The sequence below is a fragment of the Mycobacterium persicum genome (assembly GCF_002086915.1).
GTDB lineage: Bacteria > Actinomycetota > Actinomycetes > Mycobacteriales > Mycobacteriaceae > Mycobacterium > Mycobacterium persicum.
The window spans coordinates 731,086-817,307 of record NZ_MWQA01000001.1 but is presented as its reverse complement, the minus strand read 5'-3'; the positions used below and the strand labels follow the sequence as shown (position 1 = coordinate 817,307).

The 86,222-nt window shown below is 66.3% G+C and carries 84 protein-coding genes, 1 tRNA gene and 1 pseudogene; 43 read left to right on the top strand and 43 right to left on the bottom strand.

The genetic code is table 11. From position 1 onward, the window contains the following. Positions 1 to 915, top strand: a 915-nt coding sequence (locus tag B4U45_RS03650) for a sterol desaturase family protein (protein WP_219859320.1), incomplete at its 5' end; no start/stop codon positions are given. 56 nt (positions 916 to 971) lie between these two features. Here the strand turns inward: B4U45_RS03650 and B4U45_RS03645 are convergent. Next, positions 972 to 2,240, bottom strand: a complete 1,269-nt coding sequence (locus tag B4U45_RS03645) for a cytochrome P450 (protein WP_075548024.1) — start codon at positions 2,238 to 2,240, stop codon at positions 972 to 974. Positions 2,241 to 2,402: 162 nt separating this feature from the next. On the opposite strand from B4U45_RS03645, the gene B4U45_RS03640 reads away from it, so the two are divergent. Genes B4U45_RS03640 through B4U45_RS03630 form a run of 3 tightly spaced genes read left to right on the top strand, consistent with a single transcriptional unit; the run spans position 2,403 to position 5,160 of the window. Then, positions 2,403 to 3,551, top strand: a complete 1,149-nt coding sequence (locus tag B4U45_RS03640) for a M24 family metallopeptidase (protein WP_082275506.1) — start codon at positions 2,403 to 2,405, stop codon at positions 3,549 to 3,551. Beyond that, positions 3,548 to 4,711: a M24 family metallopeptidase gene (locus B4U45_RS03635; RefSeq protein ID WP_082275507.1), complete on the top strand. Its 1,164-nt coding sequence runs from the start codon at positions 3,548 to 3,550 to the stop codon at positions 4,709 to 4,711. Before B4U45_RS03640 ends, B4U45_RS03635 begins: the two co-directional genes overlap by 4 nt. After that, complete coding sequence (locus tag B4U45_RS03630) at positions 4,711 to 5,160, top strand: VOC family protein (RefSeq protein WP_075548026.1); 450 nt, start codon at positions 4,711 to 4,713, stop codon at positions 5,158 to 5,160. Before B4U45_RS03635 ends, B4U45_RS03630 begins: the two co-directional genes overlap by 1 nt. Before the next feature lie 59 nt (positions 5,161 to 5,219). Here the strand turns inward: B4U45_RS03630 and B4U45_RS03625 are convergent, their stop codons facing one another. Continuing rightward, positions 5,220 to 6,104 carry a haloalkane dehalogenase gene (locus tag B4U45_RS03625; protein WP_240316443.1) on the bottom strand — a complete coding sequence of 295 codons (885 nt, stop codon included), beginning with the start codon at positions 6,102 to 6,104 and terminating at the stop codon, positions 5,220 to 5,222. Between the two features lie 252 nt (positions 6,105 to 6,356). Between B4U45_RS03625 and B4U45_RS03620 the strand changes: the two genes are divergently transcribed. Then, complete coding sequence (locus B4U45_RS03620) at positions 6,357 to 6,794, top strand: YciI family protein (RefSeq protein ID WP_240316442.1); 438 nt, start codon at positions 6,357 to 6,359, stop codon at positions 6,792 to 6,794. Between the two features lie 51 nt (positions 6,795 to 6,845). Beyond that, a complete protein-coding gene (locus tag B4U45_RS03615; protein WP_075548038.1) occupies positions 6,846 to 7,982 on the top strand; it encodes a 6-phosphofructokinase in 1,137 nt (378 codons plus the stop codon). Between the two features lie 91 nt (positions 7,983 to 8,073). Here the strand turns inward: B4U45_RS03615 and ppsA are convergent, their stop codons facing one another. Both ppsA and B4U45_RS30265 read right to left on the bottom strand, forming a co-directional pair. Beyond that, positions 8,074 to 10,470: a phosphoenolpyruvate synthase gene (gene ppsA / locus B4U45_RS03610; protein ID WP_075548027.1), complete on the bottom strand. Its 2,397-nt coding sequence runs from the start codon at positions 10,468 to 10,470 to the stop codon at positions 8,074 to 8,076. Beyond that, positions 10,467 to 10,934, bottom strand: coding sequence for a beta/alpha barrel domain-containing protein (locus tag B4U45_RS30265; protein WP_075548028.1), 468 nt, complete (start codon positions 10,932 to 10,934; stop codon positions 10,467 to 10,469). The genes ppsA and B4U45_RS30265 overlap by 4 nt, the downstream gene beginning before the upstream one ends. A gap of 107 nt (positions 10,935 to 11,041) precedes the next feature. Here B4U45_RS30265 and B4U45_RS03600 point away from each other — a divergent pair, with 107 nt between their 5' ends. Then, positions 11,042 to 12,445, top strand: coding sequence for a WS/DGAT/MGAT family O-acyltransferase (locus tag B4U45_RS03600; RefSeq protein WP_075548029.1), 1,404 nt, complete (start codon positions 11,042 to 11,044; stop codon positions 12,443 to 12,445). Positions 12,446 to 12,535: 90 nt separating this feature from the next. Next, positions 12,536 to 13,024: a hypothetical protein gene (locus B4U45_RS03595; RefSeq protein ID WP_075548030.1), complete on the top strand. Its 489-nt coding sequence runs from the start codon at positions 12,536 to 12,538 to the stop codon at positions 13,022 to 13,024. Between the two features lie 693 nt (positions 13,025 to 13,717). Here B4U45_RS03595 and B4U45_RS03590 read toward each other — a convergent pair. The 10 genes from B4U45_RS03590 to B4U45_RS03545 all read right to left on the bottom strand — a co-directional run bounded on the left by B4U45_RS03590 (position 13,718) and on the right by B4U45_RS03545 (position 24,734). Then, positions 13,718 to 14,038 carry a hypothetical protein gene (locus B4U45_RS03590; protein WP_131808324.1) on the bottom strand — a complete coding sequence of 107 codons (321 nt, stop codon included), beginning with the start codon at positions 14,036 to 14,038 and terminating at the stop codon, positions 13,718 to 13,720. Between the two features lie 314 nt (positions 14,039 to 14,352). After that, on the bottom strand, positions 14,353 to 15,612 hold the full coding sequence (locus B4U45_RS03585; protein ID WP_219859319.1) for a PPE family protein: 1,260 nt from the start codon (positions 15,610 to 15,612) through the stop codon (positions 14,353 to 14,355). Further along, positions 15,609 to 15,923 (bottom strand): PE family protein, encoded by a 315-nt coding sequence (locus tag B4U45_RS03580; RefSeq protein WP_075549358.1) that lies wholly within the window; start codon positions 15,921 to 15,923, stop codon positions 15,609 to 15,611. The genes B4U45_RS03585 and B4U45_RS03580 overlap by 4 nt, the downstream gene beginning before the upstream one ends. A gap of 124 nt (positions 15,924 to 16,047) precedes the next feature. After that, entirely contained in the window at positions 16,048 to 16,338 is a 291-nt protein-coding gene (locus tag B4U45_RS03575) for a WXG100 family type VII secretion target (RefSeq protein WP_075545516.1), read from the bottom strand. Between the two features lie 37 nt (positions 16,339 to 16,375). After that, on the bottom strand, positions 16,376 to 16,669 hold the full coding sequence (gene esxG, locus B4U45_RS03570; RefSeq protein ID WP_075545517.1) for a type VII secretion system protein EsxG: 294 nt from the start codon (positions 16,667 to 16,669) through the stop codon (positions 16,376 to 16,378). A gap of 49 nt (positions 16,670 to 16,718) precedes the next feature. Beyond that, on the bottom strand, positions 16,719 to 17,960 hold the full coding sequence (locus B4U45_RS03565) for a PPE family protein (protein ID WP_083155469.1): 1,242 nt from the start codon (positions 17,958 to 17,960) through the stop codon (positions 16,719 to 16,721). Between the two features lie 62 nt (positions 17,961 to 18,022). Then, a complete protein-coding gene (locus tag B4U45_RS03560; RefSeq protein WP_219859318.1) occupies positions 18,023 to 18,271 on the bottom strand; it encodes a PE family protein in 249 nt (82 codons plus the stop codon). 292 nt (positions 18,272 to 18,563) lie between these two features. Next, complete coding sequence (locus B4U45_RS03555; RefSeq protein ID WP_423734684.1) at positions 18,564 to 20,462, bottom strand: serine/threonine-protein kinase PknD; 1,899 nt, start codon at positions 20,460 to 20,462, stop codon at positions 18,564 to 18,566. 517 nt (positions 20,463 to 20,979) lie between these two features. Then, positions 20,980 to 21,480: a hypothetical protein gene (locus B4U45_RS03550; RefSeq protein WP_240316440.1), complete on the bottom strand. Its 501-nt coding sequence runs from the start codon at positions 21,478 to 21,480 to the stop codon at positions 20,980 to 20,982. 221 nt (positions 21,481 to 21,701) lie between these two features. Continuing rightward, a complete protein-coding gene (locus B4U45_RS03545) occupies positions 21,702 to 24,734 on the bottom strand; it encodes an ATP-binding protein (RefSeq protein ID WP_082275639.1) in 3,033 nt (1,010 codons plus the stop codon). 432 nt (positions 24,735 to 25,166) lie between these two features. Here B4U45_RS03545 and B4U45_RS03540 point away from each other — a divergent pair, with 432 nt between their 5' ends. Continuing rightward, entirely contained in the window at positions 25,167 to 25,889 is a 723-nt protein-coding gene (locus B4U45_RS03540) for a haloacid dehalogenase type II (protein WP_075549346.1), read from the top strand. A gap of 243 nt (positions 25,890 to 26,132) precedes the next feature. Here the strand turns inward: B4U45_RS03540 and B4U45_RS03535 are convergent, their stop codons facing one another. Both B4U45_RS03535 and B4U45_RS03530 read right to left on the bottom strand, forming a co-directional pair. After that, a complete protein-coding gene (locus tag B4U45_RS03535; protein WP_075549347.1) occupies positions 26,133 to 26,465 on the bottom strand; it encodes a DUF202 domain-containing protein in 333 nt (110 codons plus the stop codon). Then, complete coding sequence (locus tag B4U45_RS03530) at positions 26,462 to 26,851, bottom strand: YidH family protein (protein WP_083155462.1); 390 nt, start codon at positions 26,849 to 26,851, stop codon at positions 26,462 to 26,464. The genes B4U45_RS03535 and B4U45_RS03530 overlap by 4 nt, the downstream gene beginning before the upstream one ends. 303 nt (positions 26,852 to 27,154) lie before the next feature. Between B4U45_RS03530 and B4U45_RS03525 the strand changes: the two genes are divergently transcribed. Both B4U45_RS03525 and B4U45_RS03520 read left to right on the top strand, forming a co-directional pair. Further along, entirely contained in the window at positions 27,155 to 28,582 is a 1,428-nt protein-coding gene (locus B4U45_RS03525; RefSeq protein ID WP_122526479.1) for a cytochrome P450, read from the top strand. Continuing rightward, positions 28,579 to 29,685, top strand: a complete 1,107-nt coding sequence (locus tag B4U45_RS03520) for a sulfotransferase family protein (RefSeq protein ID WP_075549349.1) — start codon at positions 28,579 to 28,581, stop codon at positions 29,683 to 29,685. The genes B4U45_RS03525 and B4U45_RS03520 overlap by 4 nt, the downstream gene beginning before the upstream one ends. A gap of 196 nt (positions 29,686 to 29,881) precedes the next feature. Here the strand turns inward: B4U45_RS03520 and B4U45_RS03515 are convergent, their stop codons facing one another. Beyond that, positions 29,882 to 31,300 (bottom strand): ABC1 kinase family protein, encoded by a 1,419-nt coding sequence (locus B4U45_RS03515; RefSeq protein ID WP_082275637.1) that lies wholly within the window; start codon positions 31,298 to 31,300, stop codon positions 29,882 to 29,884. 88 nt (positions 31,301 to 31,388) lie between these two features. On the opposite strand from B4U45_RS03515, the gene B4U45_RS03510 reads away from it, so the two are divergent. Then, entirely contained in the window at positions 31,389 to 32,177 is a 789-nt protein-coding gene (locus tag B4U45_RS03510; protein WP_075549350.1) for a DUF5995 family protein, read from the top strand. On the opposite strand, the gene B4U45_RS03505 is transcribed toward B4U45_RS03510, so the two are convergent. Continuing rightward, on the bottom strand, positions 32,171 to 32,623 hold the full coding sequence (locus tag B4U45_RS03505) for a hypothetical protein (protein ID WP_075549351.1): 453 nt from the start codon (positions 32,621 to 32,623) through the stop codon (positions 32,171 to 32,173). The genes B4U45_RS03510 and B4U45_RS03505 overlap by 7 nt on opposite strands. On the opposite strand from B4U45_RS03505, the gene B4U45_RS28870 reads away from it, so the two are divergent. Next, positions 32,548 to 32,712, top strand: a complete 165-nt coding sequence (locus tag B4U45_RS28870; RefSeq protein ID WP_241780337.1) for a hypothetical protein — start codon at positions 32,548 to 32,550, stop codon at positions 32,710 to 32,712. The two genes, B4U45_RS03505 and B4U45_RS28870, sit on opposite strands and share 76 nt — an antisense overlap. Positions 32,713 to 32,779: 67 nt before the next feature. Here the strand turns inward: B4U45_RS28870 and B4U45_RS03500 are convergent, their stop codons facing one another. Next, positions 32,780 to 33,349, bottom strand: coding sequence for an ester cyclase (locus tag B4U45_RS03500; protein ID WP_075549352.1), 570 nt, complete (start codon positions 33,347 to 33,349; stop codon positions 32,780 to 32,782). Positions 33,350 to 33,456: 107 nt separating this feature from the next. Here B4U45_RS03500 and B4U45_RS03495 point away from each other — a divergent pair, with 107 nt between their 5' ends. Beyond that, the gene (locus B4U45_RS03495) at positions 33,457 to 34,074 is read left to right on the top strand and encodes a class I SAM-dependent methyltransferase (RefSeq protein WP_082275641.1); all 618 of its coding nucleotides are present in this window, start codon (positions 33,457 to 33,459) and stop codon (positions 34,072 to 34,074) included. Here B4U45_RS03495 and B4U45_RS03490 read toward each other — a convergent pair. The 4 genes from B4U45_RS03490 to B4U45_RS03475 all read right to left on the bottom strand — a co-directional run bounded on the left by B4U45_RS03490 (position 34,043) and on the right by B4U45_RS03475 (position 38,449). After that, positions 34,043 to 35,407: a flavin monoamine oxidase family protein gene (locus B4U45_RS03490; RefSeq protein ID WP_075549354.1), complete on the bottom strand. Its 1,365-nt coding sequence runs from the start codon at positions 35,405 to 35,407 to the stop codon at positions 34,043 to 34,045. The genes B4U45_RS03495 and B4U45_RS03490 overlap by 32 nt on opposite strands. 1 nt (position 35,408) lies before the next feature. After that, positions 35,409 to 36,710: a cytochrome P450 gene (locus B4U45_RS03485; RefSeq protein WP_075549355.1), complete on the bottom strand. Its 1,302-nt coding sequence runs from the start codon at positions 36,708 to 36,710 to the stop codon at positions 35,409 to 35,411. Between the two features lie 87 nt (positions 36,711 to 36,797). Then, positions 36,798 to 37,136, bottom strand: coding sequence for an MmpS family transport accessory protein (locus tag B4U45_RS03480; RefSeq protein ID WP_240316439.1), 339 nt, complete (start codon positions 37,134 to 37,136; stop codon positions 36,798 to 36,800). A 59-nt stretch (positions 37,137 to 37,195) separates the two neighbouring features. Next, complete coding sequence (locus tag B4U45_RS03475) at positions 37,196 to 38,449, bottom strand: MFS transporter (protein WP_075549356.1); 1,254 nt, start codon at positions 38,447 to 38,449, stop codon at positions 37,196 to 37,198. 40 nt (positions 38,450 to 38,489) lie between these two features. On the opposite strand from B4U45_RS03475, the gene B4U45_RS03470 reads away from it, so the two are divergent. Together B4U45_RS03470 and B4U45_RS03465 are read left to right on the top strand one after the other, a co-directional pair. Beyond that, entirely contained in the window at positions 38,490 to 39,575 is a 1,086-nt protein-coding gene (locus B4U45_RS03470) for an NAD(P)H-dependent amine dehydrogenase family protein (protein ID WP_075549357.1), read from the top strand. A 112-nt stretch (positions 39,576 to 39,687) separates the two neighbouring features. Next, on the top strand, positions 39,688 to 41,547 hold the full coding sequence (locus B4U45_RS03465) for an Hsp70 family protein (RefSeq protein ID WP_219859316.1): 1,860 nt from the start codon (positions 39,688 to 39,690) through the stop codon (positions 41,545 to 41,547). A gap of 39 nt (positions 41,548 to 41,586) precedes the next feature. On the opposite strand, the gene B4U45_RS03460 is transcribed toward B4U45_RS03465, so the two are convergent. Both B4U45_RS03460 and B4U45_RS03455 read right to left on the bottom strand, forming a co-directional pair. Next, positions 41,587 to 41,982: a hypothetical protein gene (locus B4U45_RS03460; RefSeq protein WP_082275197.1), complete on the bottom strand. Its 396-nt coding sequence runs from the start codon at positions 41,980 to 41,982 to the stop codon at positions 41,587 to 41,589. Between the two features lie 316 nt (positions 41,983 to 42,298). After that, the gene (locus tag B4U45_RS03455) at positions 42,299 to 43,252 is read right to left on the bottom strand and encodes an SDR family oxidoreductase (RefSeq protein ID WP_075545293.1); all 954 of its coding nucleotides are present in this window, start codon (positions 43,250 to 43,252) and stop codon (positions 42,299 to 42,301) included. Positions 43,253 to 43,348: 96 nt separating this feature from the next. Here B4U45_RS03455 and lnt point away from each other — a divergent pair, with 96 nt between their 5' ends. Continuing rightward, entirely contained in the window at positions 43,349 to 44,842 is a 1,494-nt protein-coding gene (gene lnt, locus B4U45_RS03450) for an apolipoprotein N-acyltransferase (protein WP_082275200.1), read from the top strand. Beyond that, positions 44,839 to 45,552, top strand: coding sequence for an SHOCT domain-containing protein (locus tag B4U45_RS03445; RefSeq protein ID WP_075545292.1), 714 nt, complete (start codon positions 44,839 to 44,841; stop codon positions 45,550 to 45,552). Before lnt ends, B4U45_RS03445 begins: the two co-directional genes overlap by 4 nt. A 6-nt stretch (positions 45,553 to 45,558) precedes the next feature. Here B4U45_RS03445 and B4U45_RS03440 read toward each other — a convergent pair whose 3' ends face one another. Together B4U45_RS03440 and B4U45_RS03435 are read right to left on the bottom strand one after the other, a co-directional pair. After that, positions 45,559 to 46,236: an MBL fold metallo-hydrolase gene (locus B4U45_RS03440; protein WP_075545310.1), complete on the bottom strand. Its 678-nt coding sequence runs from the start codon at positions 46,234 to 46,236 to the stop codon at positions 45,559 to 45,561. Beyond that, positions 46,185 to 47,270 carry an S-(hydroxymethyl)mycothiol dehydrogenase gene (locus B4U45_RS03435; RefSeq protein ID WP_075545291.1) on the bottom strand — a complete coding sequence of 362 codons (1,086 nt, stop codon included), beginning with the start codon at positions 47,268 to 47,270 and terminating at the stop codon, positions 46,185 to 46,187. Before B4U45_RS03435 ends, B4U45_RS03440 begins: the two co-directional genes overlap by 52 nt. A gap of 38 nt (positions 47,271 to 47,308) precedes the next feature. On the opposite strand from B4U45_RS03435, the gene B4U45_RS03430 reads away from it, so the two are divergent. From B4U45_RS03430 to B4U45_RS03415, 4 genes are all read left to right on the top strand, one after another. Next, the gene (locus tag B4U45_RS03430) at positions 47,309 to 47,521 is read left to right on the top strand and encodes a hypothetical protein (RefSeq protein WP_075545290.1); all 213 of its coding nucleotides are present in this window, start codon (positions 47,309 to 47,311) and stop codon (positions 47,519 to 47,521) included. Positions 47,522 to 47,614: 93 nt separating this feature from the next. Further along, positions 47,615 to 48,721, top strand: coding sequence for a class I SAM-dependent methyltransferase (locus B4U45_RS03425; RefSeq protein WP_075545309.1), 1,107 nt, complete (start codon positions 47,615 to 47,617; stop codon positions 48,719 to 48,721). Between the two features lie 11 nt (positions 48,722 to 48,732). Continuing rightward, the gene (locus B4U45_RS03420) at positions 48,733 to 49,551 is read left to right on the top strand and encodes a serine hydrolase domain-containing protein (protein WP_075545308.1); all 819 of its coding nucleotides are present in this window, start codon (positions 48,733 to 48,735) and stop codon (positions 49,549 to 49,551) included. Between the two features lie 142 nt (positions 49,552 to 49,693). Then, complete coding sequence (locus B4U45_RS03415; protein ID WP_036412540.1) at positions 49,694 to 50,206, top strand: DUF3145 domain-containing protein; 513 nt, start codon at positions 49,694 to 49,696, stop codon at positions 50,204 to 50,206. Positions 50,207 to 50,279: 73 nt separating this feature from the next. Here the strand turns inward: B4U45_RS03415 and B4U45_RS30260 are convergent. Next, a pseudogene (locus B4U45_RS30260) lies at positions 50,280 to 50,492 on the bottom strand (cellulase family glycosylhydrolase); the annotation flags it as partial. 150 nt (positions 50,493 to 50,642) lie between these two features. On the opposite strand from B4U45_RS30260, the gene B4U45_RS29775 reads away from it, so the two are divergent. After that, complete coding sequence (locus B4U45_RS29775) at positions 50,643 to 50,774, top strand: hypothetical protein (RefSeq protein ID WP_258174299.1); 132 nt, start codon at positions 50,643 to 50,645, stop codon at positions 50,772 to 50,774. 1,152 nt (positions 50,775 to 51,926) lie between these two features. Then, the gene (locus B4U45_RS03410; RefSeq protein WP_075545289.1) at positions 51,927 to 52,271 is read left to right on the top strand and encodes a hypothetical protein; all 345 of its coding nucleotides are present in this window, start codon (positions 51,927 to 51,929) and stop codon (positions 52,269 to 52,271) included. A 262-nt stretch (positions 52,272 to 52,533) separates the two neighbouring features. Here the strand turns inward: B4U45_RS03410 and B4U45_RS03405 are convergent, their stop codons facing one another. From B4U45_RS03405 to B4U45_RS03395, 3 genes are all read right to left on the bottom strand, one after another. After that, positions 52,534 to 53,061 (bottom strand): Rv2253 family sensor-like surface protein, encoded by a 528-nt coding sequence (locus tag B4U45_RS03405; protein ID WP_075545288.1) that lies wholly within the window; start codon positions 53,059 to 53,061, stop codon positions 52,534 to 52,536. A gap of 61 nt (positions 53,062 to 53,122) precedes the next feature. Continuing rightward, a complete protein-coding gene (locus B4U45_RS03400; RefSeq protein WP_075545287.1) occupies positions 53,123 to 54,073 on the bottom strand; it encodes a diacylglycerol kinase in 951 nt (316 codons plus the stop codon). Then, the gene (locus B4U45_RS03395) at positions 54,070 to 55,650 is read right to left on the bottom strand and encodes an FAD-binding oxidoreductase (protein ID WP_082275199.1); all 1,581 of its coding nucleotides are present in this window, start codon (positions 55,648 to 55,650) and stop codon (positions 54,070 to 54,072) included. Before B4U45_RS03395 ends, B4U45_RS03400 begins: the two co-directional genes overlap by 4 nt. Positions 55,651 to 55,697: 47 nt before the next feature. On the opposite strand from B4U45_RS03395, the gene B4U45_RS03390 reads away from it, so the two are divergent. From B4U45_RS03390 to B4U45_RS03375, 4 genes are all read left to right on the top strand, one after another. Further along, complete coding sequence (locus tag B4U45_RS03390; RefSeq protein WP_075545285.1) at positions 55,698 to 56,267, top strand: TetR/AcrR family transcriptional regulator; 570 nt, start codon at positions 55,698 to 55,700, stop codon at positions 56,265 to 56,267. Beyond that, positions 56,267 to 57,814, top strand: coding sequence for a glycerol-3-phosphate dehydrogenase/oxidase (locus B4U45_RS03385; RefSeq protein ID WP_089025280.1), 1,548 nt, complete (start codon positions 56,267 to 56,269; stop codon positions 57,812 to 57,814). Before B4U45_RS03390 ends, B4U45_RS03385 begins: the two co-directional genes overlap by 1 nt. A gap of 36 nt (positions 57,815 to 57,850) precedes the next feature. Next, positions 57,851 to 58,492, top strand: a complete 642-nt coding sequence (locus tag B4U45_RS03380; RefSeq protein WP_075545283.1) for a TetR/AcrR family transcriptional regulator — start codon at positions 57,851 to 57,853, stop codon at positions 58,490 to 58,492. A 137-nt stretch (positions 58,493 to 58,629) separates the two neighbouring features. Continuing rightward, positions 58,630 to 60,210, top strand: coding sequence for an FAD-dependent monooxygenase (locus B4U45_RS03375; RefSeq protein WP_075545282.1), 1,581 nt, complete (start codon positions 58,630 to 58,632; stop codon positions 60,208 to 60,210). A 64-nt stretch (positions 60,211 to 60,274) separates the two neighbouring features. Here B4U45_RS03375 and B4U45_RS03370 read toward each other — a convergent pair whose 3' ends face one another. The 8 genes from B4U45_RS03370 to aceE form a co-directional block, all read right to left on the bottom strand. Continuing rightward, the gene (locus tag B4U45_RS03370; RefSeq protein WP_075545281.1) at positions 60,275 to 61,162 is read right to left on the bottom strand and encodes a hypothetical protein; all 888 of its coding nucleotides are present in this window, start codon (positions 61,160 to 61,162) and stop codon (positions 60,275 to 60,277) included. A 124-nt stretch (positions 61,163 to 61,286) separates the two neighbouring features. Continuing rightward, the gene (locus B4U45_RS03365) at positions 61,287 to 62,708 is read right to left on the bottom strand and encodes an acyl-CoA carboxylase subunit beta (RefSeq protein ID WP_075545280.1); all 1,422 of its coding nucleotides are present in this window, start codon (positions 62,706 to 62,708) and stop codon (positions 61,287 to 61,289) included. 36 nt (positions 62,709 to 62,744) lie between these two features. Then, positions 62,745 to 64,004, bottom strand: coding sequence for a 3-oxoacyl-ACP synthase KasB (kasB, locus tag B4U45_RS03360; RefSeq protein WP_075545279.1), 1,260 nt, complete (start codon positions 64,002 to 64,004; stop codon positions 62,745 to 62,747). A gap of 93 nt (positions 64,005 to 64,097) precedes the next feature. After that, a complete protein-coding gene (kasA, locus tag B4U45_RS03355; protein WP_075545278.1) occupies positions 64,098 to 65,348 on the bottom strand; it encodes a 3-oxoacyl-ACP synthase KasA in 1,251 nt (416 codons plus the stop codon). Continuing rightward, on the bottom strand, positions 65,345 to 65,692 hold the full coding sequence (acpM, locus tag B4U45_RS03350; protein ID WP_023365075.1) for a meromycolate extension acyl carrier protein AcpM: 348 nt from the start codon (positions 65,690 to 65,692) through the stop codon (positions 65,345 to 65,347). Before acpM ends, kasA begins: the two co-directional genes overlap by 4 nt. Positions 65,693 to 65,768: 76 nt before the next feature. Next, positions 65,769 to 66,686 carry an ACP S-malonyltransferase gene (locus B4U45_RS03345; RefSeq protein ID WP_075545277.1) on the bottom strand — a complete coding sequence of 306 codons (918 nt, stop codon included), beginning with the start codon at positions 66,684 to 66,686 and terminating at the stop codon, positions 65,769 to 65,771. A 172-nt stretch (positions 66,687 to 66,858) separates the two neighbouring features. After that, positions 66,859 to 68,190, bottom strand: a complete 1,332-nt coding sequence (locus B4U45_RS03340) for a PucR family transcriptional regulator (protein ID WP_075545276.1) — start codon at positions 68,188 to 68,190, stop codon at positions 66,859 to 66,861. A 91-nt stretch (positions 68,191 to 68,281) separates the two neighbouring features. Next, positions 68,282 to 71,074: a pyruvate dehydrogenase (acetyl-transferring), homodimeric type gene (aceE, locus tag B4U45_RS03335; RefSeq protein ID WP_075545275.1), complete on the bottom strand. Its 2,793-nt coding sequence runs from the start codon at positions 71,072 to 71,074 to the stop codon at positions 68,282 to 68,284. 198 nt (positions 71,075 to 71,272) lie between these two features. Between aceE and B4U45_RS03330 the strand changes: the two genes are divergently transcribed. From B4U45_RS03330 to B4U45_RS03315, 4 genes are all read left to right on the top strand, one after another. Then, positions 71,273 to 71,875, top strand: coding sequence for a hypothetical protein (locus B4U45_RS03330; protein WP_089025258.1), 603 nt, complete (start codon positions 71,273 to 71,275; stop codon positions 71,873 to 71,875). 81 nt (positions 71,876 to 71,956) lie between these two features. Then, a complete protein-coding gene (locus tag B4U45_RS03325; RefSeq protein WP_075545274.1) occupies positions 71,957 to 72,379 on the top strand; it encodes a DUF3052 domain-containing protein in 423 nt (140 codons plus the stop codon). Further along, entirely contained in the window at positions 72,379 to 72,849 is a 471-nt protein-coding gene (locus B4U45_RS03320) for a peroxiredoxin (protein WP_075545273.1), read from the top strand. Before B4U45_RS03325 ends, B4U45_RS03320 begins: the two co-directional genes overlap by 1 nt. A 56-nt stretch (positions 72,850 to 72,905) precedes the next feature. After that, positions 72,906 to 72,980 (top strand) — tRNA-Val (locus B4U45_RS03315). A 158-nt stretch (positions 72,981 to 73,138) separates the two neighbouring features. Here B4U45_RS03315 and B4U45_RS28865 read toward each other — a convergent pair. Then, complete coding sequence (locus B4U45_RS28865; RefSeq protein WP_075545272.1) at positions 73,139 to 73,327, bottom strand: hypothetical protein; 189 nt, start codon at positions 73,325 to 73,327, stop codon at positions 73,139 to 73,141. 99 nt (positions 73,328 to 73,426) lie between these two features. Here B4U45_RS28865 and B4U45_RS03305 point away from each other — a divergent pair, with 99 nt between their 5' ends. From B4U45_RS03305 to B4U45_RS03275, 7 genes are all read left to right on the top strand, one after another. Further along, entirely contained in the window at positions 73,427 to 75,118 is a 1,692-nt protein-coding gene (locus tag B4U45_RS03305) for an HsdM family class I SAM-dependent methyltransferase (RefSeq protein ID WP_259641784.1), read from the top strand. Then, positions 75,105 to 75,848, top strand: coding sequence for a hypothetical protein (locus B4U45_RS03300; RefSeq protein WP_198929503.1), 744 nt, complete (start codon positions 75,105 to 75,107; stop codon positions 75,846 to 75,848). Before B4U45_RS03305 ends, B4U45_RS03300 begins: the two co-directional genes overlap by 14 nt. 434 nt (positions 75,849 to 76,282) lie before the next feature. Continuing rightward, entirely contained in the window at positions 76,283 to 76,483 is a 201-nt protein-coding gene (locus tag B4U45_RS03295) for a hypothetical protein (protein ID WP_023365061.1), read from the top strand. Between the two features lie 9 nt (positions 76,484 to 76,492). Further along, positions 76,493 to 77,620 (top strand): epoxide hydrolase family protein, encoded by a 1,128-nt coding sequence (locus B4U45_RS03290; protein ID WP_075545271.1) that lies wholly within the window; start codon positions 76,493 to 76,495, stop codon positions 77,618 to 77,620. Positions 77,621 to 77,671: 51 nt separating this feature from the next. Then, on the top strand, positions 77,672 to 78,601 hold the full coding sequence (locus B4U45_RS03285; RefSeq protein WP_075545270.1) for a cation diffusion facilitator family transporter: 930 nt from the start codon (positions 77,672 to 77,674) through the stop codon (positions 78,599 to 78,601). Positions 78,602 to 78,671: 70 nt separating this feature from the next. Then, the gene (locus tag B4U45_RS03280; RefSeq protein WP_158006290.1) at positions 78,672 to 78,833 is read left to right on the top strand and encodes a hypothetical protein; all 162 of its coding nucleotides are present in this window, start codon (positions 78,672 to 78,674) and stop codon (positions 78,831 to 78,833) included. A 308-nt stretch (positions 78,834 to 79,141) separates the two neighbouring features. Continuing rightward, on the top strand, positions 79,142 to 80,083 hold the full coding sequence (locus tag B4U45_RS03275) for a cobalamin biosynthesis protein (RefSeq protein ID WP_083154191.1): 942 nt from the start codon (positions 79,142 to 79,144) through the stop codon (positions 80,081 to 80,083). On the opposite strand, the gene B4U45_RS03270 is transcribed toward B4U45_RS03275, so the two are convergent. Genes B4U45_RS03270 through B4U45_RS03260 form a run of 3 tightly spaced genes read right to left on the bottom strand, consistent with a single transcriptional unit; the run spans position 80,065 to position 82,026 of the window. Further along, positions 80,065 to 80,880 carry an SURF1 family cytochrome oxidase biogenesis protein gene (locus tag B4U45_RS03270; RefSeq protein ID WP_116671194.1) on the bottom strand — a complete coding sequence of 272 codons (816 nt, stop codon included), beginning with the start codon at positions 80,878 to 80,880 and terminating at the stop codon, positions 80,065 to 80,067. The genes B4U45_RS03275 and B4U45_RS03270 overlap by 19 nt on opposite strands. A gap of 11 nt (positions 80,881 to 80,891) precedes the next feature. Continuing rightward, on the bottom strand, positions 80,892 to 81,389 hold the full coding sequence (locus tag B4U45_RS03265; RefSeq protein ID WP_075545268.1) for a low molecular weight protein-tyrosine-phosphatase: 498 nt from the start codon (positions 81,387 to 81,389) through the stop codon (positions 80,892 to 80,894). After that, a complete protein-coding gene (locus tag B4U45_RS03260; RefSeq protein ID WP_075545303.1) occupies positions 81,382 to 82,026 on the bottom strand; it encodes an HAD hydrolase-like protein in 645 nt (214 codons plus the stop codon). Before B4U45_RS03260 ends, B4U45_RS03265 begins: the two co-directional genes overlap by 8 nt. Before the next feature lie 217 nt (positions 82,027 to 82,243). Here B4U45_RS03260 and cobC point away from each other — a divergent pair, with 217 nt between their 5' ends. From cobC to B4U45_RS03240, 4 genes are all read left to right on the top strand, one after another. Beyond that, the gene (gene cobC, locus B4U45_RS03255; RefSeq protein ID WP_083154193.1) at positions 82,244 to 83,296 is read left to right on the top strand and encodes an Rv2231c family histidinol phosphate aminotransferase CobC; all 1,053 of its coding nucleotides are present in this window, start codon (positions 82,244 to 82,246) and stop codon (positions 83,294 to 83,296) included. Further along, the gene (locus tag B4U45_RS03250; protein ID WP_075545267.1) at positions 83,293 to 84,429 is read left to right on the top strand and encodes a Nif3-like dinuclear metal center hexameric protein; all 1,137 of its coding nucleotides are present in this window, start codon (positions 83,293 to 83,295) and stop codon (positions 84,427 to 84,429) included. Before cobC ends, B4U45_RS03250 begins: the two co-directional genes overlap by 4 nt. Next, complete coding sequence (locus tag B4U45_RS03245) at positions 84,426 to 85,163, top strand: zinc ribbon domain-containing protein (protein ID WP_075545266.1); 738 nt, start codon at positions 84,426 to 84,428, stop codon at positions 85,161 to 85,163. Before B4U45_RS03250 ends, B4U45_RS03245 begins: the two co-directional genes overlap by 4 nt. Beyond that, positions 85,160 to 86,222: bifunctional RNase H/acid phosphatase (locus tag B4U45_RS03240; RefSeq protein WP_219859315.1), on the top strand; the 1,063-nt coding region annotated here is incomplete at its 3' end. The genes B4U45_RS03245 and B4U45_RS03240, both read left to right, overlap by 4 nt.

Here is an 86,222-nt window from a genome sequence, read left to right as displayed (position 1 = left end):
GTCGGGCGCCACGCCGGCGCTGCGCCGCCGCGGGTCGCCGGGACCGCGGCCCCGCAGCGAGCGTCGCACACCGGAATGGGTGGTGTCGTGCTGGCGGTGGTGACGGCGCTGGTGGTGCTGGCCGCGCTCAGTGTGCGCAGCGGCATCATTTTCGGGTTGGCGATTCTGGCGATCATCTTTATTCCGCTGGAGCGGCTGTTCGCGTTGCAACCCCGGCGAGTGTTGCGGCGCGGGTGGCGAACCGACGTGGTGCACTATCTGGTCAACGGAACCGCGCTGCGGCTTGGGTTGCTCGTCTCGGTGGTCGTAATCGGCGGATTGCTAAGGGTTTTCGTGCCCGCACCGGTGCGCGACTCGGTTTCGGCCAGTCCCGGCTGGGTGCAGGTGGTCGCGGGGTTGGCGATCGCGATGGTTGGTGGCTACGCCGGGCACCGCGCGGCCCATGAAGTGCCGCTGCTGTGGCGGTTCCACCGGGTGCATCACAGCATCCGGGAAATGGATTGGCTGGCAGCGAATCACCTTCACCCGCTTGACGAGACCTTCATCCGTTCGGTCGCGGTGCTGCCGCTGTACGCCCTGGGGTTCGGCCGGGTCAGCCTGGGCGCGTTCCTCGTCCTGATCACCATGCAGGCGGTCTTCATCCACGCCAACGTCCGGGCGAACTTCGGCCCGCTGCGGTGGGTGATCGCCACGCCCCAGTACCACCATTGGCACCACGCCCGTGAACCGCAGGCCTACAACAGCAACTATGCCGGCGAATACCCGGCGCTGGATGCGCTATTCGGGACGCTGTACCTGCCGGCCGACCGCTGGCCCGCGCAGTACGGCGTCGACGACAGCGAGCCCGAAGGCTATCTGCGTCAACTTGCCTGGCCGCTGCGCGCAGCTTGCGCGGCCGGCGCTGCCCATTCTTGACGGCACAGTCGCCAGAGATTCCCGCTTCGGCCCGACTCCCGTTGGCGGGCAGGCGATTACCACGGGCGTTGGGTGCCTAGGCCCGGTGCGGGGGTAAAGGCGACCGGCAACTTGCCCAGCCCGGTCATGCTCGGGTTTCCCAGATACTGGTGCACGCCGTCGAGGTCGACCCGGTAGTCGGGGATGCGGTCGAGGACCGCCTTGACCATCACCTCGGCCATCAGTCGTGCCAGATGAGATCCGATGCAGCGATGCGGTCCGAGCCCGAAAGCCAGGTGGCGGTTGGGAGTGCGGTCGAGGACGATCGCCTCCGGTTGGTCGAACTCGTGCTCGTCGTGGTTGGCGGCCAGCCAGCTGATGACGACGCGGTCGTTGCGGCGCAGCTGTTGGCCCCCGACGGTCACGTCGCGGGTGACAGTGCGGCTCAGTTGCTGGTTGACCGAAAAGTAGCGCAGGAATTCGTCGGTGGCGGTGCGGTAGAGCTCGGGGCGCTCGATGAGTTGTCGGCGCAGCTGTGGGTGGGTGCCCAGGTGTAGCAGGGTCAGCGCGGTCTGTGAGGTGGTGGTGTCGACGCCGCCGGCGATGAGGTTCCAGATGATATTGAGCAGCTGCTGGTCGGACAGGCGCTCGCCGTCGAATTCGAACTGGATGAGGAAGCTGGTCAGGTCGTCGTGTGGGTCGGCCCGCCGGTTGGCGGCGAACTTCAGGACGTCGTGCATCATGGCGGGCGCGGCGGCCAGGGCGTTGGCGTACGAGGGGCTGTCTTGCGGCACGGCCATCACGGAGTGGAATAGGTTGGCATACAGGTGCCAGTTGTCATACGGCAGCCCCATCAATCTCATGGTCAAGATGGCCGGTACCGGGCTGGCGTAGTCGAGTACCAGGTCCATGTGCCCGTCGGCGCTGTGCTGGTCGAGAAACCAGTGCGCCGATTTCTCCATGAACGGCCGCATCTTCTCTACGGCGCCCGGGGAGAAGAACGGCGCCAGGGCGTGGCGCAGGGCCTGGTGGTAGGGGCCGTCGACTTCGCCGATGCCCAATGCCGGGTGACCTTCGGGACGTGGCACGCCCATCTCACCTTGGTAGTCGATGCCGTCGGGTGCGTTCGGTTCGTATTTGTGGGCGAAGGTGTCGCCGTCGCGGGCGGCCTGGCTGACCGCGTCGTAGCTGGTGAGAAACCAGAAGCCGCCGTAGTTTTGGTTCCATGCCACCGGGCAGGTGCGCCGGAGTTCGGCGTTGACCGCCAATTCATTGAGGTTGAAGTCGTCGGAATGATGGTCGAAATCGACTATCGCGTCTGGGCTGACGCCTGGGCGGGTGACCATCGAAAAGCCTTTCCTGGCAAGTGCGGTGTTGCCTCGTCGGCTTATTAGGCTATCTTTGCATTATTACGCATTCGAGGATGCGGAGGTAGCGTCATCGAGGATTGGTCGGCAGCAGCCACTATCGGCGGGGCGGCGATCCCGGGCACGCCCGACCTGGCCCGGATGCGACGGCAGCGATATACGCGGTTGCAGGTCGAGCTCGCGGCCGGCGGTCTCGACGGGCTGGTGTTGCTGGGCTCCAGCTCGGTGACATATGCGACCGGTGCTGCGATGCCGGCCGTCGCCGGTGACCGGGCTGCGCTGTTCCGCGCGGTCGCTGTGGTGGTTGCCGGGGAGTCGGCGCCGCACCTGTACACCATGTTCGACGACGGCGCGCCGGCAGAGGTGCAGCTGCATGAGCCGTTGTTCCCCGATCTCGAGGACGCGATGGCAGGGGTCGCCGCGGCGCTGGGCAAGCACTTCGTCTCCGGCGCTCGGGTAGGTGTCGATCATCTGTCTCATCCGATGCTGCGTGGCCTTTCAGGCATTGATTGGGTGGATGCGGCCGCGGTCCTGGGCGCGGCCAAGCTGGTGAAAACCGTCGACGAGGTGTCGTGTATTCGCCAGGCGCAGCGGCTCAACGAGCTTGCGATGGTCGACGCGCTGCGCCTGTTGCGACCTGGTGTCCGGCAGACCGATTTGAGTGCGGTGTTTCTTCGCCGGGTGTTCGAACTTGGTGCGTCGGCGTGCGGGATCGACCCGATCTGGCAGGTGATGACCCCAAGTCGCGAGCTGGGACCATGGACGCTGCACGGTGATCTGGCCTACCCGACCGTCACGACTGACCGGTTCCTGCGCCATGGCGATGTCATCTGGGTGGACGCCGGTGTGATGTGGCAGGGGTACGCGTCCGACTACGGCCGCACTTGGATTGTGGGCGCCGGCCCGAACGCCGCGCAGCTCGGGCAGTTTCGTCGCTGGCGGGCGGTCGTCGACGCGTGTCTGGAGGTCCTTGGGCCCGGGGTGTCCGGCTTGCGCCTGGGCGAGGTTGCGATCGAGGCCAACGACGGAGTCCGGCCGTGGATCGAGCATTTCTACCTCGCGCACGGCGTGGGCACCGATAGTGCCGAAATGCCCTTGATCGGAACGGATTTCGGTGCGGCTTTTGACTCGCAGCTGGTCATGCGGCCGGGCATGGTGGTGGTGTTGGAGCCGGTGATCTGGGATGACGGTGCGGCCGGTTATCGTTCCGAAGACGTTGTGGCCGTGACCGATACCGGATGGGTCAAACTCAGCGGCTCCACCTACGACCCTTATGGATTTGCCGCATGAGCCCCGTGCCGCGGGATCGCGGGGTGCGCATCGGGATGATGAGCCTCGAGGACGACGCTCGGGTCGACTTCGGTTGGTTGCGGGCTCAGCGGCGCGAAAAAGTGTTCTCCGCCATGGAGACCCACGATCTGGACGCGCTGCTGCTTGGCGGCGCCGGCAATGTGCGCTACGTGTCGGGGGCGCGGCTGCTCGGCCGCGCCGGGGTGCTGCCGTTCGCGCCGGCCGCGGTGGTGATGCGGTCGACCGCGCGGGTGCACCTGCTGTCGACCTGGGATGAGGGGGTACCGCCGGAGATCGCGCGTCAGGATCTGTACGGGTTGAGCTGGAATCCGGCCAATCTGATGGATTCGTTGGCCTCGATTCCCGGCTTGCGCGAGTCCGCCCGGGTGGGCACCGACGGATGGACACCGATGTTCGGCGGTTTGATTTCTCGGCTCACCGGCTCGGCCGAACTGGTCGACGCCGATTCGACACTGGCGGCTGCGCGCCGGATCAAGTTGGCCGAGGAGATCACCTGTCTCGAAGTGGCGTCCGCCATTTCGGAATCGGCCTTAGGCGCCATGGAAGACGCTTTGCGACCCGGAATGACCGAGCGTGACCTGCTCGGGGTGTACTACGAACAGGTGGCGCGGTTGGGCGCGCCGACCGCGCCGTCGGAGAGTGTTTGCTTTGCAACGCCTTCGCGTGGGCCGGTACGGTTTCGGCACCTGGCGTCGGAGCGTCCCATCGGGGACGGCGAACTGGTAGTGCTGGCTCCGGGTGCGCTGTACGCGGGGTATGAGGCCGGCCTGGCGCGTACCCGAGTGGCGGGGGAGTCGGCTTCGGCAGGGTCGGCGGATCTGGCGGCGCGGTGCGCTGCCGGCATGGACGCGCTGCTGGCGGCCTGCCGAGCCGGCAACACCGGAGCGGACCTGTATCGAGCGTGGGAGGACGCCGGTAATCGGGAGTCGCCGCTGCCGTTAGCGCACGGACTCGGGCTCGGTGCCGAACCGCCGGTCATCGGTGTGGGGCGTGGCAGCGACACCGCGCTCGACGAGGGCATGGTGCTGAGCGTGCAGTCCTGGGTCGCCGAAGAAGGCGTCGGGGGTTGCCTGGAGCGGGCGACCGTCGTCATCCAGGGCGGGGGAGCATCGACACTGACTCGCTATGGAAGGTTGTAATGTCTGGCAGCCAAGCTGTTTTCAACCATGTCGGGTTGTGCGTCAGCGATCGTCGACGGTCACGCCGATTCTATGAGGGCGTGCTTGGGTTCGAGTTCTGGTGGGAACTCGATGCGCCCGACCAAGGCACCGACCGGCTGCTGCAGCTACCGAAGCCGATCGGACTGCACGCGACGTATCTGGTGCGCGACGGGTTGGTGCTGGAACTTCTCGACTATTCGGGGCGCTCGGTCCAGCCCGGAGCGCAGCGGGTCATGGACCAGGTGGGGCTTACCCATATCTCGTTTTCCGTGCCCGACCTTGCTCACGTGCTGGCCAGCGCCGAGAGCTTCGGCGGGTCGGTGGTGGACGGGACGGTGTCGGAGCAATCGGCGATGATCCGCGATCCCGACGGCCAATTGCTCGAACTGTTGTCGGATCAGTGGTTGGCGGTGCTGCCGCCTCGATAGCAGTGAAAAGGGTTGGGGCAAAGCGTGTTCCGTGGGCCGCGATGTCCCCGGTCCGCAGGTCAGCGGCGTCCGGGAAGGTCGAGGACGAAGTCGCGCAGGGCCATGCCGATGGCCTCCGGTGAATCCTCTTGGATGAAGTGCCGCCCGGCCACCTTGATTTCCCGCTGGTTACGCCAAGTACGGGCGAATTCCAGTTCGCTGCCCCCTTCCTGGAGGATGGTGCCAGGGTCCGCGACGATCAGCAATTTCGGGATGTCGCTGTGCGACAGGAAATCTGAGTACTCCAGCACCAGCTTGTGCACATCGGCCGGCTCACCCTCGATCGGGATCTCGCGACCCCACAGCAGCGTGGGAATACGGCTGTGCGGGGTGGGATAGGGCTCGCGATAGACGGCCATCTCCTCGGCGCTCAGTTGACGCAGTACACCGCCGGGCAGCACCTGCTCCACGAACGCGTTCTGCTCCAAAGCCATCTGCTCGCCCCGCTCGGAGCGTAGCGCGCGGAAGAACGGCTCGAGGTCGGTGAATCCTGCCCAGGGCCGTGGCTGGACAAGGGCCTCCATGTAGGCGATGCCGGCAATCTGTTCGGGATAACGCAGCGCCCGATAGAACCCCAGCGCCGAGCCCCAGTCGTGCACCACCAGCACCACGCGCTCGGTGACCCCGACGTTATGGAACCACGCATCGAGATAGCGGGCGTGGTCGGCGAACCGATAAGAAAAGGTTGGTGAGGTCCCGGAGTTCCCCATACCGACCAAGTCCGGCGCCAGGCATCGGCCAAGGTTGCTGACGTACGGGATGACGTTTCGCCACAAGTAGGAGGAGGTTGGGTTTCCGTGGAGGAAGACGATCGGATCGCCCTCTCCGACGTCGACGTAACTCATCGCGCTGTTGTGCACGCCGACCCGCTTCTTCGGCCCGTTGATCGGTGGCAATGGATTCACAACTGCTCCCTGACGGCGATATCCGGGTGCCGGATCGTCGGCCCACGGTTATGCCCGACCCCCGGTTCGGGCCGGCTGGACAATGGGAGGGCATGGCTGTGCACGACCAGGTTCATCGGTTGCCTCCTGTGACATCGGTTGCAGTGTAGGCGCGCGGCGCAGCTTCGGGCGGCCGATAGCGCCCCGGAAGAAGTCGGCGGTGCCGGTGTCGGCCGACCAATGTCGGCGAAGTGCCACCTCGGATGCGGCGCTGTGACGCAGAATTGCGAGGCACAGCACGCCGACAACGAGGAGTTGATCGAGGTGGACCGGATCGAAGCGCCGAAAGTCATCGAGGATTCGGGCGACCCGGTCGGGTTGAAGCTGTACGTCGTCACCTCGACGGCGTCACGCGGTGCAGATGCCGTGCAACAACACCTCCAAGATCACTTTGCCTACCTGCGTGAGTTGGAAGACCGCGGAGTGCTTTTCGCTGCGGGCCCACTATGGACCGACGACGGCGAGTACTTCGAAGGCGACGGCATGCTGATCTACCGCGCCAGCTCGGTCAGCGAGGCCCAGGCGATTGCCGACGGCGATCCGATGCACGCCAGCGGCGCACGCACCTATCGCATCAGACCGTGGTTGATCCATGACGGCAATATCGGAGTCCGCGTATTTCTTTCCCAGTCGCGCCACGAGCTGCTGTGAACCCGTTTTGAGCCTCACGCCCCAGAGGTGCTCTGGCGTAAGGTGCGCGTGGTGAGATCTTCGATAAAGCGGATTGCGCTCAGCACCGGCGGCGGTGATGCGCCCGGGCTCAATGCCGTCATCCATGCGGCCACGCTGGCCGCACGTAATCGTGACTGGGAAGTCGTCGGGGTTCGCGACGGCCTCAACGGGTTGCTGTTGCCGGACGCCTATCCCGACGGCGGGTTAATAGAACTCACCCGCGACCGGGTCCGCGGCATCATCCACCAAGGCGGCACCATCATCGGTACCACCAATCGCGGCAACCCCACCGCCTATCCGGTGCAACAGCCCGACGGCACCTGGATCGAGATGGACCGCACCGCAGAACTGTTGGGCCGCTTCGAGGAACACGGAATCGACGCACTAATCCTGGTCGGCGGCGACGGATCGATGGCGATAGGTCAGCACCTGCACAACGCCGGGCTGCGGCTGGTCGGGGTGCCCAAGACGATCGACAACGATCTGGACAAGACGACCTCGACATTCGGCTTCGACAGCGCGGTCGACTTCGCCTCGGAGTGCATCGACCGGCTGTTCACCACCGCGACATCGCACGGCCGCATCATCGTGGTGGAGGTGATGGGCCGCTATGCCGGCTGGATCGCCCTGAACGCAGGCATGGCGTCGGGAGTACACGCGATCCTCATCCCGGAAATCCCCTTCAGTCTCGACCCCGTCGCGGCGGTGATCCGGGACCGCGAACGGCACGGCGCGAAGTTCTCCATCGTCTGCGTCGCCGAGGGCGCCCGGCCGGTCGGCGGCGAGGTGTCGATCGTGGGCAAGTCGGTGGGCCAGGCGGAGCGTCTCGGCGGCATCGGCGCCAAAGTGGCCGCCGAGCTCGAACGGATGACCGGACGCGAGGCACGCACCGTGGTGCTCGGCCACTTGCTGCGAGGCGGCTCGCCGACCTCGTTCGACCGCTTGCTCGGTCTGCGCTTCGGCGCCGCGGCCGTCCGGGCTCTCGACGAGGGGCACAGCGGTGTCATGGTGGCGCTGAATCCACCGACCGTCGACTATGTGCCACTCGCCGAGGCCACCCACCGGCAAAAGACGGTCCCGCTGGACTGCGACTCGATCCTGACCGCGCGGGATATGGGGATCAACTTCGGGGATCAAATGCCCACCCATAGCGCGATCGGTGGCTGACCCGACGGCGATGTCGTCGCGGCACGCTGGTTTCTCACATCTTTCCGCGAGGATGCGGATTTCGGCGTGAGCCGCTGCGATGCAAGGGAATTCATTTCCTCGACACCACCTGTTGCTCCAGCTCGAGGATCTGCCGGGTGGTCTTGACCACCACGTCGGGGTTGAGGCTGATCGAGTCGATACCGATGCGCACCAGAAACTCGGCCATATCGGGGTAATCCGACGGCGCTTGCCCGCACAGCCCCGAGTGAATCCCGTTGCGGCGACAGCCTTCCACGGCCAGCCGGATCATCTCCTTGACACCGTCGTCGCGTTCGTCGTAGTCGAAGGCCACGATCTCGCTGTCACGGTCGACACCGAGGGTGAGCTGCGTCAAATCGTTGGAGCCGATGGAGAAACCGTCGAAGCGCTTGGCGAACTCGTCGAGCAGGATGACGTTGTTCGGGATCTCGCACATCGCATACACCTCGAGTCCGTCGCGGCCGCGCTGCAAACCGTGTTCGGCCATGGTCTGCAGCACCAGGTCGGCTTCGGCGACGCGGCGCACGAACGGCAGCATGATGACGACGTTGGTCAGGCCCATCTGCTCACGCACCCGTTGCATCGCACGGCATTCCAGTGCGAAACCCTCGGCATAGGCCGGGTGCGCGTAACGTGAGGCTCCGCGGAAGCCGAGCATCGGGTTGCTCTCGGTCGGCTCGAACCCGCTCCCGCCGATTAGGCTGGCGTATTCGTTCGTCTTGAAGTCCGACATCCGCACCACCACGGGCTTGGGCCAGAAGGCCGCCGCGATCGTGCCGATGCCCTCCGAGAGCCGCTGGACGAAGAACTCGCCCCCGTCGGCATAGCCGTAGGTGAGCCGATCGATCATCCGGCGCGCCTCCGCGTCGTCGACCTTGTCGGGATGCAGCAGGGCCAGCGGGTGCACCTTGATGTATTCGCTGACGATGAATTCCATTCGGGCCAGCCCGACACCGTCGTTGGGCAGGAACGAGGTCTTGAAAGCCAGATCGGGATTGCCCAGATTGATCATGATCTGGGTACGTGGCCTGGTGAGGTCCGCTACTTCGGTGCGGTCGACGTGGAAGCCCACCTCGCCGCGGTACACCCGCCCGGTGTCGCCTTCCACACACGACACCGTGACGACCTGGCCGTCGGGGACGCTGGTGGTGGCATCGCCCGCGCCGACCACGGCCGGGATGCCGAGTTCGCGCGCGATGATCGCCGCGTGGCAGGTGCGTCCGCCGCGGTTGGTGACGACGGCGGCGGCGGTCTTCATCACCGGTTCCCAGTCCGGCGTGGTTGTGTCGGCGACCAACACCTGGCCGGGCCGGAAGTCCGACAGCCGCCCGAGGTTGTCGATCCGTTTCGCGATGCCCGTGGCGACCTTCTCGCCGACCGAGCGGCCCTCGGTGAGGATCTCGCCTTTACCTTCCAGCACATAGGTTTCGATGGTCGTCAGGCTGCGTTGGGAGGCCGCCGTCTCGGGGCGGGCCTGCACGATGTAGAGCTTGCCGTCCAGACCGTCTTTGGCCCATTCGATATCCATCGGGCGCCGGTAATGTCCCTCGATGGTGCAGGCGTAGCCGGCCAGTTCGAGTACGTCCTCGTCGGTGATGCAGAACCGAGCACGGTCGGCCTTCGGCGCGGGGATGTTGCGGGTGGTCTGCTTCGTCCCGCCTTCAACGAAGACCATCTTCACCGCCTTGTCACCGATCAGGCGGCGCAGCACGGCGCGATGTCCGGCCAGGTAAGTCGGCTTGTGGACGTAGAACTCGTCCGGGTCGACGGCGCCCTGCACCACGTTCTCACCCAGCCCGTAGGCTCCGGTGACGAAAACGACGTCGTTGAAGCCGGATTCGGTGTCGATGGTGAACATCACCCCCGAGGAGGCGAGGTCGGAGCGCACCATCTTCATGACACCGATCGACAGCGACACCTTGAACTGGTCGAAGCCCTGGTCGATGCGATAGTGGATGGCCCGGTCGGTGAACAGGCTGGCGAAACACCGGCGGCAGGCGTCGAGCAGGCTCTCGGCGCCGGTGATGTTGAGAAAGGTTTCCTGCTGGCCGGCGAAGCTGGCCGTCGGCAGGTCCTCGGCGGTCGCCGAGCTGCGCACCGCGAGGCTCACGTCCTCGCCGTACTCGTCCTGAAGCATGCGGTAGGCGGCCACGATCTCGGCCGCCAGGTCGTCGGGAAGCCCTGCGCCGTAGACGATTTCCCGGGCACGTTTGCCTTTGCGCGCCAACGCGGTGACGTCGTCCGGGTCGAGATTGTCGAGCTCGGCGTGCAGCGCGCCCCAGGCGCCGGCGCTGTCCAGCATGTGTTTGTAGGCCTGGGCGGTGATGGCGAACCCGTGCGGGACGCGGATACCCTGCTCGGACAGCTTCTGATACATCTCGCCGAGCGACGCGTTTTTGCCGCCGACGAGCGGGACGTCCTCGATGCCGAACTCTTCGAAGAAGCGAATGTAGTTGAACTTGCTCATGATATTCCTCCGGTTGCGTGTTGGTAGGTGTCCCTGGATCCGCTGTTGCCTTTGCGCGATGCCCAGACGTAGTCCGCGCGTTCCTGGGTTTCAGAGCCCTCGATGGCGGGAGCCGCCAGCAGTCCGCGAACCCCATTGAGCACATGAAAACCGTTGCGGTTCATCCGGTTACACAATCCCAGCGGGAGCATGCCGGCGTATTCCGGACCATGGCGCAGCAGCGCCGACGCCCACTGCACCACGTCAGCCCGCCACACCTGCTGGTGACGTCCGGCGCGGGCATCGGTGAGCCTGGCCGGGATGTTGTCGCCGGCGGGGCATCCGGCATGGCACGGCGGCAGCAGGTCGACGTAGACCGGCCGACGGTCGCGGACCGGGCCGGCACATCGCGCTGCATACGGTGGGTCAGGTAGAGCCGCGGGATCGCCGCGGGGCACAAACTTATCGGCGTCACCGGACGTCATGGTGCTGACGATATGACTCGTCGTGCGACTGTGCTGCTTTCGTTTGGCCCTCAAGGTGAGGACTTCCGACTCTGATCGGAAGGCGCGCGGCGGCGGAAAGTAGCGGAATGGAGCATTTGACCGCCCTTGACGCCGCTTTTCTCGAGGTCGAAGACTCCGATCCACACGTGAGTCTGGCGATCGGCGGATTGTCGATCATCGAGGGACCGCCGCCGTCCTATGAAGAATTCGTCGCTGCCTTCACGCAGCGTGCTTCGGCGATTCCGCGTTGCCGGCAGCTGTTGCGGACACACCCGCTGGATCTGGGCCCGCCCGAATGGGTGGATGACCCACATTTCGACATCTCCCGACACCTGCACCGTCTGGCACTGCCGCACCCCGGCGGTGACGCCGAACTGTTCGAGATGGTTGCCACCGTGATGGAGCGCCGGCTTGACCGTGAGCGGCCACTCTGGGACTGCTTCATGGTCGAGGGGCTCAGCGACGACCGTTGGGCAGTGCTGACGAAGCTGCACCACTGCATCGCCGACGGAATCGCGACCGCGCAGATGTTGGCGAGGTTCAACGACGGCGGCGGCGGCGACACCTTCGCCACCGACATCCGCGCCGCCAAGGAACCCGATCGGCATGGGTTTGGCCTGCCGAAGGTCAGCCTCAACCCGTTGACCTGGGTCAGCGGCATGGTGCGGGGTGCGCTGGACGCGGCCGCAGTAGTCGAGCATGTCACGGTGGGCGCGGCCGAACTGGCGGGCAGCCTGCTCAGCCCGGCGCCGGAGTCGTCGCTGCACGGACCGGTCACGGCGATGCGGCGATACCATGCGGCCCGAGTTCGGTTGGCGGACTTGCGTGAGGTTGCCCAGGCCTTCGATGTGACGCTCAATGACGTCGCGCTGGCGGCAATCACCGCCAGCTACCGCCAGCTGTTGCTGGACCGCGGGGAACAGCCCGGCCGTGACTCGCTGCGCACGCTGGTTCCGGTGTCGGTGCGGGGGGTGAACCAGTTCAGCGTGACCGACAACAAGGTTTCGGCGATGCTACCGTTGCTGCCCGTCGATGAGGCGGACCCGGTAAAGCAGCTACAGCTGGTGCACAGTCGACTCACCCGGGCAAAAGGCAGCGGCCAACGCGAAGGAGCCAGCGCGGTTGTTTCGGCGGCCAGGAACGTTCCATTCGCTTTCTCGGCGTGGACCATTCGATTGCTCAGCCATCTGCCGCAGCGGGCGGTTGTCGGCTTGGCCACCAACGTCCCCGGTCCGCGGAGCGAGCAGAAGCTGATGGGCCGGCGGGTGCTGGAGATCCTGCCGATCCCGCCGATCGCCCTGCAGTTGCGCACCGGTGTGGCGATGGTCAGCTACGCCGACAATTTCGTCTTCGGCATTACCGCGGACTACGACACCGCGCCCGATATCGAGGCGCTGGCGGCGGGGATCGAGGACGGGGTGGCGCGGCTGCTCGCGGTGAGCCGTGCGCGCCGCGGCAGGCGCGGGCCCAAGCCGCGTGTTGCCGGGTGAGTCAGGTGGGCTGCCGGAACTCGGCGCCCGGGTTGACCCGCGAAAGCTCTCCGGTCGCGGGCCAGGAGCTTAGCCGATATAATATCTAGCATGGCTAAACAATTGCATGCGGTCGAAGGTGTCAGCGACGGCGGGCAGCGCGCGCTGACGATCATTCGCCCGCTGGTAAACCTGTTGCTGCGCACCCCTTTTGCGGGTTCGGCGGGTAAGCACTTTATGGTGTTGAGCTTCACGGGGCGTAAGACAGGTCGCGAGTATTCGATACCGATAAGTGCCCACTGGTTGGATGACGGTCTTTTCGTCCTCACCCGCATGCGATGGAAGAACAACTTCCGTAACGGTGCCACCGCCGAGATCTATTACGATGGCAAGCCGATGACCATGCATGGCGAACTCATCGAAGACCGTGCCACCGTCGCCGATCTCGTCCATCGCTGCGCCGAGTCCTATGGGGTCAGGCGCGCGCAACTGATCATCGGATTGAAGTTCCGCGACAAGCGCATACCCTCAGTCGAGGAGTTCGCCGACGCGGCCGAACGTCTGAACTGGGCCGTTGTCCGGTTTACGCCGGCCGACTAGCGGCGGGGCATCTCGTCGGTGACATTCCGGCCCCGCGGTCGCCTCGCGATTGGGGCGTCGCGCATCCCCGGTTGCCGCCGAATTGTCACCGCGACACTGTAATTACGCAGGCGACACGCCGATGGCGGTCGTCGTGGCTTCAGTCTCGACGAACGGCACCACGGTTGGTCCCAGCGACGGCTGCACATTCGCGCGATCCGAAGCTCAACTAATCGCGCTCCCACCACAAACCCACGTCGGCTCTTTGGATGTGGCACGCCGCAAGTACCTTGCCTGGCTGCGGGTTTCGTGTCTCGGGCGTCAGCGTGCCGTCGTCAGCAAGGCGCGCGGACCGGGCTGTGTGGACTGCGTTCCCGCCGATCGCTTCAGCTCCTACTGGGCGCCATCGCCGGGTGGGCGAGGTGAGTCGGGTCGTCGATCACCGCGGCGTTGGCGATGTAGCCGAAATCCATGCTGTCGTGGAGTTGCCAAGGCTCGTTGACCGGTTTCCTGGCAGCGTAATCCGACGTGCTCTTTGAAGCCGTCGAACATGGAGCCCATCGGCTTCAGTTTCGGGAGCGCTCGTTCGTCCTTGGTCTCACATCTCTGAGCCCCGGGCTTAGTCAGGCGAGACGAAAAGTCGTTGTCGACGGAGGCGAAATCGTTGCATAGCCCAGTGCTCACCGAGCACTGGGCTATGCGGATTGAGCGATTCTAACGGCCTGGCGTGGGAGAAGGTGCGGGTGAAGGCTGCGCATGGTTGGGCACACCGTGGCCGCCATTCGGAATTTCCATCACCATCGCGGGGTATTCGCGCTGATGGTGATGGGGCTCGCTGGCATGTTCGCTATAGACAGCCATCCCAAAGCCAGCGAAGAATATTCCGGCAACGACTACTAGGGTCCCGACGACAACGGTGACCCACGCCGCGGCTTTAAAAATCTTTGGGGTGTCCGATTTTTGTGGGGCCATTGTCGGCGCGGGCATTACTGTGTCAGAAGTTCCATTAACAGGAGTGTTGGATGTTTCAATCACGTGCCGATTTTAGTCGCATTAACTGAATGTGCACTACGCATTACCCGGCTGATGCCTGTGAGCCGTAGCAAGTCAATAACCTTCGGTTATGGGTTGATCGAAGGTTTCGATTAGGGCGTCAGAACTGCTTCCGGAAGATGGTTTCGACGATTATTCCCATCACTATATCGATTAATGTCGAACTGCTGCTATCGGGGCGGCTACGCAGTTCGGCCGACGCGGTCCTCGGTGAAACTGGATTTCAGCTGTTCGGGAGGCCGTTTGCGGTCAATGTTCGCAATTTTTAGATCGGCTAGGGCGAATGCCGGAGATCGTTATACCCCAACCGTCACTGCTGGTTGTGGAATCCAGGTGGCCGGCAGCATCGGCGTCTGTGCCCCGTCACCGAACTCGGCACCTCTTATGGTGGCCAACCCGCTGGCGTGCACTCCGGTCCCTTGTTCGGCAGTGCCTGCAAATCCTGGTGTTCCGGCACCTTGGTGGCTGGGCGTGACCGACACCAACTGCGACTGCGACAGCACCGGCGAGACACCTGCCACCGGTTCTACCGCAGCGATTTCGGTGGCTGCTACCGGTGTTGCCGCGGCCATCGCCGTCAATGGAGCGGACGCAGTGGCCAGTGTCGCCAACGGCGCGCCTGGGACACCGGCGATCTGGGGGACAACGCCGCCAGCCAACATCGCGGTTAGCAGCGGAGAGAAACCCAGGAGATTCCCGATCACCCACTCAAGCAGGATCTTTACCAGACCGAAGTACCCGTAGGCCAGGAAGTACGCGACCAGCAAGCAATTAATACCAAACTCGATGAACAGCGGAGCATCTTCGATTAATTGGAGCACCAGCCCAATTACGTTAAAACTCAAGACATCTAATGCCAGCCACAGCACCGCCAATCCGAGCGGAATGAGCTCTGACAGCAATGTTGGAAGTACTTCCCACAGCAGCCGGCCTACATAGTCCAGAAGCTCGCTGATTTGTTGCCATGGGAAGGGTGTGAGGGTGGTTTGGGCGGCGGTGGCGGCGATGGTGCTGCCGGGTTTGATGATGGCGGGTGCGGGGGTGGTGTGGGGGGTGGCGGCGAGTGCGGTGGTGGTGAGTGCGTGGTAGGCGCTCATGGTGGTGGCGGCTTGGATCCACATGCGCATGTAGTCGGCTTCGTTGAGCGCGATGGGGATGGTGTTGATGCCGAAGAAGTTGGTGGCCAGCAAGACCGCGTGGGTGGCGTGGTTGGCGGCTAGTTCGCCCAGGGTGGGCATTGCCGTGAGGGCGCTGAGGTAGGCGGTGGCGGTGGTCTGGTGGGTGGTGGCGGTGGCGGCGCTGTCGGCGCTGGCTTGGGTTAGCCACGCCAGATACGGTGCGTAGGCGGCTGCGCATATCTCGGCGCTTGGGCCGTGCCAGGCAACAGTTTGCATTGCGGCCAGCACGGTGGTGAGTTCTTCTGCTGCGGCGGCGTATTCGGCGCTCAGCGTTGACCATTGTGTGGCGGCTCCGATCAGCGGGGCCGGTCCGGGTCCGGCGCTAAGCAGCGCGGAGTGCACCTCTGGTGGGCAGGCCATCCAGACCGGTGCGCTCACAGTGCAGCGCCGGCTAGGCCGTAGGTCAGTGCTGCTGCGCTGTCGCCGGCGGCGTAGCTGATTCCGGCGGTGCCCAGGCCGACGCCGGAGCGGGTCAGCTCTTCGACTCCTTGGGTGGCCACGCCCACATGTTCGATGCCGCAAGCGCTTAAGCCGGCCGCGGTGCTCAACGACACCGGATCGGCCGCCGGTGCCACCACCGCCGAAATCGTCGGTGCGGCCGCGGCATGCGCGGCCGCTAGCCGAGCGCTGAGCGCTTCGACCGCGGCGGCCGCGCTTGCCATGCCTTCAGGAACCACCCACAACGTCACCGTCATAACCCCTTGCTACGAACGTCAGTATTGCCCGCTTCGTGGGGCGACAATGCACCACTGCAATATTATCATACCGCACGGTTTCTGGTGCCTCCGGCCAAGCGAAAGACAGTTTTAGGGGTTAAGCTCCCCATTTGGCGGCTTCGGCGATGTCGCGGGCGTTCATCGCCAACGTGTTGTTCTCATGGGTGGAGGCCATCGAGTGATAGGCGCGCACCAGGTCTTGCATGGCGTCATTCCACTGGGCCTGCCAACCCTGATAGGTCATTCCGGTGTCACCCTGCCACGCATTGGACAGCGCGGATTGTTCGGTGGCGATGTCGGCGCCCAGGCCCTGCAGCGTGCCCGCATATCCCGACATATCCCCGGCGTGACCCAGCATCGCCGCGTAGTTGTACATGATTTGTGACATCAAAAATTCCCTTCAAGAATTAGTAGTGGTGATCGACTCAGAATCCGGTGTAGCTCGACGCCGCAGCAGCGTCGGCAGCCACATAGGTCCCGGCAGCATCCCCGAGATTGGCCTGCGCGATATCCAGCAAGGCGTTGACCTTGCCCGCGGCCTCCACAAACCTCGCGTGCGAGGCCTGAAATGCCGCGGCGGATTCACCCTGATGAAACGCCTGCGCCGACATCGCCGACTGCTCGGCAGAACCGATCGTGTGACGCATCAGCCCGGCCTTGGCGGCAAACGCCGACTGTGACGCCACCAACTGTGGAATATGGGCATCCAACAAGCTCACAACATATCTCCTGTCTACTTGATTTTTCCGACGCTATGACCGTGACACATCACACTGCGGCCAAGAACGATTCGCTATCTACTGCCGCCCCAACCAGATCCGAGTGCCAAGTGGCCGGCAACATCGGCACCTGCGTGCCATCACCGAACTCGGCACCTCCGATGGTGGCCAACCCGCCAGCGTGCTCCACAGTCCCGTGTTGGAGCGTGCCAGCAAACCCAACGGAACCCTGATGTCCGGCTGTTACCGACACTAACTGTGCCTGTGACACTGCCCATGCGCCCGCCGCCGGCTCCACCGCGGCGACTTCGGTGGCCGCCGCCGGAGCTACCACAGCGGCCGCACTCGAAGCAACAGAAATTGGCGACGCCAATGCCGCAGCTGGCGCGGGCGCCAAAGCCGGACCAATCAAAGTCAGGTTTCCGATAATCCAGTCGATCACGATCCCGATAACATGTAGCGGAGCAAGAAAAGGTAGCAACACGGCTGAGATTCCGAACACCGGAATTATGACTAACCAGGCGATGGCTACCACAACCAGATTAAATGCAAGAGTCGCATTACCCGCCCACAATGCTATCGCGGCGGCCACAAAAAGAAGCGGCACCACCCAGACGGTGAGAAGAAGGCCCCAAAATCCGACAATATAAACGATCTCGCTCAGGACGGCTCGCGCAATAAATTCGAGGATCTCCCACAACGGGAAGGGTGTGAGGGTGGTTTGGGCGGCGGTGGCGGCGATGGTGCTGCCGGGTTTGATGATGGCGGGGGCGGGGGTGGTGTGGGGGGTGGCGGCGAGTGCGGTGGTGGTGAGTGCGTGGTAGGCGCTCATGGTGGTGGCGGCTTGGATCCACATGCGCATGTAGTCGGCTTCGTTGAGCGCGATGGGGATGGTGTTGATGCCGAAGAAGTTGGTGGCCAGCAAGACCGCGTGGGTGGCGTGGTTGGCGGCTAGTTCGCCCAGGGTGGGCATTGCCGTGAGGGCGCTGAGGTAGGCGGTGGCGGTGGTCTGGTGGGTGGTGGCGGTGGCGGCGCTGTCGGCGCTGGCTTGGGTTAGCCATGCCAGATACGGTGCGTAGGCGGCTGCGCATATCTCGGCGCTTGGGCCGTGCCAGGCAACAGTTTGCATTGCGGCCAGCACGGTGGTGAGTTCTTCTGCTGCGGCGGCGTATTCGGCGCTCAGCGTTGACCATTGTGTGGCGGCTCCGATCAGCGGGGCCGGTCCGGGTCCGGCGCTAAGCAGCGCGGAGTGCACCTCTGGTGGGCAGGCCATCCAGACCGGTGCGCTCACAGTGCAGCGCCGGCTAGGCCGTAGGTCAGTGCTGCTGCGCTGTCGCCGGCGGCGTAGCTGACTCAGGCGGTGCCCAGGCCGACGCCGGAGCGGGTCAGCTCTTCGACTCCTTGGGTGGCCACGCCCACATGTTCGATGCCGCAAGCGCTTAAGCCGGCCGCGGTGCTCAACGACACCGGATCGGCCGCCGGTGCCACCACCGCCGAAATCGTCGGTGCGGCCGCGGCATGCGCGGCCGCTAGCCGAGCGCTGAGCGCTTCGACCGCGGCGGCCGCGCTTGCCATGCCTTCAGGAACCACCCACAACGTCACCGTCATAACCCCTTTCGATGGATTTCCCGCTGCACAAACCGCCCCGGCTCGGCGTTCCGGCGTGACATACGTTCGTACTGGATGAAATACAAATGTATTGGTCCACAGTTGCATGCGTCAACCCTGCTGTCAAGCCTCCGGGTTCGGTTCGGCTTACCCGACTGCTGTGGCGTCGCTTGTACATGTCGACGAGCGTGGCACCGGCCCATCGTCATCAAACGCGGTCGCGTGGGTGTGTCGGTGCGCGCCTCAGGGCGGCTTTTGCCCAGCCGGCGCAGTCGCGCGGCCCTGCCTACTTCTGCCGAAGCGCCACAATCTGGTCATTGCGACCGCCTACGTAGACGGTGCCCATGTTGTCGACCGCCAAACCCCAGGGATTGTCCAGGCCGGTGAAGTGCAGCTCGACTTGCGTCGACGAGCCCGGCGGGAGTTTGAGTATCCGGCCATTGCCCTTGTTGGTGACATAGACCGCGCCCTCGCTATCCACGGTAACGCCGCCGGGTTGCTTGAGACCGGTAAAGGGCAGCGTGACTTGGGTTTTCGCGCCGGCCGGCAACGCCAGAACCCGGTTGTTGCCGCCGTCGGCCACGATCACCGTTCCGTTGCTGTCCACGACCAAACCGGTCGGATCGCTAAGGCCGGTGAAGGGTAGTTCGAACTGTGTGTTCGAACCGGCGTAAAGTCCGACCACTCGATTCTTCGCCGTATCGGTGACGTAGACGGTGCGGCTGCTGTCCACCGACAACCCGGTCGGATTGCTCAAGTCGGTAAACGGCAGGGTCACTTGCGTTTTCGAGCCGGCAGGAAGCACCACAACCCGCCTGTTACCGGCATCGTTGACATACACTGTGCCGCTGTTGTCCGCTGTCACACCGGTCGGATAGCTAAGACCGTCGAAAGGCAATACGACCGGCGTGGTCGAGCCCGCGAACAACGCCAGTATCCGATTGTGCAGCGTGTCACCGACATAGACCGTGCCCCCGCTGTCGACCGACAGACCCTGCGGGTCTCGAAGGCCGGTGAAAGGCAGCACCACTTGATGAAACTCGGTGCGTTCTGGACCCAGAGTGCTAACTGTGACCATGGCCGCAACAGTTACAGCCACGGTGAGCAGGGCAGCGGCCATGATAACGACCGCCATGCGGCGCCACCAGGGCCGCGACGGCCGTGTCATCGTGGCCGGCGGCGCGGCCGCGGCGGGTTCTTGCGCAGGGACTGAGAGCGCCTCTGCCAGTCGTCGCGGCATTGTCGGGGGGGCCGGGACATGTTGCGGTGGCGACCGTGGCGCGATCTGCGGTTGACCGCGAGCGTCCGGGTGGGCGGGTGCAGCGACGGGGTAGGGGATGGGCGGCGGTGGCCGAACGGAGGGCTGCGGCGCAGGCGTGGTCAGGGCATCGTGGGCGGCTCGCGCCAATTCGACTGCGGTCTGGTAGCGGTCGCGGGGATCCTTGGCCATCCCTTTGGCGATGACCATGTCCAACTTCACCGGCAGCCCGGGAATGATGCTCGACGGCCGTGGCGGGGGCGTCTCGAGGTGGCTGGTGATCTGTTGCTCCAGGCTGTCACCGGGGAAGGGATGCTGCGCGGTCAAGCACTCGTAGAGCACACAGGTCAACGAGTAGATATCCGAGCGGGCGTCGACCCGTCCCATGCTGAGCCGTTCCGGGGCCATGTAATGGCAGGTGCCGATCACATCGCCGACGGTTGTCAAGCCCAGTTCGCCCGCCGCGCGCGCGATTCCGAAATCGATCAGATAGGCGAAGTCGTCGGCGTCGAGCAAAATGTTTGACGGCGTGACGTCGCGGTGCAACAGCCCATCCCGGTGCGCGGCGTGCAGCGCCTTGGCAACCTGCTCGATGATGCGCACCGCCCGCATCGGCGGCAGCGGCCCGCGGCTGAGCACCGACTGTAGGTCGCGGCCCTCGATCAACCGCATGTCCACGAACAGCCGCCCGTTGATCTCCCCGTAGGTGTGGATCGGGATGAGATGTGGGTTGCTCAATCGTGCGGCGGCATGAGCTTCGCGACGGACCCGCTGCTGGAACACTTCGTCGTCGGAAATCTCGGCAGGCAGGATCTTGCCCGCGACGCCCCGGTCGGTGACGGTGTCATAGGCCCGCCACACCTCGCCCATGCCGCCGCGGCCCAATAACTCGATCAGCCGGTATCTCCCGAACGAAGTTCCCTCCAACGAGCCCTCCCAGCAACCGCCAGCAACTGGCCAGACCATACGCGGCAGCGGCAATAGTTGTAGGCATTTCGAGGCGCCACGGCGCTCCCGATCCGCCGTCGCGTTGTGGACCAGCCACTACGAAACTACCGGTCCGCTACGGCTGGGGGCCGTTGCGTCTGGCTGCTGACCTGAGGCTGGCACCGCCTGATGGCCGCAAGGTCTGTAGTAGTGAGGAGGAGCGGATGTTTGCATAGGACGGCGTCATCGACGTGCTGCTGGCTAAGAATGGACCACTCGAACAACTCACGAAGCCGCTGAAATCCTGAGTCGGCTGGCCGTCAGGGCGCTGTTCATCCGAACGGGGTGAGAGACCACCGTCGCCGAGCCACCGCAGTGGCGCGGTAGGAGCTGGGAGACAGCCTGATCCGAGTCGACGTCGGTGAGGATGGGAAGCCCCGACAACGCCGGGATGGCCTGGTACGGCCAGAGGGGTCGGGTTCGGCGAGCGACCGGTTGGTGTCACCGGTTCGGGAGGTCACAGTGAAAGTCTGCGGCGTCGCCGCGACGAGGTCGCAGGGGCATAGCTGGGCTTTCTCCGAGAGCGCCAGAGTGCGATATGCAGGGTGCACGTCACGAGGACGGTAGTGGTCACGGCTTCGGCAATCAGCGCGCCGGGGTTCAAGAATTGCCGGTCAGGTATCCCGGACGCTCCCAGCTCGTGCTTTATCCCGCCCACTAGGAGTGCCGGAAACACCAAGACCGAGACTACGGTGGCGAACGCCACGATCGCGCATCCGCACGCGACGACCGGCAACCAGCGCGCTCGCGTCGCAGCGACCAACGCGCCGGCGGCCGCGATCGAAGCTATCAACACGATCCATCCCGGCCAACTGTTGACCATGCCACTAAGCAAAGCGCCATAGTGCTCGCGGTATTCGCCGACGTATTTGCCGAGACCATTCCACCGCATGGGGACTCCCAAACGTGTGACGTCGACCCAGGGCAGCAGTGTCAACACCGCGGACGCGGTGGCCACGAGAATGCCTACCGCTACAACTACCTTATTTCGCAACACATTTCCTCTCAATCGCACGTGTGGATTCCAATACCGGTGCCAGTGCACTACCGTGAGTAGCCGGGCGCATCGAACCCCTGACGCTCTTACCGCTCTAAACCGAAGTGCGGGCGAAAGCGAGCCCGCCCGCCGCGCCTTGCACCGCGACGCCCGCTGACAGCCGCTCGCGCACCCGGCCAAGCTCAACCGCGTTGCGCATACCCGATCGCCTCCTCGGTGGACAGTCGAGCACCCTCCGCCCAGAATGCATCGAAATCGCTCTGTCCCAACGCCTCTCGGACAGCGGCGACGGCAGCGTCATACCCGGCTTGATACATCGGGAAGCGGGGGTGCCCCATGCGTCGCCGGATCGCCTCCGCCGCACCCAGCAGACGCGCCGCGTACCCATGGTTGTCGTCGTTGACAGCAAGGCGGGCAAGGCATTCCAGCGTGTCGTCCACTCGCAGGTATCCCTGGGTGCGGGCGGCGACGGTCAGGGCATCGTGGGCGTCGCGTGCGGCCAGCTCCGGCTCGTCCTGTGCCATCGCGATAAACGCCCGCGCCAGCAGCGCCATCATGCGATACCAACCGGGCACCACCGCGAGCATCTCGTCGGCGAAACACCGAGCAGCGCTCGGGTCGCCGCACGCTAACCAGGCCTCCGGCAACGGGGCGACGCTCCTGGTGAACACCTCGCGGAGCGGATTGGTCTGCTGCAGGGCCGTCTCGGCTGCCTTGCGGGCCGCCACGGCGTCGCCGCGCGCCAGGGCGGCATTGGCGAACACCGAGTACACCGCGTCGGCGAAGTAACCGCCCATCGTGTTTGCCGCCTGCATCGCGGACTGCGCTGCCGCGTGTGCAGCGTCAGCCTGACCGTGGAATCCGAGCACCTCGCTGAGGCTCACGTAACTGAAGACCGCCATCGTGAGATCGCCGACCGCCTCGGCCTCCTCGGTCACCGAACGAGCTACCTTGGCCGCGTAGTCGAGGTTCCCTTGAATCATCAACGCGGTGCTCAGCCACGCCCGGCAGTTCCGCGAGAAGAACCGGTCGCCCAGCGCGTCGGCGAGCTCACGTCCCTGTTCGGCGGCCGCGATCGCCGGGACAGGTTCGCCGCGCATGACCGCCGCGGTCGCCTGGTAGCTGAAGATTTGGCACAGGCTTCGCCGATCACCGATCGCGCGGACCAGTTCGACGGCCTCGTTGAAGTAGGGCTGGGACAGCCCGGGGTCGTAGAGGGCAAGCATTCCGCAGGCGATCAGGGCGCGGGCGATTAGTGCGGGGTCGCCGAGGTCGCGCGCCACAGCCAGTGCCTCCTGCGCTCGTCCCAGCTCCGCCGGTATGCCGACCCAGCTGGCGAGGATGCAGTACTGCGCCACCGCTCCCGCCCACACCGCCGGTGCTATTGCCGAGTGGTCCTCGTCGGCCAAAATGGCCGATAGCCCGGCCAGCGCTTCCTGGACGCGTCCGCCCCGTAACCACAAGGGCCGCAACGACAAAATGAGTTGCAGGGCGGTATCGAAGTCGCCGCCTTCCCGGCTCCGGGTGAATGCCGCTCGCAGATTGTCGATTTCGGTTTGCGCCCAATGCAGCAGCCGCTCGTCGGCCCAGTGGCCCTGCGCCTCCAATTCGGTGGTCATACCCGTGTAGTAGTCGCGATGCCGGGTGCGCACCTCGTCGGTCTCGCCGGACTCGTCGAGCTTTTCCAACGCGTATTGGCGCACGGTTTCCAGTAACCGGTATCGCATCCCGTCACCGGTGTCGTCGGCGACCACCAGGGACTTGTCGACCAACAGGCCCAGTTGGTCAAGAAGTTGGTAGCTTTCGACCGCATTGGCGGCGCCGACGGCTTGGGCGGCGTCGAGATCAAATCCACCGGCGAACACCGCGAGCCTGCGGAACAGCACCCGCTCGGGTTCGGTCAACAGCGCATGCGACCAATCCACCGAGGCCCGCAGCGTCTGCTGGCGGCGCACCGCGGTGCGCGCACCCCCGGTGAGCAACCGGAACCGGTCATGCAGGCCGTCGACGATCTGCTGCAACGACAGCGCCCGAATACGCGCCGCCGCAAGCTCGATCGCCAGCGGCATGCCGTCCAAGCGCCGGCAGATTTCTTCAACCAGCGCGAGATTGTCGTCGTCGACACCGAACTCGGGGCGGGCGTGGCGGGCGCGGTCGGTGAACAACTCGACCGCCTCGCCGGTCACGGACAGCGACGGCACCCGCCAACTCAGTTCGCCGGGCACCCCCAGCGGCTCACGGCTGGTGGCCAGGATCGTCAACCGTGGGCACGCCGCCAGCAGCGCGACCACCATGGTCCCGCACGCGTCGAGCAGATGTTCGCAATTGTCAAGCAGCAGCAGGGCTTTGCGCTCGCCGAGGAATCGGACCAGCAAGTCCATGGTGGAGCGGCCCGGTTGATCGGGCAGACCCAACGTGCGTGCGACGGTCACCGGTGCGACCTCAGGGTTGTTGATCGGAGCCAAGTCGACGTACCACAGCCCTTCGGGGAACCCGTTAGCGAGTTGGGAACCGACCTGTACCGCAAGGCGGGTCTTGCCGGCACCCCCGGCCCCGGTCAACGTCACCAGCCGCTCGCCGGTCAACAACCGGCGCAACTCCGCCATTTCGGCCTGGCGCCCGACGAAAGTCGTCAACTGAGCCGGAAGATTATGTGACGCACCCACATTGCGGACGCGAAGCGGCGGGAAGTCGTTGCGTAAGTCGGGATGGCACAGCTGGACGACGCGTTCCGGGCGTGGCAGATCCCGCAATGGGTGGTTACCCAGATCAGCCAGCCACACCCCGTCGGGGAGATGGTCGACCACCAGCGGCTCAGTCGCCCCGGACAGCACGGTTTGGCCACCATGCGCCAGATCGCGCAGCCGCGCGGTGCGGTTGATCGTCGGTCCGACGTAGTTGGCCTCGTCGCGCAACTGAATCTCGCCGGTGTGGATCCCGATGCGCAGTCTTATCGGGGCCAGCGGCGCTCGCTGCAACTCCAACGCGCAGGCCACCGCGTCGCTGGCGCGGGCGAAGGCGGCCACAAAGCTGTCACCCTCGCCCTGTTCCTGCGGGCGTACCCCGTCGTGAGCGGCGATGGCCTCGTCGACGGTGCGGTTGAGCTGGGCCAGCGCGGCGGTCATCGTCTCGGGCTGGGTTTCCCACAGCCGCGTCGAGCCCTCGACATCAGCCAGCAGCAGCGTCACCGTTCCGGTCGGCAGCAACTTGCTCACGCCCATTCATCCCAGGTCAGCGGTGTATCTCCGCGTGTTGGCCCATGGTATCCAGCATCGAGGCCCGCGGTCGTGCGATACCGGCCGAATCGTACGGCCGGACCGACGAGTGGCGCCCGAAGATGGTGTTCGCGGGTTGGTGCGGCCCGCAGCGGTTGGTCTCCACACCGGATTCGATCACCGCTCGTTGTCGACGGGGTGTGTCGCCCGATTCGCAGCCGCACCGTTGCGTTACAGAATGCAAAGATATTTCCTAACGGAGATTGAAAGTCGGATTTCCGGCTCGAGCGGACGCCCGAACGGCCCCGGCTAATGCCGCCATTCTCGCCACGGTCAGCGCAAATGCCGCGCCTTAGCATAGTTTTCAAACGTCAGGTCACCGACGTCGGGCCTGCGGAAATTATTTTCGGCACGCCGCACCACCGTTTGCGGATGAGGCTGCATGATGAACCCATGGTGAAAGCGATACTTTTCGACGTGCAGGGTACGGCGACGGATTTCCATTCGACCGTCTGTGACGAGGCGCAGCGGATTAGCGCCGGCCGACACCCGGGTGTGGATTGGCCAGCGGTGGTCACGCGCTGGCGGGCCGGCTACTTCACCACGTTGAAAGCCGCACCGAGCGAGCATGGCAAGTGGATCTCGGTGTACTCGGTGTATCGGCGCTCACTCGACACGGTGCTCGACGAATCCGGAATCACCGATTTCTCCGCCGCCGAGCGTGACGAACTCACCCTGGCCTGGCAACGCCTGAGGCCGTGGCCGGACACGGTGGCCGGACTGACCCGGCTGAAAAAGGACTACACGCTCGCCACCCTGTCGAACGCCGACGTCAGTGCGGTGATCAACATTTCCAAACGGGCGGGTTTGCCGTGGGATGCGATCTTCGCCGCGGAGATGGTGGGGGCATTCAAACCAGATCCGGCCGTCTACCATATGGCCGCGACCTACCTGGGACTCGAACCAGCCGAGATCATGATGGTGGCAAGCCACAAGTACGACATCCGTGCCGCGGCCGAACTCGGATTCCGCACCGCTTTTGTCGCCCGCCCGCTGGAATTCGGTCCCGGCGGTGACGCCGATGTGGCTTACGAAGACGAGTTCGACATCAACGCCGCCGATTTCCTCGACCTTGCCGATCAACTCGGCTGCTAACTGTCCGTTCATCGAAAGAAATACCACGGCAATGGAATTCGGCAGACAGTTGCCGCATTGACGGCGCGCTACCTTATAGCGAGCGGAAGTTTCGACCGATACCCACTCGGAGGCCCAGCCGTAATGACCGAGCCGTCGAAAGAAGAGCCGATTCGGAGAATCGGGCCGCTACGGCCGCGCAGATCGAGGAGCTTCGCACCGAGATCCGGATATTGAGCGAACAATGGCGCCGCGATCAAGCCGCTACAGCAGTTGGGCAGCCGCGGTCACGACCATGAGCACCAGCACCGCCGTACCGACGATGTAGACCTGGCGGCGGGCAGTGATTCGGGTCTGCCTCGGGCGGCTCAGCGTTCGCTGCCGCTGCCAGGCGATCGCGTAGCCGCACGAGGCCGCCAGGGCGGCCAGCGCGGCCGGGATCAACCCCGCCGCTCCGTGGTGGCCGCGCAGATTCTTGAGCGTCAGCAACACCCCGTTGACCAGCAATGCGAACGACGTCCGGGTCCAGGCCAGCGTTGTCCGTTCCGCCTGCAGCCCGCGATCCGATGTCCCGCTCGGCGTTGCCGGTCGGCTCAACCCCGGACCGCCTTGACGATCACCAAACCGAGCGCGACGATCCCGACCAGGGCCAGACCCACGGCAAGGTATGCGGGCGTGGGGTGACGGGGCAACGGCAGGCCACGGCGCATGGCTCGGTCGGCCTGCTGCCAGCGCAGCAGGCCCATCCCGCTGGTGAGGATTGCCAGCGCCGCGAGCGCCACACCCAGCACCCGGCGGGCGCCGGGGATCGCCAGCTCCGGGACGAGTTGCACCAGTGCGACCGCGGCGGCGAGCAGTCCCAGGGCGGTGCGCTGCCAAGCCAGGAACGTCCGCTCGTTGGCCAGGGTGAACCGGTAGTCGGGCTCGGTCTCGGCTGGGCAGTCAGCGCCCTGCGTGCCAGCGGGCGTGTGGTGATCGGCCACGGGGCAACTCCCAGAGAAAGTCGGGGGACAGGCGCTCGACGTCGACCGAGTGTAGCCAGGGCCCGTGCCGTGGCGCGGTGAAATGCTCTGCTGAGAAACGACTCCGATCCGGGGTCGCCCGGTCCGGTCGCCGTGGCGTCCGCGCCGAAATGTCGTCGGCTCGCATTTAGTCGGCCTAAGCACCTGACCAGCGGTTTCGGCTTCGTATCGGTTTGCCGAACTGGCCACCCAGCGCCCGGCCCGCCGCTACTCTGTCAATGTTCTGGAGCTGCTTGGGCCTGTGTAGGCCGGTATCGGAGGGTCATGACCAGTTCCGAGGTGGCGGTGCCGCGCGGTGGATGCCCGATGGCGCGTGGCTTACCCGGGCGCGGGCCGACCACGTACGGCTCGACTCGGACTTCGTCCGGTTGGTTTGATCTCGAGGGGAACGCGCTGTGGCGCGACGCGCGGGTGGTCGGGACCTATGGCCCGGAGGTCGCGATGCGCCTCGCGCTCCGGGCCGCCGGCAAGGTCCGGTCGCGGCTGGACGGCAAACGTTCCCAAAAGCAGGTGCAGCTCACCGATTTCGATCCGTTCGATCCGGTGACAGCCGCAGACCCCTACCCGCATTACCGGGAGCTGCTGGCGGGCGAGCGGGTCCAGTACAACCCCAAACGCGACGTCTACATCGTGAGTCGATACGCCGACGTCCGCGAAGCCGCGCGCAACCACCACGCGTTGTCCAGCGCCGGCGGAGTCACCTTTTCCCGCTTGTGCTTGCCCTTCCTTCCGACCTCTGACCCGCCGACACACACCCGGTTGCGCAAGCAGCTGGCGCCGAGTATGGCGCGCGGGGCGGTGGAGTCATGGCGTCCGATGGTCGATCGACTGGCCCACGAGTTGGTCGTCGAACTACTGACCCGGACGCCCGCGGACGTCGTCGCCACCGTGGCCGCACCGCTGCCGATGCGCACCATCACCACCGTTCTGGGCGTGCCGGAACCCGACGAGACCATGTTCTGCCGGTTGTCCAACCAGGCGGCTCGGATCACCGACGTCACCCTGTCGGCTTCCGGACTGGTTTCGCTTGCGCAGGGCTTCAACGGTTTTCGGCGATTGCGGGCGCTCTTCACGCAGCGGCGCGCCAATGGGCTCCTGGGCGCGCACACCGTCTTCGGCAGACTCGCCGCGCATGCCGAGCACGGTCGCCTCAGCGATGACGAACTCTTCTTTTTCGCGGTGTTGTTGCTGGTTGCCGGCTATGAGAGCACCGCGCATATGATCAGCACGTTGTTTCTCACGCTGGCCGAGTTTCCCGATCAGCTCAGGCTCCTGGCGCGCCGACCCAATCTGATTCCCTCGGCGATCGAAGAGCAACTTCGCTTCGTGTCTCCGATCCAGAACATCTGCCGCACCACGCGAGTCGACTATCAGGTCGGCGGGGCGATCATCCCGGCGGGCTCGCTGGTGCTGCTGGCGTGGGGCGCTGCGAATCGCGACCCGCGCCAGTACGACGATCCGGACGTCTTTCGTGCCGACCGCAACCCGACCGGTCATCTTGCGTTCGGCTCCGGCATCCACCTGTGTCCCGGGACCCAGCTGGCGCGGATGGAGGGCCACGCCGTGCTACGCGAGATCGTCACCAACATCGACCGGATCGACGTGGTCGACGCCCCGGTATGGACGACGAGCGCCAACCTTCGCGGCCCGACCCTGCTCCGGGTTGCCGTGACACCCCGCGCATCTCGATGAAGACGCCCCGCTCATGGTGGCATGAGTGGGCAGCGCCGCTGTGGATCGGCTGCAATTTGTCCGCCTGGACGCGCCTGCTGATCCAGAACCGCTTCGCGGTGCACTGGAGCCGCTGGCACTTCGCGGTGCTCTACACGTTTCTCAGCGTGGTGAATTCTGTTCTGGGACTTTGCCAGCAGGCCGTGTTCGGCAGGCGCGTGGCCGAAACGGTGATCGCCGATCCACCGGTGTTCATCGTCGGGCACTGGCGCACCGGCACCACGTTGCTGCACGAACTGCTGGTCCTCGACGATCACCACACCGCGCCTACCGGCTACGAATGCCTTGCGCCGCAACATTTCCTGCTGACCGAGTGGTTCGCGCGCTGGGCGGGCTTCCTGGTGCCCAAGCATCGGCCCATGGACAACATGGAGTTGAGCCTGCAGCACCCCCAGGAAGACGAATTCATCTGGTGCGTGCAGGGACTGCCGTCGCCGTACCTGGCCATTGCCTTCCCCAACCGGCCGCTGGCACACGAGCGGTATCTGGACTTGGAGCAATTGACGCCACGAGAACTGGAAGCGTGGAAGCGAACCCTGTTCCGGTTCGTCCAGCAGCTGTACTTCCGCCGTCGCAAGACGGTGATCCTGAAAAACCCCATCCACAGTTTTCGGATCAAGGTGCTGCTGGACATTTTTCCGCAAGCGAAGTTCATCCACATCGTCCGAGACCCGTATGTCGTCTACCCGTCGACCATTCACCTTCACAAAGCGTTCACCCGGATACACGCCCTGCAGCGACCGACGTTCGCGGGGCTGGACGACAAGGTCGTGTCCACCTACGTCGACCTGTACCGGAAGCTGGAGGAAGGACGCAAGCGTGTTGACCCGTCGCGCTTTTACGAATTGCGCTATGAAGACCTGGTCGCCAATCCCGAAGGTCAGCTGAGCCGACTGTACGAGCACCTGGGACTGGGCGACTTCGAGCGGCTGCGACCGGCGCTGCGCCAGTATTTCGCCGAGCGGGCGGACTACGAAACCAACACCTACCAATTGACCGCCGAACAACGGGCGACCGTGACACAACGCTGGGGCGAGGTCATCGACCGCTACGGGTACCGGTAAAGGGAACGTCGGCCGCCCACGGCTGACGGCTGACCAGATCGGCGACCGGGACCCGTCCGCGCCGCCGGAACCGGGTCAGGTTTCATTCCGCGCTGAGAGCGACGAAGTCGCAGTCAGCAGGCTCCAGGCGCAGACTGGACGCCCTGGATGCAGACTCGCGCGTCAAACACCCGGGAAACGACGGGCGGGTCAGCTGTTAGGGATGGTCATGGCGGTCCAACCCGAACGGCAGACCACGCCGGCGCACCCAAGCGTGATGCTGCTGGCCCAACGGTGTGACCGGCTGCGCGACGCCGTCGAGGTCGTCGGCGATCGACCGGGCGTGCACACTGGCCCCGAGCATGGCGCATATTGCATTGACGTTGAGGCTGATTCGCGACATGAAAACCAGGTCCTCGGGCAGTGACATGCGACGAACCGGGTGGTCGGGCGACAGCGGGACCAGTGCCCGCAGCGCTCGCCGCGACGTGTCCCTGGTGAAGGTGACCGGCTGCGGGCCCAGGGCCTCCTGAAGGATCTCGGCCCACCATTGGTACACCTGGGCGGCGCTCAGGCCGGAATCGGCGGTCAGAAAGCCCGCGGCCACCATGAGCTCGCGCAGCTGGTGAGCCCTTCCGTCCAGCGCCGCCCGGACCGTGTGCATGTACGTGTGGCGAAACGGCTCGGGAACGACCTTCACGCAGCCGAAGTCGAGAAAGCTGACCCGCCCGTCGGAGCCGAACCGGTAGTTGCCGGGGTGCGGATCGGCGTGAAACAGATTGGCGTGGCGGGCCGAACCGGTGGCAAACCGCAAGATGACCTCGGCCCAGCGGTTCTTGAGCTCCTGGTCCGCGTCTTGGGCTGCAGCCCAATCCATTCCGTCCAGATAGGTCATTGTCAACACTCGGTCGCCGGATGCTTCGGCAACGACGTCCGGGATCCGGATGAACGGGTGGTCGCGGTACAGCCCGGCGAACGCGGCGATGTTGGCCGCTTCGTGGCGGTAGTCGATTTCCTCGCCGATGCGAGCGGCGACTTCGCGCGCGGCCCGCTTGACATCGGTCTGAATCACGTTGCCCAACGTCGTGGACACCAGCCGCAGAAAGCTCGCCAGCAATTCGGTGTTGGCCAGATCGTCGCGGATGGCTTCGGCCGCGCCCGGATACTGAATTTTGACCGCCACTCGGCGACCATCGGGCAGCACCGCCCGGTGCACCTGCCCGATGGAGGCAGCAGCCATCGGCTCGTCGGCGAACTCGGCGAAGACCTCCTCGGCCGGCCGGCCAAGATCGGCCTGCAGCACCTCGCGAGCCAGGGCCGGATCCATCGGCGGGGCATCGGCCTGCAGGTGCGCCAGCGCGGCCTGGTAACCGGAAAACTGGCCGTTACCAACCCAACTCGTGTCCATCACGGAAAGAATCTGCCCGGCTTTCATCAACACGCCCTTGGAGCGGCCCAATAGTTCTGAGTACCGCTCGGCGGTGCGTTCGTGGAAGCGGGCGACCGCGCCGGTGTCGCCGGTTTTCTCCCGTAGTCCTGCTACGATGCGCCCGCCCGCGGCGCGGGCGGCGAAACCGGCCAACGGCATGGTCCGCCGGATCCGCCCCTGCGGGACCGGGTTGTCACTGTTTGCCATAGTGACCCTCCCGCGGGCGCTGCGGTTGGACGCGTGAAACCGCCTGATGATGCTACCCGTGGTCGGCCGGCGTTGGATACTAAACGGCATGCCGCCCCCGCTACCGCGCGTCGACACCCGCGACGACATCGTCGCCGCGCTGCAATCGATCATCGACTGGTCCGTTGACACGGCGAACCCGGCCGGGTATTTCGCGGTCATGTACAAGCGGTCGACCATCGCGATTGGTGATGCCATTGACCGCGGAGTGTTCGAGGACGGACCACGCACAACCCGGTTTGGCTTGACGTTCGCCCGGCGTTATTTTGATGCCCTGCACCGCTATTTCGGCAGCGGCACGGGCCAACCGTCGCAGGTGTGGCAGGTCGCCTTCGAGACCAACGACAGCGAGGAACCAATCATGTTGCAGCACATGCTCACCGCGATGAATGCCCACGACACCTTCGATCTGGGTATCACCGCCGCCGATACCGCCGGTGATTCCTTGGAGCCGCTGCGCAACGACTTCGACGCGGTCAATGCCATTCTGGTGAACCAGGCCAACGTCATAGCCGACGCCACGGAACAGATCTCGCCGGGCTTTGCCCGCTACCGCAGCCAGTTGACCGGTGACGACACCGGCCTGCTCACCGCAGAGCTGCGGCAATCTCGGGACATGGCATGGACCTTCGCGCAGCAGCTGCTGGTCGAGCCGGAGTGCAACCGGTCCAAAGTCATTGACGATCACGACACGATTTTTGCCTGGTGGATCAGACGCCACCTGAACCCGCCACCGCCACTGTCGGAATGGGTCGAGGTGATTGCGCGGGAGGAAAGCCGTGACACCGCCCACAACATCCGTGTCCTCGACCGCATCGCGTCGAGAGCGCGTCAGTGACGCGCGGATCCGGTGAGAAGCTGACCGTTCGGCGCTTGCAGTAGGCAGATGACGGTGCTCGGGGTGGGATTTGCCCCCGTTCTGTCTTGGTTGGAGTCGATCAGGTAAGTCATCGAATATGCGCCGTTGGCCACCGATTGCCCGGTGTACGACACGATCCCGGCGGCGCATTCGCGATTAGCGACGGCGCCGATGGCGTTGTCGACCCCCACCGGCACACGCAGATATACCTCGGCCAAATGCGGTGTCCCGCAGTCGACCACGGTGACGGTGATCCGGCTGAGGTCGGCCGGTGGCAGGTCGGCCACGCAGTCGCCGACCTGCAGCGCAATCCATTTCTCGGTGCGCGGGCCTGCCGGGGTGGGGGGGCGTGCTGGTGCGCACGGCCGCTGTTGCCGGCTTACTGCCGGCCGGGCTGGGGCCGGCCCGGACGCTGTTGGTGGCACAGCCCGCCGACAGCGCGGCCGCCAAGAGCGCGGCCGCCAAGAGCGCAGCCGCCGACAGTGCGGCCGCCGACTGGCCGCACACCGGGTGACGGATTCGTTGCCTCATCGCAGCGGGATTCTCGAGCATCGGGGACCTCGGTGCGAAAGCGTACTCGCCTACGTCCGGGCTTCGGCGAACGCTGGCGGCGTGGTGTTGGTCAATGCGGGGTCCGGTTGCTCCGACGACATCGCCAGCAAGCCACGCAGGCAGCGTGCGGCCAATAGCCAGTTCGCCGGCTTCTTCGGATCTAGTCCGCCGACCAGTTGCTTGATCATCGTCAGGGTGTCGAAGTAAATACGTTCGCAGACAAGTGTTTCGGTGTCGTCGAAGACGAAGTGCGCGGTCATCCGGACCCGGAACCGGCTCCCGGTGGGCGGGATCTTGCCGAGGTAGCCGCAATGGGTTCCCATCAGCCAGAACTCGACGATCACCGCATCGGCGCTGTGCCGCAAGGCGATGATTTCGTGGTCCTGGTCCGGGAACGCCGTCCGGGTGTCGGCGTAGTAACCGCGTACCGCCTCGTTGCCGTCGTGGACGGTCAGTTGCGGGATCAGCTCGTAACGCGGATGCGGGAACGTCGACAGCACGGCGTCCCAGTCCTGGCGGACCTCGTCATGGAAGTGGTCGAGGACCAGTTTCTGCCGGGCAGCCAGCACGTCGGCGTCGGGGAATGCGGGAATGGACATGCCTGAGAGTAAACGCTGTAGCCGGCGCCATCGAGTGGTGGCATCCACCGGCGCGGCCGCAGCGGGTCGCCCACCCTCCGAGAGGTTTTCCGGGCACAATGATCGCCATGCAGCTGCCGTCGCCACCGGGTCTCGTGGACGCGCTGAACGTCGTGCGGCCGTCGGCCAGATTACGCGGCCAGGCCGAAGCGCTCGCGGGCTATCTCGACGAGGCGGACAGCGTCCTGGACGTCGGGTGCGGAACCGGCCATCTGTCGGCGTATCTGGGGCAGATGTATGGGGTGACCGCCAGCGGCGTGGACGTGGCGGACTTCCGTCGGGCGCCGGTGCCGTTCCGGCTATTCGACGGCACGTCGATTCCCTTACCCGACAATGCATTTGACCACGTTGTGCTCAGCGAGGTGCTGCATCACAGCCACGATCCGGTGGCCTTGGTCAAGGAATGTCACCGGGTCGCACGTCGTAGTGTCATGGTGTTCGAGGACATGCCGGACGGCCGCCTTGGCAAGCTGATCCTTCGCGCCCACGTGGAGGTGTTCGCGTGGTACTACCGGTACCCATTTCCGCCGGCTGACATCGGCACCTATCGCTTGGCGCTGAACTGGTTGGCCCAGAACGCTTCTCGCGTAACGCGATTTCCGCAGCCGCCCGAATGGCTGAGCATCTACCCGCGGGTGCTGTTCGTGTATTCGCTCAAGCCGCCGTCAGCGTCTCGGTCGACATGACTTCGTTGGCGGCCCGCTCACCGGAGCGAATCGCGCCGTCGATCCAGCCGCACATGGTGGCCGATGTCTCGGTGCCCGCCCAGTGAATGCGCCCGCACGGCCTGCGTAACGCATGCCCGAACTGGGTGAGCACACCCGGCGGTGCGTGGCTGATCATGCCACCCCCGGAATAACGCTCACGGCTCCAGTTCTGCTCCACGTAGTCCACCGGCCTTCCGGACTTGGCGCCGAACCGGTCCACCAGGGCGTCGAGCACCGCCTGGCGGCGGCCGGCCTCGTCAAGGCGCTCGTATTGCCGCGCAATGGGACCCTCGATGACCACCACCAGCACGCCGGGGCCGCCGGTGTCGGGGCAGCCGTCGATAGTGAGCGTCGCCAGCGATCCCGGCGCAGCGCTTTGGCCGGAGAGGCCGCAGCCGCGCCAGAATGGCTCGTCATAGACGATCGAGACCTTGACGATCGCGCCGCTGGGCATCCGCTGATGCAGAAACGACCGATCGGTGGGAAGCATTGGCTCATAAGCGATGTGGCTGGCGATGGCCAGCGGCACCGCCACGATGACCCGACCGGCCCGCACCGTCAGACCGTCCGCTTGTACGGTGACGCCGTCGGAGTCCTGGCTGATGGAACGCACCGGGCGGGACAGCGTGATCGCGTCATCCAGCTCGGCGGCCATCGGCCGGTAGATGGCACCCATACCTCCCACCGGCCGAGAGTCTTGCGAGCCGCCCTCGCCACCCAGTACGAAACCGGGCCCACCGCCCGATGCCATCTGATAGAGAACGAACAGCATGGACACCTCGGAAGCGTCCGAGGTGTAGGTGCCGGCGATGGCGGTTTCCAGCAGGTCGTGGGCCGCCTTGGACATGACGTTGTTGCGCAGCCACTGGGCCAGCGTCATGCGATCCCACTTGGCGGCCTTCTTGGCTTCCCATGGCGCCTCGAGCGGGACCGTCTTGCACATTTGGCCGATTTCGAACATGGCGGCGCCCAGATTCAACGATGCCCACGGGCTCATGGTCCACGGCACCGTGCCCTGATAGCGGTGCTGTTTGCCGTCGACCACCATCATGGCTTCGCCGCCGGTGTACTGCTTGAAGGCCGAGACCCCGAATTCGTGCATCAGCGCATGGATTCGGTCCTGAGTCGGCCCGATCCAGGCGCCGCCCTTGTCGATCCAGGATCCGTCGTCACGCTCGACGGTGAACGTCCGGCCGCCGACCCGGTCCCGCGCCTCCAGCAACGTGACGGAACGACCGGCCTGCTTGAGCCGAAGCGCGGCCGTCAGACCGGCGAATCCGGCGCCCACCACGCAGACGTCGACGTCGGCCATCTCAATGACCCCAGGCCACCGGCAGCCGTTTGATGCCGTGAATGAACTGCGACAGCAACCGGGCCGGCTCCTCGGTCACGACGACATCGGGCATTTGCCGGCGCAATTCGTCGAACACCACCCTGATCTCGCGGCGAGCCAGGTTTGCCCCCAGGCAGAAATGCGCGCCGCCACCACCGAAACCCAAGTGCGGGTTGGGGTCGCGCGCCACGTCGAACCGCCACGGATCGGCAAATTTCGACTCATCCCGGTTGGCCGAGCAATACCACAGTGAGACCTTGTCGCCCGCGGCCATCGTGACGCCTCGGAGTTCGACGGCCTCACTCAGGGTGCGGCGCATGTAGACCACCGGAGAGGCCCAGCGCACAATCTCCTCGACCGCGGTATGCGCCAGTGCGTCGTAGTTCGACCACCACTTTTGTCGTTCCTCCGGATAGCGCGACAGCGCCAGCACGCCGTGGCTGATCGCGTTACGGGTGGTCTCGTTGCCGGCCACCACCAGCAGGATGAAGAACATCGCGATTTCCGACGACGACAGCCGCTCGCCGTCGACCTCGGCTTCCACCAGGCTCGTGGTCAGATCGTTGTGGTGGTTGACGCGGCGGTCTTCGGCCAGTGCGGTGGCATAGGCGCCGATGTCCATCGAAACGTGAAGAAACTCTTCGAAATCGGTGGTCAGATCCGGGTCACCGAACCCGAGAATCACATTGGTCCAATGGAATATCCGATGGTGGTCCTCTTCGGGAATCCCCATCATGTCGCAGATGATCTGCAACGGCAGCGGCCCGGCCAGCTCGCTGACCAGGTCGGCTTGGCCGTCGGGATGGTTGGTGATCATCGCCGCGACCAGCCGCTGCGCGCGGTCGCGCACCGACGCCTCGATGCGGGCCACCACCTTGGGCGTGAACGCCCTGCTGACGATGGAGCGCAGCCGCTGGTGCCGGGGATCGTCGAGCACGATCATCGAGCCGAAGTACTCGGCCAATTCCGGTGTCTGGTCGTTGATCGTGATGTTGGGGGAGGAATGGAACACCTCCGGATGGCGGCTGGCGAAGAAGACGTCGTCGTGGCGGGTCAGTGCCCAATGTCCGGCGCCACCGGTGAATCCCGGCAATTGGAGCGCCGGCCAGAACGAGACCGGGGCTTCCCGCCGCAAGGTGGCGAAGGCGCCGTCGCGAAAGTCGTCGTCGCGGCCCCAGAATTCCAGCGAACCCAGGTCGATGTCGGTGAGCGGAACCTCCGGCGGCGGCGTCCCGTTGGCTCGGGGCAGCAGGCCGGCATTGCGGTCAGTTTTGAGGTCCACCGTGCTCCTCCTTTGTCCCGCTTCGTCCTTGAAGGGTGACATCGGCGAGCTTAGACCGCCAGCGGTCGAGCTAGTGACCCGGCAATGTCAATGCGTGCAGACCGTGTGTCCGGGCGCGCCCGTCGCCGTCTGCTGCGTCACCACGTTGCCGTCGAGCAGAATTCTGCAGGTGATGCTGCCCGGCCCCTGCGCGCTGAGCACGAACACCTGCGCGCCGAAGGCGGTGAACTGCGCCGACCATGGCAGGCCCACATTGACCGCGCGCTTCTGACCGGTGTCGGTTTGGTACGAGATGTACTCGGCGACACCGCTGCCGCTCACCTCGTAGCGGACCTGCGGCAGCTGCGGCAGTGGATCCGCGTTCGCCAGGCCACATGTGGCGGTGAAGCCGATACCGAGAGCGCACACCGCCGCGGGTCCGCTCATGCGTGTGACGTGACGTAGCTTGGCTGCCGATCGACTGGTCATGGTTGTCCATCGTGTCATCACCTAGGACGGGGTGGAAGGGTTTCGGCTGTTGCGCCCGCACCGCGGGGCAACCCGATGGTGAACATGCTGAGCAGCGCAACCAACTGGATTGCGACCACCACCACGACCACCATGCCGGTGGAGATCTCGTACAGCCAGCCGACGAGGGCGCCACCGACCGCGCTTGCCGCGCCCAGCCCGGCCGCGAACACGCCGTACGCACTGGCTCGCCGTGGTGCGGGGACCATGTCGGCGACCACGGCCCGCAGCGTGGATTCCTGGATCCCCACGGCCGCACCCCACAGCAGCGCGCCCGCCACTATCATCGCGGTGTTGCCGCTGAAGGCGAACAAGACCACCATGCTCGACAGAAGCGGCAGTGCCGCAAGGCTTTTCCCGCCGAACCGGTCGTAGCTGTAGCCGGAAACCAAAGCGGCCAGCGCATCCGCGGCCATCGCGGCCGCGTAGACCAGCGGCACCGTGGCAGCGCTCAGCAAGCCGTGGGTGACCATGTGAAACGACAACAACCCGAACGTGGCGAAGCCGGACATGGTGATCGCGGTGAATCCGCAGTAGAGCCAGAACCGTGGCGGTAACTCCCAGAACCGTTGCGCTGCAACATCATCAGGTGACACTGCGCAAGCCGCTGGCCCTTCATAGGAGTCCGGATGCGGCACCCGGACCCGCAGCCACAGCAGCAGCGCCAGCGCCGCCGCACCTGGCAGCGCCAGCACCCCAAGCGCGGGCGCGTAGTCGTTACCGGTGACGGCGAGCACCCCCGCCACGGTCAGCGGGCCGATCACCGCCCCCACCTGGTCGAGCGCCTCGTGCACGGCAAAACCGCGGCCGCGACCGGTGACACTGGCGGCGTGCGACAGCAACGTGTCCTTGGCGGGACTGCGCACCGCCTTGCCGACACGCTCGGCGATCACCAAGCTGCAGGCGACCCACAACGCGCCCGCGACTCCCAGCAGCGGAACCGTGATCAGCGTCAGCGCGTAGCCGGCAACCGTCCACGCCCAGAATCGTCGGGTTCGATCTGCCAGCGGACCCGATACCAACCGCAGCGCCAACGCGGCGGCCTCGCCGATGCCGGTCACCACGCCGACCACCAGTCCGGTCGCACCCAGGGACGCCAGCAGCGGACCGGTGATCGACCGCGCGCCCTCGTAGACGAAGTCGGCGAGCAGGCTGACCACGCCGAACACCGCGACGAAGCGCCACGCACTCAACGCTGGCAGGCTTCGCACCGCTCCGATGCTAGAGGTCACGTCACCGCCCCCTAGGGTGAAGCCGGGAGGTGGCGGTTAAATGTCGCAACGGGACACTAAGCGAATAGTCGTCTGGGGCACCGGTTTCGTCGGCAAGATGGTGATCGCCGAAATCGTCAAGCATCCGCTGTTCGAGCTGGTCGGGGTCGGTGTCAGCAACCCCGGCAAGGTCGGGCGCGACGTCGGTGACATCTGCGGGCTGCCCGGGCCGGTGGGCATCGTCGCCACCGACGACGTCGACGCCCTGATCGCGCTCAAGCCTGACGCATTGGTGCACTACGGACCGACCGCGATGCGGGCCGACGCCAACATCGCGCTGATTACCCGGTTCCTGCGGGCCGGCATCGACGTGTGCTCGACCGCGATGACGCCGTGGATCTGGCCGACGATGCACCTGAACCCGCCGCAGTGGATCCAGCCGATCACCGAGGCGTGCGAGCTGGGGGAGTCGTCGTGTTTCACCACCGGCATTGACCCGGGATTCGCCAACGACCTGTTTCCGATGACCCTGATGGGGCTGTGTTCGGAAGTGCGGCGAGTGCGCGCCGCCGAGCTGCTGGACTACACCAACTACGAAGGCGACTACGAGAAAGAAATGGGCATCGGGCGGGAGCCCGAATTCAGCCCGATCCTGGAAAACCGCGACGTGTTGATTTTCGCGTGGGGCGCCACCGTCCCGATGATCGCCCACGCCGCCGGGATCATGCTCGACGAGATCACCACTACCTGGGACAAGTGGGTGACGCCCACCGAGCGTCACTCGGTGAAGGGCGTCATCAAGCCCGGCCAGGTCGCCGCCGTCCGCTTCACCATCAACGGCATCTACCGGGGCGAGACGCGCATTCAACTCGAGCACGTCAACCGCATCGGCCGCGACGCCGCGCCCGACTGGCCCTCAGGTCACGACGACGACGTCTACCGGGTGGACATCGACGGAACCCCGAGCATCTTCCAGGAAACCGCGTTCCGGTTCACCGACGGCTCGGGCCGCGATGCGGCCACCGCCGGATGCCTGGCGACCGGGATGCGGGCGCTCAACGCCGTCCCGGCCGTCAACGACCTGTCTCCGGGCTGGGTCACCGCGTTGGACCTGCCATTGATTCCCGGCGCGGGCACCATCCGCTGAGCCATGTCGTTATACAGCTCGCGCATAGCCGGCGCAAAGAACGGCTATAGGTGTAGACGGCACAATTTCGGGTAGGCGGGCGCGGGGGCGCGCAGCCGGACGGGGACAAACCATGGCAGAAGGACCACGGCCCGCACTGGGGCTGTCGATCGGTGCCACCAACCTGGCGGCGGTGACCGCCGACCACGCGATCACCCGCAAGCCGGTGCTGACCTTGTATCGGCAGCGCCCACCCGAGGTCGGACTGCCGTCGGAAAATCCGAGACTGGATCAGTCCGGCCTAGTCATGAGCGACTTCGTGGACCGGGTTGGGGACCCGGTCGGCATCGTGGCGGCCGACGGCTCGATGCACCGTAGCGAGGCTCTGGTGGTCGACAGTCTGCGTGCTCTGGCCTACACCGCCACCGGTGGACGGGCCCTGCCCGACGATGTCGCGCTGACTTATCCCGCCCACTGGGGGACGGCCGCGGTCGACGCGTTGGGTGCCGCGCTGAGCCGGGTGCCGGAATGGTCGCACGAAACCCAGCCACTGTTGATCCCCGACGCGGCGGCCGCGCTGTTCGCGATGCGGGCCAACCCGGGGATACCGGCCCGCGGCATCGTCGCGGTGTGCGACTTCGGCGGCAGCGGGACCAGCATCACGCTGGTCGATGCGGCCGGTGATTATCAGCCGGTCGCCGCGACGCTGCGGCATCGAGACTTCTCCGGTGATCTGATCGACCAGGCGCTCCTGACCTACGTGATGTCGGAGATGCCGGCCACCGGTTCGTTCGACCCGTCCGGGACCGCGGCCATCGGCTCGTTGAACCGGCTGCGGATCGAATGCCGCAATGCCAAGCAGCGGCTCTCCCACAGCACGGTGACCACCCTGGCCGACGAGTTGCCGGGGACGCATCGCGAAATCCGGCTCACCCGAAACGAGCTCGACGAGGCGATTCGCGAGGCGCTGGACGGTGTCGCCGCAGTGATGGAACAGACGTTGGCGCGCAACGGAATTCATCCAGCGGACCTGGTCGCGATCATTTCCGTCGGTGGTGGTGCCAACATCGCGTCGGTCACCACGACGCTGTCGGGGCGATTTGGCGTTCCGGTGGTCACGGCGCCGCGCCCGCAACTAACCGCCGCTATCGGGGCGGCGTTGCGGGCGGCCCGAGGGCCCGCCGATACCAGTGCGACGGTGTTGACCTCGGCCCCGCCGGTCGCCGCGCCGGCAGTGGCGGCGCTGGCACCGCTTGCTCCGCTGGCAGCCCCGAATGGTGCGGATGCGCCCGCGTCGGCATTGCAGCCCGCGCTGGCCTGGTCGGAAGCCGACGATGATTCCCGCGTCATGCCCGTGCCGGGCGGCGACTATGCGGATGCCGGCGGTTCCGGCTACACCTCCGCCCGCCCGCAGCTGGCGTTCGACCATGACACGCCCCCGGAGGCGAAGCCTGAGCCGCCGGTCATCCCGTGGTATCGCCTGCCGGCGGTGATCATCGTCAGCACGGTCGTCGCGGTGCTGCTGGTCGGCACCGCGGTGGCGATCGCGCTGGGCTCCAACGACGAGCCCGCGACACGCCCGCCGGGGGTAAGCCCGGCCCCGACGACTTCCGCGCCTGCCGCGCCGCCGACCGTGGGGAGCCCGGAGCCGGCGCCGCCACCGCCCGGCACCCAAGAACCGGCGCCGCAAGCGCCGCCGCCACCGCCGTCGACCCAGGCACCCCCTCCTACCGCCGAAACGACACCACCGCCCCCGACGACAACCCCACCGCCGGCAAGCACGACGCCCCCGACGACACCCCCAACAACGGAGCCCCCTACGACCACCCAGCCGCCGGCCACCACCCAGCCGCCGGCCACCACGCAACCACCCGCCACCCCGCAGCCACCGCCCACCCAGCAAGTGCCGGCGGTGCCGCAGATCCCGCCGATCCCGGCCATCCCGCAGATCCCCGGCATCGGCTTCCCGATACCCCCGGTTCCCGGGCTCTAGACCCGGTCATCCCGCTCCCGGCAGCGCGGTGAGGCCGGCTTAGCCCGCGGCTGCCTCGTCTCGGGCTGACTTGAGAACTTCCTCGTTGTAGGCCTTGTCCCTGTCCAGATTCTCGGCGACCTTCTTGTCTTCATCTGTTTGTTCGCTGTTTGCCTTGGCTTTTGCCGCCGGCGAATCCGTGTCGTCGGCGTATCGAGGATGGCCGTGGTCGTCGAGCCAGTCCCCGACCGCGGTGCCGGTGATGGTCCTGCCGGAGCCGGGCAACACCAACGTCGGCCGGTCCTCATAGGCCGTCATCATTTCGGCCGCGGTTTCCTTGGCTTCGTCGCTGGGTTCCGGCACCTCGGAGGTATCCGGTTTCCCGCCGTCGCTGCTGCTGCCGGCCTGTTGCCGGTGATCGCTGCGGCCGGCGGCCTGCTCGTCGTGCGCAGTCATGCCTGTGCCCCTTTGCCGTTGCAGTTTGTGACCGACCCCTCAATTCCGGTTACCCAATGCGGCGCCGGATCGAAACGCTTGCCGGTACGCAGGTCGTCGTCCCCGCGACACCGCAGCCACGCAGACGACACGCCGCAGCACGTCGCAGTGGCTGCAGTCTCGATGAAACAACCACCGAGACCGGTCCGGGTAACGCCGCGCAGTGCGCACCGACACGCCCGCCCCGCCGTGGTGATCAGCGAATCATTCTGCGCCAGCTTCTTTTTCGCTTCGTCCTGGCGACCGGTGGTAGGCCGAGCCGTCCGTCGGCGGCCTATCAGGCCGGCGTCGGATAGCTGACCCCCGTGAGACGTTCGGAAACCTCCCAGAGACGTCGGCAGTCGGCGTCGTTGCGGGCCCGGGCGGGCACCTTGGCCTCCGTCACGCCGCCGCCGGCCGCCTCGTAGAAGCCCCGGGGGCCGTAGAACACACCGCCCTCAGCCTGCGGGGTGGCGGCCGCATACAGGGCGGGCAGTATCCCCTCGTCGATCTCCTGCCAAAAGAACGGAGTCAAACGCCACGACGCCTGGTAGAGCCGCTGCATCAGCGCCGGCTTTTCCCGGCCGTGCGAAGGTCCGCTGATCTGCAGGTTGGTCTTGGTCAACCCGGGGTGCGCGGCATTGGACATGATGCCCCAGCCGGCCTCGCGGCTGCGGCGGTCCAGCTCGCGGGCGAACATCAGCACTGCCAGCTTCGACTGCCCGTAGGCCGTCATGGGGGCGTAGGACTTTTCGAACTGCAAGTCATCGAAGTGGATACGGCCGCGCCGTGCCGCCAAGCTGCTCAGCGAGACCACCCGCGCGGCGGGCGCCGCGCGCAGCAGCGGCAGCACCTGGGCGGTCAGCGCGAAGTGACCGAGATGGTTACTGCCGAACTGCAATTCGAAGCCGTCGGCGGTGATGTCGCGTTCGGGTGGGGTCATGACACCGGCGTTGTTGATCAGAATGTCGATCGGGCGGCCTTCGGAGTTGAGCTGCTCACCCAACGCGGCGACGGAGGCCAGCGACGACAGGTCAAGTGCCTTGATGGTCAGCTTGGCGTCGGGAACCGCGGTGCGGATCTGCTCGATCGCCGCCTCACCCTTGGCGCGGTTGCGGATTGCCATCACCACATCGGCGCCGGATGCCGACAGCCGTCGGGCCAGCCCGAACCCGAGACCGCTGTTGGCGCCGGTGACAATGGCAAGCTTCCCGGACAGATCGGGCACCGTCGCGATCAGATCGTTAGCCATGCGTTTCACTCCTTTTCCGGTGGCGCCTGTCCAGTGTGCCCTTTTCCTCGCCGCCTTTCCTCGCCGTCGCAGAATCCGACCGGCATGCTGAACACCATGGCCCTCCATTCGGGAACGTGCCGGCGGCGCGTCCCCGGATGGGCGGTGGCGTTGGTCCTCGGCGCGCTACCGGCGCTGGCTTTCCCGGCGCCGTCGCGGTGGTGGCTGGCGTGGTTCGCGGTGGTGCCACTGCTGCTGGCGGTGCGGGCCGCGGCCACATCGTGGGACGGCGCCGTACGGGCCTGCTGGGGTGTCGGCGGGTTCGTGCTGGCCACTCAATACTGGCTGGCGACCAGCACCGGCCCGCTTCTGGCGGTGTACGCCATGGGACTCGGTGCCCTGTGGCTGCCGTGGGGATGGATCGCCCACCGGCTGCTGACGGCGCCGGTGACCGCCGCGCGCATGGCTGCCGTCGTGGTGATGGTGCCCAGCGCGTGGGTGGCGGCCGAAGCGGTGCGGGCGTGGCCCCCGTTGGGCGGTCCGTGGGCGCCGTTGGGCGCGTCGCAGTGGAATCAGCCGGCCACGCTGGCGTCGGCGTCCCTGGGCGGAGTGTGGCTGACCAGCTTTCTGGTGGTCGCTGCCAATGCCGCCGTCGCCGTCGCGATCGTGCATCAGGGGCCGATGCGGCTGGTCGCGCTGGGGTGTGCGGTGGCGTGCGCGGGACTGGGACCGGCGTGGTACCTGCTGGGCCCGGCGCCCGCTTCCGGTCCGACCGTGCGAGTCGCGCTCGTCCAGCCCGGCGATATCGACGATGCGACTGCCCGGGAGGAGGCCAGTGAGGCGATCACGGCCACCCTCGTAGGCCAGCGGGTGGACGTGGTGGTGTGGGGCGAAAGCAGCGTCGGGCAGGATCTCACCGGACATCCCGAGGTGCTGGCCCGGCTGGTGGAGTTGTCGCGGCGGGTGGGCGCCGAGCTGCTTGTCAACGTCGATGCGGCAGCGCCGGGCGGGGGCATCTACAAGTCGTCGGTGCTCGTGGGTGCCGGCGGAGTGCTCGGCAGTTATCGCAAGACCCGTCTGGTGCCGTTCGGCGAATATGTGCCGCTGCGGCCGCTGGTCGGCTGGCTCACCCGCCACAGCAAGGCCGCCGCCGAAGACCGCAGGCGGGGAGCCGGGCCGGTGGTGCTGTCTGCCCGTGGGCTCGATATCGGACCGCTGGTCAGCTATGAGACGACGTTTTCCGATCTGGCGCGACGTGAAGCCCTGCTGGGGGCCGAGCTGTTGGCCTACCAGAGTTCCACCTCGACATTTCAAGGCAGTTGGGCGCAGCCGCAATTGGCCGCGCAACCCGCGGTGCGTGCGGTCGAAGCGGGCCGCCCGGCGGTGCATGCCGGGTTGTCCGGCGACAGTTCGGCCTTCGACGTCCGGGGGCACCGGCTGGCGTGGTGCCCGTCGGATTTCCGGGGCGCCGTTGTAGTCAGCGTTCCGTTGGGCTCGAGCACCACGGTGTACCAACGGCTGGGGGATTGGGTGCCGGTGACCGCGTTTGTGGTGCTGATCGGTGCTGTGGTCGTCGCGATGCTTCGCCGGCGTGCCAAACTGCGTGGATGAACAGCAGACGGGCCGCCAAGGTTTCGCTGGCACTGGCCGTTGTGATGTTAGTGGTGTCGGTGGCCGGCTTCATCGCCACGTTGGTGCTCAACGCATTCCTTCTGGACAAGTACAACGCTTACGGCGAAGTGCCTGTCCCGGGCTCGGGCAGCGTCCATCTGCCGGCCGGTGAAGTCACCGTCAGCCTGCACACCGTGGTCATCGGCGGCACCAACGGCACCGGCCTGCCGGTGCCGCCGCTAGGCATTTCGATCGACCCACCCGCGGGCGTGCCACAACCGCGGGTCACCGAAAGTATCGGCAGCACAACCACGGTCAACAACGACGCGCATGTGCGGGTGTGGATGGTCCAGGTTCCGGTCGAAGGCAGCTACCGCGTGACGACCGAGGGCCAGGTCGGCGGATACATCAACCCGCGACTGGCTTTCGGCCACCAGAGCTCCTACGGCTATCTGGTATGGGTATTCGTCGCCGTCTTCGTCGTTGGCCTGGTGGATCTGGCCTTGTCGGTGATGTGGCTGAGTCGCAGCCGGCCTACGACGGTATCGGCGACTTGGTCGGCGCCCATCGAGCCCATCGGACCCAGCGAGCCCAGCGACCAGGGGGTCAAGCTTGAGCGGCTCAAAACCATTGCGGCGCTGCGTGATTCAGGGGCACTCACCGAAAGTGAGTTCCAGGCCGAGAAGCGCCGGATTCTTCAGGGACATTAACCGGCTTCAGTGACCGCGGGCGACCCATTCTTCGTAGTGGACGATCTCGTCGCCAATAGTGGTGCTGTCGCCGTGGCCGGTATGCACGACGGTGTCGCCCGGCAACGTCCCGAGCCGTTCGGAGATCGACCGCAGAATCGTCGGGAAGTCGGAGAAAGAGCGTCCGGTTGCCCCGGGTCCGCCGGAAAAGAGGGTGTCGCCGCTGAACACGACACCTGTCCCGGGGCCGAGCTCTGGCGCATACCAGCACACCGATCCCGGTGAATGGCCCGGGGTGTGCAGGGCACGCAACTCGGTCCCGGCCACACGCACCGTCTCTTCCTCGTCGATGGCGCGAAAGTCTCTGTCCGGGTGCGTCATTCGCCACAGCACGCCGTCGCCGGGATGCAATAACACCGGCGCGTCCAGGGTCTGGCCGAGTTGGGGAGCCACCGTTACGTGGTCGTTGTGGCCATGCGTACACACCACCGCCACCACATTGCGGCCCCTGACCGCCTCGATGATCGGTGCGGCGTCATGGGCGGCGTCGAAAACCACGACCTCGGAGTCGTCACCGACCAGCCAGATGTTGTTGTCGACTTCCCAACTGCCGCCGTCGAGTTCGAAAGTCCCGTGGGTGACGACGCGCTCGATCACAGCATCACCACCGAGCGCAGCACCTTGCCGTCGTGCATCTTGTGGAATGCCTCCTCGACGTCGCCGAGCCCGATTCGTTCGGAGACGAACTTGTCCAGCGGAAGCCGGCCCTGCAAGTAGAGGTCGATCAGGGTGGGGAAGTCGCGTTCGGGTAGGCAGTCGCCGTACCACGAGGACTTCAATGCCCCGCCGCGGGAAAAGAAGTCCACCAGCGGCATGTCCAATCGCATTTCGGGTGTCGGCACGCCCACCAATACGACGGTTCCGGCCAGGTCACGGGCATAGAAGGCCTGCTTCCAGGTTTCGGGCCGGCCTACGGCGTCGATCACCACGTTGGCGCCGAAGCCGTCGGTAAGTTCCTGGATGGTTGCGACGACGTCGGTTTCGCGGGCATTGATCGTGTGCGTGGCGCCGAATTCGCGGGCCCACGCCAGCTTGGTGTCGTCGGTGTCGACGGCGATGATCTTGGTGGCCCCGACCAGCGCGGCGCCCGCGATCGCGGCATCGCCCACGCCGCCGCAGCCGATCACCGCGACGGTGTCGTCGCGGGTCACCCCACCGGTGTTGATCGCGGCGCCGATGCCGGCCATCACTCCGCAACCCAGCAGGCCGGCTACCGCGGGATCGGCTGCCGGATCGACTTTGGTGCATTGACCGGAGTGCACCAACGTCTTGTCGGCGAACGCGCCGATGCCCAACGCGGGGGTGAGTTCGGTGCCGTCGGTGAGCGTCATCTTCTGTTCGGCGTTGAAGGTGTTGAAGCAGTAGTGCGGCCGGCCCCGTTTGCATGCGCGGCACTGGCCGCACACGGCGCGCCAGTTCAGGATCACGAAGTCGCCCGGTTCGACCGTGGTCACCCCTGGCCCGACGGCTTCCACCGTGCCCGCGGCCTCGTGACCCAGCAGAAACGGGTATTCGTCGTTGATGCCGCCCTCGCGGTAGGTCAGATCGGTGTGGCACACCCCGCAGGCGCTGATGTCGACGACGACCTCACCGGGCCCGGGGTCCGGGACGACAATGTCCACCAATTCGACGGGCTCACCCTTTTTTCGTGAAATCACGCCGCGCACTGTCTGATTCATGGCCCCAACCTATAGCCTGCCGGACAAATTCAGGACGGGTGTCCGGCACCGGCGTTGTCCAGGACCAGCGTCACGAATTGAAAGACCACATCGCGTCCCCGGCACTCGGCAACGCCGGGGTGCTGTTCGGCGGGGGCGGCAGGGGCGGCGACGGTGGCAACGGTGGCAACAGAACCACCGCGGGCGCCGGCGGGGCCGGCGGCGCCGGCGCACGATTGCTGGGCGAAGACGGGCTTGACGGCGTGCAATAGCGGATTCGCATCGCTGACCACAACCAACACGGGCTCGAGAACCGTCTTCGCCTTGGACCAGTGCCGTGGCGGCCCGGTGTAGCGTCGCTGATCATGACGGCAACCGACACCGGCCCCGAAATCGGCCCCGAAACCAAACCCGAAACCAGTGAGGAATTCGGCAACCGGATCGTGGCGGCCATCGACAGCGCCGGTTTGGCGATCCTGCTCAGCGTCGGCCATCAGACCGGGCTGCTGGACACGATGGCCGAGCTGCCGCCGTCGACCAGCACCCAGATCGCCGAGGCGGCGGGGCTCAACGAGCGCTATGTCCGGGAATGGCTGGGTGGCGTGACCGCCGCGCAGGTCGTCGACTACGACCCCGATAAGGCGACGTACGCGCTGCCCGCCCATCGGGCGGCAGCCCTTACCCGAGCCGCCGGACCCAACAACCTCGCCCGCGTCACGCAGTTCATCGCTCTGCTCGGCGAAGTCGAGCAGAAGGTCATTGACTGCTTCCGGGCCGGCGGCGGCGTGCCCTACAGCGACTACCCGCGCTTCCACACGCTGATGGCCGAGATGAGCGGTGAGGTGTTCGACGCCACCCTCGTCGACGTGGTTTTGCCGTTGGTCGAGGGCCTGCCGGAGCGTCTGCGGGCCGGCCTCGAGGTGGCCGATTTCGGTTGCGGCAGCGGGCATGCGGTCAATCTCATGGCGCAGGCGTTCCCGCAAAGCCGGTTTACTGGCATCGATTTTTCGGAAGCGGCCGTGGGGGCAGGCGCCGCAGAGGCGGCTGCACTCGGCCTGAACAACGCGGCATTCGAGCGGCACGACTTGGCGCAGCTCGAGAAGGTCCCCGAAAAAGTAGCCGCCTACGACGTGATCACCGCCTTCGACACCATCCACGACCAAGCGCAACCGGCTCGGGTGCTGCAGAACATCCATCGGGCCCTGCGACCCGGCGGTGTGCTGCTGATGGTTGACATCAAGGCGTCGAGCCGACTCCAGGACAACATCGGTGTCCCGCTGAGCACCTACCTGTACACCACGTCGATGATGCATTGCATGACGGTGTCGCTGGCGCTGGACGGCGTGGGGTTGGGAACCGTGTGGGGCCGCCAGGTGGCCACCTCGATGCTCGCCGACGCCGGCTTCAGTGACGTGCAGGTGACCGAGATCGAGTCAGATCCGTTGAACAACTACTACATCGCCCGGAAGTGAAGCCGGACTCGATGGCCGCTTTGGATGCTCTTGACGACTGGCCGGTGCCCGCTGCCGCCGCGGCGGTAATCGGACCCGACGGTGTGCTGGCCACCCATGGCGATACCGCGCAGGTGTTCACTCTCGCGTCGGTCACCAAGCCGTTGGTGGCCCGCGCGGTGCAGATCGCCGTCGAGGAAGGGGTCGTCGACCTCGAAACCCCGACCGGGCCCCCGGGATCCACGATCCGTCACCTGCTGGCGCATGCGTCGGGCCTGGCGATGCACTCGGCGAAGGAGCTGGCACAGCCCGGCGCCCGGCGGATGTATTCCAACTACGGCTTCACTGTGCTGGCCGAAGCGGTGCAGCGGGAGTCGGGAATCGAATTCGGCAACTATCTGACCGAGGCGGTGTTCGACCCATTGGGCATGGCGAATACCCGGCTCGATGGCGGTGCGGCCGCAGCCGGGTTCGGCGCCACGTCGACGGTCGCCGACTTGGCGTTGTTCGCCGGTGACCTGCTGCGCCCGTTGACGGTCTCCGGGCAGATGCACGACGCGGCGACCACCGTGCAGTTCCCGGGCCTGGACGGGGTGTTGCCCGGATACGGTGTGCAGCGCCCCAATGACTGGGGGCTGGGCTTTGAGATCAGGGATGCCAAGTCGCCGCACTGGACGGGCACCCGCAACTCGCCGCGAACATATGGCCATTTCGGTCAGGCAGGCGGGTTCATCTGGGCCGATCCCGACGCGGACCTGGCGCTGGTGGTCCTCACGGATCGTGATTTCGGCGAGTGGGCCCGAGAGCCCTGGCCGGCGATTTCGGACTGGGTTTTGGCCGAGTACAGCTAATCCGGACTGCACACTAGCGCAACAGTGGTCTCACAAGGCACAATAGACACGCAGACAACATAATTTCGTGGCAGGTATCTCGCTCTGCTGGTTCGCCAGGTCGTTGGGGAAGACGTCCCTCGCGGAACCGAAGGAGCAAGAGATGCGTGCATCGAATCAGTTCGCCGACGTGACGACCGGCGTGGTGTACATCCACGCTTCGCCCGCGGCGGTATGCCCGCATGTCGAGTGGGCGTTGTCGTCGACCCTGCAGGCCAAGGCGAATCTGGTCTGGACGCCGCAGCCGGCGATGCCCGGGCAATTGCGTGCGGTCACCAACTGGGTGGGGCCGGTGGGCACCGGCGCGAGGCTGGCCAATGCGTTGCGCTCGTGGTCGGTGCTGCGCTTCGAGGTCACCGAAGATCCCAGCCCCGGTGTCGATGGGCAGCGGTTCAGCCACACCCCGCAGCTGGGCTTGTGGAGCGGTGCCATGAGCGCCAACGGCGACATCATGGTGGGGGAGATGCGGCTGCGGACGTTAATGGCGCAGGGGGCCGACACTCTTGCTGCCGAGCTGGATTCGGTGCTGGGAACCGCGTGGGACGAGGCGCTCGAGGTGTACCGAGACGGTGGCGACGCCGGTGAGGTCGCGTGGTTGAGCCGCGGCGTCGGTTAGCCACTTGGACCTGGCACCCGCTGGCCGTCAGGGCACGACCACGACTTTGACGGTGCTTGCGCCCCGGGTCTGCGACGATGGTCAACAAGGCGGCGCCGGGTGCCGAAGTGACCTGTCCACCTTTGACACTCACCTGGTAGCCGTTCGGATACTCGACGGGCGGCACCGAGATGATTGTCTGCTCGCCGGAGACGAAGCCGCCGTGGTGGTCGGCTCGCTCGGTCGCGTAGGGCAGTTGGAACTTGCCTCTGCGGAATGCCCATAACTTTGGGGTGCCGGCAACCACCTGGGGGTACGGTTCGGCGAGCGCTGGGAGTTTGGCTGTGTTGACGTTATCGCCGGTCGGCGGGAGTTCCGGGTTGTAGACCAGCGCCTGCGCATTGACTGCCGTGCTCGTCGGGTCGTTGCCGGTGAACGCCCACTCCAACCAACCCGTATGCCGCAGGTCAGCTTGCTGAATCACCTCGGTGATGTTTTGCAGGTTATTGGTGGCGCCGATCTCCGTCATCAGTTGCGGGATCTGGAAGAACCGAATTATGCCTCCAGTGACGTGAACGTCAGTTTGTGAAACGGTCTGGGAATTATTGGCCTGTGATCATCACCGCGGTAGCACGAAGGTGTGACGGTTCGCCACGATGTGGTGCGCTTGCCTGTGCCATTCCCGGCCGCACGATTTAGGGATGTTCTGGGGGCGACCTCGGTGAGGACGCTGTCCCGATGCGTCGTCGTGTGAGTCGTGGTGTGCGTCCACGCATTCCGGGATCGAGGCCATCAGGTCGGGAACCGGAGAATGAAATGCGTACCGCTGCAACGACTTATCGGTCAGCTCGGGCAACCAGCATTGGTTGCGCAATCACGAGGAGGTCGACGCGAAATGCAGGTGGGGGCTGGGGCATTGGCGAGCCACGTTGGACACCGGGTGCTTGACGTCATCGGCAGCGAGGCCTGCGTGCTGTCGACCGCATGAATTCAAGCTGGCGTGCACCCCGCACTGATCGAATCCCCGTGCGCTCAACCCGGCGATTCAATACCCAAGCGGTGCCGAAATTCGGAAAGGCAGCCGCAGATACGTTTCCGTCGGGATGGACGGCGTTCCAGTCGCGGATCGAAGAAACGGCGCGCCAAGGGGCGTAGAAGACCCGATCATCGACGCCCACCGACGGGTCCGAGATCAAGACCGGGCAACCGCTTCGTAAATGGAAGAACCAATGCGACCGTTATATGCCGTCGCAAGCCCATTAAAGTCCGGTCGGTACCTTACAGATATTTCTCGCCGAACGCTAATCAAAAGCCGTTATTGATCAATAGCATAGAATTATTGAGGTTTGTCGATTCCGGCCCGCACTGCCGGGATGCCGGTGCGCACACCGGTCCAACGACGTGACAACCTCCGTTGAACTGGACTCCTGCGCAGCGACGATCGACGCACTTATGCCCGTACGGCGAAAGCCGTGAGGTATGGCGGCGGGGCCGTTACCGCCTTTCCAGATCGGCCTGATGTGTCCCGTTCATTGCCGGTCCGGAGTTGACACCGCCGGCCCTTCGTGCCGTAAACTGCCGCACGTATGTTGCGACTTTTCCGAACTAGCGAGTCAATGTCGAATCTTTATCAGAACAACCGAACTGCAGATCCTTCTGGCCGAAGTTCATTCACAAGTTCGGATCTTCACTTGAAATCAGCCGTATGGATTCAGCACGCTAAAGAAGGGTCAATATACAAATGAAGTCGAACCTTACTCGCCTTGGCGCCGCAACGTTAGGCTGTGCTGCGGTGATTGTGTCTTCTGCTGCAGTCGCCAGCGCTGATCCGCCGGACCCGCACAAGCCGAACATGACGATGGGTTACTGCCCAGGCGGGCGCTGGGGTTTTGGCGAGTTAGCTGTGTGCGACGGCGAGAAGTATCCCGACGGGTCGTTCTGGCACCAGTGGATGCGAACCTACATAACCGGGCCGCAGTGGTACTACGACTGCGTCGGTGGCGACGAGCCGCTGCCGGGTCCGCCACCGCCCGGTGGTTGCGACGGCGCGATTCCGCCCGACCAGCCTGACACGCCCGCCACCTGACCGCTGCCGGCGGTGATCGCACCCTGACATGACGCCTATCGACCGCGTCCACGCAGGTCCCGGGCTGGGTCGGGTCGCCTCCGAAGCCCGGTGCCCGGTAGCAACCCCCCGGGGAGGCGATCACCGCCGCGGGGCAGTGTCCAGTTCGCAGGAACCGCGACGAACCGCGACGAACCGCGACGAACCGCGACGAACCGCGACGAACAACGCCAAGATCACCGCCGTGGCCGCATGATCGAGACCGTAAACGGCGAGGTAGCTCTTAGACAACGCTCTCCGGCTCGAAGGCCGGCTTGGCCGATACCGGCATGTCGACATTTCCCTTGCAGGCGCCACTGGTGATGTCGGTGTGGAAAACCCCGGTCAGGATTCCATGCGGACCGGGGGTATAGACCGCAATGGATTTCGCCGGGTCGTACTCGATTGTCCCGTCGGGCAGCAGGCAGTCCCACTTCCAGGTCGTCTCTCGCACCCATTGGTAACCGTTCCAGGTGTATTCAATTGGGCGCTGGATGAACCCGTTCTTTGCCGGCGGCCCATCGGTCACCGTGGCGATACAGACGCCCGCCGCGCAGCTCGAGCTGAAGGAGTAGTTCGCCCGGTGGGCGAATTCGGGTCCACTGGCGGCGATGCTGGTGCCGGTCTTGGCATTGGCCCCGAACGTCACGACGTATTGTCCGTTCCAGGTCGGACCGTCGTCGGCAGCCCCGCGGGGAGCTTGCACCATCACGACACAACAGGACGACGCAGCAGCCAAAGCCGCCAGTGCGGTCTCGCGAAGTCCGGACATCTTTCCTCCCTGATCGGACGTGATCGGGTTTGAAAAGATGTCGGGTTCGGTGACCGAGTTGTTACACCGGTGAGGGATTGGGGCGCAGCAGCTGTAGCGCGGCCGGAACTGCGGCGATCTCGGCCGGCAGCGGACACGCGAAGTCGCCGTCGGCGTACACGTTGATGCCGGGGCACTCGACGTCGACGGTCTTGGCCCGTGCGGTGGTCACCTCGTCAAGGTCGACGTGAGTGCCCTTCATAGCGGTGGGGAAGAAGCGGACCAACCGCGTCCGCGATCCCGACGCCACCATGGTGATGTCGAGCAGGCCGTCGGCAGGATCGGCGTTGGGGCAGATCAGCAGCCCGCCGCCGTAGCTGCGGGTATTGCCGAAGGCGGCAAGCGTGAGGTCGGTCTCGATCTCCCGGGCGCCGTCGAGGACCAATCGGAACGGCAACGTCCGCAGCCGCGACAGCTCGGCGAGCATCGCGATGTAGTAGCGCATGCGCCCATGCGGCCAACGCATCCGATTGGCTCGATCGGTCACCAGCGAATCGAATCCGGTTGCCGCCACGGTGCCGAACCATTTGTCGACCCCCGCGCGGTCGCGGATCCGGCCCAGGTCAATGGTTTCCGTCCAGCCGTCGACGACGATGTCCGCGGCGGCTTCGGGATCCTTGGTGGGAATCCCGAATTCGCGGGCGTGATCGTTGCCGGTGCCCGCCGGAATGATGCCCAGCGGAACATCGGTGCCCGTCAACACCTGCAGCGCATTGGAGATGACACCGTCGCCGCCGGTGACGACGACCGCGTCGGTGCCCTTCTCGAGTGCCGCCGAAACGAGATAACGCGCGTCCTGCGCGTCGTCACCAATGATTTCGACGACCTCCACACCGCGATGATGCAGCCGGGCGATCGCGATCTGTGCGGCCCGGACCGCGGCGCCGTGCCCCGAGACGGGATTGGTCAGCGCGGTCACCTTGCCGATCTCGCGCCGGCGCGGTTGCCGGGAGACAGGGTTCTCGGCAGTCACGGAATCAGCTTGCCGGGATTGAGAATTCCGGCCGGATCGAGTGTCGCTTTGATTGCGCGCAGCAGTTGGACACCAAGATCGCCGACCTCCGCACGCATCCAGGGGCGGTGGTCGGCGCCAATCGCGTGGTGGTGGGTGATGGTGCCGCCGTTGGCCATGATCGCGTCCGACGCGGCCTTCTTGGCGGCCATCCACTGCTCGATCGGGTTGCCTCGCTGCCCCGCGACGACGGTGAAGTACAGCGACGCCCCGGTCGGATACACGTGCGACACATGGCACATCACCAGCGCCGGGGTACCCGATTCCGCCAGTGACGTGGTCAGCGCCTCGGTGACCGCGGCTTTCAATCTCGGGATGTTGGACCAGTCGGTGGCGGTCTCCAGCGTCTCGCAGAGCGCGCCGGCCGCCAGCAGCGCGTCGCGCAGGTAGGGCGCGGCGTACCGGCCGCGCTCCCAGGCCTGCGCCGGCCCCTCACCCAGAGACGTTCCGCCGTGAGCTATCAGCAACGCGCGCGTCTCGGCGTGCCGGCTTTCGGCGTGTTCCTTGGTGCCTTCGAAGAGGGTGAGTCCCAAACAGCCGCCGGTGATTTGGTTTTCGCCGATCGATTCGGTGGTGGCGAGGTTCACGCCGGTCTCGGCCTCATCGGAGAGGCGGACAACGGTGGGTCCCGTTCCGGTTTGGGTGACCGCGCGCAGCGCCGCGACGCCGGTAGCGAAGTCGGGGAACGACCAGGCTTCGTAGCGCGTCGTTTCCGGTACCCGGTGTACCCGCAACCGCACCTTGGTGATGACGCCGAAGGCGCCCTCCGAGCCGATCGCTAGTTGGCGCAGGTCCGGACCCGCGGCCGATGCCGCGACCCGGCCCAGATCCAGCACACCCACCGGGGTGATCATGCGCAGCCCGAGGATCATGTCGTTGAACCGGCCATAGCCGGCGGAATCCTGGCCGGAGGAACGGGTTGCCGCGAAACCACCGATGGTGGCGAAAAGGAAGCTTTGCGGGAAGTGCCCGAGCGAGAAGCCGTGCTCACCGAGCAGGCGTTCGGCCTCGGGGCCGGTCGCGCCGGCGCCCAATTCCGCAATGCCCGATACCTCGTCGAGGAAGTGAAGTTGGTTGAAGCGCCGCAAGTCCAGCGAGATCACCGCGCCGAACTGGCCGCGGTCAGGATCAAGCCCGCCGACGACGTTGGTGCCGCCCCCGAAGGGGACGACGGCGATGCCGTGGTCGGAGCAATACCGCAGAATCGCGGCCACAGTGCCGTCATCACCGGGAAGCAACACCGCGTCGGGAGCGTCCTGAGGGCCAGTGTCCTTGCGCCGCAGCATGTCTGGGGTAGATTTGCCGCCTGCGTGCAGCAACCGGTCGCGGTCGGTGGCACGGAAGTATTCGGCGCCGACGATTTCGGCCAGCGCATCCTGGTCGGCCTGCGACAAGGTGGACGGGCGCAGTGCCACCTGATCGGGATCCAGCTCGGCGTCATCCGAATCACCAAGGCCGACAACCTGCTTCAGCAGCGCACGGACGCTGTCGGAGAGCGGCTTGGCGGCGGCGGGATCTCCCCACGCATTCCATTTCATGGGCGGAAGGAGTTCCTCGAGATGTGTCATGCGTTACAGTATCGCATATGCTGTCAACGAGTAATGCTCCCGAAAACATCGGGGCCCGCATACTTGCGGCGGCCGCGAGCTGTGTCCGCGATTACGGTGTTGACAAGGTGGCACTCGCCGAGATCGCACGACGCGCGGGCGTCAGTCGCCCGACCGTTTACCGTCGGTGGCCGGACACTCGCTCGATCATCGCGGCGTTGCTGACCAGCCACATCACCGACGTGCTGGGCGAATTGCCCCTCGATGGCGACGACCGTGAAGCCGTGGTACGACAAGTCGTCGCGGTGGCCGATCGGCTACGGCGCGACGACTTGATCAAGGCGCTGATGCACTCGGACCTGGCCAGGGTTTACATCACCGAGCGCCTGGGCACCAGTCAGCAGTTCCTGATCGAGGGGTTCGCGGCTCGACTCAAAGTGGCACAACGATCGGGCAGCGTCCGCGCCGGCGACCCCCGTCAACTTGCGACCATGGTGCTGCTCATCGCCCAGTCGACGATTCAGTCCGTCGACATCGTCAATCCGATCCTCGATTCCCAAGCACTGGCTGCCGAACTCACCTACTCACTGAACGGATACCTGGCCTGATGCCCAATTCGACCGCTCTGAACGCCGCGCGCCGCACTGCCGAACTGACCGCTCTGGCCGACGGGGAAGCGCTGGATGTGCTCGTCATCGGTGGCGGTATCACCGGTGTCGGAATCGCGTTGGACGCCGCGTCCCGGGGCTTGCGGGTGGCGCTGGCAGAAAAGCACGACCTCGCGTTCGGTACCAGCCGGTGGAGCTCCAAACTGGTGCATGGGGGGTTGCGCTACCTGGCGAGCGGCAACGTGGGCATCGCCCGGCGCAGCGCCATCGAACGCGGAATCCTGATGACCCGCAACGCCCCTCATCTGGTGCGTGCGATGCCGCAGCTGGTCCCGCTGCTGCCGTCGATGGGTCACCTCAAACGCGCGGTGGTGCGCACCGGATTCCTGGCCGGCGACGCATTACGCATGCTGGCCGGCACGCCGTCCTCGACGCTGCCCCGATCGCGCACCATCCCGGCGCGGCGTGTGGTCGAGATGGCGCCGACCGTGCGGCGTGACGGCCTTGCCGGCGGCTTTCTGGCTTACGACGGGCAATTGATCGACGACGCCCGACTGGTAGTGGCGGTCGCGCGCACCGCGGCCCAGCACGGCGCCCGGATCCTGACTTACGTTGGCGCATCGAACGCGACGGGCACTTCGGCGCGGTTGAGCGACAGGCGCACCGGCCAAACCATCGACGTGTCCGCCCGCGCCGTCATCAACGCCGCGGGAGTGTGGGGCGGCCAGATAGACCCTTCGCTGAAGTTACGTCCCAGCCGTGGAACGCATCTCGTATTCGACGCCGAAGCCTTCGGGAATCCGACTGCGGCGCTGACCATTCCGATTCCCGGCGAGCTCAACCGCTTCGTGTTCGCCATGCCCGAGCAGCTGGGCCGGGTTTACCTGGGGTTGACCGACGAAGATGCTCCCGGACCGATTCCGGATGTGCCAGAACCATCTTCGGAAGAGATCATGTTCCTGCTGGACACGGTCAACACCGCGCTGACAACCACACTGCAGACCACCGATGTCATCGGCGCCTATGCCGGGCTGCGGCCACTGATCGACACCGGCGAGGGCCGCACCGCTGACGTTTCCCGCGACCACGCCGTCATCGAGTCTCCCTCCGGGGTGATCAGCGTGGTCGGCGGCAAGCTGACCGAATACCGGTATATGGCCGAGGATGTGCTGAATCGTGCGATCGGCCTGCGGCACTTGCGCGCCGGTGATTGCCGGACTCGCAACCTGCCGCTTATCGGTGCGCCGGCGAACCCCGGGCCTTGCCCACAGGGATCGGCGGCCGGCTTGCCCGGGTCCTTGGTGGCGCGTTACGGCGCTGAAGCAGCCAATGTGATCACCGCCGCCAGCTGCGAGCGTCCCACCGAAGCGGTCGCCGACGGCATCGACGTCACCCGGGCCGAGTTCGAGTACGCGGTGACCCACGAGGGCGCACTGGATGTCGACGACATCCTGGATCGCCGAACCCGAATCGGCCTGGTGCCCCGCGACCGGGAGCGCGTTGTCGCCGTCGCCGAGGAGTTCCTCGCGGGGGCCGCACCGGCGTAGCGGAACTGAGTCGTATCGGCAGAATGGTTCAGATGCATGGCAGTTGAGCGGGCGGGCGCCGACCCGCTGAAGGGAGCGGCGCGTCCGCGGCGCAGTCCCGGACGCCTGGATCGGTCGTTGGACGCGGTCATCCTCGAGGCGGCGCTGGCGGGTGTGGCCGAAAACGGCTACGACCAACTGAGCATGGACGACATCGCGTCCCGCGCCCGGGTCGGTAAGGCGGCGATATACCGGCGCTGGCCGTCGAAGGCCGAGGTGGTGGCCGATGCGATCGCCCACTGGCGGCGCGGAGTCGGGCCGGTCGACCCGCCGAATACCGGCAGTCTGCGCGGCGACATCGACGCTCTGGTTGCCGCGGTGCCGGATTTCGACGACGCCGACCAGGCCACAATCCGCATCATCGTCGGCGTGGCCACGGCCGCCATGCACAATCCCGTTCTGGCCGCCGCCTTGGACGATCTCGTCCTCTCCCGGCCGCGCCAGCTGCTCCGGGTGGCACTCGACCATGCCGTCGCCCGGGGTGAGGTCCCCGCGGGCCGGGACCTGACCCTGATACCCGATGTCGCGCTGGGCCTCAACGTGCTGCGGGTGATGACGGGCCGGCCGGTCGATCGAGTCTTCGTTCGGCGTGTTCTCGAAGACGTGGTCCTGCCGCTTGCCATCGCGCCGGGCCCCTAAACCCCGGCCCAATTATCCAGCCGCGCGGCACTAGGAGCGATTGCGGCGTCTCGGGCTCTCGTGCCAGACTGGGCACCAGACGGAACTAATACGTTCCGTGTTGGCAGGGGTTCACGGGCCGGGGAAGGGGAGTGCGCATGACGGTCACGCATGTCCCGGTGCTCATTGTCGGGGCCGGAGTGGGCGGGTTGGCGGCATCGGCGCTACTGGCCCGGCACGGTGTTGCTTCGCTGCTTGTCGACAAGCGCGACGAAGTCTTCAGCTACCCCAAGGCCCGCAATCTCAGCTTCCGCAGTCTGGAGATCCTGCGCGGCCTCGGCGTGGGTGACCAGGTGCACGCGGTTGCCGAACATGTCTCGGCCATGGTGGTGAAGCTGACGCTCAACAGCGCCGAGGAGCGACCGGCAATGGACATCGACGCACTCTTCGCGGGCCTGGACACGCTGAGTCCCGAACCGGCCGCGCAGTATTGCCCACAGAGCAAATCTGAGCCGATCTTGTTGGGCGCGACCCGTGCCCGTGGCGGCGAAGTTCGCTACCGGACGGAGTTCGTCTCGTTCGACATGGACGAGGCCGGCGTCACCGCGACCATCGCCGACCGGACGTCGGGAGAGCGCCAGACGGTACGTGCCGACTATCTGATCGGCGCCGACGGCGTGCACAGCCCGATCCGCAGGGCGCTCTCGATGACCACGTCCGGCTACGGGGCGCTGCCGATCTATGTCGTCTTCATCTACTTCCGGGCGCCGTGGCGGCATTTCGTCTCGCACCTGAACGACGGGGATGCCGTGCAGGTCGATAATCCTGACGCACCAGGAATATTCTTGGCGGTCACCGGCGACCTCGGCATGTTCATCACCACCTACCATCCCGCCAAAGGTGAGACGGCCGAACAGTTTAGCCCGCAACGCTGTGCAGAGCTGTTGGTGAAGGCGATCGGCGAACCGATCGAGGTGCGGATCACCGAGGTGGCGACGTGGCAACCCTACGAACAGGTGGCCGACGAATTCGCCTGCGGCCGTGTCTTTCTCGTCGGCGATTCGGCACATACCATGCCGCCGTTCAAGGCCGGGGGAGCCAACAGCGCGATCCAGAGCGCGCACAACCTGGCCTGGAAGCTGGCCGCCGTCCTGCAGGGTACTGCCGGCACTGAGTTGCTGGACACCTATCACACCGAGCGTCACCCGGTGGGGCGATTTGCCGCCCACCAGTCGCTGACCGGACCGACGGTTGCCTTGCTCGAGTTGGACGAGCATCGACCGCAACTGCCCGCCGATGAAGAGTGCTCGATGTTCGAACTGCTGATCGGTTACCGGTACCGCTCTGCGGCGGTCGTGACCGCCGAACCCGCAGCGGACTCCGACGCGGTGCAGCTGGTGGCGGAGTTGTGTGGGCAACCCGGCACCCGGACCCCGCATGTGTGGATTTCGCAAGGCGGACAGCGTATTTCGACCCTCGATCTGCTCGGCCACGGGTTCACCCTGCTTACCGGGGACCAGCGTTGGCGTGGTGCAGCCGATTCGGTGTCGACCGCTCTCGGTGTCCCGATTGCCGTGCAGTGCATCCGCGATAACGCGTGGTTCGCCGCGACCGGACTCGAGCCGCAAGCAGCGTTGTTGGTACGCCCCGACGATTTCGTCGGCTGGCGGTGCAGTGATTTCCCGGCTGACCCGAGTAGCTGGTTGCGCCAGGCACTTTCGATGATCCTGTGCCGCTGACGAGCAGACACATAATCGCGTTCCACCGGCCTTTGGCGTGCGATTCTGCGACTGCTCGCCAGCGTCAGATAGCGATGCGCGTGCGGTCCAGGTGGGTGGCGATTCGCTGGGCCAGGCGGTAGGGGTGCTGTCTCACGTCGCTGACGACAATCGGGATAATCGTCCACCCGAGTTCCTGGATCCTGCCCCACCTGGTTTTGTCACGCAGCATCTCGTTGCGCCCGGCATGCCAGTCGACACTTTCGTACTCGGCCGCCAGACGCCTTTCAGGCCAAGCGAAGTCGACCCGCCACAGTTCGCCGTTGCGGCCGTAGATCGGATATTGAAGCTCCGGGAGCGGCAATCCGTGGTCGATGATGACGAGCCGAACTTCGCTCTCCATGGCTGATTCCGCTCGTGGGTCGGCAAGCGGCAGCAGTTCGCGCACCGCGACGATTCCGCGGCGCCCACGCTGTTCGGTAACGGCACTTTCAATCTCGGAGCGAGTGCACCGCATTGATCGCAGTGCGGCGTCAAGGGTGGCCAGAGCTCGGTGACGGCGCAGCTGTCGTGCGACCTCAACGGCCGTCCACGCCGGTGCGGTTGCCAGACGACCTGACACCCGCTGCAACCGGGCGCCGGTGCGCTGGTGAACCATCAAACCGACAGTGGGCCGCATCCGTACGCCGGGGTCGAGCACATGAATGGCGGTAGTGTTCTCCGTGTCGAACCCGTATAACGTGGCGGCAGTGCCCAGGCAAGCCACGGCTTGGCGCCCCATAAAGATGTCGAGGGCCGCCATGCGACCCAACAGACTCGGCTGCTGCGCCGAGTACACCCCGTACCACACGCGAACGAGACCACCGTTCTTGACTTGCACGTCGAGCTGTTGGCGGGTCATGACCGTCAGCAGTTGCGCGGTGGTAGCGAACCCGCCGGCGCTTTCCAACAGCGCTCGCGCTCCAAGGTGCACCGCGACAGCATGCGAGAAGCGGCTGTCCTCGGCCAGTCACGCTGGGGATAACCGCCGCGAGCAGTCGCAGAATCGCACTGCGCGGGTCCCGCGCATGCGATTCTGCGACTGCTCGCGGTCAGAACTACAGCGGAATGTTCTTGTGGCGCCCGCGCCGTGCCGGCGCCTGGGCCAGCGCCTCGGTGAGCTTGCTGCGGGTGTGCGCCGGGTCGATCTTCTCGTCGACCACGCCGATGTCGATGGCACTGTCCACGCCGCCGGCGATCCGCTCGTGCTCGGCCGCCAGTTCGTCGTGCAGCGCTTCGCGTTCGTGCTCGGCCGCCGCGGCCAGCTTCTTCTTGTGCAGGATGCCGACGGCCGCCTTGGCGCCCATCACCGCGACCTCGGCGTCCGGCCAGGCGAACACCTTGGTGGCGTTGAGCGAGCGCGAGTTCATCGCAATGTAGGCCCCGCCGTAGGTCTTTCGGGTGACCAGGGTGACCCGTGGAACGGTGCACTCACCGAACGCGTGCAGCAGTTTGGCGCCGCGACGCACCACGCCGCCCCACTCCTGGTCGACACCCGGCAGATAGCCGGGCACATCGACCACCACCACCAGCGGAATCCCGAACGCATCGCAGAGCCGCACGAAACGTGCTGCCTTCTCCGCACTTTCGGAGTTCAGGCAGCCGCCCAGCCGCAGCGGATTGTTGGCCAGCACACCGACGGTGCGCCCGGAGAGCCGACCCAACCCGACCACCATCGACGGCGCCCAATTGGCCTGGAACTCGTCGAACGGCGTTTCGCTGTCGAGGATTGCGGTCACGATCGGACGCACATCATAGGCCCGCCGAGGAGATTCGGGCAGCAGCGCGTGGATATCGGTGTCGCCGGCCTCGGCCTTGCTCCGGTCGAAATGCCCTTGCTGGCAGAACAATCCGACCAGCCGGCGGCCCCGCTCGTAGGCGTCGAGCTCGTCGTCGGCGACGATGTGGCACACCCCGGACTTCTTGTGGTGGGTCTCTGGACCGCCGAGGGAGGCCATGTCCACGTCCTCGCCGGTGACGCTGCGCACCACGTCCGGCCCGGTGACGAACACCCGGCTTTCCGGCGCCATCACGATGACGTCGGTCAACGCGGGACCGTAAGCGGCGCCGCCGGCGGCGAAACCGACGACCACCGAGACCTGCGGAATGTAGCCCGACGCGCGGATCATGGCCTCGAACACCGTGCCGACCGCGTGCAGTGCGCGCACCCCTTCGGCCAACCGGGCGCCACCGGAGTGCCAGATGCCCACGATCGGGCTCTGCTCCTCGATGGCGGTGTCGTAGGCGTTGACGATGTGTGCACAGCCTTCGGTGCCCATGGCGCCGCCCATCACGGTGCCGTCGGTGCAGAACGCGATGGTGCGCACGCCGTTCACGGTGCCCGAAGCGGCCAGTACGCCAGAGCGGTCACGCTCGTGCAGCAGCTCCACGCTGCCGTCGTCGAAGAAGGTGCTCAGTCGTAGCAGCGGATCGCGGGGGTCGAGCGACTCGCCGACCGCCTCGGGGGCCATGATCGTCATCGCAGGTCTCCTGTTGTTTCCGGGGTGGCTCGGGATTTAGTACCGCCCGAAAGCGATTGCCACGTTGTGGCCGCCGAATCCGAACGAGTTGTTGATCGCATACCGGTAATCACCGGGCCGCGGCTTCCCCGCCACCACGTCCAAGTCGATCTCTGGATCGAGGTTTTCCAGGTTCAGTGTCGGGGGAACGACCTGGTCCCGCAACGCGAGCACGGTCAGGATCGATTCCACCGCACCGACCGCACCCACCGAGTGGCCCAGCGCGGCCTTGGGGGCGTACACCGCCGCGTTGCCGCCGTGCGGGCCGAGCGCGTTGTTGATGGCCTTGCCCTCGGCCAGGTCACCCACCGAAGTCCCGGTGGCGTGCGCATTGACATGGCCGATATCGGCCGGGGTCAGGCCCGCGAGCTGAATAGCCCGGCTCATCGCATGCCCGGCACGTTCGCCGTTGGGGTCGGGCGCCACCATGTGGTAACCGTCGGAAGTGATACTGGCTCCCATGATGCGGGCCAGGATGTTCGCGCCGCGGGCCTTGGCGTGCTCCTCGGTCTCGATCACCATGAGCGCACCGGCTTCACCGAACACGAAGCCGCTGCGGTCCCGGTCGAACGGTCGGCAGGCGCCGACAGGATCGTCGTTCTTGGTGGACATCACGATGCGCATCTGGGCGAACGCCGCGATCGGCACCGCCTCGATCTTGGTCTCGACACCACCGCAAATAGCCACGTCGGCCTCACCGAAGACGATGTTGCGCCACGCCTGAGCGATGCCCTCGGAACCGGACGCACACGCCGACACCGGAGTGATAACACCCGCCTTGGCATGCCGTTCCAGGCCTACCGCCGCGGCAGCGCCGTTGGGCATGTACTTCTGCACGCCAAGCGGTGAGACCGCCTTCATGCCACGAGCACGCATGTCGTCGTAGCTGAACACCATCTCTTCCGACGAGCCCAACCCAGTTCCGATGGACACCATCAGCCGGTCTGGGTCGACTTCAGGCGAGCCCGCGTTCTCCCACACGCGGCGGCTCAAAATGGTGGACATCTTCTGCAGGTAGCCCATGCGCCGCAGCTCGACGCGCGTCAGTTGGCTGTCGAACTCCTCCAGCAGATGCCCGCCGATGCGCACCGGTAGATCGAATTCCTCGACGAACGGGTCGTCGAGGATGCGGATCCCACTTTGGCTGTCGAGCAGCAACTTCCACGTGGTTTCCACGTCGGTGGCCAGTGCGGTTGTCATGGCGACGCCGGTGACCACTACGTTCGGGAGCGTTTTCCCGGTAACCAGCTCTGTCATGAGTGTTGCGAACGTTCCTTCCGTATCTGTCCGGCTCGCCCCCGCAAGCGGGGGGACCCCCACCTCGGGCCTCGCGGCCCGCGATGTCTTGCTTTAGTAACGCCCGAAGGCGAGCGCCACATTATGACCGCCGAAGCCGAACGAATTGTTGATGGCATAGCGGAATTCGCCGTAGCGTGGTTCGCCCGCGACAACATCGAGGTCGATTTCGGGATCGGGGGTCTCGTAGTTCAGTGTGGGCGGGATGACGCCGTCCCGCAGACTCAACACAGTCAAGACCGACTCCAGCGCCCCGACCGCGCCAATGGAGTGGCCTAAGGCCGATTTCGGAGCGTAGACCGCGGCATGCTCACAACCGGCGACCCGGATGGCGTTGGCCTCGGCAGCATCGCCGATCGGTGTCGCCGTGCCGTGCGCGTTGACGTGGTCGATGTCCGCCGGCGACAAGCCCGCCAGCTCCAGCGACCGTGTCATCGCCCGGCCGGCACGCACGCCGTCCGCCGCGGGCGCCACCATGTGGAAGGCGTCCGAGGTGATACCGGCACCCATCAACCGAGCCAACGGCTTAGCGCCGCGGGCCTTGGCGTGCTCCTCGGTCTCGAGCAGCATCAACGCACCGGCCTCGCCGAACACGAAACCGTCACGATCCTTGTCGAACGGCCGCGAGGCACGCTCGGGCTCGTCGTTGCGGGTCGACATGGCCCGCATCATCGAGAACGCCGCGATGGGCAGCGCCTCGATGGGACCCTCGACACCGCCGCAGACGGCGACGTCGGCGTCGCCCATGACGATCTGACGCCACGCGTGGGCAATGGCCTCCGAGCCTGACGAGCAGGCCGACACCGGGGTGATCACGCCGGCGCGGGCGCCGAGCTGCAGGCCCACGACCGCGGCGGCGCCGTTGGGCATGATCATCTGAACCGCGAGCGGGGACACCTTGCGGGGCCCGCCCTCGTTCATCAGGTCATAGCTCTCGATCACCCGCTCGGCTCCACCGAGGCCGGTGCCGACCACGACGGTGAACCGGTCCGGATCGACCTCGGGGCTGCCCGCCGACTCCCAGAGGTGTCCGCTGAGCAGCTTGGCCATCCGCTGGACATACGACATGCGGCGCAGGTCCAGCCTGCCCATGTGGTTGTCGACAGGCTCCTTGAGGTGGCCGCCGATCTTGACCGGTAGGTCCCACTTGGTGACGAATTCGTCTTCAAGGACGTGGATGCCGCTCTCGCCGGCCAACAGACCCTTCCACGTGCTCTCGATGTCCGGCGAGATCGACGTCGTCGCTGTGACGGCGGTTACCACAACGCTGGGGTAACCGCCATTAGCAGTGGAAGGCTTGGTCACTTGCTCTCTGCTTCCAGCCTCGCCTTGACGTTGGCAACAGCCTCGGGGTTCTCCGACTCGAGCTTGGCCCGCAGCGCCTCGGCAGCCTCGGGGTTCTCTTCCTCGAGTTTCTGGATGTAGGCGACGACGTCACCGACGGTGCGCAGACCGGCGAGGTCTTCGTCGGGGATCTTCACGCCGTACTTGTCCTCGGTCTGCACGGCGATCTCCACCATCGACAGCGAGTCGATGTCGAGGTCGTCGACGAACGACTTCTCCGGGGTGACCTCGGAGGGCTCGATACCGGTGACCTCTTCGATGATCTCGGCGATACCGGCGATGATTTCTTCCTGACTGACGGCCACAGTTAGCTTCCCTTCGTAATGTGTTGTGGGCAAATCGGTTTGACGTACTTTTGTTGGTTCTGGACGAATCCTGCGGTTACAGGCTTGCCAACTCGTCCAGATCTGCGGGTGACTTGACGGCGCGCGTCGGAACCCCCCGAAGTTCGCGTTTGGCGATGCCGGTGAGGGTGCCCGCGGGGGGGAACTCCACGATCGCCGTGACTGGGCCCTCTGCGTGGTCACGCAGATAGGCGGTGCACAGGTCCCAGCGCACCGGCTGAGTGAGCTGGGAGACCAGGGTCGACATCGCCGCAGCCGCGGAAGTGACGGGCTTTCCGTCGCGGTTGGACAGCAGCGTGGCGGTGGGCTCGGCGGTCGCGATGCCGGCCGCCGCGGCGGCGTAGCCCTCCAGGGCCGGGGCCATGAACTGGGTGTGGAACGCTCCGGCGACGCCCAGCGCACGCACCCGGGCCTTGGCGGGCGGGTCCTCGGTCAGCTTTTCCAGGGCGGTCAGCCGGCCGGCGGCGACGATCTGGCCGGCGGCGTTGCGGTTGGCCGGTACCAGGTCGAGTTGCTCGAGACGACTCAGCACCTCGGCTTCGTCGCCGCCGAGCACCGCCGACATACCGGTCGGCTCGGCGGCGCACGCCTTGGCCATCTCGGCGCCGCGGGTTGCGGCCAGTGCGACGGCGTCGTCGGCGGCCATCACCCCGGCTATCGCGTAGGCCGCGATCTCGCCGACGGAGTGGCCGGCCACGATGAACTCCCGGCCCACCAGCAGACCCCTCTGTGTCAGCTCCTGGTAAGCCAGCAGGGTGGCCGCAACGATCAACGGCTGAGCGACCGCCGTGTCGGTGATCTCCTCGGTCGACGCGGTGGTGCCCAGGCGGGCCAGGTCCAGGCCACTGGCCTGCGACCACGAGGCGATCCGGTCCGCCGCGCCTGGCAATTCCAGCCACGGCGACAGCATTCCCTCGGTCTGGGAGCCCTGTCCGGGCGCAAGCAACGCAATCACGTGTCTAAGAGAACACTGTGGAAACGGTTTTGCGCCGTGTAACAGATTATGAACCTGGTCTTAGGTTTTTGTGGAGACCCTACAAAACGGCCGCGTAAGCTACGTGTTTGAGACCGACCCGCGATCTGTGCCCTGAATCACTATTGTCCCGGTTGGGCCGTGGGGCCCAGCCTCAGGCCCCTTCCGCACCCCGCCTGAGCGGGAGCGGAACCGCTGCGATGGCATTGTTCGCCGCGCCGGAATGCGGTGCCGGATAGTTGAGCTGGCCCACCGTGGCGGCCACTCGCAGGACATAGGCATCGCGCGGTTGGGTCGGATCACGCCCGGTGAAGTCGGTGATCCGCTTGAGCCGGTACCGGATGGTGTTTGGATGAACGAACAACTTCCTGGCACACGCCTCAATCGCGCCGCCACAATCCAGATACGCATCCAGCGTCTCGATGAGCGTCGGGCCGGCGTCGGCCAAGGGCCGCATCACGTCGGTATGCAACGCCACGATCGCCGAGGCGTCACCCATCAGGGCGCGTTCCGGTAGCAATTCACGGGCCAGCACCGGGCGCGGCGCGCCGCGCCAGCCGGCGACCGCGTTCATCCCCGAAATCGCCTCGCTCGCACTGTGATAGGCCGCGGTGAGCATGGGAGCGGTCGGCCCGATCACCACCGGCCCGTCGGAGAACGCCTCCAGGAGGTCCTTGAGGAATTTATCGGTGGGCGACAAGTGTCCGGACACGATGGCCACCAGCCAGGTGCCGTGCACGTCGGTGAGCGCTGCGCGGCCGTGGCGGGCGGCGATGTCGCGGACGTCCTGGCTGGCGCGCTTGCTGCCGTCCTCGTTATTCGAGCCGTCGCGCCCCGGCGCCGGGGTGCCCACCACCACCGTTGCCGGCGCGGTGGTGTCCCAGTTCAGCGCCGCCGCCCGGGACAGCAGCTCCGGACCGGTGTCGCCACGTACCACCGCGTCAACCACGCTGGCTTCCATCCGGCTGTCCCAGGTGCCGCGCGCTTCGGCGGCGTCGGCGTAGGCGGAGGCGGCGGTGAACGCCAGGTCCCGGCTGTACTTCAAAATGCCCACGGTCAGCGCGGTCAACTGCTCCTCCGAGCGAGCCAGCAGCGGCACCACTTCTTCGAAGAACTCCATGGTGACCCGCACCATGTCGACGGTGTGACGCAACGCGATTCGTCGGGTCAGATCCTGGGGCACCAATTCGAACGCCTGGGCGGTATAGCTCACGTCGCTGTGCGGATCCTGCATCCACTCGACGAAGTTGACCACGGCCGTCTGCACCACCAGTGCGACGCTGGCGCGCTGGGACGCCTCCAGGTCGGCGAAGAACGGCAGCCGCTCCTGCATCGCCGAGACCGCCTCGGTGGCCAGCCGGCCCGAATACTGCTTCAACCGCCGCAGCAACGAATCGGGCACGGTGTCCAGCAGTTCGAGCGGTGATCTGGACGACGCGAGCTTCGCCAATGGCGAAAACTGGGGCGAGAACTGGTTGTCGTTCACCCCTAAAAGCTACGCCCGTTTTCTGGAACTTCCCCCCAAAGCGCTCGGCGAGTTCTTAGTGTGGTCTTATTCAGCTCGCGCGCTGAATCCGCTAGGTCGCCGTGCCGGCGTCGGCATCCTGCTTCGCTGCCGCCTGCACATTGTCGATCTGGTACTGACGGGCGGCGGCCACCGCCACCGACGGGTCGATTTCACCGTCGCGGGCCAACGCCTCCAGCACGGCGACGACCGTCGACTCGGCGTCGGTGTTGAAGTAGCGCCGCGCCGCGGGACGGGTGTCGGAGAAGCCGAACCCGTCGGTTCCCAGCGTCACGTAGGTGCCGGGCACCCAGGGGCGGATCTGTTCGGGGACCGCACGCATCCAGTCCGACACCGCCACCACCGGGCCGGCGGCATCGGACAGCGCCTTGGTCACGTACGCCTCACCCGCCGGCTGGCCGGGGTTGCGCAGCCGTTGCTTCTCGACGGACACCCCGTCGCGGTTCAGCTCACTCCAACTGGTGACCGACCACACATCGGCGGCCACGTCCCACTCGGTGGCCAGCAACTCGGCCGCCCGCAGCGCGTCGGGCATCGACACGCCCGACGCCAGGATCTGCGCCTTGCTGGAGCGTTGCTCGGTGGCCGCGTGGTACCGGTAGATACCCCGCAGCACGCCCTCGGGATCGAAGTTCTCCGGCTCGGGCGGCTGCACGTAGGGCTCGTTGTAGACCGTGATGTAGAAGAACACGTTCTCCGGGTTCTCCCCGAACATGCGCGCCAGTCCGCTTTCCACGATGTAGGCGATCTCGTAGGCGAACGCCGGGTCGTAGGAGACCACCGCCGGGTTCGTGGCGGCCAGCAGCAGCGAGTGGCCGTCGGCGTGTTGCAGGCCTTCGCCCGTCAGCGTGGTGCGGCCCGCGGTGGCGCCCAGCAGGAACCCGCGCGCCATCTGGTCGCCAGCGGCCCACAAACCGTCGCCGGTGCGCTGGAAACCGAACATCGAATAGAAGATATAGACCGGGATCATCGGCTCGTTGTGGGTCGCATACGACGTGCCGGCCGCGATGAACGAGCCCACCGCCCCGGCTTCGTTGATGCCCTCGTGCAGGATGTGGCCGACTTCGCTTTCCCGGTAGGCCAGCATCAGTTCGGCGTCGACGGCGGTGTAGAGCTGGCCGAGACGGTTGTAGATCTTCAACGACGGGAACCAGGAGTCCATCCCGAAGGTGCGGGCCTCGTCCGGAATGATCGGGACGATTCGCGGGCCAACCTCTTTGTCCCGCAACACTTCTTTGAAGGTGCGCACCGTGGCCATGGTGGTGGCGACCTCTTGGTTTCCGGATCCCTTCTTCAGTGCGGCATAGATATTGCGGCCGGGAAGCTTCAGTGCCTTGGTCTTGGTCCGGCGTTCGGGCACGAAGCCGCCGAGGGTGCGGCGCCGGTCGAGCATGTACCGGATCTCCGGGGCGTCCGGGCCCGGGTGGTAATACGGCGGCAGGTAGGGATCTTCGTCGAGCTGGGCGTCGCTGACCGGGATCCGCATGGCGTCCCGGAAGTACTTGAGATCTTCCAGCGCAAGCTTTTTCATCTGGTGGGTGGCGTTGCGGCCCTGGAAGTGCGCGCCCAGCGAATAGCCCTTGATGGTCTTGGCCAGGATCACCGTCGGCTGTCCCTTGTGGTCGACGGCAGCCTTGTAGGCGGCGTAGACCTTGCGGTAGTCGTGGCCGCCGCGCTTGAGGTTCCAAATCTCGGAATCGGTCATGTTTGCTACCAGCGCCTTGGTGCGCGGGTCGCGGCCGAAGAAGTGGTCGCGCACATAGGCGCCGTCGTTGGCCTTATAGGTCTGGTAATCGCCATCGGGGGTGACGTTCATCAGGTTGACCAGCGCGCCGTCCTTGTCGGCGTGCAGCAGGGCATCCCATTCACGGCCCCACACCACCTTGATCACGTTCCAGCCGGCTCCGCGGAAGAACGACTCCAGCTCCTGGATGATCTTGCCGTTGCCGCGCACCGGGCCGTCGAGGCGCTGCAGGTTGCAGTTGATCACGAAGGTCAGGTTGTCCAGGCCTTCCAGCGCCCCGATATGTGCCAGCCCGCGGCTTTCGGGCTCATCCATCTCGCCGTCGCCCAGAAAGCACCACACGTGCTGGTCGGAGGTGTCCTTGAGGCCGCGGTCGTGCAGGTAGTGGTTGAACCGCGCCTGGTAGATGGCGTTGAGCGGGCCCAGGCCCATCGAGACGGTAGGGAATTCCCAGAAGTCGGGCATCAGCCGCGGGTGCGGGTAGGAAGGCAACCCGCCGCCGGGATGGCTGTGCTCCTGGCGGAAGCCATCGAGCTGGTCTGCGCTGAGTCGTCCTTCCAGGAACGCGCGCGCGTAGATCCCGGGAGAGGCGTGGCCCTGGATGAAGATCTGATCACCGCCGCCGGGATGCGACTTGCCGCGGAAGAAGTGGTTGAAACCGACCTCGTAGAGCGCCGCGGACGACGCGTAAGTCGAGATATGACCACCCACGCCCACCCCGGGCCGTTGCGCACGGTGCACCATGATTGCCGCGTTCCATCTGATCCAGGTCCGGTAGCGGCGTTCGACGTCCTCGTCGCCGGGGAACCACGGCTCCAGCTCGGTCGGGATGGTGTTGACGTAGTCCGTCGACGTCAGTGCCGGGATGGCCACCCGTTGTTCGCCGGCGCGTTCCAGTAGCCGCAGCATCAGGTAGCGCGCCCGCGCCGGGCCGGAGCGCTCCAGCATCTCGTCGAAGGACTCCAGCCATTCCGAGGTCTCTTCGGGGTCGATGTCGGGCAGATAGGACGCCACGCCTTCGCGGATAACCCGAACGCGGTCGGGTTCGCTTGCGCTGCTTGGGGTTTTGGCCAAATCGTGGCGGGCGAACTCGGTGGTCACGCGCTACTCCTGGAGTCGGCGGGTGTGCTGCTTGGGACGCGTAGGTGGTCCGTCCCCCTATCGTGCCGCACCGACGTCGCGGGCGGATAGCCGCCGCCCGATCGAGGCTGCGGGACCCTGGCCGCCGGCGGCATCGGCACCGGCCGGAGACGGAGCGTCGCGGACAATTGACGCCCCCACCCGGTAACGTCACTAGCCGTGCTCATCGGATGGCGTGCCGCCGCTGGCCGGCACGCGGGGGTGGTGGCGAGTCTGAGTGCCAGGCGAGTCGCCCAGGTCTGCGGTTGCATTGCGGTGCTGCTGATGGCGATCGTGGGGTGTACCAGCGTCACCGAGGGCACCGCGACTCCCGACACCAAGGTCGCTCCGGCCTACCGGTCGTCGGTCTCGGTGTCGCTGTCGGCCTCGTCGGCGACGTCGAGTATCCGCGAATCCCAGCGCCAGCAGTCGCTGACGACCAAGGCGATCCGCAGCTCCTGCGAGACCTTGGCAACCACCAGCAAGGACGCCATCGACAAGGTGAATGCCTTTGTGTCGGCGTTCAATGCCGGCCGCAGCACCGGGCCGACCGAGGGCCCGGCCATCGAAGCGCTCAACAACAGCGCCTCATCGGTGACGGGCAGTCTCAGCGACGCGCTGTCCAGGGAGATGCGCGACGCGTTCAACGCCTATGCCGATGCGGCGCTGGCGGTGGCGAACGCCATCGGCACCCATGCACCGACCGGCGAATTCAACCGGCGAGTCGATCAGCTCAACGACACCAAGACCAAGGCGCTGAAAATGTGCATGGCCTCCTATTGAGGCGGCGTTATTGGCTCGATGGCGTTTGTGCGACGATAGTGCCATCACGCGTCGTGTGGCTGAACAAAGGGAGGTTCCACGGTGGTCGCGGCGGATCACGCCCCGAGCTACGCTCGCAAACTGGGCATCCAACGAGACCAAGTCGTCCAGGAGTGGGGCTGGGACGAAGATGCCGACGACGACATCCGCGCGGCGGTCGAGGAAGCCTGCGGCAGCGAGCTGCTGGATGAAGACACCGACGAGGTCGTGGACGTCGTGTTGCTGTGGTGGCGCTACGGCGACGGAGATCTGGTGGACACCCTGATGGACGCCATCAGCCCGCTCGCCGAGGACGGCGTGATCTGGGTGCTGACGCCCAAGACCGGCCGGCCCGGCCATGTGCTGCCCGCCGACATCGCCGAGGCGGCGCCCACCGCCGGGTTGATGCCGACGTCGTCGGTCAACCTCGGGGACTGGAGCGCCAGCCGGCTGGTCCAGCCGAAGTCACGGGCCGGGAAGCGCTGATGCTCGACGTCGGGGCCACCGCCCCGGACTTCACGCTGCGCGACCAGAATCAACAACCCGTCACTCTCAGCGACTACCGAAGGCTCCCTGGCGCGAAGAATGTGCTGCTGGTGTTCTTCCCGCTGGCCTTCACCGGGATCTGTCAGGGCGAGCTGGACCAACTGCGTGACCACCTGCCTGAGTTCGAGAACGATGACAGTGCGGCACTTGCCATTTCGGTGGGTCCACCGCCGACGCACAAGATTTGGGCGACGCAGAGCGGATTCACCTTTCCGGTGCTGTCCGATTTCTGGCCGCACGGTGGGGTCAGCCAGGCCTACGGCGTGTTCAACGACCAGGCCGGCGTCTCCAACCGTGGGACGTTCGTGGTGGACCGGACAGGGATCATCCGGTTCGCCGAGATGAAACAGCCCGGCGAGGCCCGTGATCAGCGGTTGTGGACGGATGCGCTGGCGGCTTTGCAAGCCTGAAGGTTTGGGCGGGTGGGCCGCGGGCGGGTAGCCTGCTGCGGACCCCCGGGATTCAAGGGCGCGTAGCTCAGTGGTAGAGCTCTGGTTTTACACACCAGCGGTCGGCGGTTCGATACCGTCCGCGCCCACCAACGAAAACGCCAGGTAGACAAGGGCCAGCCCGTTTTCTTGCAGCCATGATTTACCCTGCTTGCTGCCACCGTGATGGCAATGTGGCGGCAGGACGACAGCGCGTTCTTGAACCTTTCGTCGTCTTTGAGTCCCGACGACAAGATTCTCGTCGCGGTGGTCAACGACAACGACGGCCCGCCGCTGTCGCCCGCCGGGCGGCGTCGCGGGGGGCCCGCAAGGCCCGCGACATGTTCATCGGCAGGCCGAAGAAGCTCGGCGCCGATAAGTCCGCGGCTGCCCGCCGGATGCGCGACAGCGGCGAGTAGGTGCCGATCATCGCCGCCACGCTCGGCATCAGCCGGGCCACGCTGTACCGCTATTTGGCCGACGACTAAGCGGCTTACCGTCCCGCCGCACCGATCACGCGCCCGACACTTCCCCTCCTTTCTCGGGTTCCTCCGCCGGATTGTCGGCCCGGCAAGGCAAGATTTTCGGCATGGTGCTGGGGGCCGACACGGCGACGCTTCGCAAGGCTCGGGGCGCGTTCTTCACCCCAGAGGCCGTCGCGCGCTACATCACTGAATGGGCCGTGCGCAGCACGTCGGACCGCATCATCGAACCCTCATGCGGCGAGGCGTCGTTCCTTCTGGCTGCGGTGGAGCGGCTGGCAGCGCTGCACACCCCCGGCGGAGCCGATCAGTACGCCGCCCTCGATGGTGTCGAACTGCATGACGCCTCCGCCCGCGCGGCGCGGAAGCTGCTGCGGAACGCCGGAGTCGAGGCGCACGTGATGGTCAACGACTTCTTTTGCGTCGCCCCGACCGGCTCGTATGACGTTGTGATTGGCAACCCGCCCTACATCCGGTATCAGGAGTTCTCCGGTACGGCGAGGGCGCGGTCACGCGCGGCGGCGCTGCGCGCGGGCGTCGGCCTGACTAACCTGGCATCCAGCTGGGCCGCGTTCGCGGTGCACTCGGCTCTGTTCCTGCGGCCCGGCGGACGCATGGGCCTGGTCCTGCCGGCGGAATTGCTGAGCGTCAACTACGCCGCCGAGGTGCGCCGGTTCCTGCTGGCCACGTTCGCCCGCGTCGATCTGGTGCTATTCACGGAGCGGGTGTTCCCCGACGCCCAAGAGGAGGTGCTGCTGCTCCTGGCAGACGGTTACCAGGAGGGGCCGACCGACCACGCATCCATCTATCAGGCGCGCAACGCCGCCGAACTGCCGACGATTGCCGCCGGGCGTACCTGGACGCCAACCCGGCCCGAGGAGAAGTGGACGCCTTCGCTGCTGTCCGCCGACGCGCTCAACACCTACATGGGCCTGCTGTCCAGTGGGTGCTTCACCGTGCTCGAAAGCTGGGGGGACACGACGCTGGGCATGGTCACCGGCAACAACAAATACTTCGCGCTATCGCCTGCGCGAGTGGCGGACCTCGGCCTTGAACCAACCGACATCTTGCGGCTGTCGCCGCCTGGCAGCCGCCATCTGCGCGGGCTGGCGTTCGGGGCAGCCGCACTCAACGAGCTAGGCCGAAACGGCTCCGCCACCTGGCTGTTCCGCCCGCCGGGTGAGCCGTCTCCGGCGGCGCGGGCTTACATCGCCGCCGGCGAGGCCGCTGGTGTCCACACGGCCTACAAGTGCCGCGTGCGCAAGCCGTGGTGGCGGGTGCCGAGCCTGGCTCCGGCTGACCTGCTGCTGACGTACATGAACGCCGACACCGCTCGGGTGACAACCAATGCCGCCAAAGCCGCGCACCTGAATTCAGTGCACGGTGTCTATCTCACGCCGAAGCTCCAAAAGCTCGGTAAGGCGCTGCTTCCGCTGGCGTCGTTGACGTCGATGACCCTCGTGGGTGCTGAGACCGTGGGCCGCGCATATGGCGGCGGGATGCTCAAGCTGGAGCCCCGCGAAGCCGACAGGCTGCCAGTGCCTCCGGCGGCGCTGGTCGAAGCCGCCGCCGACCGCCTGACGAACATCCGCCCGCAGGTGGCCGCGCTGCTGCGCGGCGGCAAGCTCCTCGCGGCCTCGAAGCTGGTCGATGACGTTCTGCTGGTCGGGGAGCTGGGCATAGCGCGCACGCAGGTCAGAGTGCTGCGCGAAGCCCACGCGGAACTTACCGCCCGCCGGGCCGCGAGGGGTCGCCGTGGCGCGAATTGATGACCTTCTTATCGGCGCGATCAAGGCCGCTGGACCAAAGCCGCCCGACGACGCTCCGCAGGGGCAGAAGAATCCGTGGGGCAACAAGATCAGCGCCGCCCTCGCGCTAGCCGTCGCTCAAGAGTTACGGGCGCGCGGCATGGATGGAGCCCGGCCCGCCGGTCCGGGGGAGATCGGTCTGTCAGGCGCGGAGCGGCGGCTCGCTGGTGGCCTCGGAGCCAAGAAGGTCGATGTCACCTGGGCCACCGAGGAATCTGGCCTGATGCTGGCCTGCTCGGTCAAGACGATCATGTTCCGCGATAGCGTCGGTGGGCATTTCCAGAAGAACCTCACCAACCGGCGCGGCGACCTGCTGTTCGAGTCCACCACGTTGCATCGCCGGTTCCCGTTCGCGGTGGTGGCCGGGTTCTTCTTCTTCGACATCGGCGCGGCTAGCGATCACACACCGCGTCGCAACAGCACCTTCGAGAACGTTTTCCCTAGGTTTCGGTTGTTCACCGGACGCGCCGACCCAGCTGACCGCGACGAGCAATTCGAACGGCTGTACGTGCTGCTGGTGGACTCCAACCCATTCGCGCCGTCGGTCATCTGCCACGAAGTTAATAGCCCGCAAGCACCGGTCGCCCTCGGAGTTGTGTTCGACGACCTCATCGAACTGACCGCCGAGCGCAATTTCGACATGTACGAGACGGCCGGCGACGGCAACATCAGGAAGGCTCGCAGCAAGTAGCTTGACGGGTGTTCAAGCCCAGCAATACCGACCTACTTCGAGAAGAATCCGCTCACCCTCACGGTGAAGGTTGGGCAGTTCGCGTCGTAAAGACTGGCCGTGAAGGTTGCTCTGAATTCGTACGGCGCATCGATCAGGAAGTACGGTACAGAATCACTCTTGTGAGCTGCGGAAACGCATAGATTTCGTACTGTAGGTTTTATTTCCCGTTGGCGTACACATTTGCCTGACCGGGGTCGGACTGGTGCGGGCGCTGGTGAGATTCGCCCGCGACGCTGCGATGGTGGTGCTGCTGCCGGTGGTGCTGGCGCTGCCCGCCAGGGTCGGCTTTACCCACCAGCGGTCGGCGGCTTGATCCCGTCCGCGCCCCCCTGCTGCGCGAGCGCGGCGTCATACCCGCCGCGTTGTCGGTGACGAGCGGGTATGGCAAGGTCGTGGACGTGGGTGAGCTATCTGGTTCTCAGAGCGACGGTGCGGGACGGCAGAAGTCGAGACCGCCGGTGCGGCCGCTGTCATCGGACCAGCAGCCGGCGACCAAGGCGGACCTGTATGCCGCGGTGGACGCGATGCGCGCCGACATGCGCGAGCTGCTCGAGCAGATCAGCACACTGATCAAAGAAGCCAACAAGAAATAGTCTTGCGGCGTGAGGCCGTTTCGCATCGACGTCTCCGACGACGTCCTGGATGATCTGCAGTCCCGTCTGGCGCGCACCCGCTGGCCCGACGCCGAGTGTGTGGACGACTGGAGCCAGGGCATTCCGCTGGCTTACACCCGCGACCTGGCCGCCTACTGGGCCAACGACTACGACTGGCGGACACGCGAAGCGGCGCTGAACCGCTTCGACCAATTCATCACCGAAATCGACGGGCTGGATATCCATTTCATCCATCACCGGTCGCCGCATGACGACGCCTTCCCGTTGCTGATCACGCATGGCTGGCCGGGTTCGATCGTGGAGTTCCACAAGGTGATCGAGCCGCTGACCAATCCCACCGCCCACGGCGGACGCGCCGACGACGCCTTCCATGTCGTCTGCCCGTCGCTTCCCGGCTACGGCTTCTCCGGCAAGCCGAGCCGCACCGGCTGGGGGGTCGAGAAAATCGCGCAGGCCTGGGAGACGCTCCTGCAACGTCTCGGCTACCGGCGCTACGGCGCCCAGGGCGGCGACTGGGGAGCGGCCGTCACCACCCAGATCGGCCGCAACGCCGGCCTTTCCGAAGGCCACTGCGTGGCCATCCACCTGAACATGCCGATCGCCTGGCCCACCGCCGACGAGCCCACCGACGACGAACGGCAGGCGCTGCAGGACCTGGACCACCACCGCAAGTGGGGCACCGGCTATTCCAAGCAGCAAGCAACCCGGCCCCAGACCCTGGGCTATGGCCTGGTCGATTCCCCGGTGGGACAACTTGCCTGGATCGTCGAGAAGTTCTGGGCATGGATGGACTGCGACGGCAACCCCGAAAACGTGCTGAGCCGCGACGAGCTGCTGGACAACGTGATGATGTACTGGGTGACCGGCACCGCGGCATCCTCGGCCCGGTTGTACTGGGAAAGCATGAAGAGCTTCCGTCCGAGCGGCCGCGTCGAAATACCCACCGGTGTCGCGTCTTTCCCCAAGGAGATCCTGCGGGCGTCGCGGCGCTGGTGTGAGCCGAACTACCACATCACCCACTGGACGACCATGCCGCGCGGCGGGCACTTCGCCGCATTCGAACAACCCGATCTGTTCGTCGAGGACGTCCGTAGGTTTTTCGCGACGGTGCGCTGACGTTCCGCCTCACCCTCGGCGCGCCGAGCACCAAGTGGCACGCTATTGGGCATGCATGTGATCAATGGTCTGCGCGATCCGGCAGCCGGGTTCCCTCTGGCGAACCGGTTCGACGACCGGGCGGAGCGGCGCCGGGCCAATCGTGCTGTCGCGCTGAGCGCTGCCGGTTTGGCGCTGACGGGTCTGATCGAACTGGCGATCGCCATGGTGTCGGGGTCGGTGGCGTTGCTCGGCGACGCCCTGCACAATCTGTCCGATGTCTCGACGAGTCTGGTGGTGTTCGTCGGATTTCGGAGCTCGCGGAAGGCGGCGAGCCAGCGCTATCCCTATGGGCTGGAGCGGGCCGAGGATCTCGCCGGCATCGGGGTGGCGTTGGTGATCTGGGCCAGCGCCGCGGTTGCCGGAGTCGAAAGTGTGGACAAGCTGCTGCGGCACGGGACCACCCAGCATGTGGGCTGGGGCATCGCCGCGGCGGCGGTCGGCATCGCCGGCAATCAGCTGGTGGCGCGCTACAAGCTGGTCGTCGGCCGCCGAATTCAGTCGTCGACCATGATCGCCGACGCCAAGCATTCCTGGCTGGACGCGCTGTCGTCGGCGGGCGCGCTGCTGGGTTTGTGCGGGGTCGCCGCGGGCTGGGGATGGGCCGACGGCGTTGCCGGCATCGTGGTGACGGGATTCATCTGCCATGTCGGTTGGGAGGTGACCTCAGACATCGGCCACCGGTTGCTCGACGGGGTGGATCCAGCTGTCATCGCCACCGCGGAGGCGGTCGCCGCCGCCACACCGGGGGTCAGCCACGCTCACGCTCGCGCCCGTTGGACCGGGCGCACGCTGCGTGTGGAGGTGGAGGGCTGGCTTGATCCGGCGACCTCGGTGGCCGAGGCCGACACGACCGGCCGTCTGGTGGCCGAACGGCTGTCCGCGGAGCTACCCGAGATGCGTAGTTTCGTCTGGGCGGCGCGTAGCGCGCAGCCGGTCTGATACGGCGGTATGCGACGAGACTCTCACCGGCCCGGAGGTTGGCCCGGCTAAAAATGGGCACATTCCCGGCATGACGATCGAACCGTCACCCCGCGATATCGATGCTGCGGCGGCTGGCCTGCCTAAACTGCCGGTCGAGCCGGGTTGGTACGGCCATGCCCGGGAGGTGTGGTGGATGCTGGCGGCACAGCTGGTCATTGTCCTTGCGCTGATCGCCGTCTTGGTGATGTAGCCCTCGGGTGACGATTGTTACCCGGCGCACAGGTTGGTCCGGTCATAAGTGGGCACCCGTGCACAGGTGAGCAGTCAACCTTCACCTCCGCCTCCTGACCCGCCCAACCTGTCACCGAAAGGCAAGTGGGGTGTCGCCCCGTCGACGAGTCCCCAAGTGACGCGCCCCGGGCGCAGCTCAAAGCATGCTCCGCTGCTTTGGTGGGTTTTGGCCGCGCTGGTTGTGGTGGTGATCGTGCTGCTGGCCATCGTGCTGATCGTCTAAGCCGCCCCGGCCGCCACGAAGCGGACGTATGAGACGCTGCCGGGGTGGTTGCGTCGACGCGGCAGGCCCGGATCGCCGGCGTCCTGGTGGGTTACCTGGCCGACCTCGCGCTGGGCGACCCGAAGCGGGGTCATCCGGTCGCGGTGTTCGGGCAGCTGGCCGCAAAGCTGGAGCAGACCAGCTATCGCGACAGCAAGCTCGCCGGGATGACGTACGTCGGGGCATTGGTCGGTGCCGTGTGCCTGCTGGGCGCGGTGCTGCAGCGGGGTCCGGGCAGGCTGCGGTCCGTTGCGGCCACGGCGACGGCCACCTGGGTGTCACTGGGTGGGATGTCGTTGGCTCGCACCGGCCGGGCGATGGCCGAGCTGCTGGAGTGCGGCGACGTCGAGGCGGCGCGACGGCTGCTGCCGTCGTTGTGTGGGCGCGATCCTGCCGATCTGGACCTGCCCGGCTTGACCCGCGCGTCGCTGGAGTCGGTGGCCGAGAACACCTCCGATGCCCAGGTGGCGCCGCTGCTGTGGGCGGCGATCGGCGGCACGCCTGCGGTGCTGGGATACCGCGCGGTCAACACGCTGGATTCGATGATCGGCTACCGCTCGCCAAGGTATCTCCGATTCGGTTGGGCCGCAGCACGATTGGATGATGTAGCCAACTACGCCGGGGCGCGCGTGACCGCGATGCTGGTGGTGCTGTGCGCACCGCTGGCCGGCGGATCACCGTTGGGCGCCCTCCGGGCCTGGCGTCGCGACGCCGCGCGCCATCCCAGCCCCAACGCCGGCGTCGTAGAGGCGGCGTTCGCCGGGGCGCTGGGCGTGCGGCTCGGCGGGCCCACCCGGTACCGCCACGGGCTGCAGATCCGGCCCACCCTCGGCGACGGCCGTCAGCCCACGGTCGCCGATCTGCGCCGGGCCGTGCTGCTGTCGCGGGCGGTGCAGGCCGGGGCGGCGGTGGGCGTTGGGTTGATGCTCTACCGGCGGCGGCCGTAGCGGTCGGCGAGTTTCTCCTCGACCGTCATCGGCTCCTCCGCCGGCGGGGGCTCGTGTCGCTCGCGGCGGCGGGCCCGCAGCTCGGCGTAGGCGAAATAACCCAGTCCGATCGGCGCCAGGATGCCGAAGGTAATCCACTGGATGCCGTAGGACAGAAACGGTCCGGCATCCAGATGCGGTATCCCGATCAGGCCCAGTCCGCCGGGCTGGTCCTCGACCAACTGCAGATAGGACCCGGCCAGCGGAACCCCGGTCAACGTCGACACCTGTGCCGTACTGATCGAATACACCTGCGGGAAACCGTCTCTGGTGAACGGCTCCTTGCCCATAGCCGTCGGTTCGGAATCGCGCAGTCGCGCCGTGATGGTCACGGTCTGCTCCGGCGGGCGCGGGATCGGCGGTACGTGTGAGCCGGGCTCGGGCCGCACGTAACCGCGGTCGACCAGCACGGTCGGCCCGTCGTCGACCGCGAATGGCGCCAGCACCTCGAACGCCTGCTCGCCGTCGACCACCCGCAGCCGGGCCACCACCTGCGCGTCCGGCAGGTAGTGCCCGGTCGCCGTCACCCTGCGCCACTGCGCACCGGGGGCCGATGAATCCTGTTGCGGCAGAATAGTTTTCAATGGTACCGGAGGTGTGTGCAGGGAGTAGTCGATTTGGCGGTTCTCCCGGGAGGTCTTGGTGTTCTTTCCCAGCTGCCACGGGGCCAGCACCGTGAAGCACAGGTAGGTGAACGCGATCACCACCAGGGCCAGCGCTATCCATCCCGGCCGCAGCAGGAAGGCCGGGCTGGGGATCCGTCTGGGAATCACGGGGATCCGTTCTGCGCCAGCTGCTCGTCCACCCAGTCATGCAGGCCGGGCAGCGCGGCCTCGATGACGGCGAAAACTTGCTCGAATTCGTCATGCCCGCCGTAATACGGATCGTCGACGTCGAGGGCGTGGGCGCTCGAACGGGGGTCGAACGAGCGCAGCATGCGCAGCTTCGCATCCTCGACACCGAGCTGGCGCAGTAGCCGAGCGTGGTTGCGGCCCAAGGCAATCACCAGGTCTGCCGCCAGATGCCCGGCATCGATCTGCGCGGCGCGGTGCTCGGTGGGGTAGCCGTGGGCGCGCAGCACCCGGCGGGCCCGCTCGTCGACCCCGTTGCCGATATGCCAGTCGCCGGTGCCGGCGCTGGTCACCCGCACGGCATCTCCCAAGCCGCGCTCCCTGAGTTGGTGGGCGAACATCTTCTCGGCCATCGGCGAACGGCAGATGTTGCCGGTGCACACGAAGGTGACGTGCAAGGTTGGCGGATCAGACACCCAGCGCCTCCCGCAGCTCGTCGATGGTGCGGGCGTGCCTGACGAGGGTGGCGTCGGTGGCGTCGGCCGCGTCACTGCCGAAATCGTCCTGCCCGTACCCCCAGCCGACCACCACAGTGTCGATGCCGTGCGCTGCCGCACCCTCGACGTCATGGTTGCGGTCGCCGACCATGAGGACCCGCTCGGGCAGCGGCCGCAGCTGGGCGAGCGCGTGGCCCAGCACCTCGGTCTTGCTGCTCCGGGAGCCGTCACCACTGGCTCCGGCGATGACCTCGAAATGTTGCTCCAGCCCGAAGTGCGCAAGGATGCGCCGCGCCGTTGGCTCGAGCTTGCACGTGGCCACCGCCAGCCGGACTCCGGCGGCGCGCAGATCGCCCAGCAGCGGCGCTATCCCGTCGAACACGGTGTTCATCGCCCAGCCGCGGGCGCCGTACTCGGCCCGGAAAGCCGCGATCGCGTCGTCGACACGATCGCCGAGCTCCATCGCCCGGAAGGTGTCGTCCATTGGCGGGCCGACGATCCATGCGGCCAGGTCGCCCTCGGGAACGGCGGCGCCGATGTGGTCGAGCGCATGGCGAAAGCTCGCCACGATCCCGTGTGCCGAATCGGTCAGGGTCCCGTCGAGATCGAAGATCACCAGCTGCGGCGACCCGTCGGAGACGGTGGGAGGGCGGCGGGCGGCGCCGCAGTCGGGCGAATCGGTCGCGATCGAACCTGTCACGCCTTCCATTGTCGGTGATGCGGCGGGGTGTCCGGCACCGACCGGCGTTAGCGCCAGTCGGCGGACGAGGCCGCCGCAAACCCCGGCCACGCCGGATGCCTGGGTAGTCCACCGGCGCACTAGTGTTTCACTGGTGGCGGATCTGGATCACAGCGCGTCGATTTGCCTCGCCGCGGCGCGTTATCACGGTGATCAGGCCGTGGCGCCCGACATGCTGGATTTCGCGGTCAATGTCCGTGACACCCGACCGCCGCAGTGGCTTGTCGACGTTCTGGCGGCCCGGCTGGCTGATCTGGCCCGCTATCCCAGCGCGGACGAGGTGCGCCGGGCGCGACAGGCGGTAGCCGCACGGCACGGCCGAACCCGCGACGAAGTGCTGCCCCTGGCCGGGGCGGCGGAGGGCTTCGCGTTGTTGCCCAACCTGGCTCCGGCGCGCGCGGCGATCATCGCGCCCTCGTTCACCGAGCCGGCGGTGGCGCTGAGCGCCGCCGGAATCCCGGTGGACCACGTTGTCCTCGAGCCGCCGTTCGGCCTGGCCGGTGTGGCGGTGCCCGAGGCGGCCGACCTCGTGGTGGTGGGCAACCCGACCAATCCGACCTCGGTGTTGCACACCCGCGAGCAGTTGCTGGCGTTGCGGCGGCCGGGGCGAATCCTGGTCGTCGACGAAGCGTTCGCGGATTCGGTTCCCGGGGAGCCGGAGTCGCTGGCCGGCGACTGCCTGGCTGATGTGCTGGTGCTGCGCAGCCTGACCAAGACGTGGTCGCTGGCCGGGTTGCGGGTGGGTTATGCCCTCGGCGCGCCGGAGGTGCTGGCCCGCCTGACCGCGCGGCGCGCGCACTGGCCGGTGGGCACGCTGCAACTGGCGGCCATCGCGGCGTGCTGTGCGCCCGAAGCGGTGGCCGAGGCCGCCGCCGGCGCCCAGCGGCTGGCGGCCCTGCGCGCGGCGATGGTGGCCGGCCTGACATCGGTGGGTGCCACGGTGGTCAACGGTTGCGCACCGTTTGTGTTGTTCGGCATGCCGGATGCCGAGAGAGTCCGAAATGACTTGCACCACAAGCGAATTGCGGTGCGTCGCTGCGATACGTTCGTCGGCCTGGGCGACCGGTATCTGCGCGCGGCCGTGCGCGCGGAGTGGCCGCGGCTGGTTGCGGCCATCGGTTGCGGGCACGGCGGGAGGGACCGATGAGTGTGCGGTTGGCTGACGTCATCGAGGTGCTGGACCAGGCGTATCCGCCGCGGCTCGCCGAGTCGTGGGATTCGGTCGGCCTGGTCTGTGGCGATCCGGCCGACGTGGTGAATTCGGTGACCGTCGCGGTGGACGCGACGGCGGCGGTCGTCGACGAAGTTCCCGACGGGGGCCTGCTGCTGGCCCATCATCCGTTGCTGTTGCGCGGGGTCGATACCGTGGCTGCCGATACGCCCAAGGGTGCGCTCGTGCACCGCTTGATCCGGTCGGGCAAGTCGCTGTTCACCGCGCACACCAATGCCGACTCGGTGTCGCCGGGGGTCTCCGACGCGCTGGCGCAGGCGCTGGGCCTGACCGTCGAAGGGGTGCTCGACCCGTTGCCCGGTGCGGCCGATCAGGACAAGTGGGTCATCTACGTGCCGCGGGAGTCCGCGGATGTGGTGCGGGCGGCGGTATTTGACGCCGGTGCCGGACACATCGGTGACTACTCGCACTGCAGCTGGAGCGTTACCGGTACCGGACAGTTCCTCGCGCTGGAGGGGGCATCGCCCGCAATCGGCGTCGTCGGCACCGTCGAACAGGTGGCCGAGGATCGGGTGGAGGTGGTCGCACCCGCGCGGGCGCGGGCCGCGGTGCTGGCGGCGATGCGGGCCGCGCACCCCTACGAGGAACCAGCATTCGACATCTTCGCCCTGGTGCCGCCGCCGGCCGGTGTCGGGTTGGGGCGGATCGGCATACTGCCCCGGCCGGAACCGCTGCGCGACTTCGTCTCCCGGGTCTGCGCGGCGCTGCCCGCGACGTCCTGGGGAGTGCGTGCCGCCGGTGATCCCGCCCTGCCGGTTTCGCGGGTGGCCGTCTGCGGCGGCGCCGGGGACTCGTTGCTGGGCGCCGCGGCCGGGGCGCAGGTGCAGGCCTATGTCACCGCCGATCTGCGGCACCACCCCGCCGACGAGCACTGCCGGTCCTCACCCGTGGCCCTGATCGACCTCGCACACTGGGCCAGCGAATTCCCGTGGTGCGACCAAGCCGCCGGCGTGCTGCGGTCCCATTTCGGTGCGTCGCTGCCGGTGCGGGTGTCCACCATCCGCACCGATCCGTGGAATATGGCAACAAGACCTGGAGACGGGACATGAAAGCCGAAGCGGCGCAGCAACGTTCGCTATTGGAACTGGCGAAGCTGGATGCCGAGCTGTCGCGGATCGCGCATCGGTCCACGCATCTGCCCCAGCGAGAGGCCTACGAGCGGATGCAGATCGAGCACAACGCCGCCGGTGACCGGCTGGCCGCCGTGCGAATCGCCATGGAGGACTTGGACACCCAGGTGTCGCGATTCGAGGCAGAAATCGATGCGGTGCGCAAGCGCGAGGAGCGGGACCGGTCGCTGCTCACGTCCGGCGCCACGGACGCCAAACAACTGTCGGACTTGCAGCACGAACTGGAGACGCTGGAACGTCGTCAGGCCAGCCTGGAAGATTCGCTGCTGGAGGTGATGGAGCGCCGCGAGGAACTGCAGGCCCGGCAGGTCGCCGAGTCGGCGGCCTTGGAGAAGTTGCACACCGAGCTGGACGGCGCCCGGCAAGCCCTGGACGCCGCGCTGGCCGAACTCGAGCAGTCCCGCCGGGAACGTTCCTCGCGACGCGAGGAACTCAGCGCCTCGTTGAATCCCGACCTCGTTGCCCTCTATGAGCGGCAGCGGGCCGGGGGAGGGCCGGGCGCCGGACCGTTGCAGGGTCATCGGTGTGGGGCCTGCCGGATCGAGATCGGCCGCGGCGAGCTGGCCCGGATCTCGGCGGCCGCCGACGACGATGTGTTGCGGTGCCCGGAATGTGGTGCAATCCTATTGCGGGTCAAGGGTTTTGAGCAGTGAAAGTCATCATCGAAGCCGACGGCGGGTCGCGGGGCAACCCCGGGCCGGCCGGTTACGGCGCGGTGGTGTGGACCACGGACCGCTCGACCGTGCTGGCGGAGTCCAAGCAGGCGATCGGCCGGGCCACCAACAACGTCGCCGAATACCGCGGGTTGATCGCCGGCCTGGACGACGCGGTGAAGCTGGGCGCCACCGAGGCAACGGTCCTGATGGACTCCAAGCTGGTGGTGGAGCAGATGTGCGGGCGCTGGAAGGTCAAGCACCCGGACCTGGTGGAACTGCATGCGCAGGCTCAGGCGCTGGCACGGCACTTCCGCCGGATCAGCTACGGGTGGGTGCCGCGGTCGCGGAATGCGTATGCCGATCGGTTGGCCAACGAAGCGATGGATGCCGCGGTTCGCACCGATCGCCGTGGGGACAACAGGACCGTGCCGGTGGTGGCTGTTGCCGACCCGCCGCACAAGCTGGCGACCGAGTCCCCGACAGCTCCCGGATGGACGGGCCGACGCGGTGCGGCCACCCGGCTGCTGTTGTTGCGGCATGGGCAGACCGAGCTGTCGGTGCAGCGCCGCTATTCGGGACGGGGCAACCCGGCGCTGAACGAAGTGGGATGGCGGCAGGCCGGGCTGGCCGCCCGCTATCTCGCGCAGCGCGGCGGGATCGCGGCGGTGGTGTCCTCGCCGTTGCAGCGGGCCTATGACACGGCGACGACGGCGGCCCGGGCCCTGGGTCTGGAGGTGAGCGTCGACGACGACCTCGTCGAGACCGACTTCGGCGCCTGGGAGGGAATGACTTTCGCGGAGGCTGCCGAACGCGACCCCGAGCTGCACCGGCGCTGGCTGCGTGACACCAGCGCCACGCCCCCAGGTGGGGAGAGTTTCGACGACGTGCTGCTGCGGGTTCGTCGCGGGCGTGACCGGATCATCGCCGGGTACGAGGGCGCCACAGTCCTAGTGGTCTCGCACGTCACACCGATCAAGATGTTGTTGCGGCTGGCGCTGGATGCCGGGGCGGGCGTCCTGTACCGGTTGCATCTTGACCTGGCGTCGCTGAGCATCG

Bases quoted from the DNA above. Each gene is read 5' to 3' on its own strand.
- B4U45_RS03645 (WP_075548024.1), bottom strand. From the start codon at position 2,240: ATGGTCACCCGCCCAGGCGTCAGCCCAGACGCGATAGTCGATTTCGAC.
- B4U45_RS03640 (WP_082275506.1), top strand. From the start codon at position 2,403: ATGCGACGGCAGCGATATACGCGGTTGCAGGTCGAGCTCGCGGCCGGC.
- B4U45_RS03635 (WP_082275507.1), top strand. From the start codon at position 3,548: ATGAGCCCCGTGCCGCGGGATCGCGGGGTGCGCATCGGGATGATGAGC.
- B4U45_RS03630 (WP_075548026.1), top strand. From the start codon at position 4,711: ATGTCTGGCAGCCAAGCTGTTTTCAACCATGTCGGGTTGTGCGTCAGC.
- ppsA (WP_075548027.1), bottom strand. From the start codon at position 10,470: ATGAGCAAGTTCAACTACATTCGCTTCTTCGAAGAGTTCGGCATCGAG.
- B4U45_RS30265 (WP_075548028.1), bottom strand. From the start codon at position 10,934: ATGACGTCCGGTGACGCCGATAAGTTTGTGCCCCGCGGCGATCCCGCG.
- B4U45_RS03600 (WP_075548029.1), top strand. From the start codon at position 11,042: ATGGAGCATTTGACCGCCCTTGACGCCGCTTTTCTCGAGGTCGAAGAC.
- B4U45_RS03595 (WP_075548030.1), top strand. From the start codon at position 12,536: ATGGCTAAACAATTGCATGCGGTCGAAGGTGTCAGCGACGGCGGGCAG.
- B4U45_RS03575 (WP_075545516.1), bottom strand. From the start codon at position 16,338: ATGTCACAAATCATGTACAACTACGCGGCGATGCTGGGTCACGCCGGG.
- B4U45_RS03540 (WP_075549346.1), top strand. From the start codon at position 25,167: ATGAGGCTGCATGATGAACCCATGGTGAAAGCGATACTTTTCGACGTG.
- B4U45_RS03525 (WP_122526479.1), top strand. From the start codon at position 27,155: ATGACCAGTTCCGAGGTGGCGGTGCCGCGCGGTGGATGCCCGATGGCG.
- B4U45_RS03520 (WP_075549349.1), top strand. From the start codon at position 28,579: ATGAAGACGCCCCGCTCATGGTGGCATGAGTGGGCAGCGCCGCTGTGG.
- B4U45_RS03515 (WP_082275637.1), bottom strand. From the start codon at position 31,300: ATGGCAAACAGTGACAACCCGGTCCCGCAGGGGCGGATCCGGCGGACC.
- B4U45_RS03510 (WP_075549350.1), top strand. From the start codon at position 31,389: ATGCCGCCCCCGCTACCGCGCGTCGACACCCGCGACGACATCGTCGCC.
- B4U45_RS03500 (WP_075549352.1), bottom strand. From the start codon at position 33,349: ATGTCCATTCCCGCATTCCCCGACGCCGACGTGCTGGCTGCCCGGCAG.
- B4U45_RS03495 (WP_082275641.1), top strand. From the start codon at position 33,457: ATGCAGCTGCCGTCGCCACCGGGTCTCGTGGACGCGCTGAACGTCGTG.
- B4U45_RS03490 (WP_075549354.1), bottom strand. From the start codon at position 35,407: ATGGCCGACGTCGACGTCTGCGTGGTGGGCGCCGGATTCGCCGGTCTG.
- B4U45_RS03480 (WP_240316439.1), bottom strand. From the start codon at position 37,136: ATGAGCGGACCCGCGGCGGTGTGCGCTCTCGGTATCGGCTTCACCGCC.
- B4U45_RS03470 (WP_075549357.1), top strand. From the start codon at position 38,490: ATGTCGCAACGGGACACTAAGCGAATAGTCGTCTGGGGCACCGGTTTC.
- B4U45_RS03465 (WP_219859316.1), top strand. From the start codon at position 39,688: ATGGCAGAAGGACCACGGCCCGCACTGGGGCTGTCGATCGGTGCCACC.
- B4U45_RS03460 (WP_082275197.1), bottom strand. From the start codon at position 41,982: ATGACTGCGCACGACGAGCAGGCCGCCGGCCGCAGCGATCACCGGCAA.
- B4U45_RS03455 (WP_075545293.1), bottom strand. From the start codon at position 43,252: ATGGCTAACGATCTGATCGCGACGGTGCCCGATCTGTCCGGGAAGCTT.
- lnt (WP_082275200.1), top strand. From the start codon at position 43,349: ATGGCCCTCCATTCGGGAACGTGCCGGCGGCGCGTCCCCGGATGGGCG.
- B4U45_RS03445 (WP_075545292.1), top strand. From the start codon at position 44,839: ATGAACAGCAGACGGGCCGCCAAGGTTTCGCTGGCACTGGCCGTTGTG.
- B4U45_RS03435 (WP_075545291.1), bottom strand. From the start codon at position 47,270: ATGAATCAGACAGTGCGCGGCGTGATTTCACGAAAAAAGGGTGAGCCC.
- B4U45_RS03425 (WP_075545309.1), top strand. From the start codon at position 47,615: ATGACGGCAACCGACACCGGCCCCGAAATCGGCCCCGAAACCAAACCC.
- B4U45_RS03420 (WP_075545308.1), top strand. From the start codon at position 48,733: ATGGCCGCTTTGGATGCTCTTGACGACTGGCCGGTGCCCGCTGCCGCC.
- B4U45_RS03415 (WP_036412540.1), top strand. From the start codon at position 49,694: ATGCGTGCATCGAATCAGTTCGCCGACGTGACGACCGGCGTGGTGTAC.
- B4U45_RS29775 (WP_258174299.1), top strand. From the start codon at position 50,643: ATGCCGCAGGTCAGCTTGCTGAATCACCTCGGTGATGTTTTGCAGGTT.
- B4U45_RS03410 (WP_075545289.1), top strand. From the start codon at position 51,927: ATGAAGTCGAACCTTACTCGCCTTGGCGCCGCAACGTTAGGCTGTGCT.
- B4U45_RS03405 (WP_075545288.1), bottom strand. From the start codon at position 53,061: ATGTCCGGACTTCGCGAGACCGCACTGGCGGCTTTGGCTGCTGCGTCG.
- B4U45_RS03395 (WP_082275199.1), bottom strand. From the start codon at position 55,650: ATGAAATGGAATGCGTGGGGAGATCCCGCCGCCGCCAAGCCGCTCTCC.
- B4U45_RS03390 (WP_075545285.1), top strand. From the start codon at position 55,698: ATGCTGTCAACGAGTAATGCTCCCGAAAACATCGGGGCCCGCATACTT.
- B4U45_RS03385 (WP_089025280.1), top strand. From the start codon at position 56,267: ATGCCCAATTCGACCGCTCTGAACGCCGCGCGCCGCACTGCCGAACTG.
- B4U45_RS03380 (WP_075545283.1), top strand. From the start codon at position 57,851: ATGGCAGTTGAGCGGGCGGGCGCCGACCCGCTGAAGGGAGCGGCGCGT.
- B4U45_RS03375 (WP_075545282.1), top strand. From the start codon at position 58,630: ATGACGGTCACGCATGTCCCGGTGCTCATTGTCGGGGCCGGAGTGGGC.
- B4U45_RS03365 (WP_075545280.1), bottom strand. From the start codon at position 62,708: ATGACGATCATGGCCCCCGAGGCGGTCGGCGAGTCGCTCGACCCCCGC.
- kasB (WP_075545279.1), bottom strand. From the start codon at position 64,004: ATGACAGAGCTGGTTACCGGGAAAACGCTCCCGAACGTAGTGGTCACC.
- B4U45_RS03320 (WP_075545273.1), top strand. From the start codon at position 72,379: ATGCTCGACGTCGGGGCCACCGCCCCGGACTTCACGCTGCGCGACCAG.
- B4U45_RS03285 (WP_075545270.1), top strand. From the start codon at position 77,672: ATGCATGTGATCAATGGTCTGCGCGATCCGGCAGCCGGGTTCCCTCTG.
- B4U45_RS03280 (WP_158006290.1), top strand. From the start codon at position 78,672: ATGACGATCGAACCGTCACCCCGCGATATCGATGCTGCGGCGGCTGGC.
- B4U45_RS03250 (WP_075545267.1), top strand. From the start codon at position 83,293: ATGAGTGTGCGGTTGGCTGACGTCATCGAGGTGCTGGACCAGGCGTAT.
- B4U45_RS03245 (WP_075545266.1), top strand. From the start codon at position 84,426: ATGAAAGCCGAAGCGGCGCAGCAACGTTCGCTATTGGAACTGGCGAAG.